We start from the raw sequence: 113675 nt of genomic DNA, 5'->3' as shown, positions 1-113675 counted from the left end.
CGACCTACGCTGGCTGCGCTGAGCGGGGCACTGGCGGGCAACTGCTCGGCGCACTCGGCAAATCCCTGGTTGGCCTTGTCGCTGCTGGCCCGGCTGGCGTTGGGCTGGGCGGTAGCCGGTGAGGCGGGAACGGGTGGCAGGCCTGAGTGCGCGGCACCGGCGTCTGCACCGCCGCCCCGGCTTTGCCGGGCAATCTCTATAAAACGCCCCTGCCAGTCTGCAGCGCTGTCTTGGATGCGCTCCAGCCAGTGCTGCGCGGTTTGCACCGGTGCCTGGCGCTGCAGCCATTGGCTGCTGCTGCTGATGGCCCATTGGCGGGCCTGGTCGAGCTGCGGCACATAGGCCGCCGATGCCAGCGCTGCGACGGCACTGTAGGTGGCAATGGCCCCTTTGCCGACCAACCCGCGCAAGAAGCTGCGCAGCAGCCCGGGGGCGGACTTGGATGCTTTTTTCTTTTTAGCAGGGCGCTTGGCGGAACGGGGAGGAGGGCAGGCCATGAACTACAACAACCGGGGCATGCCAGCGCCTGGCAGCAGAGCAATACAACTGCAGTATTGTGGCGCAAATTGCCACCTTAACCTTAAAAAATGCTATGAATTTTTAAGCTAACTATTCATCAATATAGGTGCTTTCAAGCTAGATGATGCAGATTTCATCGTTTCCCGGGCACTGTAAAAAAATATGGCAGATGTTGCGCTGTAGAAACCCGGGGTGCTGGAAGCGCCCCGCATCGCCATAGGCGCTGCTCCGGCGGCGCCCCATTCAAGCCTGCAAACAGAAAAACCCCCGCATCTTTCGCGAATAGCAAACAACTGCAAACTCCCAGTTATAGCTAAGCACAAATAGATTTAATCGAATATGATATAGCTATCAATTATAGCTAAGTGTTAGCGCAGAGTTAATCGCTGTCGCCGTTCTGTAAAATACCGTTCGTGCCCCCAAAGATAAATAGGGGCAGAAGTTTTCATGGCGGCGCAGGTAATGGGTGGTGAATAGTATTTGCCGCCCCTAATTCGCAAAGACAATATTTACTCAATGTACACCCCTGTCTACGTGTATTTGTCGTCAGAGCCGTTTTCGAAGATAAAACTCAAGCCGACCAGCCATTTTGGCGTGTACAGAACGGATCCCATCAAGCTCGTGGTCAATGAAACCACGGTGGCGACCTACCAGTATGTGCGCCTGGACCGGGTATTCAACAAGATTTTTATCTACGATATCCATTTGCGACGTGATGTGGGCAGTCTGGGTCTGGGCCAGTTCTATGATGAGCAAATGGGTGGCCGTGCTAAATCGGGTGGGGATAATAATGCAGGCGGACTTTAAACCGGCTATCGCATTTACCCAAAAGGTCTAAGCCCAGCACTGCTTCTTGTAGCGTTGGCTTTTTTAGCCTGGGGTGTGCGCTTATGCGTCAATGCCGTCTACCCCTGGTTCGGGGCTGGCTAGGGCCAATGACCGCCTTTAAGCGACCCCCGCGAAACCGCTGCTGACTGCGCTGTTCCCTTTAAGCTGGTTCAGCCCAGAGTGCATCATCGTCTGCACCGACTGCAAACCGCAGGCTGCAACGCTGTTCCTGGCGGGCAGCCTGCCGGACCTGGCAAGGGATGGCGCGCGAACGCGGGCGCTGTCGAATAGCAGGCATTCCAATATATTTGTAACTTAATCTAACATTCATTGTTGTTGGATGCGACAGTATGTTTCTTTGTGGGCATCGCCTCTGCTTAAGGAAATGTCTGTTGTTCCGCCCCGTCGCATGCTGACGGAGCCGATCCCCGCCCATCTCCCGTCACGCCAGGAAAAAGCAACTTTTGGGCTTCGCGGCCGCAGTCTGCGACTATCTCGAACCCGGAGTTGAGTTGTTCAATTGCCGCTGGCGCTGCTGCGTCTCCGGTGCCTGCAGCCCCGGCGCCTCCTGAAAATAATGTCGGCCAGCGCTTCGTTCCACCCCGTTCTCCGGGAAGGTCTTTCAACGGCAAAGGGCGTGGCTTTGAGGCGCGGGTGGCAGAGCCGGTCGCTCAAGGCCTCTGGATAGCTGCAGACCGTCTCAAGCAGCAATCCGAAGAGGATGATCAGACAAACAACCGCAGCCTAATTTAGAGTACTAAAAATATCATTTTTTATAAAATGAGTACTTTAGATATCATAATTTCCCACTTTTGGCTTTGATGCTGTGGTGTCAGCGCTTGCAGGCGCGGCATCTTGCGCCGTTGAGAAAGCATGATCGGGGTATTAGATATTTTTCTCAACGGGCGTCCGTTGGAGGGGCATGTCGGTCAACCGTCAGCAGGCCAGATCGCTTCATTCGCTGTCAGATAAACCATGGTTCATAAGAGAAATGAACTTTAGTCTATGTTGTATTTTTAACTATGGTTCATTTACTACGGAGTAGCCCTGTGCCCAGCCCATGCGGTGGCTCATGAGGCGGCGATGGTCGCCGCCTTCTCTTCAGCAGGCGCCCAGGATGGCGGCCTGATGGTGGATTCACGGTGTCGGTGCGAACTGCAGCGACCGCACTCGATACTGTTCAGAGCTTCTGTCCGTTCCAGGCCCACAGCACACGTCCGCGCACATCCAATTGCTCTCGACCGTCGAGCAAATCCGAGGTTTTGATGCTGGGGTTGTCACTGCTGATCTCGAACTGTCCATCCCAGCGTTGCCGCACACGTTTTACAAAAAGCCGGTCATGGGCGCACAGGACATAGACCCCGTCGATGTCGACCAGACGAATAGCCGTGTCGACAAGCAAGATATCCCCATCGTTGAAGGTACCTTTCATGGAGTCGCCATAGCCATGGATGAAGCGCAGCGCCTGCACGCTGGAGGGCTTGACCCGCTGCGTTACCCACTCCTGGGAAAGCTTCAGGTCGCCGGTCAATACGTCGTGCTCCAGCAGCTCTGACCCTGAGCCCATTGATGCGCTGTTGGACAGCACGGGCACGGCGATGGTAGGGCGCCCAGGAATCGGGGCAGGAGAGAGGTCTCTGTAAGGCGTCACAGCATTTGAGCGCGACATCGTGCCTTCGCCCAGCGCCAGCCAGTCGGACGACACATTGAGCAGCTGCGCTGCCCGTGCGCTGTTCTCCGCCGTGAGGGCCTTGGTGTTGCCATCCAGAACCTTCTTGATGGCCTGATAGGACACGCCCAGCCGGTCTGCCAGATCGGCTGTTTTCATCTCTGCAGTAGTCATCGCCTGAACCAGGCGGTCTTTGTAGTCAACCATGGTTTAAATCATCGCCGAAATTTCCTAAACTATGGTTGCTTTTTTGCCTGAACTATGGTTAAATTATTGCATGTCCATACGCAAGTCACAAGCCATCGAGGTTCTGGGCGGCACCGTCGGTGCTGCGGTGCAGACCATGCCGATCATCGACAACTCCGGGAACAAAGGGTTGGACGATACCTGCTGCCACATCGCAAAACCCAACAGTGGCCGACCGGCCATCACAGATGTGGGGCTGCATGACGTAGGGGGCCAGAGGGCCAATACCGGGGCTGGCTGCTGCGATAGCTCGGAGCGTTGTGCTGTTGGCAGCGAAAGGGTGCTGCCTGCAGGTGCCTTTGCTTCAGGTGGCGGGCAGGCTCCCAATGCCTTCAGCCGTCCGTTGCAATCCATCGCCTCCACATTCAGCCAGAAGCGTGTCTCCAAGACCGTTGATCGCAATCCCAGATACCTCGGCTACTTCATTGAGAGCGGGGCCCAGGCCGAGGCCTCACACACCAAGACCCAACGCATTTTGAAAGGAGCACTGTGATCAACAAGGTCCGAGCCAATGATCCCATGAGCAGTCTGAGCGCTATGCAGCGCTCGGCCAGGTTTGCTGGCAAGCATGCCACCCGAATCATGGCGGCGCTGCGCGATGAGAAATCGCTGACCGCCGGCGAGATGGCGCAGTGCACCGGGATGACGGTCGAGCAAATCTGCCGCCGCTTGCCCGAGCTTGAGCGAAGCGGTCTTACCCAGGTCGTGCAGTTCGAGCAGGCCGACCTGCTGCGCGACGGCTACCGCGTATGGGAGGCCGTATGAGCATGCAGCTGCCTTGGTTTCGTGCCTACACGGAGATGGTTGATGACGAGAAGCTGCGCCTGCTTGCCTTTGAGGACCGCTGGCATTTCATGGCGCTGCTGTGTCTCAAGGGCCGAGGTGTTTTGGATGATGCCGGCCCTTTGATGATGCGCAAGGTGGCCGTCAAGATGGGTATTGACACCCGAACCTTGGAAGAGGTGGGTCGCCGCCTGGCCGAGGTGGGTTTGATCGACCAGGAGAGCCTGCAACCCTTGCGTTGGAACACACGCCAGATGCGCAGTGACAGTGATCCCACGGCCGCCGACCGCAAGCGCCGCCAGCGCGCCAAAGCCAAGGAGGCTGCCCCTTTGCAGCCCGAGACGGATCGGTCACGCGTGATGGAGGGCGATGTCACGCGTACAGAGGGAGAGACAGATGCAGATACAGAAGCAGATACAGAAGCAGACCAAGAACCCCATGAAGAAAAAGCAGTGAAGGCAAAGACGGGCCCTGGTGTTGGTCACGCTGCAGCGGCTGGGCAATCCCACAAGGCAAAAGCTGCCACGCGCCTTGCGGATGGCTGGGTTTTGCAGAAGACCTGGTGTGACTGGGCGCTGCAAGCAAGGCCAGATCTGACGGAAGAAGATGTGCGTACGCAGGCCGAGGTGTTTGCCGACTTCTGGCATGCCAAGGCCGGTGTAGACGCCAAAAAGCTGGACTGGCTGGCGACCTGGCGCAACTGGGTTCGCCGCTGTGAAGTCCGCAAGCCTACCGCGCGATCTGCTTATGGGGCGCAGCAGCACTGCGGCGAGACCAGCTACCAGCGCAGCATGCGAGAGCGAGCCCAGGAGGCGGTTCCGTCCATTGCCCGGCAAGCGCCAGAAGCATCGCCCGCCGATTTTTTCAAAAGCCGGGCCATTGAGGTCGCGGCCAGGCGCATTGAGCGGCCACAGAAAAGTATCGGGAGTGAAGCATGAGCTTGCCAGTTGCATGGATAGACAAGATTTTCACCAAGCTCACCTTGGTGTATGGGCGCGACTTTCTGGGCCGATGGGAGGGGTTGGACCTCAATGCCGTCAAGTCCGATTGGGCGCATGAGCTGGCGGGCTTCGAGCGATTTCCGGAGGGCATTGCCCATGCATTGACGCACCTGGATCTGGTCAAGCCACCCACCGTGTTTCAGTTCCGTGATCTGGCGCGCAAGGCACCCGTGTCCCAGGCCCGGCAACTGCCCGCTCCCCCAGCATCGCAAGCCGTCGTTGCCGAACAGCTCAAGCGTTTGGTGCCGCAGCTCCAACGCGGGCAGGCGCAAGCAGGCAAGGGATGGGCACACGCGATCCTCAAGCGCGTCAAGGCAGGCGAGAGGGTCAATCCGACCACGGTCCGTTTTGCGCGTGAGGCGGTGGACACCGATGGGAGGCAGGCATGGTCTTGACCCCCATCCAAGGCGAGCGGATTGCGCCAGGAAGCTGCACCGACTTATACCTCTGCGCATGCAGACCCCGACTGAACCCAGCCAACACGAAGCCATTGAAGGAGCAAGCATGAGCAATACAGCAGAGCGATACACGGCCGCGATACGTTCCCGCGATCTGTCGGACGAGTCGCACCGCATCGGGCAGGTGGACCTGATCAGAGCCAGCGGGATGAGCAAAGCCAATGTTGCCTTGCATTACCTGCGGATCATCACCAAACCCAGCAGGGTGGATATGGAGCGCATGTACACGGCCTTAGTCGAGTACGCAGGAGCCAAGAAGCTGGCCGATCCTCAGGATGCTGCCCTTGAGGCCATGGCCTGGTTGTTGGACCAGAAGTGCAAGCCATGCCAGGGAACGGGCCTGACGGCCAAGGAGGGCAAGACCTACAAGTGCCTCAAATGCAAGGGCGCGATGCTGGCCAAAGAGCCCAGCCGCAAGGACGTGCAGTTCCTCATCGACTATGTGATGGACTGCAAAAGAACACACAGCAATAACTTGAATAAGTTGTTGCAGCCGGGCTGAAACTGTGGTATTCTCGTAATCGTTTAGACAGTGATGCGAAAGACGCAAAAGCGGCACCCGCTAACCGCCTCAACCCTGAACCACTTGCAATGCTGTTGCGGCATTGCAAGGTCTTAGATGGCGGAGCTATGCCGCCAGCCCTCCAAGCCTCGCCCAGTGCGGGGCTTTTGCGTTTCTGGCTTTTGGATATGTTTGCTGGCCGCTGTTTCTCAAGCAGGGCTTGGAGTATGCGCTGTAGGCCGCCGGCCTCCACCACCGGATTCTTACGTTCTGGCTTGGTGTTCAGCAGTCTTGTCATCTCAACGTCTTTGCCCGCCTCATGCGGGTTTTTTCATGTCAGCTGCAACAAGCGCGGCCCGCACCCGAGTGGTTTGACGGTGCGGTATCTCCTGCTGAGAGCTTCCCAGTGCTTGAAGAAGCGAACAGCAGCCCCAGCCCACAAGGGTTGTCTGATGGGGCATCCATGCCGGGGCCGGCCATTGCGCTGGCCCTTTTAGTTATCGCAGGGCAGGCGCTGCGCAGGCCTGAGCGATGCACCAGCAGCCTAGCGCTTGCGATTATTCAAGACAGAGCCCATGCAGTCCTTGTTCCGTCAACGGTCAAGGGTGGTGGGGACTCTTCAAACCACCGCATACCGCCGAGAGGCGGTTTTTTTGTGCCCGACGAGGGCGAAACCGATCCGCGCTGCGATGCAGCTGACGGATTTTTCTTTTTTTTGAAAGGCCCAACCATGGCTTATGAAGTATCGACCGGCACCCGCTTCGCAATCTCGACGGGATTTGGCGCTCCTGTCTCGGTGACCACCATCTCCAATGCAGCGCCTCCTGTAATTGCAGCCGCGGCCCATGGCCTGAGCGCTAAGGACCCTTTCCTGCTCAACACCGGCTGGGAGGATATGAACGACTCCATCTTGCGAGTGGGCTCGGCCACCACGGGTGCCATCACGCTGGAAGACGAGGACACCACCGATTTGATCCAGTTCCCCGGCGGCTCGAGCGCCGGCACCGTCCGTGCCATCACCGGCTGGACCGAGCTGCAGCAGGTCAGCGAAATCAGCCCCACCGGTGGTGAGCAGCAGTACGCCGAATTCGCGCCGCTGTCGCAAAAGTACGGCATCAAGATCCCCACGACCCGCTCGGCAATGAGCTGGGAGCTGACCTTCGGCTGGGATCCTACCTTGCCGGGCTACAAGGCGGCGGTGAATGCCTCGCGCGCCAACCGCCTGGTGGCCATCCGCATGGCCCTGCCTAACGGCGGCTCGATCAGCTACGCCTATGGCTACATCAGTGTGCAGGAAACCCCCGTGGTGGCCTCCAACGCAGTGACCACCGGCAAGCTGACCCTGTCCATGCTGCGCCCCATCAAGACCTACAAGTAAAGGTCGCCCCACCCGTCTTGAAAGATCAAGGCGGGTTTTCTATGCCCGTCAGGTAGCACCTGTACGGGCTTTTTTTGTTTTAGAAGAAGGAAATTCATCATGGCGAAGTCTCTCGCATCGTTTGCACCTACTCCCACCTTCAAAGGCACTGCCGATGTGCCCGTTGCAGGCAAAGGTCCGCAGCCCCTGGGCCTGACCTTTCGCTTCCATGACACCGAGGCCATGAAGGCGCTGTCCGCCGAATTCACTGCCTTGCAGGACAAGTACAAGGCGACGGCCGAGGCCCCTCTCAGCGATGAGCAAGAGAAGGACATGCGGGTCGACCAGGCCAAGCTGGTGATGAAGATTGTGTCGGCCTGGGAGTTCAGTGATGAATTCAGCGTCGAGAACATCACGCAGTTCTTTGTGACCCATGCCTTCGCCTTTGGCGCGATCGTGACTGGCTTCTTCCAGGCTCACTCGGGCGCCAAGACAAAAAACTGATGGAGCTGGGCCGTGCGCTGTTTGGCGAACGGTCCAGTCCCCAGCAACTGGTGGCCATGGGCTTTCCTTCCGAGATGATCAAGGAACGCGAGCCCCTGGTGTGCTACCCCGACCATGAACTGGCCTACCGCTGTTTCATCGACAACGCCAGCCAGTGGCGCGCAGGCATGGGCGGTATCTACGCCCTGGACTACAACGTGATCTACACCTGGCTGGATGCCGAGGGCATCAAAAAGCGCAAGCGCAACCAGGTGATGCGTGAAGTGGGCTTGCTGGAGCGTGGCGCGCTTGAAGCGTTGCAAACGCGCAGGGAAGCACAGGAGCGATCCCGCCAGAAATAGCCCACCTCGGTGGGCTTCTCTTTTTCTACGCTCGCCTCGGCGGGCCATTTCTATTGGTGCTGCTATGGCTGATCTAGAAAAAAATATCAAGATTGGTGTTGACCTCTCGGACCTCCAGTTGGGTGTCCATGAGGCCATCAACAGCATTCAGAACTTCTGGAGTTCGGTTGAGGCCGGCTCTAGTCATTCCGCACAATCGTTTCAGCTGATGACCTCGGCCTTTCAGAGCCAGTCATCGGTGATCCAGGTTGGGATCCGGGATACCCAGCGCTTTTCCGAAACCTTTGTGCAGCTGCGGCAAACGAGCCAGCTTGCCCTGAGTACCTACACCCAGGATCTGGCAAATGTGCAGAAGGAGCAAGAGAGTGCCAACGGCTCAGCCAAGCGCTGGGCCGAGTCCACCAAGGTGGTGTTCGGTCTCCTGGCGCAAGGGGCCCCCGCGTTCTTTGGCAAGTTCATCACGGAAACCATCAACGCGGAGAAGCAGCAGGCCCAGCTTGCCGCCGTGTTGAAGTCCACCGGCGAAACCGCGGGCTGGTCGCAGGAGCGACTCAACGGCATGGCTGCATCGCTGTCGAAGTCGAGCGTCTTCTCTACCGGAGAGATCACCCAGGCGCAAACGCGCCTGTTGGACTATTCCAATGTGGTCGGGCAGCAGTTCCCGCAGGCCATGCAAGCCGTGATGGATATGTCCTCGCGGATGGGTACGTCGGTGACCAGCTCTGCAGAGACCATTGGCCAGGCGTTGAATACCCCTTCTGAAGGCCTCAAAGCGCTGGCACAGCAGGGTGTCCGTTTCACCGATCAACAAAAGGAAATGGTGGCACAGTTGGAGGCCACTGGCCAGGTCAGTGCGGCTCAAGCTGTTGTCTTGGATGCCCTTCAAGCGTCATACGGTGGTGCAGCAGCTGCAGCAAGGGATACCTTGGGTGGCGCGCTGGAAAACCTAAAGAACACATTAACTGATCTGATGATTGGGGAGGGGGGGAATATTGACGGGCTGAGGGATAGCGTAAATGCACTATCCAATACCCTGTCCTCTGCTGAAACTAAGCAGGCCTTCGAGGCAATCATTGCGCTCATGGCGGCCACTACAACCGTCGCAGTTCGCTTAGTGAATACGTTGGCTCAGTTGGCTAAGGGCGATATTGCAGGCGCGTGGATGGGAGGCGATAAGCTCAATAATCCCGAAACGGCGTTAATAGAGTACGAGACCAAACTGAAGGCCCTCAAAGAGCAGCTAGCGGCTCACAGCGGGAGCTGGTTCAAGGATCTTTATTTCCGTGATGACATCGCCATTGTCAACACGCAAATTGCAAATCTGGAGCGTCAGCGTGAGATCGTCATGGGGATGATCAATACCGAACAATACGGTGATAACGCACCCAACCCCGCCGCATGGAATCCCGAGCCAGTCAAGATCTATGGTGGTGTGATTGCGGAGAACGTCGAATGGCTGAGACAGTTTGGCACTACCGCTCAGAAGGCTCAACTTGAGATCAAAGACTGGGAGAAGAGACTTGGATCTCCACTCAGCGATGAGATGAAAGCTTCGGTTCTCAAAGGGTATGAGAGTCAGGGCAGTGTCGCTAGCGGTCCTAGTCAGCAAGATAAGGCGATCGCTGACATTCGTGCTCGCACTCAAGCTGAAGAGGACCTGATCAAGCGCTTGCAGCAGCGTGCGGAGGGCGCTCAAGAAACAGGAAATGCAGATAAATTGGTCGGCGACCTTCAAGCCGAAATTGCTGACGCAACAGATCGGCGAACCAAGGCTAACTTGGAGGGGCAACTGGTCGAGGCCCAGCGCTACCAGACAGCCCAACAAGGTCGGGTTGAACTGGAAAAGCAAATCCAGGTTCAGGATGAAGCGAGCAAGAGCTATCTCAAATATATAGAGGATGTGAAAAAGTCGGCTAGTGCAGTCGGCGAACTGGCGAACAAGCAGGAAGAGGCGAATGCCAGCTTCGGGAAATCCAAGATTGCCGTCGCTGAAAAGGCGATGGAGAACGCAAGGTCAGAGGCCGATAGTAAAAGTGGGGTGCCTTGGAAGCCAGAGGTCATCGATAACTTGGAAAAGCTGGCCAGCGAGCACGAGCGCTATGTGAAATCGCTGAAAGAGGGTGCATACCTGGAGGCCAACAGCAAGTACGCTGAACAGCTTAAAACTGCCCAAGAAGAATACCAACTGCAGCAGTACAGCATGTCCCTGCTGGGCGTGGAAGAGAGCCAACGCCAGAAACTGCTGGCTGTGCGAAAGGCGGAGCTGCAGCTTGCGCGTGAGATTGAGCAGATCAAGAAGAATTCTTACGATTCCAACGGAGAACAGAACGCGATCAACGAGGCTGATCTGATCTCCCAGGCGCGAATCGCCGCGGAGACTAAGCTGCAGACGGAGTTGGCGCGCATTCAGGATCAATACGTTACGCAGCAAGCGAGCAAGTATGGAGATGTCGTCCGCCAGGGATTCGCCGACTTTCTCAATAACGGCGCTCAGGGTCTGAAGAACTTGGGCAAGTCTTTGAAGACGACCGTACTGACTTCCATTTCTGATGCTTTGTACAAGGCATTCGCGCAGAAGTTTGTGATGAACATTGGCGCGAATATCACAGGCATGATTAACAGCGGAGTCGGTTGGCTCGCTGGCTTGTTTGGTGGAGGGGCAGGTTCCGGAGCAAGCGGTGGTGGCCTGACAAACTTGCTAAGCGCGGGATCATCAGGCTACAACCTTTATACCGGTGAAGGACTTCTTGGCCAAGGGTCACGCTATGTGGCCAATATGGTTGGTTTGGGTGGAAGTGCCCCGTGGAGCGCTGCTGGAATTCAAGCTTCAGGTGCAGTGACCACGCCAGTGGCGGGAGGCGTGGGGGCCGCGGCGCCCGGCAGCACTGCCATGGGCACTTGGGGCACAGTGGGCACGATGGCTGCCGTGGTCATGGCTGCCGCCTACCTGGGCGGCATGTTCAAGGAAGAAAAGCAGGTCGGTAGCGGCCTCATGGGTGAGCTTGGTGGTGACATGTATGGCTACCAGCTGATGCGCGAAAGTGGCAGCCTGTTTGGTGGACCCAAGTACCGTTACCTGGCAGCCGAGAAGGAGATCGAGAAGGCCAATGCGCAGATCGAAACGCTTCAAGGGCAGATCGCTGCGAATCCGGATGCGAAGGAGAACGGCTACCGCGAGCGCCAACTGCAGCAGCTGTATTCGCGCGTCGAGATGCTCAAAGAGAACTACGGTACAGCCATTGAAGGCTCCAAAGGCCCCATCAAGGTGCTGCAGGATGCCTTCAAGGACATGCGGGAGGACACGGCCAAAAAGGCCGATACCCTGGGGCTGAATGGAGACGCAATCCGGGCCATGAAGGTGGCGCTGGGGCTGGATGAGATCCATCCGGACACGGGCGGCAAGGGCTTGCAGTTGACGGGCCTGTCGCAAGAGGAAGCATCGGCCAAGATCCAGCAGGCGCTCGCGCAGGCCAATGAAGAGCTGGCACGCAGTGTGCTCGGCAGCTGGCAGGAGCAGACCAGCGAAGTGACCCGCATGGTGTGGGACAACGTGCAAGTTGCCGGCGATGGTGACACCGAGCAATGGGCTCGTGTCGGCCGCCAGGTGACGGAGACGGTTACCGAGCAGATCTTCGTGATGAGCGAGTATGTGCGCACGGGTGAGACGGCAGTTGATGCCTTGACCCGCATGTCATCCAGCCTGGTCGGCGTCAACCAGATCTTTGAACTGTTTGGCTCCACGTTGCTGGAGGGTTCGCTCTCTGCAGGTGACTGGGCCAGCAAGCTGGTGGATGCGGTTGGCAGCATGGATGCGCTGACACAGGCCGCAAGCACTTATTACGATCTGTATTACAGCGATGACGAGAAGCGAAGCCGTGCGACCAAGGTGGCCAACGACGGTATGGAAGAGCGCGAGCTGGACCTGCGTGTTGGCGATGTGGATGCAAAGAAGAAGTACCGCGCCCTGGTTGACAAAGCGATTGCGGACAAGGACGAGGAGTTGCTCGCTTGGCTGCTGCAGTTTGCGGATGATTTTGCCAATGGCGTTGATGCGGTAACTGCGAGCTTGGAGGACGGCACTAACGCGCTTGTTGCGAAGCTGCAGGAGATTCAGCAGATCCGCGAGGAGACGCTGTCAACGTTGGGGCTGTCCATGGATGGCCTGGTCGATGGCTTCATCAACGAGATCAACGAGGGTCGGGGTGCACAAGCCGGAGAATGGTTGGCAGACACGATTGCTGTCGGCTTTGAGCAAGCCATTTATGGGCAGGCGATCAATACCATCATGTCTTCCATCATTGATGGCGTCATCACACCAGTGGTGACTGCGGCGATGACGGGCTCCGCTGTGTCGGGCTTGGTGAGTGGTGCAGCGATTGATTCGATGATGGCCAACGCCAGGGCTGCAGCAGCAGCGCTGAAAGCGCTTTTGAGTGATGAAGCGTTCAAGTCCATGATGGACGACACGATTGCGCTCATTCGCGATATTGGTAATGACGTCGGTGGCGTCATTCCAAAGATGTCCACCTATCGCCCTGCTGTTCAGCAGGTCACCAAAGCCTATGAATCGTCGACTTCGGCAGCGGAAGCCGCAGCGAAGGCTGCTGAAAAGCTGAGGGATGAGTGGTCCAAGTTGATTGACACCATGAGCAATGAGATGAAGCGCCTGCGTGGAGAGTTGCTGGGTGCGACAGAAGACAAGGGTGCTGCGTACTACGAGTCCATGTTCGCAATCAAGACTGCTCAAGCCAGATCTGGAGACCAGGACGCCGCCGCAGAACTGCCTTCGATCATCCAGGCGCTGGAAGAGCTAGCAAAAGCCAGTGCAATGTCTCAGGCCGATGTCTTGCTCAAGCAGTCGGCCTGGCTGGCATCGTTGGCCGATACGAGGAACTTCCTGGCCAATAAATACGGCGTCGATATCGGCGATGTGAAAACCGCAGAGGTGGGCGCTGCGACTGCAGGGCGCGTGGTCCAGGCGAGTGGCAACACTGCTTTGCTCAGCGCGCTGCAGGCTTCGAGCGACAACCCGGTGTTGGTGGCGGAAGTGCGGGCCCTGCGCTTGGCACTCGACAACCACGACGCCAACCGCAAGGCCGAGGCCACGGTCGTCGTGCCTGCCGTGCAGCAACTCAACAAGACGCTGCGCATGTGGGATGCCGATGGAATGCCTGCAACACGTACACAGGAGGAAAACGCATGACAGGATTGAGAACCGTCAGCCCGCTGGAGATCAGCGATGGCGTGATCGTTGCGCAACCGCCCGTGGAAGACACAGCTGCGGCCTGGGCGGCCGGCGCCTGGCCCGCAGGTGCTAGGGTGCGCTACCAGCATCTGGTCTACCAAGCCGGGGCGGATATCAACGACAGCATTCCGCCGCCGGACAACCCAACGCTCTGGATCAAAGTCGGGCCCACCAATACGTGGGCCCTTTTTAATGGGCGCACGTCGCAGAGCTCCAAGTTCAATGCGACGGCGTCCTACCGCTTCCGATTTGGGCGTGCGGTGGATGCCGTATGTGCCATGGGCATGACCGATGTGCACTCCGTTCGGGTGCGCGTGCTGGACCCGACTTACGGCACCGTCTATGACAAGGCGCTCACCGTTGGCCTTGCGCCAGAGACCGCCGATTGGTGGGAATGGCACTTTGGCGAGTGGACACCAACGGGTGTGCTGGGCCTCTTTACCGGGCTGCCGGCATTCCCGCAAGCGGATGTGCTGGTGGACTTCGTCGGTACGACCGATATGGAGGTCGGCAACCTCATCCTCGGCAATGCCAAGGAGTGGGGCCTGGGTGTCGAGATCGGGGCCTCGGTGGGTATCCAGGATTTTTCCCGCAAAGAGCTCGATGAGTTCGGCAACCGTGTGCTGGTCGAGCGCACCTACATCGGATGGGCGGATATGTCTGTGCCCATCCGGCGCGCAGAAATCATGGCCATCAAAAACTACATGACCAAGAACCGGGCCAAGCCCATTCTGTTCCTGGGCTCTCAAGACATTGAGGCTCTGAACGTATTTGGTATCGCCAAGGATTGGTCAGTCGCTATCGAGTACCACGACTACTCGATGTTTGCAATTCAACTTGAGGAGGTGTGATGCCTTTAGTCGTTCTAACCCCTATTCCCGCCTATCCCCCAGCGCCACAGCCCACGGATGACCGTGTGAGTTTCAGCACCAAGGCCTTTGCGCTGGCGGCTTCATATGAGCCGCAGCGGGTGGCGTTCAATACCACATTAGGGCAGGTTAATACCAATGCCGAATGGGCACAGACCAAAGCACAAGAGGCACAGGATGCTGCGGCTGCTGCGGAGCAATCTGCCAGCAATGCCAATGCCAGCCGCATTGCTGTGGATCACGCAGTCAATGATGTGAGCGAAGCCCTCGAAGCCATCAAGGTAGGCCCCGTAGCATCCGTCAACGGGCGAACAGGTGTTGTGGCTGGTTTGGCTGAGGCTGCCACCACCCTGGCCGGCTATGGGATCACTGACAGCGTAGTTAACCAAATCAACGGCAAGCGGGGGACGGTCACGCTCCGTGATCACGATATTTGGCGGACGGAGCATTCTGCTGTGGGGAACAACGGACAGATGCTCCAAGGTAGTACCAGCTATTCGCTTTACACGGTAAGTGCCTACTCGCGCGTGCTGCCTGATCGCCCTGAGATTGGCACACGCATCCGGCTTCACAACCTGCATGGGACTTGGGGTAATGCTTTATTCACCTTGATGCGGCCCCGAGTCAATGTAACTGTTAATAATGTGGCGGAGAATGTCATTTTTGACAATGGTCGCCTTCCTTTTGTAACCCTGGAATATATCTGGGAAGACGCTTGGACTTTGGGTTAAGGAGTAATAAACATGGCATCTTTAAATTCTTTGCTTTTGGGTGGCGTAAAAAGTGTTCAGCGTGGAACTATTACATTTAGCTGGAGTTCAAACTCGCCTACTGTTGTAGCGAATATAACACCGGTAAATCCTAGCAAATCCTTGCTTATTACTACCGGTTGGACTTGCAGCGCTGGGACTGCTAGTCCAAATAATGCAGCTGATCAGCCACGTATAGACCTAATAAATGCGTCTCAGATTCAAGCGACTCGTATGAGAAGTGGTTCTTCGGCAAATGTGAATACTGATATTTCTTGGCAATTAGTGGAGTTTTACTGATTATGTTTGCCTTAGGCTTTTTTTGTTTATCTACTTGGGTGCTTTGTAGTGCGGTGTGATTATTCGGGGCTGGCTGCACTTAATTTCTAATTTGTAAGAGATTTGGGTATTTTGGCAACTTCTGATTCCGAGTGCTGTGATGGTTGAAAATGTAGCACCTTATGCTGATTTTGTAGAGCTTCAAAACGATAGAGCTCATCAATATATTGCTCAATAATTGAGCAGTTCTATGTTGGCGTTAATTTCAAAGTGAGGAATGGTGGAAATGTGAAGTGTCTGACTATTCATCTGCTATGAAGGAACCACACATGAAATTTAAAGAACTACTCTGCAAAATCCTGCGCAAATTTTGCGTACGCTGCTGTCCCTTATCAGTAGAGCTAAACGGGGACAGCATTCTATTTGGCTGGGGCTGCGAGAGCACGCCAGCGATGCAGATGCGCATGCAGCGTCCTCAATGGGCGCTGACAGATCGCAATGCTTGCGGTCTGCGGATGGCGGACTTCATGCAGGGCTACCAGGAGCCGTTTCCTGGTGCGCCTCTCGACATGTATCCCGCAGGTCCGCAGCCCGCGTTCAAGGATGCGCCGCACCAGGCGCAGGTAATAGTGCTTGGCCTTGGCCTGAATGACTCTTACGGTTATCTATCGCCAGAGGCCTACCGGCAGCAACTGCTCGATGCGCTGGTGGTCATTCGCAGTGGGGGCGCCGTTCCCGTATTCACAGGCCTTGTGCCTATTCCCAGTGGTTACTATGACCCTGGGCAAGATGCCAATCTTCTGGCCTTCCAGCAAGTAATGCGCGAAGTGGCGGATGCACAGTGCGTCATCCATGCGGGTTGGGATCAGGAGTACCAAGGCGAAGGGGACCTGCAGGACGACCATATCCATCGCAGCCAAGGCGCGACGGGCCGCCTGGCGGCCCGCTTGATCGCAGCCATTGACCGCGCGGCAAAGTGCGTTTGACCTGGCTGTACCACCCATGACCCGCTTCGGCGGGTTTTTTTTATTTTTAGGAGGCCTGATGCAAAGCACAGATATCAGCATGCCGATTGCTAAGGCGACCAGTGCTGTCACCTTGGCCACGGCAGCGCAGACCGATGTGGCGGACAAGCTGGCCCAGGCTGCCACCGTCAACGCCAGTGCGCAGACCTGGCACTGGGTGAACGCCATTCCCTGGGGCACTATTGCCTCCATCGTGGCGGCGCTCTACACCTCATTATTGATTTGTGAGTGGTTCTGGAAAAAGCTCTGGCGCCCGGCTTTCGAGCGCTGGGGGTGGATGGCGCCGCACAAGCAGACGGTCAACATGACGCTCGATGAATACCAGCATCCGAGCGAGACGCCCAGGACGGCGCCATGAGCCGCGTGCCCAATGCACTGCGGGTGGGGCTGATGGCCTTGGCTGCGCTTGTGGCAGGCGGTGGCGGCTATATGGTGGCTGAGCGCGACCAGGTTGCCGCCCAAGCGATGGCCGAGCAAAGCCACTACATCCAGGCAGTTGCGGCTGACACCGGTACTTCGGATGCCGCCAAGATCGCGATGGTCATGGGCAGCTATTACGAAAGCAGCTATCGCCACATCGGCAGGCCCTATTTTGACCAGCTGGGCAAAGGGGCGCCGCTGACGGTTTGTAATGGAATCACCGGGCCTGCAGTGGTGGCCGAGCGCTATTACTCATCGGCTGAATGCTATGGGCTTGAAAAGTCCAGCTACCGGGCATCAGAAGCCGCTGCAAAGCGGCTTTTTCGTTTTTGGGAGCAGTACACGGCGCTGCAGCAGGCGGTGTTTATCGACTTCATCCACAACAAAGGCGAGGCCGCTTTGGCGGGATCGACCCTGCTGCGCAAGGCCAATGCGGGGGATGTGGTGGGTGCCTGCCGAGAAAACCTGCGCTGGAACCGGGGCACGGTCAACGGTGTGTCGGCGGTGCTGCCTGGCCTGCAGAGCCGGGGCGATGCCAACGGCGAGATCTGCGAGGCGGGCTTATGACCATGCAGATCAAGCTGATCCTGGTGGCCACCATTGCCGCGCTGGCTTTCTCGGCTGGATGGGCGGTCAAAGGCTGGCAAACAAATATCCGCCTTGCAGAGCTGCGCGCAGACCAGGCGCGAGATCTGGCCGCACGGGCTGAGGGTGCCCGCAAAGACGAAGCCCAAACCGCCCAATTGGAGAGCAAACATGCCCAAGATACGATCTACAACGCTGACAAGCTGGCAGCCTTTAAGACTGGCATTGATGTGGATGTGCGTGCTGAGCTTGCCCGTGCTGAGCGGCTGCAGCGCAGCGCCGACCGCAGAGCCGCCACTTATCGCGCGCAAGCCCAGGCCGACGCCGCTGCCCGCAGCGATCTTGCAGATCAAGCCGCAGCCCTCGACCGCCAGCTTGCAGAAGGCCTCGGCGTGGTCGCAGAACTCGGAGGCGATCTTAGGCGGCGAGACGCGGAAGTAGCTGCGCTGTGCAGCCAGGTCAATACCGAGCGCCGGCTTGGTGGTGATGAAGGCGACAAAGCCTGCGCCGCCCCTTGATCTTTTATGCAAAGAGCCTCCCTGGCGCCATCTGGTGCCGGGGAGGCTCTTTTTTGCGTTGCTGGGGCCACGAGATGGATAAATACGCTGGCCGGGGGGCGGGAGGCAGGCTGCGTTGGAAGGAGGGCACCGTGGCTGCGGCGGACCGCCCAACACCAACGTAACAAGGGGCTTGGCCCATGGTTAGAATGTCGGCTGCTATGTTTTTTATGAAACGCGAGTTCGTTTTTATGGAACGCCACGGTTTATTGGGATCGCACACAGACAAAGAAAAAGCCGCTAAGTTGTTTAAACTTAACGGCTTTGAGTGTGGTGCCCGGGGCCGGAATCGAACCGGCACGCCTTGCGGCGGGGGATTTTGAGTCCCCTGCGTCTACCAATTTCACCACCCGGGCTGTGTCTGTATCGCAGCTCGCAATTATGGCACAAATAATGAGCCCCAAAAAATACCCAACGATTGAAGATGCCATCGGCAAGACCCCGTTGGTGGCCCTGCAACGCATTGGTGCGGACTACAACGACGCGCATGGCAATGTGGTGCTGGGCAAGCTCGAAGGCAACAACCCGGCCGGCTCGGTCAAGGATCGGCCGGCAGTGTCGATGATCCAGCGGGCGCAAGAGCGTGGCGAGATCAAGCCCGGTGACACCTTGATTGAGGCGACTTCGGGCAACACCGGTATTGCGCTGGCGATGGCCGCTGCCATCAAAGGCTACCGCATGGTGCTGATCATGCCGGAGGACCTGTCTATCGAGCGTGCGCAGACCATGAAGGCCTATGGCGCACAGCTAATCTTGACGCCCAAGAGCGGCGGCATGGAATATGCCCGCGACCTGGCCGACAAGATGGTGGCCGAAGGCAAGGGCATTGTGCTGGACCAGTTTGCCAACCCGGACAACCCGCGCGCCCACTACGAGACCACCGGCCCTGAACTGTGGGAGCAGACGGGCGGCAAGATTACCCACTTTGTCAGTGCCATGGGCACGACCGGCACGATCACCGGCGTCTCGCGTTATCTCAAGGAAAAGAACCCGGCCGTGCGCATCATCGGCGCCCAACCCACTGAGGGCTCGCGCATCCCCGGCATCCGCAAGTGGCCGGAAGAATACCTGCCCAAGATTTATGACCCAAGCGCCGTCGACGAGATGGTGTATGTGACCCAGAACGATGCCGAGGACATGGCCCGCAGGCTGGCCCGTGAGGAAGGCATTTTTGCCGGTATCTCCGCGGCGGGCGCCTGCCATGTCGCCCAGGAAATTGCGCGCCGCGAACGCAACGCTACCATTGTGTTTGTCGTCTGCGACCGGGGGGACCGCTATCTGTCCACCGGCGTGTTTCCCGCCTGAACGCGCAGCGCCGAGCCACTGGCGCTCGGCTGCCGGCATGAAAGCCCTATGCAATACGAAACAAAATTTTGCCTGAACTGCGCCACGGCGCTGCAATGGATGGTGGTGGCCGAGGACAGCGGCGATGTCAGCCGGCTGCGCTGCCCCGAATGCGGCTGGACGCACTGGGGCAATCCCACGCCCGTGCTGGCCGCCGTAGTTGAGAACGACCAGGGCCAGGTGCTGCTGGCGCGCAATGCGCTGTGGCAACCGGGCATGTTTGGCCTGATCACCGGCTTTATGGAAGCGGGTGAATCGCCCGAGGCTGGCATTGCCCGTGAAGTGCTGGAAGAAACCGGCCTGCAGACCAAGGCCCTGCGCCTGATTGGCTGCTGGGAGTTTTTGCGCATGAACCAGGTGCTGATTGCCTACCATGTGCGCGTAGCGGGCCAGCCCGAGGACGTGCGCCTGTCGCCCGAGCTGGTGGAGTACCAGTGGAAGACCGCGCAGGATGTGCTGTGCTGGCCATCGGGCACGGGGTATGCGATGGCCGAATGGGTCAAAAGCAAGGGCGAGCCGGTGCGGTTTGGCGCCTTCCGCCCCAACAACCAGAACCCCGATCCCGATCCGGCCAAGTGGCCGGTGAATTACTGGGAAGAGGATGCCCGCTTTGTGGTGGCGCCCCGCCTGGGCTAAGCAGGGCCGGGCATCAATAACGAATGAACACCATGGATATTGACCAGGAAGTGGATACCCGGGGGCTCAATTGCCCGCTGCCGATTTTGAAAGCCAAGAAGGCCTTGGCTACCATGCAGAGCGGGCAACTGCTCAAGGTGGTGGCAACGGATACCGGCTCGATCCGGGATTTTCAGGCCTTTGCCAAACAAACCGGCAATGAGCTGGTAGAGCAGCAGACGCTGGGTGAGGAGTTCATCCACATCCTGCGCCGCCGCTGAGGCCGCTATAACTTGCGCCTGCGCTGAGTGGCGCTGTAAAAACCAAGGCCTGCGTATTGCAGGCCTTGGTTTTTTGGGGTGCAGTGGTTTAAACCGCGCAGGCGATCAGAACTGCAGGTTCTTCAAAAAGGCCCGGAAGTCATCGCCCACATCGGGGTGCTGCAGGGCCAGCTCCACGGTGGCCTGCAAAAAACCTTCCTTGCTGCCGCAGTCATAGCGCTTGCCGCTGTACTGGTAGGCGTAGACCGTCTCGCTGTGCATCAGCCGCTCGATGGCATCGGTGAGCTGGATCTCGCCGCCCACGCCCTTGGGCTGGTTGCGAATTTCGTCAAAAATGCCGGGGGTGAGCACATAGCGGCCGGCCACGCCCATGCGGGAGGGCGCTTTCTCGGGGGAGGGCTTCTCCACAATTTCGTCAATGCGCATCAAGGGGCCGCCTGCCGACTCGCCCTTGACGATGCCGTAGCGCTTGGTGTGCTCCAGCGGCACCTCTTGCACGGCGAGCAGCGAGCGGCCTTGCTTGGAGAAGGCGGCGGTCATTTGCGCCATCACGCCGGGGCCACCGGGCACGCCGGTCATCAAATCATCGGCCAACAGCACCGCAAAGGGCTCATTGCCCACCAGTGGCTCGGCGCAGAGCACGGCATGGCCCAGGCCCAGGGAGCGCGGCTGGCGCACAAACAGGCAGTTCATGTCGTCGGGGCTAACACTGCGCACCAGGTCCAGCATGGCTTGCTTGCCGGCATTTTCCAGCTCATTTTCCAGTTCATAGGCGGTGTCGAAGTGGTCTTCGATCGCGCGCTTGCTGCGGCCGGTGACAAAGATCATGTCCCGGATGCCGGCCTCGTAGGCCTCTTCCACGGCGTACTGGATCAGCGGTTTGTCCACCACTGGCAGCATTTCCTTGGGCGATGCCTTGGTGGCGGGCAGAAAACGGGTCCCCAGGCCAGCGACGGGGAATACGGCTTTGCGGACACGGGTCGGTGTAGTCATAAATACTTGGTTTCCAGGACTCGGGTGTGACAAAGGCGCAGCAAGCTGCGCCTTTGTGTGCAGGGTCATCGGGCATTATGTGCTGATTTCTGCCCGGCCCAGGCGGGATCAGCCCAGGCGCTGGAGCTGCTCTTGCAGCTTGCTCACCGAGGCGCCGAAATCGGCCATGCGCTTTTTCTCCTGGTCCAGCACCGCAGCGGGCGCCTTGGCGCAGAAGGCTTCATTCGACAGCTTGGCGTTGGCCTTGGTGATCTCGCCCTCCAGGCGCTTGATCTCCTTGCCCAGGCGCAGCTTCTCGGCCTCCACGTCCACTTCCACAAACAGCGCCAGGCGTGCATCGCCCACCACCGATACCGGCGCATGCTGTGCTTCGGCTGCCCAGGTGGCTTCGTCGTCAAACACCTTGACCTCGCTCAGCTTGGCCAGGTTCTTGAGCACATCGGCATTGGCACGCAGGAAGGCAGCGCCTTCGGCCGAGCCGGCCACCGTCAGCAAGGGCACGCGCTGGGCGGGCGAGACGGCCATTTCACCGCGCAGCGCGCGGCAGGCATCCACCATCTGCTTGATGCGGGCAACGTACTCCACCGCCGCGTTATCGATCTTCTCGGGCTGGGCTTGCGGGTAGGCGGCAATCGCCACCGATGCGCCGGCACGGCCGGCCACCGGGGCCACCTTTTGCCACAGCTCCTCGGTCACAAACGGAATGATCGGGTGGGCCAGGCGCAGAATGGTTTCCAGGGTGCGGATCAGGGTGCGGCGGGTGGCGCGCTGCTGGGCTTCGTTGCCAGTCTGGATCTGCACCTTGGCGATTTCCAGGTACCAGTCACAGAACTCGTTCCAGACAAAGTCATAGAGCGTGTTGGCCACGTTGTCCAGGCGGAACTCGGCAAAGCCCTTGGCCACCTCGGCCTCGACCTTTTGCAGCTGCGAGACGATCCAGCGATCGGGCTGGCTGAACTGCAGGTAGTCGCCGCTGGCGCACTGGTCCTGGCTGTGTTCCAGCAGGCCGCAGTCATGGCCTTCACAGTTCATCAGCACAAAGCGCGAAGCGTTCCAGAGCTTGTTGCAGAAGTTTCGGTAGCCCTCGCAGCGCTTGCTGTCAAAGTTGATCGAGCGGCCCAGCGATGCCAGCGCGGCAAAGGTAAAGCGCAGCGCATCGGCACCGTAGGCGGGAATGCCTTCGGGGAATTCCTTTTGCGTGTTCTTGCGCACCTGGGGTGCCGTCTCGGGCTTGCGCAGGCCCACGCTGCGCTTGTCCAGCAGGGGTTCGAGTGCAATGCCATCGATCAGGTCAACGGGGTCGAGCACATTGCCTTCGGACTTGGACATCTTCTTGCCTTGCGCATCGCGCACCAGGCCGTGGATGTAGACATGCTTGAACGGCACGCGCCCGGTGAAGTGCGTGCTCATCATGATCATCCGGGCGACCCAGAAGAAGATGATGTCGTAACCCGTCACCAGCACCGAGGAGGGCAGGTAGAGGTTGAAGTCGTCGTCGGCAGCATCGCCTTGCTCGGGCCAGCCCATGGTGCTGAACGGTACCATCGCCGAGGAGTACCAGGTGTCCAGCACATCGGCGTCGCGGCGCAGTACCTTGCCGGGCGCTTGCGCCTGGGCTTCGGCCTCGCTCTTGGCCACGTAGATATTGCCTTCTTCGTCATACCAGGCGGGAATCTGGTGGCCCCACCACAGCTGGCGCGAGATGCACCAGTCCTGGATGTTGTTCATCCACTGGTTGTAGGTGTTGACCCAGTTCTCGGGCACAAACTGCACATCGCCGCTGGCGACCGCGTCGATGGCCTTTTGCGCAATGCTCTTGCCAGTCGGGTCCTGGTCGCTGACCTTGCTCATCGCGATGAACCACTGGTCGGTCAGCATGGGCTCGATCACTTGGCCGGTGCGGTCGCAGATGGGCACCATCAGCTTGTGCTTCTTGGTCTCGATCAGCAGGCCCTGGGCTTCCAGATCGGCCACGATGGCCTTGCGCGCCACAAAGCGGTCCATGCCACGGTATTTCTCGGGCGCTTCGTCGTTGATCTTGGCTTCCAGAGTCAGCACCACGATCATCGGCAGCTTGTGGCGCTGGCCCACTTGGTAGTCGTTCTGGTCATGCGCAGGCGTGACCTTGACCACGCCCGTGCCGAACTCGCGGTCCACATAGTCGTCGGCAATGATCGGGATCTGGCGGCCCACCAGTGGCAGGGTCACGGTCTGGCCGATCAGGTGCTGGTAGCGCGTGTCTTCGGGGTGCACCATCACGGCCACGTCGCCCAGCATGGTCTCGGGGCGGGTGGTGGCCACCACCAGCTGGCCTTCGCCGCTGGTCAGCGGGTAGGCAATGTGCCACAGCGAGCCGTCTTTTTCCTGGTTTTCCACTTCCAGGTCAGACACGGCCGATTGCAGCACCGGGTCCCAGTTCACCAGGCGTTTGCCACGGTAGATCAGGCCTTGCTGGTAGAGCTTGACGAAGGTCTCGGTCACCACCTTGGAGAGCTTATCGTCCATGGTGAAGTACTCGCGGCTCCAGTCCACCGTATCGCCCATGCGGCGCATCTGCGTGGTGATGGTGTTGCCCGACTGCTCCTTCCATTCCCAGACCTTGGCGACAAAGTTCTCGCGGCCCAGGTCATAGCGGCTTTGGCCGGCCGCCTGCAGCTGGCGCTCCACCACGATCTGCGTAGCGATACCGGCATGGTCCGTGCCCGGAATCCAGGCCGTGTTGTAGCCCTTCATGCGGTGGTAGCGGGTGAGCGAATCCATGATCGTCTGGTTGAACGCATGGCCCATGTGCAAGGTGCCGGTCACATTGGGTGGCGGCAGCTGGATCGAGAAGTTGCGCTGCTCAGCCACCGATTCCGCATTCGGCGCACCGGTGCCGCGATAGCCGGCATTGCCGTAGCCGCGCTTTTCCCATTCGGGGCCCCATTGGGCTTCAATGGCCGAGGGCTCAAAAGACTTGGACAGGCTATCGAGACCTGGTTGGGAGATCGGTTGGCTGGTAGTGTCGCTCATGGTGTGATCAATGGAAAACGGCACCACAGATCGAGATGCCGTTGGATAGCTTGGGATGAATAGGCTGATTTTAGCCCGCCTGCAGCCGTGATCGCCCTGCGTGGGCTTGTGCCCGCTGCCGGGCTTGCCGCCAGCGCCAGCGGCGGGCATAAAAAAACTGCCAGCTGCCGTCAATCGGCCGCTGGCAGTTTTTGCGATGCAGGGGGTTTATTGCTTCACAGCTTCGATCTGCACCACCAGGCGCACATTCTTGGCAGCGCCCCAGTTCACGCCATAGTCCAGGCCGAAGGCGGTACGGTCAAACGTGGTTTCAAAGTCGCCACCGCAGACTTCGCGGTCTTGCAGCATCTTGTTGGGGTAGCAGCTGAACTTGTTGGCCTTGAAGGTGACCGGTTGGGTCTTGCCCAGCAAGGTCATGTTGCCTTCAACGGAGGCCAGCTTGTCGCCATCAAACACGAACTTGGTGGACTGGAAACGGGCCTTGGGGTGCTCGGCCACGTTGAAGATGTCCTTGCTTTGCAGGTGCTTGTCAAAGCCTGGCGTGCCGGAGTTGACCGAGGCGATGTCGATGCTGATGTCCACCGAGCCGGTCTTGCCAGCGCGGTCCAGGGTCAAGCTGCCTTCTTTTTTGTCGAAGCGGGCACGGTTGGTGCTGGCGCCGTTGTGGTCGATTTCAAAGGTCGCAAAGGTGTGCGTGGGGTCGATCGCGTAGGTGGCTGGCGCCGCGTGCACAGCACCGGCAAACAGGGAAGCAGCGGCCAGGGCCAACAGGGAAGTGCGCATCAGGAATCTCCTAGGAAAAGCGTTGAAAGAGCTGAGAACAGGGAAAACAAACAGGGCTTAGATCTTGCCGACACCGGTCAGGGCCAGCTTGAACTGCACCTGCACTTCATCCGCCACCATCGAGGTGTCCTTCCAGTCGCCATCACCAATGGCGTAGGTCAGACGCTTGAGCGGCAGGGTGCCCACTGCGGTAGTGGTCGTGCCCGATTGGGTCAGCGTAACGGGCAGGCTGACCTTTTGGACATTGCCCTTGATGGTCAGGGTGCCATCGACCTGGAACTTGCCGCCGCCCAGCGCCTTAACGGCGGTGGAGTCAAACGTGGCTTGCGGGAACTTGGCGGCATTGAACCACTCGGCCTTGGGCAGCTCGGCATCGGTTTCCTTGACGCCCATCGTGGCGCTGCCGGTATCGACCGTGAAATGGATCTTGCTGGCCTCGGGCTTGGCTGCGTCAAAGGCGATCTTGGCATCAAACTTCTGGAAGTGGCCCTTGATCGGCACGCCCATTTGCTTGGCTTCGAAGTTGACGGCGCTTTGCGCGGGCACCAGCGCTTGCTGGGCCAGCACGGGGGAGGCAAAGGCGACGGCAGCCAGTGCGGTGGCGATCAGCGCGGAGGGGGAGAGCTTGGACATCAGATCAGACTCCAGTAAAAAAACGGAACACATTGATTAGGAAACGCGGCCGGGCAGCATGCGGGAGAGCAGGCCATCACGGTCAATCAGCTGGTGCTTGAGCAAGGCGGCCACATGCATGACCACCAAAGCAGCCAAGCTGTAAGCCAGATAAGCATGCCAGGGCTTGAGCGTCTCTGCCAGCTCGGGGCTGCGACTCACCAGATCGGGCAGGGGAATGACGCCAAACAGCACGATGGGGAAGCCGGCGGCCGAACTGTAGATCCAGCCCATCAGCGGCACCGCAAAGAACAGCGCATACATCAGGTGGTGTACGCCGTGGTGGGCCACATGCTGCCAGGCGGGCATGGCACGCGCGGTGGCCTCAGGCAAAGCCGGGGGGCGGTGGGTAAAGCGCCACAAGATGCGCAGGGCCGACAGAATCAAGATCGTCATGCCTGCCCATTTGTGCCAGTTGAAATACTTCAGCTTGGTGGGCGAGAAAGGCAGGCTGGTCATGTACAGGCCAAAGGCAAAGATGCCGATCAGGGCCAGGGCCAGAATCCAGTGCAGTGCAATGGCGGTGCCGGTGTAGCGGGTGTTATTGGTCGTGGTAGCCATAAAAAACGCTGCAGCCATGGATGCAGCGGTGAGGTTTGAAGCGAGTGTAGGAGCAGGTGGCGCGCCATAAGTTCAGCGCAATTGATGGCGAAATTCAAATTAATTGAATTGATCGACGGCGGCATGCCAAGTTCCAGAACCAATGCACATAAGCAAATGCCCAGCCGCTGTAGGATGGCGCCGCGTGGCTGCAGGCGCTGCGCGCACGGAGCAGGGCTCAGCGCAGATCGCCAGCCAAGGCGGCCTGCTTCCAGGCCAGCGCGGCTGCCGCACTGTCGCCCCGGAACTCCGCCTGCCGGGCCAGGTGTTGCCAGGCGCGGCGGCGCAGGGCCTCCTCTTGCAGCGCGGGTGCGGCCTGCTGCAGCCACTGCTGGGCCTTGCCCCACAGCTGGCGCTGCAGGCAGGCGCAGCCGGCCAGGTACTGCAGGTAGGCGTCGTGCGGGCGCCGCTGCTGGGCCACCTCGATGCGGGCCAGCCAGCTGGCATCGAGCTCGCCCAGGCTGTCTTCGAGCACGCGCACCAGGCGCTCGGCCTGCAAGCTGGGCAGTCCGTTGTTGCTATTGGTGTAGCGCTCCCAGGCGGGCAGCAGCCATTCGCGCATCTGCTGCGGGCTGCCGCCCAGCTGCTGCAGGCGGCGGGCCGCATGGATGCCGACTTCAGGCAGTTGGCGCTCGGTGCTATCGAGGTTGCGCCAGGCCTGCGTCAGCTGCTCGGGGTCATGGGCATCGTTGATCAACTCCATCGCCAGGCCCTTGATGATGCTCTGCGCCGCAGCGGCCGAAAAGGCCCGGTGCTTGGCCAGCAGGCGGGCCGTATCCAGCGCGGTCAAAGCCTGGCGCAGCTGGCGCGCAGCCTTGAGCTTGAGGCGCAGCGCCAAGGTGCGGCGCGCTGCGCCTTGGGGCAGGCCGGCGAGCTGCTCGATGGCGCTGTGGGCGTTGTGGTCGTCCAGCGCCCACTGGGCGGCGCGCAACTGGGTGCCTTCTGCCAGCTCGGGCATGTTTCTGGCCGGGGCGCTGGCCGCTTCCTGCATGGCCGATTCCCAGTGCTGGTCGCGCTGGGTCTGGTCCTGCAGCGCGTGCGAGCTTTCGGCCGCCAGCACATGGCCCAGCACGCGCAATTGCAGGCCATGGGGAATGGCGGCGCCACTGTCCTGCAAGGCCTGCTCTTGCGCCAGTGCTGACAGCGCAGCCTTGCGGGCGCGCACAAAGCGGCCCGCTTGCAGCTGGGTCACGGCGTCCAGCGCTGCGCCGTGCATGGCGCGTTCTTTTTGCTGCACACGCCAGCGCTTGGCCTGGCGGGGCAGCTCAAACATGGCGCTGACACCGCGCAAGGCCCCATAGATGAGCACAAAGGCCAGCAGCAGCAGCACGACGACCATGTTCAGCGAGAAATCGATGCGGTAGGGCGGCCAGTGCAGGGTGACGCTGCCCTGGTTGCTGCCGGCAAACAGTGCAGCGGCCACCGCCACGGCAAACAGGCCAATCAGCCAAAGTGCGGCTCTCATCGCTTAGCGCCCTGCCGCTGCAGTGACCAAGGCGGCCAGGGTGTCGTTGGCGCGCGGCACTTCCACATCCTGCATGGCCTGCTGCAGCCCGATCAGCTGCTGGGCGGCCTGCTGGCCTCGGCGCGAGGTGGTATCGAAGTACTTGTGCACCGTATCGGCGGCGGATGCCAAGTCGTTGCGCGAGGCGGTCATTTGCCGCCCCAGCAAGGACATGCGGGCATTCATGATGCGCAGCTTGAGGTTCTCGCGCACAAAAAAGGCCTGGGTGGGCGAAAGCAGGGCGGCGTCGGGGTAATCAATGCGGCGCACGCGCACCAGGCTGCGGGCCTCTTCATGCACCACGCTCCAGGCGGTGGACAGCGCGGAGAGCCACCAACTCGGGGCCGCACTGTCGTCCGCTGCGGCATTGGCATTGGCCGTTGCTGCTGCGGCCGCAGGCTGGTCGCCTCGGCTGCGGGCGGGCGTGCTGCGGCGTGCGTTTTTATCGAGCACATCGTTTTGCAGCGGCAGATCATCGACCTGGCGCATCAAATCATCCATGCGGGCCAGCAGCCCGGCGGTGTCGAGTGATTTGCTCGCAGCGATCCGGTCCAGATCACGGGCGATGGCGCGCTGCAGCGGTGCCAGGCGCGGCTGGGCGGAGACGGTCACGCGCTGCTGTGCGATCTTGAGGGCGCTGACCAGTGGGTCGGGGCTGCCGCTGAGCTGGCTTTGCTGCATGGCAAAGCGGATGGCGCTTTCGATGTCGCCCACCATGGTGTCGTCGCGGTTGCGCGAGAGGCTGTGCACCAGCTCTTCGAGCTGGCCACGCTGCAGGGCCACTTCGCCCACGCGCGCCTCCATGACGGACATGCGCGATGCGGTATCGCGCGAGACATCCTCGGCCTGGCGGGCCAGGGTGCGGGCTTCTACCGCCTGGCCACGAGAGTCGGCACTTTGCAGTGCCAGTTGCTGCTGGATGTTGTTGAGCCGTTGCCAAAGCATGACGGCGCTGACCACCGCGATGGTGGCCGCGATGCCCAGTGCGACCGACGTCCAGACCCAGGCTTGCGGCATGCGGCTGCCAGCCGGGTGGATCGGGCTGGCGGCGGATGCCGGGTGGACTGGCGTGGGGTTCGGTGCGTGCTCTGGCAGCGTCATAGGCCCGATTCTAACGACGCTACAACGTCTGCCAGGGCTGGCCGACATTGTTTGACGTAGACAAAGCCCGCAGCCCGGGCCGCTTGGGCAATGCGCGCATGGGTGCAGAGGGCATGGGCCTGGCCCAGCTCGGTGGCGCTGAATTTGTTGCGTAAATGCATCACTGCCTCCGAGCTGCTGAACAGCCAGATGCTGCCGTCGGCTAGCGCCTGCGCCGCCTGGGCGAGTTGCGCAGCCGTCCAAGCGGGCGCGCGGCGCTCGTAGACGCCGACAAAATCCACGGCGACGCCGGCCGCCTGCAGCTGCTGGGCCAGCCATTCGCGGCCTGAGCCTTGGAGCAGCTGGTCGACGGGGGTGTTGGCGCTGGCGCCGCGCACCACCAGCACGCGCTTGCCCAGGCCGGCCATGGCCGGTGCCTGGCTCGCCACCTCGGTCCACAGCGATTCGGAGTCGAACTGCGGGGCATCGGCGGCGGGTTGGTCGATCAGATCGGCGGGTACGCCCAGCGCCCGTGCCGCCTGCGCCGTGCCCGGGCCCGGGCACCAAAGCCGGGTGTGGGGGGCGCTGCGCGGCTGCTGGCCCAGGGCCTGCACCAGCGGGGGGGTCAGAAAAAACCGTGCGGCATTGGCGCTCACCAGCATCAGCGCGCCATAGTGCTGCCAGTGCTGGCGGGCCTGCGCGCTGGCCGCTTGGTGGGCAGGGGTCTCAGCGGCTGCAATCTCGATCAAGGGCAGGGCCTGTGCCGCCAGCCCCCGTGCGCCCAGTTGGGCCACCCAGTCCGCCGCTTCGGGCTGTGGGCGGGTGATGATGAGGGTGCGGCTGTGGTGGCCCATGGCGGGTGGCTGCCTCAGCGGCGCACCTGCGCACCGGCTTGCTGCAGCAGCAAGGCCACGTGCTGGCCCAGCGCATCGGCGCTGGCGAGGTCGGTGACGGGGGCGCGTGCTTGGGCACAAACCAGCGGCGCAGCCGGGTTGGCCTCATCGCCCCAGGCGGCACGCAGCCACAGCCCGCCATCTTGCCATTCGCCGTGTGCCGCCAGCGGCATCGAGCAGCTGCCACCCATGCAGCGGCTGACGGCGCGCTCGGCCGTCACGGTCTGCCAGGTGCGGCCATGGGCCAGGTTGGCAAACAGGTCCAGCAGGTCTTGGCGGTCGCTGCGCACTTCAATGCCCAGCGCGCCTTGGCCGGCAGCGGGCAGCATGGTGTCGGTCTCGAAGGCATGGCGGATGCGCGCCTCCAGCGCCAGGCGCTTGAGGCCGGCGGCGGCCAGCACAATGCCGTCGTACTGGCCTTCGTCAAGCTTGCGCAGCCGGGTGTTGACATTGCCGCGCAGCGGCTGGATATCCAGATCAGGCCGCAGCGCGCGCAGCAGCACCTGGCGGCGCAGGCTGGAGGTGCCGACCACGGCGCCTTGGGGCAGATCCTGCAGGCTGGCGTAGTGGTTGGAGACCCAGGCATCACGCGGGTCCTCGCGTTCGAGCACGGCTGCCAGCGCAAAACCCGGGGGCAGCTCCATGGGCACATCCTTGAGCGAATGCACGGCCAGGTCGGCGCGGCCCGTCTCCAGCGCGGTCTCCAGCTCTTTGACAAACAGGCCCTTGCCGCCCACTTTGGACAGGGTGCGGTCCAGGATCTGGTCGCCCAAGGTGGTCATGCCCAGCAGCTGGACCTGGTGGCCCAGGCGCTGCAGGATATGTTGCACATGTTCAGCCTGCCACAGGGCAAGCTGGCTTTCGCGCGTGGCGATGGTCAGGGACAAGGAGCTCATGGAATAAGGGGCCACGCCAGACCCGGCCCTTCAGACGGCCAGACACCTTACGTGGTCAACAAGCGGTTCACAACAGGCGGCTGATGCTAGCATGTGCAGCGCCGCTGTTGGCGCAGTGCGACATTGAGCGGCATCAATCGTTCAGCCCCTTTGCTACTTTGCCCTTCGCCCATGACCACTGCCAGCAAAAAAGACACTTCCGCAGTCACCAAACCCCCGGCGCGCAAAACCAAGGCGAGCGGCCCCGCCGCCACCCAGGCCCTTGCCCGCCGCGCGGACAAGGACCAGCCCTTGATGGACGACATCCGGCTTTTGGGCCGGATTCTGGGCGATGTCATTCGCGAGCAGGAAGGCCAGGCCGCGTTCGATCTGATTGAGCAGGTGCGCCAGCTGTCGGTGGCCTACCGCCGCAATGACGACCAGGATGCGGAGAAATCGCTCAAATCCTTGCTCAAGGGCTTGTCGGGCGACCAGACGGTCAGCGTGATCCGCGCCTTCACCTATTTCTCGCACCTGGCCAACCTGGCCGAAGACCGCCACCATATCCGCCGCCGCGAGATCCACGAGCGCGCCGGCAACACGCAAGAGGGCAGCATTGAGGTGGCGTTGGCACGCCTGCGCTGGGCGGGCATTCCCGTCAAGGCGGTGGCCCAGACCCTGGCGCACAGCCTGATCTCGCCGGTGCTCACCGCCCACCCCACCGAGGTGCAGCGCAAGAGCATTCTGGATGCCGAGCGCGCGATTGCCGCCTTGCTGGTGGCGCGTGATGACATCGCCCAGCGCGCCCAGCTCTTCAACAGCAGCAAGGACACCCTGACCCCGCGCCAGCTGGCCGACAACGAGCTGCAGCTGAGCGCCCAGGTCACCCAGCTGTGGCAGACGCGTTTGCTGCGCTACTCCAAGCTCACCGTCGAGGACGAGATTGACAACGCGCTGAGCTACTACCAGGCCACCTTCCTCACCGAGATCCCCAAGCTCTACGCCGCGCTGGAGCGTGAGCTGGGCGAGCGCGACCTGGCCACCTTTTTGCGCATGGGCCAGTGGATTGGGGGCGACCGCGATGGCAACCCCAATGTCACCGCCAAGAGCCTGCAGGAAGCCCTGCGCCGCCAGTCCGACCTGGTGCTGCGCCACTACCTGACCGAGGTGCACTACCTGGGCGGCGAGCTGTCGATGTCCCAGCGCCTGGCGGGCAATACCGCCGCCTTGCAGGCGCTGGCAGCGCGCTCGCCCGATACCAGCCAGCACCGCGAGGACGAGCCCTACCGCCGCGCGCTGATCGGCGTGTATGCGCGCCTGGCCGCCACCTTGAAAAACCTCAGTGGCGGTGAAGCGGCCCGCCACGCCGTGGCACCGCAAAACCCCTATGCCACCAGCGAAGAGTTCCTGGCCGATCTGCGCGTCATCGAGGACTCGCTGCGCGACAACCATGGCCGCGCGCTGGTCGAGCAGCGCCTGTCACCGCTGATCCGTGCGGTGCAGGTGTTTGGTTTCCATCTGGCCACCGTCGATCTGCGCCAAAGCTCAGACCAGCACGAGGCGGTGGTTGCCGAGCTGCTGGCCACGGCTGGGCTGCAGGCCGACTACAGCCAGCTGAACGAAGCGGCCAAGCGCGAGCTGCTGCTGCTGCTGCTGAGCGATGCCCGCCCGCTGCGGGTGGTGGGCGCCGCCTACAGCGAGCGCTGCCAAAGCGAGATGGCGATCTTTGAGCGCGCGCGCCTGTCGGTGCAGCTCTATGGCCACGAAGCCATCCGCCACTACATCATCAGCCACACCGAATCGGTGAGCGACCTGCTCGAAGTGCTGCTGCTGCAAAAAGAGGTGGGGCTGCTCAATGGCCGGATCAACGATGGCCAGTCGCGCGCTACCTTGATCGTCAGCCCCTTGTTCGAGACCATTGACGACCTGCGCCATGCGGCCAGCATCATGCGCGAGTACTATGCGCTGCCCCATATTGCCGCGCTGATCCAGCGCAGCGGTGCCGAGCAGGACATCATGCTGGGCTACAGCGACAGCAACAAGGATGGCGGCATCTTCACCAGCAACTGGGAGCTGTACCAGGCCGAGCTGGCGCTGGTAGCCTTGTTTGACGAGCTGAGCCAGCCCAATCCGGTGCAGCTGCGCCTGTTCCATGGCCGGGGCGGCACGGTGGGGCGCGGGGGCGGCCCCAGCTACCAGGCGATTCTGGCCCAGCCGCCAGGCACCGTGCGTGGCCAGATTCGCCTCACCGAGCAGGGCGAAGTCATTGCCTCCAAGTACGCCAACCCCGAGATTGGCCGGCGCAACCTGGAAACCCTGGTGGCTGCCACCTTGGAAGCCACCTTGCTGCAGCCCACCAAGCCCGCCAGCCAGGCGTTTTTGGAGGCGGCCGCTGACTTGTCTGCGGCCAGCATGTCGGCCTACCGCGATCTGGTCTATGGCACCAAGGGCTTTGAGAGCTACTTTTTCAGCTCCACCCCGATCCGCGAGATTGCTGAGCTGAACATCGGCTCGCGTCCCGCATCGCGCAAGGCCAGCCAGCGCATCGAGGATTTGCGCGCCATTCCTTGGGGCTTTAGCTGGGGCCAGTGCCGCCTGACCTTGCCGGGCTGGTACGGCTTTGGCTCGGCCGTGCAGGCCTTTGTGAACCAGGAGGGCAAGACCGCCAAGCAGCAATGGGCCTTGCTGCAGAAGATGTACCGCCAGTGGCCGTTTTTCCGCACCCTCCTGTCCAACATGGACATGGTGCTGGCCAAGAGCGATATGGCGCTGGCGCTGCGCTACAGCGAGCTGGTGGCAGACACCCGTTTGCGCAAGCGCGTGTTCCAGTCCATCGAGGTGGAGTGGAAGAGCACCGCCGAGGCACTGGCCCTGATCACCGGCGAGGCCAATCGCCTGGCCAACAACCCGGCGCTGGAGCGTTCGATCCGCCACCGCTTCCCCTACATCGATCCTTTGCACCATCTGCAGGTCGAGCTGATCCGGCGCTGGCGCAATGGCGAGGACAATGAGCGGGTAAAAACCGGTATCCATATCTCCATCAACGGCATTGCGGCGGCACTGCGCAACACCGGTTGACATGCGCCCGGCGCAGGCCGGCACCGCTGCAGCCAGGCGATGGCAAGCCTGCTGGCTTGACGAGGCCCTGGTGGAAAGCCGGGGCCTTTGCCGTTTGCCGTGGGTGTTGCGCTGGCCTTCGTGTTTTGCCGGCGCGCACCCCGGTACTTTTCAACCATGGATGCCAAACCAACGGGAATTGTGATGAATGCTTATGTCTACCTGGGCGGCGCCATTGCGCTGGAAGTGATGGCCACCACGGCGATGAAGTCCTCCGAAGGCTTTACCCGGCTGGTGCCCAGTCTGATTTGTGGCGTCGGCTATGTGCTGTCGTTCTACCTGCTGGCGCAAACCTTGAAAACCGTGCCCACCGGCATTGCCTATGCCATCTGGTCGGGCGTGGGCATTGTGCTGATCTCGCTGATCGCCTGGGCCTTGCATGGGCAAAAGCTCGATGCCGGGGCCATGGCGGGCATGGGCTTGATCATTGCCGGTGTGCTGGTGATCAACCTGTTTTCCAAGTCGGCCGGGCATTGATGCGCCGTCCCCACAGATCTGCTGCCCATAAGGATTGACACAGAACTTCCGCCATCGATTTATAAAATTAATCTTAGAATGTTTCGTTTTGTATGGATGGCACGGAAGGGGTAGTAGGCATGGGATGGATGGCAAAAATGGGGGTGGCCGGGCTGGTCGCTTGGGGCTCCCTGGCGGGGGCGGTAGCAGCCGAGCCGGTGTTCAAGGTGCCTGCGCTGGAGCAGCCAGCCGGTGTGCCCTTGGAATTTGTGCGTACCAAGAGCATGGAAGCCGGCTTGGCCGTCCGGCCCGTGGCGATCGACCTGGGCGAGTGGACAGGCCTCAAGTCGGCCCCCGAGATGCCGGTGCAGATCATTGGCGCATCGCGCGCCGTGCAGCAAGCCCGGTCCAGCGCGCAAACGGCGCAGCTGCTGCAATGGCAGACATCGGCCAAGGGCGGCGCAGTGGCAGCCTTGAGCCTGCGCTCCGGCGGCGCCGAGGCCCTGCGCCTGGGTTTGCTGGTGGAGCAACTACCCGGTAGCGCCATGCTGCGGCTTTATACCGAGCACCAGCCTGCGGCGGTGTTCGAGATTGCTGGCCAGCGCGTCATGCAGATATTGCAGGCCAACCGCGATGCGGGCGATGACAGCGAAGCGGGACGCACTTGGTGGGCGCCCAGCAGCTCGGGCGAGCAGGTGACTTTGGAGATCGAACTGCCCCCGGGCACGGCGCCCGAGCAGCTCAAGGTCTCGCTGCCGCAGCTGATGCACATCTACCAAAACCTGTCGCTGCCTTTGGACCGCTTGGAAGCGGGCGAAGAACAAGCCGACAGCAAGGCCATGCCCGTCGGCAATCCGGTCGAATGCCACCTGGATGTGAATTGCTACAGCCAGGCCACCACTGAGCGCAAGGGCGTGGCCCGCATGGCCTATGTCACCCAGCGCTTTGCGGACGGCAGCTACTACTACGGCCTGTGCACCGGCAGCCTGCTCAACGATGCCCAGGGCTCCAAAACGCCGTACTTCCTGACGGCCGCACACTGCATGTCGACCCAGACCCTGGCCTCGGCGCTGGAGACCGACTGGTTCTACACCTCCACCCGCTGCGCCAGCAACAGCCTCTCGCCTAGCAGCGTGAACCTGCGCAATGGTGCGCAGCTGCTCTACACCAGCGCCAACCCCGATGTGACCTTGCTCAAACTCAACGATGCGCCGCCTGCTGGCGCCGTGTTCCTGGGCTGGGACAGCAGCATCGTGCCGGACAACAGCGTGGTAGTGGGCGTGCATCACCCCAGCGGTGGCTTGCAGAAGATCAGCTTTGGTGCCATGTCCTCCCGCTACGATTGCAGCTTGGACAGCAAGAACGTGTTTTGCAGCTTTGCCCCCAGCACCGGCAATTACTACTATGTGCGCTGGAGCATGGGCCTGACCCAGCAGGGCAGCAGTGGCTCACCGCTGTTCCATAACGGCGCTGTCACCGGGGTGTTGACGGGTGCTTCCGAGGCCAGCTGCCGCGCCAATGGGGCCGGTGCCTACAGCTTCTACCCCAGCTTGAACAGTGTGATGCCGGCCTTGCGCAAGTGGCTGGTGGATGCGGGCGGCACGCAAACCCCGGTCGCGGGCCGCATGCCGGTCTACCGCTTCTACAACACCCAGAACGGCACGCATTTTTTCACCGCCAGTGCGCAGGAGCGCGATGCGGTGATTCAAGGCAATCCCGTGTACCAGTACGAGAACATCGGTTTTTATGCATCCACGCAGACCGCTGCAGCGCCCCAGGCGGTCTACCGTTTCTACAACACCACGACCGGCTCGCACTTCTTCACCATCAATCCCGAAGAACGGGCCTTTGTGATTGCGACCTATCCGCAGTTCAATGTGGAAGGGACTGCCTGGTATGCCCGCCAGGCAGCTGGCGAGGGCTCGGTACCCATGTACCGTTTCTACAATACCCTCACGGGCGCGCACTTCTACACCACCAATCCGGTCGAGCGTGATTTTGTGGTGGCGACCTATCCGCAGTTCCTGTTCGAGGGTGTTGCCTACTACGTCTGGGGCAGCCAGTAAGCCTGGGCCAGGAGGGGCTGACCGCTCGCTGAAGGGCGGTCAGACCACCCATTCAGCGCCGGCCCATCAGCCCTTTTCCACCGGGCGCGATGGGTCGCTGCACCACTCGCTCCAGCTGCCGGCAAACAGCGCCGTGGGCGCATAGCCGGCAATCTCCATCGCGATCAGGTTGGGCAGGGCGCTGACGCCGCTGCCGCACTGGTGCACCACCGTCTGCGGGTCATGCCCGGCGAGCAGCGCATCAAACTCGGCGCGCAGCTCGGCCGCAGGCTTGAAGCGGCCATCGGGCCCGATATTGGTGGTGAACAGGCGGTTGAGCGCGCCGGGGATATGGCCTGCCACGGGGTCCAGGGGCTCGACCTCGCCGCGGTAGCGGGCTGGGGCACGGGCATCAACCACGGTTTGCTGCGCGCCCAATGCCTGCTGCACCTGCGCAGCGGTCTTGAGCGTGCGCAGCGCAGGGCGCAGCTCGAAATTGCTCTGGAAGTGGCTGGCAGATTCACCCGCTTCGATGGCGCCACCCGCTGCCTGCCAGGCCTGCAAGCCGCCATCGAGCACGGCGACGGCGTCATGGCCGGCCCACTTGAGCATCCACCACAGCCGGCCGGCATAGTTCACGCCATTGCGGTCATAGACCACCGCCTGCATGTCATTGCGAAAGCCCACCTGCGACAACCACACGGCAAAGCGCTCGCGGCTGGGCAGCGGGTGGCGGCCGCCGGATGCGGGATCGCCCAGGTCCGTGGCTGTAATGGTCTGGCCATGGCTGAGGGCGCCATGGGGGGCGCTCAGGTCCTTGTCCAGATTGGCGTAGATGGCGCCGGCAATATGCGCCTGGGCAAACTGCGCGGCACCTGCGGCCGGTTGGGCCAGTTCAAAACTGCAGTCAAACACCATCAGCTGCAGCGGGCTGGACTGCTGCAGCGCCTGCAGTTGGGCGACGGTGATCAGGGGGGAGTAAGTGGCTGTGAGGGGTGTGGTGGCCATGGCAGGGTGCTCCAGAGAAAAGACTGCCAACCATTATGTGGCAGTGCCGGGCCTGCCGCTGCCAGCGCAAGGCTTGGCGCACTACCTCGCGCACTACCTGTCGCACTACCTGTCGCACTACCTAGCGCTTGCGCAGCACGGTGGCCACAATGCCGCTGCCAACGATCAAGGCCATGCCCATCCAGCCAATGGCCGGGATCTGGTCACCAAAGACGACGATGCTGAACAGGCCTGCAAACACAATGCCCGAATACTGCAGGTTGGCCACCACCAAGGTAGCGCGGCGCGTGGTGGCCGAGCCGTAAGCACGCGTCATCGCCAACTGTGCGCCGGCGGCCAAAATGCCCACGGGGATCAGCCACAGCGCAGGCCAGCCCGGAAAGCGGGACGTGCCGACAAACAAGGTGGCCAGCCCGCCAGCAATGGCCGAACCCACCGCAAAGTAGAAGACCACGCGCTGCTCGGGCTCGCCCATGCGCGACAGGGCCACGACCTGCATATAGGCAAAGGCGGAAATCAGCCCGGACATCAGCCCCACCATGCCGGCGAACATCTGGTCGGCCTCGATATTGGGGCGCAGCATCAGGATCACGCCGCAAAAGCCGCTGATCACCGTCAGCACCAGCGGAATATTCAGCGCGGGCTGGTCGCCCTCGGCCTTGGGCCGCCAGTTGAGCAAGGCGCTGCCCACGACAAAGGCGGCCACCCAGAGGCTGCTCATGTAGTTCAAGGTCATGGCCGTGGCCAGGGGCAGTTTGCCAATGGCATAGAACCACATGCCCATCGACGTCACACCGATGCAGCTGCGCCAGGCATGCATCTTGGGGTAGCGGGTGGTGAGTGAAATATGCTGGCGCCGGGTGAGCCACCAGATCAGCGCCATGCTGATGATGCCCCGGTAGAACACGATCTCGGCCGCATTGAAATACACAGAGGCGAACTTGATGCACACGCCCATGAGTGCAAACATGAACGCAGCGGCCACCATCCACAGGGCTTGCATGGGAGATCTTTAATAGAAAAAGCTGCTATCGCAAAGCGCTAGCAGCTATAGGTCGAGCTAACTGGAAGTGCCTGACCGCCAGATCACTTGTCTGGAACGGCGGGCTGCATCATACCCCGATACCACTCATGGAAGTGCTGCATGCCGTCCTCCATAGGACTCTGATAGGGGCCCACTTCGTTGTCGCCGCGCTCGAACAAGGCCTTGCGGCCGGCGTCCATGCGCTCGGCGATCTCGTCGTCCTCGATGGCCGTTTCCATATAGGCGGCACGCTGGGCCTGTACAAACTCCGGTTCGAAGGCGCTGATTTCCTCGGGGTAGTAGAACTCCACCACGTTCATGGTCTTGTCCACGCTCAGCGGGTGCAGGGTCGAGACCGTCAGCACATGCGGGTACCACTCCACCATGATGTGGGGGTAGTAGGTCAGCCAGATCGCGCCGTGCTCGGGCATCTTGCCGCCTCGGAAGTTCAGCAGCACCTCGTGCCAGGTCTTGTAGATGTCCGAACCCGGCTTGGCAAAGGTGGGCGCCACGCCCACGGTCTGCACCGAGTACTCTTTGGCGAACTCCCACTTCAGATCGTCGCAGGTGACGAAATTGCCCAGGCCGGGGTGGAAGGGGCCGACATGGTAGTCCTCCAGGTAGACCTCGATGAAGGTCTTCCAGTTGTAGTTGCACTCATGCATTTCCACATGGTTGAGCACAAAACCATCAAAACTCAAGGCTGCAGCCGGGCCCATGTTGGCCAGATCGGCCTGGATGTTGCGGCCATTGTCCTCAAACAGCAGGCCATTCCACTCCTGCAGCTTGTAGTTGTTGAGGTTGAGGCAAGGATCCTGCGCAAAATGCGGGGCGCCCAGCAGCTCGCCGCTGGGGCTGTAGGTCCAGCGGTGCAGGGGGCAGACGATGTTGCCGCCGGCGCTGCCTTTTTGCTGCTGGTTGAGCGAGCCCCGGCCCTTGAGCATCACCGCCTGGCGGTGGCGGCAGACGTTGGAGATCAACTCGGCCTGGCCTGCGGCATTGCGCACCAGCGCACGCCCTTCCTTCTCATGGGGAAGGGCGTAGTAGTCGCCAATCTCGGGAATCGCCAGCTGGTGGCCCACGTATTTGGGGCCGTGCTGGAAGATGGTTTGCATCTCGCGCTGGAACAGTGCGGGATCGAAGTAGCTTGAAACTGGAAGTTGGCTTGCGGCCTGCTGCAGTTGAAGACTTAAATCAGACATGGGTGACCTGACCTAAAGACTCCCCACAGGGAGGGTGCGCGTGCGCACGCTGAGAAAAAAATAAAACCGGCAGCAACAACAAAGGATGGCCGGTTTCGCGAAAAATGGGATTATACCCAGTGGGGTTATTCCCGTTCTGTTCATGCGTGAATTGGCGGGTGGCCCCACGGGCTTGGCGCCGTCTGTCTGTCGCATCCATAGAGCGGCAATATTATCAAATTGATAGCTGCAGCGTCTTGCTTTGCGACAGATGGCGGGGATTTTCTGTGGGAATAGCGTGTGGCCAGCCGGGTTGCAGGTGCTGGCCGGCCGGGCCTGCGCCCGCGGTGGCTTGTCCTGCGCCTAAAATCATGGCTTTATCCATGCACCTGGGCAACCCGTTTGCCCGCTTTGCCCATGCCTAAGGCCACCGCTTCCAAGACCACTGCCACGCCAGACCTGCCCGAACCCGACAACTACGAAAGTGCGCTGCAGGAGCTCGAAGGCCTGGTGGCGCGCATTGAGTCGGGCCAGCTGCCCCTGGGCGATATGTTGGCTGCCTACCAGCGTGGCGCCGTGCTGCTGGCATTTTGCCGGGGCAAGCTCGAAGCGGTGCAGGACCAGATCAAAGTACTGGATGAGGGGCAGCCCAAGCCCTGGGCCAGCGAGGAATAAGCGCTAACAATGACATCAACGCACGATAATTTTGCACTCTGGTGCAACCAGGAACTGGCCCGCGTCGAGGACGCCCTCACGCAATGGATCGCCGCCGATGCCCCGGCCAACCTTGGCGAGCCCATGCGCTACGCGGTGCTGGATGGCGGCAAGCGCCTGCGCCCCTTGCTGGTGCTGGCAGCGGCCCAGGCTGCCGGCAACCTGGATGCGCCCCAAGCGGAGGCCGCCTTGCGCGCAGGCTGCGCGGTGGAGCTGATCCACGCCTACTCGCTGGTGCATGACGACATGCCCTGCATGGACAACGATGTGCTGCGCCGTGGCAAGCCCACGGTCCATGTGCAGTTTGGCCAGGCCCAGGCCTTGCTGGCCGGTGATGCGCTGCAAGCGCTGGCTTTTGAGCTGTTGGTGCCCGAGGGCAGTGCCATCCCCGACGCCGTGCAGGCGCGCCTGTGCCGCCAGCTGGCTTTGGCAGCCGGTTACAGCGGCATGGCCGGTGGCCAGGCCATTGATCTGGCCAGCGTGGGCAAGCAGCTCAGCCGCGAGCAGCTCCAGCAGATGCACAAGCTCAAGACCGGCGCGCTGCTGCAAGCCAGTGTCGAGATGGGCGCTACCTGCGCCGGTATCCAGGGTGCGGCGCTGCTGGCGCTGCAGCAATACGGTGCGGCCCTGGGGTTGGCTTTCCAGGTGATTGACGATGTGCTGGACGTGGTGGCCGACTCTGCCACCCTGGGCAAGACGGCCGGCAAGGATGCCGACAACGACAAGCCCACCTATGTATCGCTGATGGGGCTGCAACCGGCGCGTGACTATGCCCATGAGCTGCTGGCCGAGGCCCAGCAGGCGCTGGCCGGCAGTGGTTTGCCCCAGACGGCCGCGTTGGCGGCCTTGGCGGACATGGTCGTGCGCCGCAGCCACTGAGTAGGCCAAATGCGCCTTTAGACCAGTCTTCTGGCCCCAAAGCGCTAACATAGCCCCTTGCAATTCAAGTAAAAAACTGCGCGGATGCTCTCTAAGTATGCGTAGCAAGTGATCCAAACCAAAGTATGTCCACGAAGACCTTTCCCCTGCTAGCCACCGTCAACGATCCGGCGGATCTGCGCAAGATGTCGCGCGCCGAGCTCAAGACCCTGGCGCGTGAGCTGCGGGAGTTTGTGCTCGAAAGCGTGTCCAAAACCGGCGGCCACCTCAGCTCCAACCTGGGCACCGTGGAGCTGACGATCGCGCTGCACGCCGTCTACGAAACGCCGCAAGACCGCTTTGTCTGGGATGTGGGCCACCAAACCTATCCGCACAAGATTCTGACCGGCCGGCGCGACCGCATGCACGGCCTGCGCCAGTGGGGCGGTATCTCGGGCTTCCCGCTGCGCAGTGAGAGTGAATACGACGCCTTTGGCACCGCCCACTCGTCGACCAGCATCTCGGCGGCCTTGGGCATGGCCGAGGCCTTCAAGATCAAGGGCAGCGACCACCAGGCCGTGGCCATCATTGGCGATGGCGCGATGACCGCCGGCATGGCCTTTGAGGCCCTGAACAATGCCGGTGTCAGCGATGCCAATCTGCTGGTGATCTTGAACGACAACGACATGAGCATCAGCCCGCCCGTAGGCGCGCTCAACCGCTACCTGGCGCAGCTGATGAGCGGCCAGTTCTACGCCAAGGCGCGGGGCGTGGGCAAGAGCGTGCTCAAGCAGGTGCCGCCGCTGTTGGAGCTGGCCAAGCGCCTGGAGCAGCAGGCCAAGGGTATGGTGGTGCCCGCGACCTTGTTCGAGAACTTTGGCTTCAACTACATTGGCCCCATCGACGGCCATGACCTCGATTCGCTGATCCCCACCTTGGAGAACATCCGCCAGCTCAAGGGCCCGCAGTTTCTGCATGTGGTCACCAAAAAGGGCCAGGGCTACAAGCTGGCCGAGGCCGATCCGGTCGCCTACCACGGCCCCGGCAAGTTCGACCCGGCCATTGGTCTGGTCAAGCCGGCCACGCCGCCCAAGCCCACCTTCACCCAGGTGTTTGGCCATTGGCTGTGTGATATGGCCGCCCAGGACCAGCGCCTGGTCGCGATCACTCCCGCCATGCGCGAAGGCTCGGGCATGGTCGAGTTTGAAAAGCGTTTCCCCAAGCGCTATTTCGATGTGGGCATTGCCGAGCAGCACAGCGTGACCTTCGCCGCTGGCCTGGCCTGCGAAGGGCTCAAGCCGGTCGTGGCCATCTACTCCACCTTTTTGCAGCGCGGCTATGACCAGCTGATCCACGATGTGGCGCTGCAAAACCTGCCCGTGGTGTTTGCGCTTGATCGCGCTGGCCTGGTCGGTGCCGATGGCGCCACCCATGCCGGCAACTACGACATTGCCTTCACCCGCGCCATCCCCAACATGAGCGTGGCCTGCCCGGCCGACGAGCGCGAATGCCGCCAGCTGCTGAGCACCGCTTTTGCCCAGAACCACCCCGTGACGGTGCGCTACCCGCGCGGCGCCGGTGCCGGTGTGGCGCCGCTCGAATCGCTGGAAGCCCTGCCTTTTGGCAAGGGCGAGATCCGCCGCCAGGCGCAGCCTGCCGTGGCTGGCCGCCCGCGCATCGCCATTCTGGCCTTTGGCAGCTTGCTGTACCCGGCGCTGCAAGCGGGCGAGGCCCTCAACGCCACCGTGGCGAACATGCGCTGGGCCAAGCCGCTCGATACTGAACTGCTCCAGCAGATCGCCCAAAGCCATGAGGCCCTGGTGACCGTGGAAGACGGTTGCATGATGGGCGGCGCCGGCAGTGCGGTGCTGGAAGCGCTGCAGCAGTTGCACATCGATGTGCCCGTGCTGCAGCTGGGCCTGCCTGACGCCTTTATCGAGCATGGCGACCCGGTCAAGCTGATGGCCATGCAGGGCTTGGATGCTGCTGGCATTGAGCGCAGCATCCGCGAGCGTTTTGCAGTCTCTGAGGCGGCTGCTGGCCAGAGCGCTGCGGCCTGATGTGCTGCCAGGCTCTGCCCTGGAACCTCTCAAAAGCCCGGCCCTTTGTGTCCGGGCTTTTTCGCTGTTGGGCGTCGCGTTGAGGGTGGGCCTTGCTGCATCGGATCACGCTGTGGCGCAATGCGGACAAAATCCTTTGCCTGACTCTGGGGAAAACCCCCTGAAGTCACTTCTGCAACCATTTCTACAATTTGCAATGCTCAAAGCGGCTTGCGCCTATGGCACGATAGCTACCTTTACTTTCTACAAATAATTGGAGACATACATGGATCGTCGTTCGCTTATCAAAAATGCCGGCATTGCCGGTGTTCTGGCTGCAGGTGTAGCGCCAGCGGTGCATGCACAGGCAGCAGTGCGCTGGCGCCTGGCTTCGAGCTTTCCCAAGTCGCTGGACACCATCTTCGGCAGCGCCGAGAAGCTGTCCGCAGCGGTCAAGGCCATGTCGGGCGGCAAGTTTGAAATCTCGGTTCACCCTGCAGGCGAGCTGATGCCCGCTTTCGGTGTGGTCGATGCCTTGCAGGCCGACACCATCGACATGGCCCAGACGGCAGCCTACTACTTCACCGGCAAGGACCCGATCTTTGCGTTCAGCTGCGCGGTGCCGTTTGGTCTGACCACCTTGCAGATGGCGGGCTGGAAAGACCATGCCAACGGCCGCAAGCTGCTCGATGCCTTCTTTGAAAAATACAACTTCAAGACCGCATCGGCTGGCAACACGACCACCCAGATGGGCGGCTGGTACCGCAAGGAAATCAAAACCGTTGCCGACCTGAAGGGCCTGAAGATGCGCATGGGCGGTGGCGTGTTCGGTGAGGCCATGGCCAAGCTGGGCGTGGTGGGTCAGAACATGCCTGCAGGCGATGTCTACCAGGCGCTGGAAAAAGGCACGCTGGATGCGGTGGAGTTCGTCGGTCCTTACGACGATGAAAAGCTGGGCTTCAACAAGGTGGCTCCGTTCTACTACTACCCCGGTTGGTGGGAAGGTTCGGCCGATCTGGAGTTCTTCATCAACATCAAGAAGTACAACACGCTGTCGCCCGAGAACAAGGCCATCCTGGACGCCGCCACCCGTGTGGCCGCTGCCGACATGACCGCCAAGTACCAGGTGCTCAACCCCATCGCGCTCAAGAAGCTGGTCGCCAACAAGACCCAGCTCAAGCCTTTCTCCAAAGAGCTGATGGATGCCGGCTTCAAGGCATCGATGGAAGTGTTTGCCGAGCACGAAGCCAAGTCGCCCGAGTTCAAGAAGATCCACCAGGACATGCGCGCTTTCCAGAAGGACCAGATTCTGTGGAACCGCTTCTCCGAGTACCCGTTCAACCAGTACATGGCCCAGGCCAAACTGCCCTGATCGAGGGAAGCGCCAGGCCATTGGGGCTTGGCTGCACAGTCCGGGAGCCGCAGCTTGCTGCGGCTTTTTTGCGTCTGTCAGTACCTGAACTGCGATGCCAGTAGGTGCGGGGCTCTTGATGACCGGAGTCTGCGCTTTCGCATGCCGATGTGGTCCTTGACGGCGCGCTGTGTGCTGTGCTGGCCGGGCGGCAGACAGCCATAAAAAAACCCCGGCAAGCCGGGGTTTGGTAGTGAGGGGCTGCAGGCGCCCTTACTTGGTCTCTGCAGGGGGCGTGCCCAGCGAGTCCTGCAAGGCCTTGGCCGGGTCGTCCGAGCCATAGCCCTCTGCAGCGGGGGCAGGCTGTGCATCAGCGTCTGCGGGCGTATCGCTGCTGTCGGGGCTGGCAAAGGGGTTGTCCGCGCCGTAGCCGCCATTCGCATCGCCGAGCTGGTCCATCATTTGCGCGTTGATCTTTTGCATATCCACGACGACAGGTTTGTCCAATGCCCCGGTGACGATGCCAGGGAAGGCGATCAGTACACCGACCATCACGAGCTGGATCAGCACAAACGGCACAGCGCCCTTGTAGATCTGCATCGTGGTCACTGGCTCGATCACCTTGTGGGTGACCCGGTCCACATACTGCTTATCGGGTGCCACCGAGCGCAGGAAGAACAGCGCAAAACCAAATGGCGGGTGCATGAACGAGGTCTGCATATTGACGGCGAGCAGCACGCCAAACCAGATCAGGTCGATGCCCATCTTCTCGGCCACCGGGCCCAGCAAGGGCACGACGATGAACGACAGTTCAAAGTAATCCAGGAAGAAGGCCAGGAAGAAGATCATCACGTTGACCGCGATCAGAAAGCCGGTCTGGCCGCCTGGCAGGCTGGTCAGCAGATGCTCCACCCACTTGGGGCCGTCGGCGGCCTGGAACACCAGGCTGAAGGTGGTTGCGCCAATGATGATGAACATCACAAAGCTGGCCAGCTTGGTGGTCGAGCCCAGCGCCTGCTTGAGCAACGTCATGTTGAGGCGCTTGCGGGCAAAGCCCATGATCAGCGCGGCCATGGCACCCATGGCACCGCCTTCGGTCGGCGTGGCAATACCCAGGAAGATGGTGCCCAGCACCAGGAAGATCAGCAGCAGCGGGGGGATCAGCACGAAGGTCACACGCTCAGCCAGCTTGGACAGCAGCCCCAGCTTGAAGATGCGGTTGATCGAGGCGATCACAAAGGCGATGAAGGTGCCGCCGCACATGGCTGTGACAATCTTCTCGTCGGTGGCCACATCGGTGACCAGCGTGCCTTCCCACCAGGTGTGGATGTTGGCCATGTGGTTGGCCAGAAAGATCGCCACAATGGTCGACAGACCGACCACGACCACCAGGGAGGTGTAGCCGGCATTGCCATTGGCTTCGCGGTAAATGCGGGCTTCCACCGGCAAGGCGGGCACCAGCTTGGGCTTGAAGATGGCCAAAAATGCCACCCACAGCACGTACAGACCCATCAGCATGAAGCCGGGAATAAAGGCGCCTTTGTACATCTCGCCCACGCTCTTGCCCAGCTGGTCGGCCATCAAGATCAATACCAGCGACGGCGGAATGATCTGGGCCAGGGTGCCCGATGCAGCAATCACGCCCGATGCCAGGCGCCGGTCATAGCCATAGCGCAGCATGATGGGCAGCGAGATCAGGCCCATGGAGATCACCGAGGCGGCCACCACACCGGTGGTGGCGGCCAGCAGCGCACCGACAAAAATCACGGCCAGCGCCAAACCGCCGCGGATCGGGCCAAAGACCTGACCGACGGTGTCAAGCAGGTCCTCGGCCATGCCGCTGCGCTCCAGTATCAGCCCCATCAGGGTAAAGAAGGGCACCGCCAGCAAGGTGTCATTGGCCATGATGCCAATCAGCCGCTGGGGCAGCCAGGCCATCACCGACGAGGGGAAGACATTGAGCTCGATGCCGATAAAGCCGAACATCAGGCCGGCAGCGCCCAGGCTAAACGCCACAGGAAAACCCAGCAGCAAGAAGACGATCAGGCCCGCGAACATGATCGGGGCGTAATTGGTAGCAATAAATTCCATCTTGAGATCCTCTGGCTACCGTCAGGCTTGGCGCGCGGCAGCCTGGGCTGCAGCGGCTTGGGCCTGCTTGATTTCAGCTTCGGCACGCAGGGCCTCGGCCAGCTCTTCTTCGGCGCTCTTGTCGCTGAGTTTGCCCATCGGGTCGGGGCCATCGCCTGTGAGGAAGGCGATGCGCTTGACCAGCTCGGACAGGCCCTGGAGCATCAGCAAGGTGATGCCCACGGGAATGGCTGCCCACACCGGCCAGCGGATCAAGCCACCGGAGTTGCCCGAGACTTCGCCGGACTGGTACATCTGGATCACCACCGGCATGCTCAGCCACAGGATGGTGATGCACAGCGGTGTCAGGAACAGCGCAAAGCCAATGATGTCGATCCAGACCTGCTTGTTCTTGGACAGGCGCGAGTTGATGACGTCGATGCGCACATGTTCACGGTGCAGCAAGGTGTAGCCAGCGGCCAGCAAAAAGGACCAGGCGAACAGGTACCACTGCACTTCGAGAAAGGCGTTGGAGCTGGCGTCAAAGGCCTTGCGAACGATGGCGTTGGCCGCGCTGATGAGGGTGGCGGCAAAGATGAGCCAGATTGAGTATTTGCCGACAAAGGCGTTGAGCCTGTCTATAGCTCTGGATAGAGCGAGTAAAGCCTGCATGGTGTCTCCAATGGTTGGCTAGTCCTGTAATACGTGCTCATTGCTGGTAAGCAAATGCACATTTTCGAAAAGCACTGATTTTACGAATAACTATGCCTTTCCCTAGACAAATTGCTGCGCCAATGTTGCGAAGAAGCGCAAGGATAAAAACTTTTTTCTTCGAAAGCGGCGAAATAGAGGGTAATTACTAGTAAAGCGGCATGGTGTGGGCATCAGCTGCTATCTATTTTCAGGCAACGCGCGGCGGCTGCCTACCGGTCAGACCCGCATGGCGAGCGGGGGCGTTGCGCGGGATGGCGCGGGGCATTCGAGGCGCAGCTGCTGCGCTGCAAGGTACAATCTCGCGCGTATCTGGCAATGGGGGAATGCCGGGCCTGCGCGGCCACAGCATTCCATCAAAAACATTTTCTTTTTCTCTTTTTATGCACCACGGGTGCCTGGAGTCTGATCGTGAGTTCTTCGCAAAATAACGACGGTGATGAGCGCTTTGCCTTGGGCCTTGTTTTTGCCCTGGTCACTTTGGTGGTGTTGGGTGTTGTGTGGTTCGGTGCCTATAAAGGCCTGCACGGCGCCAAGTCCGGCAAGGCCGGCGCAACCACGGCCGTGGTGCAGACCGGCGCCACAGGTGGTGCCGTGCTGGGCGGTACCGACCCCGCCGTTGCTGCTGCCCGTGCTGCCGCTGCTGCGCAAGCCGCCAATGCCGCTGGTGCCGCTGGTGCCGCTGGTGCCAATGGCGCCGCCGTGATTGCCGACGATGCTGCTGCAGTGGTCATCGAAAACGGTGTGGTCAAGTTCTACTTCGCCACGGCCAAGGCAGAGCTGGCACCAGGCGCCAACGAAGCGCTGGTGGACGTGATCGCTGGCGTCAAGGGCGGCCAGCGCGCTGTCATCTCGGGCTACACCGACGCCACTGGCGACGCCGACAAGAACGCCGAGCTGGCCAAGCTGCGCGCCTTTGCCGTGCGCGATGCGCTGCTGGCCCTGGGCCTGACCGAAGACAAGCTGGAGCTGAAGAAGCCAGAGGCTGTCGAGAACGCTGGCAACAATGCCCAAGCCCGCCGCGTGGAAGTGGTGCTGGCCCCTTAAGCGGCCCAAGCAGACACGACAAAGCCCGGATGCGTCCGGGCTTTTTTGTTTTTGGGGCGTTCCCCCAGGGCCGCAGCGATCAGCGCAATACCGCCACGCCCTTGAGCTGGGCATGCAGCGGCAAGCCGGGTGCCAGTTGCAGCAGGCGTGCCGAGCGGGCCGAGACGAGGGCCAGCAGATGTGGCAGGCCATCGGCCGCGCCGTGCGCCAGACGCAGCTGCACCAGCACTTGGCCCGGGCTGCTGGCCTGCACGGCAGCCACCACGGCTGGCAGGCTATTGAGGATCGAGCTGCCCGTCTGCGGCGCCAGCGACAGGCTGACATCACGCGCCAGCACCCGCAGGCGCACGCGCTCACCTTGCTGGTAGTGGGCATTGGCCTGGGTCCAGTGCAGCTGCAGTTGGGGTTGGCCGCTTATCTGCAGCGACCAGAGGTGGTCTTGCGTATCGTGGCCGCAGACCTGGCCTTCGAGGATGCTGGCTTGCTGCGCGTCAGGCAGTGCCTGGGCCAGCGGGGCGTCCAGCTGCGTGAGCAGCTCGGCCACCGGGCCCTGCGCCACTACCTGCCCCGCCTGCAGCAGCACCACTTGGTCGGCCAGCCGGCCCACTTCATCGATCGAATGGCTGACATAGAGAATCGGCAGCTTGAGCTGTGCGCTGAGCTGGTCCAGGTAGGGCAGCACCTCGGCCTTGCGCTCGGCGTCCAGTGCGGCCAGGGGCTCGTCCATCAGCAGCACGCGCGGGCTGGTGGCCAGGGCGCGGGCAATGGCCACCCGCTGGCGCTCGCCGCCCGACAAGGTGGCGGGCTTGCGCGCCAGCAGCGGGCCGATGCCCAACAGCTCCACCAGGTGCTCCAGTGGCACGCGCTGGCGTGCAGCCGGTGTGCGGCGCAGGCCATAGCGGATGTTGTCATGCGCGCTCAGGTGCGGGAACAGGCTCGCCTCCTGAAAGACATAGCCCAGCGCCCGCTGGTGCGTGGGCAGCCAGTGGCCCTCAGCGTCATCCTGCCAGCGCTCGCCATTGACCGTGACACGGCCCTGGGCACGCTCGAGCCCGGCCATGGCGCGCAGGCAGCTGGTCTTGCCGCAGCCCGAGGGGCCAAACAGCGCGGTGACGCCCTGGCCGGGCAGCTGCAGATCGACCTGCAGTTGGAACGCGGCGCGCTGCAGCTGCAGGCGCGCGTGGATGCCGTCGTTAGCGTTCTGGGCTTGCGTCATAGGGGGCTCGCGTTGTTCTTGTCGCGGGGCTGCAGCCATTGCAGCGCCACCAGCACCACAAAGGCAAACACCACCATGCCGCCGGCCAGCCAGTGCGCCTGCGCATATTCCATGGCTTCGACATGGTCGTAGATTTGCACCGAGACCACGCGGGTTTGGCCGGGGATATTGCCCCCGAGCATCAGCACGATGCCGAATTCGCCCACGGTGTGGGCAAAGGTCAGCACGGCGGCGGTGACAAAGCCGGGCCGCGCCAGCGGCAAGGCCACGCTGAAAAAGCTGTCGAGGCGGCTGGCGCCCAGGGTGGCTGCTACCTCAAGCGGTCGTGGGCCCAGAGCCTCAAACGCCCGCTGCAGCGGCTGCACCGCAAAGGGCAGTGAGTACACCAGCGAGCCCACCACCAGCCCGGCAAAGGTGAAGGGCAGATAGCCTAGGCCCAGTGCGTTGCTGAGCTGGCCCAGCGGCCCATTCGGCCCCATCGTGACCAGCAAATAAAAACCGATCACCGTGGGCGGCAGCACCAAGGGCAAGGTCACCACCGCTCCAATGGGGCCGCGCCAGCGCGATGGCGTATGCGCCAGCCACCAGGCCAATGGCGTGGCCAGGACCAGCAACAGGATGGTTGTGAGGCTGGCCAGCTCTAGCGTCAGCCAAATGGCGGCCCAATCGTCGGGGCTGAGGATGGAGGTACTCACGGCAGGCGGGGTCGTGGCTAGGGGTCAGGAAAAAGGGAAAGGCTGCGCACATCGTGCACGCACAGCGCGGGCCAGGCAAGGGGAATCATGGGCCGGGGCAACGCGCTGAAGTCGATGGCCGAGGAGAGGCCGGGCCTTATGCGCCCGACTAGCCAACACCGGCCATCGTTGGAGGGAATCGCTAATTAGAACGCGTAGCCGTAGGACTTGATGATGGTGCGCGCCTTCTCCCCCTTGAGGTAGTCCATCAGTGCGGTGGCGGCCGCATTGTCCTTGGCGCTGTTGAGCACGATGGCCTCCTGGCGGATGGGCTCGTGCATGGTCGACGGAACGACCCAGGCCGAGCCTTCGCGCAGCTTGCCGTCTTCCATCACCTGCGACAGGGCCACAAAACCCAGCTGGGCATTGCCGCTGGCGGCGAACTGGTAGGTCTGGCCAATGTTCTCGCCCTGCACGATTTTTGGCGTCACCTGGTCGGTCAGGCCCAGGTTTTTCAAGGTTTCCATCGCGGCCAGGCCATAGGGTGCCAGCTTGGGGTTGGCGATCGCTATATGGCGGTAGTCACCGGTCTTGAGCACGGCGCCTTTGTCATCGACATAGCCCGCTTGCTTGCTCCACAGCACCAGCTGGCCGATGGCGTAGGTGAAGCGGCTGGCGGCGACAGCTTTGCCTTCTTGGGCCAGCTTGGCAGGTGTTGTGTCATCGGCGGCCAGCAAAATCCCAAAGGGCGCGCCGTTGTTGATCTGGGCATAGAACTTGCCGGTGGCACCAAACGACAGCACCGCCTTGTGGCCGCTGTCCTTCTCGAACTCGGCAGCAATCTTTTGCATGGGTGCGGTGAAGTTGGCGGCCACGGCTACCGAGACTTCGCCCGCATGGGCGCTGGCGGCGAAGGCTGCGAACAAGGTCAGAGCGAGGGGCGCAAAACGGAAGTGGGTCATGGCAGTTATCTGATCGCTATTCTGTTAATGAATAGCGAGAGTGTAGCGAACATTGTTTTGGCTTGGCAAATGGCGGGGGCCGGCAGGGTTCAGCGCCGAGGCGTTCAGGCGCCTGAAGCTTCGGGCTGCCTGACTGCCTGACTGCGGGCGCGCTGGCGCAAAGCATGCGAAGATTCGCGCCATGATTCCCCAAGCATCGCTCGCCGCCGCGCTCGCCGAAAAGCGCTCTGACCGCCGCATTGAAGTGCTGCGCCACATCCAGGCATGCGGCTCCATCTCGGAGGCCGCGCGCCGCGTGGGCATCAGCTACAAGGCGGCCTGGCAGGCCTTGGATACCTTGTCCAACTTGGCGGGGGTAGCGCTGGTGCAGCGCAGCGTGGGCGGCAAAGGTGGTGGCGGCGCGCAGCTCACCGCAGATGCGCTGCTGCTGCTGGAGGCGGCTGACGCCATGGGCCATGCCCGCGAGCAACTGCATGTGCAGCTGGAGCAGGCACGGCAGCGGCCACCCCCGGCAGACAGCCAGGCACGCACAGGCGCGGGCATCTCGGTGGCCACCACCTTGGCGCGCTTGCAGGTGATGACCAGCATGCGCAACCAATGGCCCTGCGTGGTGGCCCAGCTCAGCCGCAGCGGCCCGCTGGTGCGGGTGCAGTTGCAGGGCGCCGAGGTGGGCGCGCAGTTTGTGCTGCATTCCCACATCACCGACGAGAGCGCGCAGCTGCTCGGCCTGCGCCAGGGCTTACCGGTGCTGGCCATGTGCAAGGCTACGGCGGTGACCGTGCAGCCTGCAGCAGCAGCGGCTTGCGAGGCAGCGCCAAGCGCCAATGGCTGGCGTGGCACGGTCACCCGCGCCACCCGGGGCGGCGCTGTGCAAGAGCTGGCGGTGCGCCTGACATCGGGTGTGCAGCTGGTGGGCTTCAGCCGCGAGGCATCGTCGCTGCGTGCACGGTCTGCGGTGCAGGTGACGGTGGAGCCCTCGGCGGTGGTGGTGGCGCTCAGCGGGGAGTGACACGGGCGTCTGGCGACTGATGCCCGATGCACCACGGCAGGTGCTGCAGCGCTGCACGCTGTTCAGTCCATCACCAGGCTCTTGCGGGCCTTTTTGCTGACGTCGACAAAGGCGGCTGCTGCAGGGGATAGCTTGTCAAAGCGCAGCGCGGCCAGCGCGATTTTGCGGTGGCTGCGCGGTGTCAGCCGGCGGTAGATAACACCTGCAGGCGGTGCTGGCAGCGCCAGGCGCGCAGCAATCGTCAGCGCATCGCCTTGCGCGACAAAGCCCATCATGGAGCTGAGCTGCTCAAACCGGTACAAGGTGTTGGGAACGGCGCCTTTCTCGGCCAAGAACGCGTCCACCCGGGGCCCGGAGCCCGCCGATGTGCGGATAAAAGGCTGGCCATGAAAATCCATGGCGTTGACGCTGGTCTGGCTGGCCAACGGGTGGGCGGCGGGCAGCACCGCCACCAGCTCGTCTTCGAGAAGCGGCACCGTATCAAAACGCTCATCGGGCACCACCACAAAGCCCAGCTCCACCCGGCGCTCCAGCAGCCATTGCAGCACGACGCTGTCCACCGCCTCGTCGATATGCACCTCGACATGCGGATGGGCTTGGCGAAATCGCGCCAGCAGCTGGGGCAGCAGGCGCAGGGACGAGGTCGCGCCAAAGGAGGCAATGCGCAGGCGTCCGCGTGCGATGCCGCGCTCTGCCTGTGCTTCCTGCTGCAGTGCTTCTTGTTGTTGAAGAATGTCCTGGGCGCGCACCAGCAGGCGGCTGCCCACCTCGGTGAGAGTGACCGCCGCACCATCGCGGCTGAACAGGCTCAGGCTCAAAGTGGTTTCGAGCTGTTTGATGGCGTGGCTGACGCCGCTTTGCGAGATGCCGAGCACCGCCGCCGCACGCGAGAAGCTCCCGGCCTGGGCGAGTGCTGCGAAGACTTGGAGTTGGGTAAAGGTCATGGTTCGGTCAGGCCGGAGAGGTATGAGTATTTTCTCATTCGACCATTCATCTAGATTAGCAGATAGTAGCGCCGCATGAACACCACACGATATTCCACCCATCTGGGTCTCATTGGTATGGCGGCCCTGTGGGGAGCCTCCTGGCCCTGGGGCCGCGTTGTGGCGCAAGCCATGCCACCGCTGGCAGCTGCCAGCCTGCGCTTTTTGCTGGCCAGTGCTGTGCTGCTGTTGTGGCTCGCGCGCACCGGGCGCATGGGCCGTTTGCGCAGCCTGGTGGGGTGCCAGTGGCTGGGCCTGGCGGCGGCTGCTGCGGTGGGCGTACTGGGCTATTCCGTCTTCTTCTTGCTGGCGCTTAAAACGGTGCCTGCGGGCAAGGCGGCCATGGTGGTGGCGCTCAACCCAGTGTTGACCATGCTGTTCGCGGTGCTGCTGTTTCGCGAGCGCATGAATCTGCCCATTTGCCTGGGCCTGGGGCTTGCGGTCAGCGGCACCCTGTATGCGCTGAGCGGTGGCAGCTGGGCGTTGGGGTTCGGCAGCACATCGGGTGCGGGTGAATGGCTGTTACTGGGCTGCGCTGCATGTTGGGTGGCCTATACCTTGCTGGGCCGCTTGGTGCTGAGCCACGTCGATGCGCTGACCACAACAGCTGCAACCGCCAGCATTGGCGCGCTATTGCTGCTGGTGGTCAGCCTGGTGGTCGAAGGGCCGGCCGCATGGGCAGGCCTGACCGATGTGCGGGCCGATGCCTGGTACAGCTTGATCGCGCTGGCCCTGGGTGCCACCGCGCTGGCTTACGCCTGGTACCTGAAAGGGGTGCAGGAACTGGGTGCCGGGGCAGCGGCAGCCTATATGTCGCTGGTGCCCTTGTTTGGCATGCTGCTGTCCAGTCTGTGGCTGGGCGAGCCGGTGACTGCATCCTTGCTGCGCGGCGGCAGCGCGGCCATTGTGGGCATGGGGCTGATGAACCTGGGGCGCATGCGGTTGGCGCGGCAGCCCATGCCGTTGCAGCAGGGGGGTGCGCGGCCGGGTTGAAGCCTGTGGGGCTTGGATCTGCCGCCAATGCCGCTTATGCTCCAGGCCATCCACCGCCGAGCAGCGCCCCTTATGAACACCCACCCCCGTCCGCCTGAGCCCTCCCTACCCACGGCCCCCGATGCGCCGCCGCCCCAGGGCTCTGCGCTGGAGGTGTTGGCTGCCTTTTTGAAGCTGGGCCTGACCTCGTTTGGTGGGCCGGTGGCGCACCTGGGCTACTTCCATACCGAGTTTGTGTTGCGGCGGCGCTGGATCGATGAGCGCTCGTATGCGGATTTGGTGGCACTGTGCCAATTTTTGCCCGGCCCGGCCAGCAGCCAGGTGGGCATGGCCTTGGGCCTGGGCCGTGCGGGTTGGTGGGGGGCGCTGGCGGCCTGGCTGGGTTTCACCCTGCCATCGGCCCTGGCGCTGATGCTGTTGGCCGCCGGCCTGTCGCAGTGGGCGGGCCTGGCGGCATCGGGGGCGCTGCATGGCCTCAAGGTGGTGGCGGTTGCCGTCGTGGCCCAGGCGGTATGGGGCATGGCGCGGGTGCTGTGCCCGGACCGGTTGCGTGCCGCTTGGGCGATAGCTGCCGCCTTGCTGGTACTGGCCGTGCCCTCCAGCTATGGGCAGCTGGCGGCCATCATCCTGGGCGGGGCGCTGGGCCGCTGGGCGCTGAAGCTGGGCCCGCTTCCCTCGGCGCAGCACCAGCACTATGGGGTCAGCAAGAAAATGGGGTCGTGCTTGCTGGTGGTCTATGCCGTTTTGCTGGCGCTCAGCCCCTGGGCCATTGCCACCTATGGGGGCTCGGTGCTGGCCCTCTTGAGCCAGTTCTACCAGGCCGGTGCGCTGGTGTTTGGCGGTGGCCATGTGGTGCTGCCTTTGCTGCAGGCGGGCCTGGTGCCTGGCGGGCTGGTGTCGAACGACGTGCTGCTGGCCGGCTACGGCGCCGCGCAGGCCGTGCCGGGCCCCCTGTTCACCTTTGCCGCCTACCTGGGGATTGCCATGCCCGCACCGCTGGGCGGCTGGTGGGCGGGCCTGGCCTTGTTGGTGGCTATTTTTCTGCCGGGCTTGCTGCTGGTAGCGGGCGCCCTGCCGCACTGGGAGTCTCTGCGCCAGAGGGCTGCGGTGCAGCGGGTGATGGCGGGCATCAACGCCTCGGTGGTGGGTGTGCTGCTGGCGGCGCTGTACGACCCGGTGTGGACCAGCGCCATCCATTCCAGACTGGATTTTGGCCTGGCGTTGGCCGCATTCGGGTTGCTGGTGTTTGCCCGGCTTTCACCGCTGTGGGTGGTGTTGGGCGCAGCCTTGTGCGGCTGGTGGCTGTTTTAGGGACCCTCTACAAAACTCCCTGCCGTGGCCTGAACGCGGTCTCGGGCGATCCGCTGCGTTGTCTTTCTTGTCCATAGCCCGCTATTGACTGCAAAAGACGCCTTGCGTCTCATCCCCACCCGCGCCCCTCCCATTGGGCGAGGGTTGTGCAGAGGATCCCTGGCGGGCAGCGGCAGCGCTCACACCAGGCGCAGACGCCACAGCACATCCAGTACATGTTGCGTGGAGGGCTCGACGTAGCCTGCGCGGTGGGCGATGCCCAGCCGGCGCCACAGCGCAGGGCGCAGCGGGCGCATCGCAATGCGCGCATCCGGCGGCGGGGCGCTGGCCTCGTGCGGCAGCAGGGTTGCGCCATAGCCTGCGGCGACCAGGCTCTTGATGGCATCGTTGTAGTTCAGCGCAATGCGCGGCACCGGGTGGTGGCCGTCGGTGGCAAACCATTCGCTGGTCTGGCGTGACAGGCGCGTGCTGGCATCGTTGAGGATGAGCGGCTGGCCGGCAAGCCACTGCGGCGTGATGCGGGCCGGGCACTTCCAGTCTGCGGGCACAAAGGCCATCACAGGATCGCGGCGCCAGGGCTTGATCACCAGGCCTGCCACGGCAGGTTGGGGCAGGGCGGTGACACCAATGTCCAAGCGGCCGTCCACCAGGCGCGCCAGGGTCTCCTCCGAGGTCTGGACGCTGATCTGGATGTCGATGCCCGGATGCTGATCGCGCAGCACCGCCAGCGCCTGGGGCAGCAGATGCGCGATCACCCCGGTTGATGCGCCCAGCCGCACGCGCCCTTCCAGCCCTTGCACCTGGCGCTGGATGTCGCTCAAGGCCAGCTCGGCTTCGTCCAGCAGGCGGCGCGCGCGTGCGACCAGCACTTCCCCAATGGCCGAGGGCCGGACATGCCCACGCTTGCGCGACAGAAGCGGCGCGCCAATGCGCTCTTCCAGTTCGGCAATATGCAGGCTGACCGTAGGTGGTGCCAGGTGCAAGCTATGCGCTGCGCGGATGAACGAGCCCTGGTCGGCAATGGCCACCAAGGTGCGCAAACGGTCCAGGCTGATCTCTCGCATCGCAACTCCTAGTACAGAAAACCTGAATCTCAGATTTATGAAATTCAACTTTCATTATTTTAGTGCTCGGGGGAACATAGCGGATCGATCCATGGGCAAGCGCCCCAATTCACGAAAGTCATCTGCATATGCGCACTCCTCTTGTTTTTATTGACGGCGACCAGGGCACCACGGGTTTGCAAATCCATGAGCGGCTGCGCGGGCGGTCCGATATCAGCCTCGTGACCTTGCCTGCGGCAGAGCGCAAGGACGCCAGACGCCGGGCCGAAGCCATCAATGCCTGCGATATCGCCATCCTCTGCCTGCCGGACGCGGCGGCGCGCGAGGCGGTGCAGGCCATCGTCAATCCTGCGGTACGGGTGATCGATGCCAGTTCTGCGCACCGCACACATGCCGATTGGGTCTATGGCTTTCCGGAAATGTCGGTAGCGCAGGCGGATCGCATTGCCAAGGCAAGCCGGGTCAGCAACCCTGGCTGCTACCCGACCGGTGCCATCGGCTTGCTGCTGCCCCTGGTGCAGGCGGGGCTGCTGCCTGCCAGCTACCCGGTCAGCGTGCATGCGGTATCCGGCTACTCCGGGCGCGGACGCGCGGGGGTCGAGGCGCATGAAGGCGGCGGCGGTGCCAAGCCGCTGGCCTTCCAGATCTACGGTCTGGAGCTGGCGCACAAACATGCGCCGGAGATGCAGTTGCACGCGGGCCTGGGCGCGCACCCCCTGTTTGTGCCGGCCTATGGCGCGTATCGCCAGGGCATTGTGCTGACCGTGCCGTTGGCATTGCGCATGCTGCCGCCTGGGGTGGATGCCGCCGCGCTGCAGGCCTGCCTGGCACGCCACTATGCGCAGGCGCCGCAGGTGCAGGTCTTGTCGCTGGAGGAATCTCAGGCCCTGGAACACCTGGATCCACAGATACTGAATGGCAGCAACGACATGCAACTCAGCGTTTTTCACAACGCGGCGCACGGTCAGGTGTTGCTGTCTGCGGTTTTTGACAACCTGGGCAAAGGGGCATCCGGTGCGGCGGTACAGAACCTGGACCTGATGCTGGCCGCATAGCTGGCCACGGTCGACCGGCTATTCGCCATTTGCTATTCGCTATTCGGTATCGCCCAGAAACTGCGCGGCCACCTGCTGGGCAAAGGGGTCGGGGCCGCTGAGGGTCAGGCTCAGTTGCAGCGCAGTTTGCTGCGCTGCCTGGGGCGCCAGCAGCTGGCGTTGCTGTGCATCCCACAGCAGGGCCAGTGCATCGCCTGCGCCGCTTTGCAGTTGCAGGTCCAGGTCCCAGGCATGGCCTTCGTCCAAGGGGCCTGGGCTGCCAAATGCGTCGCTGCACCAGGCCAGCACCTGCCTGACTTCTGCAGACAGCGCTGGCCAGTGCGCGGCGCTGGTGTAGGCCATGGCATCCAGGCTGGTGCAGCCTTCGCCGTCATCGCTGGTGTCAAAGTCCAAATAGTCGAGCATGGGCGGGGCTTTCATCGGTAGGCAGCGATTTTATGCTATGTTTTTAGGAGTTCAGCAACCCCTACCGACCCTTCACCATGAGCCTGCAATGGAATGCTTTGGATTTTGCCCACCCGCAGGGCTTGCCGCTGTTGCCGGGCTGGCAATGGCAGGCGGCGCCGGGCCTGGTGCAGCTGGTTGACGGCCTGAGTCTGGGCAAAACCACGGCCTTGCAGTTGCTGGCCGGGCAGCTGCAGGCCCGTGGCGGCAGCTTGCTGGTTGATGGGCAGACGACCCAGGCGCTGCAAAGGGGCGGTGATGTGTTCTGGCACGAGCCGCGCCTGGCCCAGACCATGCCGCCCAGCAACACGGTGGTGGCCGATTGGATCGCACAGCTGCGAGGCCACTACCCCGGATGGGATGAGTCCTGGTTTTCACAGTGGCAAGCGGGCTTCGATTTGACGCCCCACATGGCCAAGCCTTTGCTGGCGCTGTCTACCGGCAGTTTGCGCAAGCTGGTGATGGCGCTGGGCCTGGCCAGCGGTGCCAGGCTGGTGCTGCTCGATGAGCCGACCTCGGGGCTGGACAAACCGGCGCTGGGCTTTTTGCGCCAAGCCTTGCAAACGGCAGCGCCGCTGTTGGCCGCGCAGGGGCGCTATCTGGTGGTGGCGCATTACGAGCCGCTGCTGGAGGCAGGCGATGCCGTGCAACTGGTGGCACTGCCTGCTGGCTAGCTGGGCGCGCAGCACAGCGGGTGACGCCCCCGGCGCTGCATTGTGTAAATTTTCGTGCGCGTTCCGGCCCAGCCCTGCGGCGCGTCGTGGGCCGCTGGATAATCGGGCAGACCGATTTTTTGAAAGACTGTTGTGGACACCTTGCTATTGATCAAAGCCGCCATCATGGGCGTCGTGGAGGGGCTGACGGAGTTTTTGCCCATTTCATCCACAGGCCATTTGATTTTGGCCGGCAGCCTGCTGGGCTTTGACGATGCCAAGGCCAAGGTGTTCGACATTGCGATCCAGACCGGCGCCATCTTTGCGGTGATCCTGGTGTACTGGCAAAAAATCCGCGCCACGGTGGTGGCACTGCCGTCCAGCCGCCAGGCGCAGCGCTTTGCGCTCAATGTCTTGATTGGTTTTTTGCCGGCGGTGGTGCTGGGCCTGCTGTTTGGCAAGTACATCAAGGCGCATTTGTTCACGCCGGTGGTGGTTGCTACCACCTTTATCCTGGGCGGCTTTGTGATTCTCTGGGCGGAAAAGCGCCAGTCCGCCCATGTGCGGGTGCAGACTGTCGATGAGATGACGCCGCTCGATGCGCTCAAGGTCGGTCTGGTGCAGTGCCTGGCGATGATTCCGGGTACCAGCCGCAGTGGCTCGACCATCATCGGCGGCATGCTGATGGGTCTGTCGCGCCAGGCGGCGACTGATTTTTCGTTCTTCCTCGCGATTCCCACCCTGATCGGTGCCGGCGTCTACAGCCTCTACAAGGAGCGCGCGCTGCTGTCGATGGCCGACATTCCCATGTTTGCCACGGGCCTCGTCTTCTCCTTCATCAGCGCCTGGTTGTGTGTGCGCTGGCTGCTGCGCTACATCGCCTCCAACAGCTTTGTGCCCTTTGCCTGGTACCGCATTGTGTTTGGCATCATCGTGCTGGTGACCGCCTTCAGCGGCATGGTGAGCTGGGTCGATTCCTGATCCCCCGCCCGTGATCCCCGTACACAGCCCGGCTCCTATGCCGGGCTTTTTTGTGCGTGTTGACTGCTGTGCGGGTGCTGCCGGTCTGTCGCCAAGATGTCTTGGGGGACCAGGGCTTCGGGTTTGTCTGGGCACCGCAGGGATGGGCAGTCTCTACAATTATCCATATTATGAACTTTAGTCCATATGGTGGATAAATGCCTGTAGATAGCCCTGACCAGACCCCGTTGATGCCTTACCAGTATCCCAACCCACCCGATGCACTGCCCGAGATCGTGGTGGAGAGTGCCATCCCGACCGATGAGCGGCTTTGGGTGCCCCAGGCCGAGAACGTCTGGTTCCGCCCGCTGTGCCTGAACGCCAGCCAGGGCTACTGGATGAACCTGCTCAAGGTGCGCAAATCGGGGGTGCTCAGCCGCCACCGCCACCCCCAGGCGGTGCACGGCTTTGTGCTTAAAGGCCGCTGGAAATACCTGGAGCACGACTGGTGGGCCAAGGAGGGCAGCTATGTCTTTGAGCCGCCCGGCGAGACCCACACCTTGTATGTGCCCGAGGACTGCGAGGAGATGATCACCTATTTCCAGGTTAACGGTGTCATGTATTACACCGACCCCTGGGGCAAGGGCATGGGCTTTGAGGATGTGTTCACCAAGATAGAGATGTGCCGCAAGCACTTCGAGGCGGTGGGCCTGGGTGCGGACTACACCAACCAGTTCATCCGCTGACATGGCCGATTGCAGCTACCACTTTGGCGGCCGGGTGGCCGTGGTGACCGGTGGCGCCAGCGGCATTGGAGCCAGCCTGGTGCAAGCCTTGCAGCACTCGGGCGCCAAGGTGGCGGTCTGGGATCTGCAGGCGCCTGGCGCAGCAGATGCTGGCGATGCGCTGTTCTGCCCGGTCGATGTGACCGAGCCGGCCAGCATCCAGGCGGCGCTGGCGCAAACCTTGGCGCGACTGGGCAGGGTCGACATGCTGATCAACAGCGCCGGCATCACCGGGCCCACGATGGCGCTCGATGCCTTTGACGATGCCGTCTGGCAACGGGTGATTGACATCAACCTGGTCGGTGTCTACAACGTCTGCAAAGCGGTGGTGCCGGTATTGCGCCGCCAGGCCTATGGCCGGGTGGTGAACATTGCATCGCTGGCTGGCAAGGAGGGCACGCCCAATGCGTCGGCCTACAGCGCGGCCAAGGCCGGGGTGCTGGCGCTGACCAAATCGCTGGGCAAGGAGCTGGCGGGCAGCGGTGTGCTGGTCAATGCGGTGGCACCGGCGGCGGTGCGCACGCCCATTTTGGAGCAGATGGCGCCGGCGCATGTGGCCACGATGATTGCCAAAAGCCCGATGGGCCGCCTGGGTGAGCCCGAGGAGATTGCAGCCCAGGTGCTGTGGCTGGCGTCGGACGCCTGCTCGTTCAGCACTGGGGCGGTGTTTGATGTATCTGGTGGACGTGCGACCTATTGAAACTGCACGACGAAGTAAAAACAGAGGAGACGGTATGAACATGAGCAAAACGCGCCGAGGCGCCATCGGCCTGGTTGCGGCGGGTGCCAGCGCGGTATTGATGGCGCTGGGCAATGTTGCAGCGGCTGCTGATTTCCCGGCGCGCCAGATCGAGCTGATCGTGCCCTTTCAGCCCGGCGGTGGCACCGATGGCGTGGCCCGCGCATTTGGCGAGGCGGCGCGCAAGCACATTCCCCAAAGTGTGGTGGTCATCAACAAGCCCGGTGCCAGCGGCGCCATTGGCTGGACCGACATGATCAATGCCCGCCCCGATGGCTACAAGCTGGCCGTGGTGACGGTGGAGCTGGTGACCCTCAAGCCCATGGGCCTGGCCAAGTTCTCCTACGACGATGTGCAGCCCATCATCCAGTTCAACGCCGACCCGGCCGCCATCACGGTGCGCGCCGATGCGCCCTGGAACACGATCGAAGAGTTCCTCGCTGCCTCCAAGAAAGACCCCGGCAAGATGGGCGTGGGCAATGCCGGCAATGGTTCCATCTGGCACTTTGCGGCGACGGCGCTGGGCGACAAGACCGGCATCCAGTTCAACCATATTCCGTTCCAGGGTGCGGGCCCGGCCGTGCTGGCGCTGATGGGCGGGCACGTGGATGCCGTGGCCGTGAGCCCGGCCGAAGTGGCCCAGCAGCTGCAGGCGGGCAAGCTCAAGATGCTGACCGTGATGGCCGACCAGCGGGTGAAGAACTTTGACAAGGTGCCCACCTTGAAGGAAAAGGGCATTGACCTGAGCATTGGCACCTGGCGCGGCATTGCCGGGCCCAAGAAGCTGCCAGCCGATGTGCTGAGCTACCTCAAGGCCGCTGCCAAGAAGACGGTGGATGAGCCCGCCTTCCAGGAAGTGCTGGCCAAACAGAACCTGGGCTTTGTCTATGCCGATGACCAGGGTTTCCGCAACCAGATGATGAAGGACGCGACCTATTTCGCCGACCTGATCAAGCTGCTGGACATGAAGAACTGAGCCCAAAACGAGTGATGCGAGTGATGAGTACGACCTATCAGAAAGACCTGTTGACAGGCAAGACCGCCCTGGTGGCCGGCGCCACCCAAGGCATCGGCGCCGTGATCGCCAACCATTTGTCTGCGCTGGGCGCGCGCGTGGTTGCGCTGGGCCTGGGCGAGGGCGATGGCAGCTTGGATGCCGGGGTGGAGATGCGCCAGGCCGATGTGACCCGCCAGGCCGATCTCGATGGCGTGCTCGCCGATCTGGATGCACTCGACATCGTCTTCAACTGCGCGGGCATCATCAAGCGTGGGTTGGAGCACGATGTGGAGGTCTTTCAGCGCGTGCTGGAGGTGAACCTGACGGGCACCATGCGGGTCTGCACGGCCACGCGTGACAAGCTGCGCGCCCGGCGCGGCTGCATCGTCAACACCGCGTCGATGCTGACCTTTTTTGGTGGCGGCCTGGTGCCGGGTTACGCGGCCAGCAAAGGTGGCATTGGCCAGCTGACCAAGTCCTTGGCGATTGCCTATGCGGCCGATGGCATCCGTGTCAACGCCATTGCGCCGGGCTGGATTGCCACGCCGTTGACCCAGGCCTTGCAAGACGACCCGGCCCGCGCGGGCCCCATCCTGGCACGCACGCCGCTGGGGCGCTGGGGCACGCCCAAGGATGTGGCGCAGGCGGCGGTTTTCCTGTGTACACCGGCTGCCAGCTTTATGACCGGGGTGATTTTGCCGGTCGATGGCGGGTATATGGTTAGCTGAGGCAGCAGCCCGCTGCCTTGTCACAAAGACAAATGCCCTCGGCCGATGTGGCCGAGGGCATTTTTTTTTGGGAAGGCGGATGGCTCTTAGTCCTTGGGCCGGAAGCCAATCACCAGGCTGGGCGGCACCCGGCCATCGGTGTCGCGGGGCAGGGTTTCGGTCTTGTGCATCGCGCGGACCACGGCATCATCCCAGGCCTTGTTGCCGCTGGACTTGGTGACGCGCACGCCGACAATGGTGCCGTCGGGCGCGGCGCGCACTTCCAGCTCGGCACGCGGGTTGCCCTGGATGTCATCGGGGAAGGTGATATTGGGGCGTACCTTGGCAGCGACCTTGCCGCCATAGCCGGCAGATGGGCCACCCTGGCCGGATGCGGTGCCCGAGGGTGAGCCGCCTTGGCTGCTGCCGGCGGCACCCGCAGCGCCTGCCATACCGGCCATGCGCGCAATATTGGCCTGGCGCTGGGCTTCGGCGGCCTTGGCATCAGCGGCTGCCTTGGCTTTGGCGTCTGCAGCGGCCTTGGCCTTGGCGTCTGCTGCTGCTTTGGCTTTCGCATCTGCAGCAGCCTTGGCTTTGGCATCGGCTTCCGCCTTGGCCTTCTCAGCCTTTTCGCGCTCGGCCTTGTCTTTCTCGGCTTTCTCGCGGGCGTCCTTGTCTTTTTGCAGACGGTCTTTCTTGTCTTGCTCGGCCTGCTTCTTGCGCTCGGCGTCCTTGCGGTCTTTTTCCGCTTTGTCGGCTTTTTCGCGGGCGTCTTTGTCCTTTTGCAGGCGTTCCTGGCGCTCTTCTTCCAGGCGGTCCTTCTTGTCCTGTTCAGCCTGCTTCTTGCGATCGGCTTCCTTGCGCTGGGCCAGCTCGCGCTCCTTTTGCTCGCGCTGTTTGGCTTCCTGCTCTTTTTTCTTGCGCAGGGCGATCTCGGCCTCCTGGTCGTCGTCATCCGGCACTGCGGCTGCCGGCTTGGGCGTCGTCACCACCGGGGCGGGCGCAGGCGGAGGAGGCGGTGGCACAGGGGCCGGGGGCGGCGGTGCCACGGGTGGCGGAGGCGGCGGTGGCGTCAGCGGCGCGGGCGCGGCCTGCTCATTGGTGGGTGCCCACAACTCGGCCTCGACCGAGGGCTGGTCGCTGTCACGCGGGTTGCGCACGGTCCACAGCAAGGCGATGACCACCAGCAGGTGGGCCACGGCCGCCACGGTCCAGGACTTGGTGCGCGACGGAGGTTTGGGAGGGGCAAGCTGATCGCGCTCTTGACGAGGAGACATGGACACTTTTCTTACTGGCTGCCGCCCGCCACTTGCAAGGCCACGCGTTTAACGCCGGCCTTCTGCAGGGTCGACATGGCGTCGATGACCTTCTGGTAGCTCAGGTCCTTGTCGGCCACGATGAGCATGGCGCTGTCGTCTGGGGGATTGTCGGCTTGCCAGGACTTGGCCACATCGGCCAGGTCGCCAGCGGCCACTGCTTGCGTGCGGTTGCCCACCATCAGCTTGACGGAGCCGTCCTTGTCCAGCAGGACATGGGCGATGTTCTTGGTCGGGGGGCGCTCGCTCTTGCCTGCCTTGGGCAGGTTGATGGCCCCCGGTGTCAGCATGGGGGCGGTGACCATGAAGATGATCAGCAGCACCAGCATCACGTCGATGAAGGGCACCATGTTGATTTCGTTGACGGTGCGGCGGTTGCGTTTTCCGCGAGAGGCGACGGCCGGCATGGCTGTTTCCTTTGTGTTTAGTGCGCAGCGTGCAGCGGCTGGGCACCCAGATTGCGCTGCAGGATGTTGGAGAACTCTTCGATGAAGGTCTCTTGCTGGCTGGCGATGCGGTCAATGCCGCTGGAGAAGCGGTTGTAGGCGGTCACGGCGGGAATGGCGGCAAACAGGCCCATGGCGGTGGCCACCAGGGCTTCTGCAATGCCGGGCGCCACGGTGGCCAAGGTGATCTGCTCCATGTTGGCAAAGCCGGTAAAGGCGTGCATCACGCCCCAGACCGTGCCGAACAGACCGACATAGGGCGAGACCGAGCCGATGGTGCCCAGCAGCGACAGGCCCGATTCGATCTCGTCCATCTCGCGCTGGAAGCTGGCGCGCATGGCGCGGCGCGTGCCGTCGAGCAAGGTGTCGGGGTTGGTGATGTGGCGTTCGCGCAGTTTTTGGTACTCGCGCATGCCGCTGGCAAAGATGCGTTCCATCGGGCCGCAGGCTTTGACGTTGTGCATCGCATTTTGGAACAGCTCGTTGAGGCTGGAGCCGGACCAGAAGTCGCTCTCGAAGCTCTCATTCTTGTTCTTGATGGCTTTGAGCATGCCGACCTTGCGCAGGATCGTTGCCCAGCAGGCGACCGAGGCGGCCACCAGGATCAACATCACGAGTTGCACCACCCAGCTGGCATGCAATACCAGGCTGGCAATGGACATTTCTTGGGAATTCATGAGATGGTTTGGATCAGGGATTGAGGAATTCTTGCCGGGCGCATGCTGACAGCGTCGACCCAGCCGATACGGATTGTGCCCTCACACAGCAGTTGAGGTGTATCTGTTGGTTGCTTCGGTTTTAAGAGCACCTGCTGTGCGATTTGCATCGAGGCACGCCCCGCAGCTTGGAGTTCTGCGGTGACGATGAGTTCATCATCCAGGCGTGCAGGTTGTAAATATTTGATATTTGCTTCGCTGACCACGAACATACCACCGACCTGTTCGCGCAGGCGTTGCTGCTCCAGTCCCAGCGAGCGCAGCCATTCGGTGCGGCCCCGTTCCATGAACTTGAGGTAGTTGGCATAGAACACGATGCCGCCAGCGTCGGTATCTTCCCAGTAAATGCGGATCGGGAACTCATAGGCCATGGAGATAGCCCTTTAGGTCAAATTGATAGCTTTGAAACAAGGCCAACATGCGCTTTTCCGCTGGTTGCATGGGAAGGGCGCGGAGCATGGGCATGTTCATCATCAAGCCAGCAGTTGGCGCAGCCGGGCGATGGCTTCTTGCAACTGCGCCATCGAGTTGGCGGTGGAAAAGCGCACAAAGCGGCCGGTGTCGTGGCTGCCAAAGTCGCGCCCCGGCGTGATGGCCAGATGGGCGCGCTCCATCACCGCATAGGCAAAGTCCCAGGAGCCTTCGACACCGAGCTTTTTGGCGGCCTGCGTGCAATCAGCCCAGGCGTAGAAGGCGCCATCGGGCACCACCGGAACGGGCAGGCCCAGCGCTTCGAGTGCGGGGATGAAGTAATCGCGCCGGGCTTTGAACTCGGCGCGGCGGCGCTCGTACTCGGCCAGGCTCTCGGGCGCAAAACAGGCCAGCGCCGCGTGTTGGGCAATGGTGCTGGCGCAGATGAACAGGTTCTGCGCTACGCGCTCGACCACCGGCACCAAGGCTTCGGGCACCACGGCCCAGCCCAGGCGCCAGCCGGTCATATTGAAGTACTTGCTAAAACTGTTGATCGAGATGATGTTGTCATCGATGGCCAACGCCGTCTGGCCGTAGGCATCGTCATGGGACAGGCCCAGGTAGATCTCGTCGATGATGGTCAGGCCGTCATGGGCCTTGACCACCTCGTGGATGCGGCGCAGCTCTTGCGGCGCAATCGAGCTGCCCGTGGGGTTGGAGGGCGAGGCCAGCAGCACGCCACGGGTCTTGTCGCCCCAGGCGGCTTGCACCTTGTCGGCGCTGAGCTGAAAGCGTTCATCGGCGGTGGTGGGCAGCAGCACGGCCCGGCCTTCTGCCGCACTGACAAAGTGGCGGTTGCAGGGGTAGCTGGGGTCGGGCATCAAAATTTCGTCACCGGCATCAATCAGCGACAGGCAGACCAGCTGCAAGGCGGCCGATGCGCCTGCGGTGATGACGATGCGGCGCGCTGGCACATCCACGCCAAAGCGCTGGGCATACCAGTCGGACAAGGCTTGGCGCAAAGGTTCGATGCCCAGCGCCGGTGTGTATTGGGTGCGGCCTTCGCGGATGGCGCGCTCAGCCGCTTGCTGCACCAGCGGCGGGGCGGTGAAATCGGGCTCGCCGATATTGAGGAAGATCATCGGCTCCGCGCTGCCCGCCACCTGGGCCGCCAGTGCCTGGGCGGCCTTGGCGACCTCCATCACATAAAACGGCTCAATGCGCTGGGCTCGGGTGGCGATTTTCATGGTCTTCAGCTCGGATCAGAGGTCTCCCATGGCGTTGGTGGCACATGGGCAAGCACGGCGTGCTATCAAAAGTATAACTGGCGGCTGCGAAGCCCTTAGAAAAAACCGATGCCAGCGCGCAGGCATGGGCATCGGTGTGGGCCGCATCAGGCCGCGTTGTTGCGGTCAGCGTTCACTTCGGCAGCGCGCAAGCTGGGGGCCAGGGCGTTGAGCACGGCGTTCACATACTTGTAGCCATCGGTGCCGCCAAACTCCTTGGCCAGCTCGATGCTTTCGTTGATGACCACGCGCCATGGCACATCCAGGCAGTGCTGGAATTCATAGACGCCAATCCACATGCAGGCATGCTCGATGGGCGAGAGCTCGTTCATCTTGCGGTCAAGATGGGGCGTGATCTGGGCATTGAGCTGTTCGGCGCTCTCGATGCAACCATGCAGCAGCGCATCGTAATGGGCGGCATCGGCCTTGTGAAAGCCGGCCAGCTCGCGCGTGAACAGGTCGATCTCGGTGGCGCTGTTGCCGCTCAGGATGTACTGGTAGAGCGCCTGCAGCGCGAACTCACGCGAGCGGCTGCGGGTGGACTTGGAGGCAGCTTTGCGTGCGCCGGTGGAGGTCAGTCCCTTGCGGGTCTGGCGCGGCGGGCGCTGGCTGGAGGAGGACTCGCTCTGGTCGTTTTCGTTCATAGTGTTTTCAGCAGATTGGCCATCTCGACAGCGACGATGGCGGCATCGCGCCCCTTGTCGGTTTGGCGAGCGATGGCCTGGGCTTCGTCTTCAGTGGTGAGGATGGCATTGGCGATCGGGATCTGGAAATCCAGGCCAATGCGTGTAACGCCGGCGCCCGATTCGTTGGCCACCAGCTCAAAGTGGTAGGTTTCGCCGCGGATGATGCAGCCCAGGGCGATCAGCGCGTCAAATTCCTCGGATTCGGCCATGGCTTGCAGGGCAATCGGCACTTCAAGAGCGCCGGGGACCTGGACATGGCGAATGTTTTCGGCTTGCACGCCCATGGCGGCCAGCTCTTGCAGGCAGGCCTGGGCCAGGCTGTCGGTGATGCTTGCATTGAACCGGGCCTGCACAATACCGATGGCGAGCGCGCTGCCATCCAAGTTTGCTGCGTTGCCTTTTTCTGCTCCAAACATGCTTGTTATTCCTTGCTGATATATCCGGTGATCTCGAGCCCGTAGCCCGCCATGCTGGGCAGGCGGCGGGGCGCGCCCATCAGGCGCATTTTTTGCACGCCGCAGTCGCGCAGGATCTGGGCACCAATGCCATAGGTGCGCAGGTCCATGCGGCCGCGCTCGGGCGCTTGTGCGGCGCGGGCCTTGCCATCGAACTGGCTGACCAGTTGCGCGGCGCTTTCATTGCAGTTGAGCAGCACGGCCACGCCGCAGTCTTGCTGCTGCAGGTAGGCCAGGCTGGCGTCCAAGGTCCAGCTGTGCATGGCACGGCCGGTTTCCAGCAGGTCCATCACCGACAGTGGCTCATGCACGCGCACCGGCACATCGCTCTCGGCCTGCACGCTGCCTTTGACCAGCGCCATGTGCACCGCGTGGCTGGCGTGGTCCTGGTAGAGGTGGGCGGTAAATTCGCCATGCGCCGTTTGCAGCGGGCGGCTGCTGATGCGCTCGACCAGCGATTCGTGGCGGCTGCGGTATTCAATCAGGTCGGCAATGGTGCCAATCTTGATGCCGTGCTCAGCGCAGAACAGCTGCAGATCGGGCAGGCGGGCCATGGTGCCGTCGTCTTTCATCACCTCGCAGATGACGGAAGAGGGCGAGCAGCCAGCCAGGCGCGCCAGGTCGCAACCGGCTTCGGTATGGCCGGCGCGCATCAGCACGCCGCCATCGACCGCTTGCAAGGGGAAGATATGGCCGGGTTGCACCAGGTCGTGGGCCTGGGCATCAGGCGCGACGGCGGCCTGCACGGTGCGGGCGCGGTCTGCGGCGGAGATGCCGGTGGTCACGCCCTCGGCGGCCTCGATGGAGACGGTGAACGCGGTGGACAGCGGCGCGCCGTTGTTGGCGGTCATCTGGCGCAGTTGCAGGCGCTCGCAGCGCTCGCGGGTCAGGGTCAGGCAGATGAGGCCCCGGCCCCACTTGGCCATGAAGTTGATGGCTTCCGGTGTGACATGGTCGGAGGCCAGCACCAGGTCGCCTTCGTTCTCGCGGTCGGCTTCATCGACCAGAACGACCATGCGGCCAGCGCGCATCTCGGCAACAATGTCCTCCACCGCAGAGATCGGTGCTGGAGTCAGGGGGCTGCTCATGGAATGCCTTTAAAGAACGGGTGTCGTGTCACGGCGCAGCGATGCGGCGCCTCAGACAGTAAAAACCCCAATTTTAGACCAGCTGCTCCCCGGCTGGGGCGCTTTGGCCGTTCTGGGGACTGGCGTGCCGGGTCAATTGCCGCCTAGAGGGTGCTGTTTACCCGCTTCCGCAGCCTCAATACTCGCCGCGCATCAGCACCACATTGCCATCCGGGTAAGCCACGCAAGGCAGGATGCAGCCGGCCTCTTTGTCCTCGGGGCTGAGCCCGGGCCATTCGATCTCATAGTGCACGCTGCCCGATTTGAGCCGGCCCACGCAGGTGCGGCAGGTGCCATTGCGGCAGGAGCTGGGCCAGTCCACGCCGCCTTCTTCCAGCGATTGCAGCAGTGGCGTGTCTGCCCAGGCATCGACCTGGATGTCTTCGTTGTCGATCTGGGCGTTGTAGAGCTCGGGGGTGATGGGCATGGGATGTAATAAGTAAGCTGCCAATGAACCGACGGGCGAAGGCGTCATGGCCGTCTGGCTTCCGCAGTAAATATCAAAAGCATAGCGGCCCCGCAAGCTGTGGTAAGCACTGCTGCTGGACAACCCGCATGGGACCGGATTTGCTGAAATTGCGGGCAATGTAACACGCGGCTAATAAAAACATGGGCTTAGCGGGTTAAAAAGCGGGTGAGCGTAAGTTATCCACATGGTTGTTCAGCCATTTTCGGGATAACCCTAGGCCAGCGCCGGCCATGTCCCGCCTGCGTCTGTCGCCCAAGCGCCGCGCAAAGCAAATGTGAACACGTACAGTTCGAAGGCATCAGGGGCTATCAGCCCGCTTTTCATAAGGTGCGAACGTATGGGTCTGGATTTCAGCGACAAGGTGGCGATTGTGACGGGGGCCGGCGGCGGGCTGGGGCGTGAACATGCATTGGCGCTGGCCCGGCGCGGGGCCAAGGTGCTGGTCAACGACCCGGGCGGCGCGGTGGATGGCCAAGGCAACTCCTCGGCGGCCGAGATGGTGGTGCGCGAGATCGAGGCACTGGGCGGCACGGCCATGGCCAGCCATGCCTCGGTAACCGACTGGCCGGCCGTGCAAGCCATGGTGGCCCAGGTGATCGAGCACTGGGGCCAGGTGGATGTGCTGGTCAACAACGCCGGCACCTTGCGTGACAAGAGCTTTGCCAAGATGGAGCTGGACGATTTCCGCGCGGTGCTGGAAGTGCATCTGATGGGCAGCGTGCACTGCTGCAAAGCGGTGTGGCCGTGGATGCAGGCGGCTAACTATGGCCGCATTCTGGTGACCACCTCGTCATCGGGCCTGTTTGGCAATTTTGGCCAAAGCAACTATGCCGCTGCCAAGATGGCCTTGGTGGGCTTGATGCAGACCCTGGCCTTGGAAGGGGCCAAGTACAACATCCATGTGAATGCGCTGGCGCCCACGGCGGCCACGCGCATGACCGATGGCCTGATGGTGCCCGAGATGCTGCGTGCGCTGCGGCCCGAGCTGGTCAGCCCGGCCATGCTGGCGCTGGTGCACGAGAGCGCGCCCAGCCGCACCATCCTGTGCGCAGGGGCCGGCAGTTTTGAGGCCTCGCACATCACCATGACGCGCGGCATACACCTGAGCGCCGACAACGTGCCGCTGGAAGAGATGGACCTGCACCTGTCCCAGCAGTGGGCCGAGCTGACCGACCGCCGGGGCGATATCGTGCCGGACAATGGCTTTGTGCAGGGCGATCTGGAAATCCGCAAGGCGCAGCAGAAACTGCACTGAGCTGGTACATAAAGCAACAGAAACCGCGTTTGCAACAGCTTCTTACTATGACTGGCCAGGCCTTGCTTTGGGCCCTGGGTTAAATCCCGAAAGCCGGTCGGGCTGAGCGTGCAATACTCTGCCAGTCGCCGGGCAACCTGCTATCGTGCAGCCCGGCTTAGACAAGAACAACGCAGATGAACCATATCCAACAACGCATTGATGCGATTGGCGCGCAGCGCCTGCTTCAGATGGGGCGCGGCATTGAGAAAGAAGGCTTGCGCGTGACCGATGAGGGCGCGCTGGCCCTCACGCCGCACCCGGCTGCTTTGGGCTCGGCGCTGACGCACAGCAGCATCACCACCGATTTCAGCGAGTCGCAGATCGAGATCATCACCGGCGTGCACCAGGGCGTGCAGGCCTGCCTCGATGAGCTGGCCGAGGTGCACCAGTATGTCTACCAGGTGCTGCAGGCCAACGACGAGCGGCTGTGGATTTCGAGCATGCCTTGCTCCCTGCCGTCTGACGAGAATATTCCGCTGGGGCGCTTTGGCACCTCGCACATCGGCCGCTCCAAAAGCATTTACCGCATGGGCCTGGGCCACCGCTATGGCCGGCGCATGCAGACCATCTCGGGCATCCACTACAACTGGTCGCTGCCAGGCGTCAGCAGCGAGGCCTACTTTGGGCTGATCCGCAATTTCCGCCGCCAGGCCTTTTTGCTGCTGTACCTGTTTGGCGCGTCGCCGGTGCTGTGTCCCTGTTTTGTGCAGGGCCGCCCGCACCAGCTGCAGCCGCTGGGCGATGGCCAGGGTGCCCTGCACCTGCCCCACGCCACCTCGCTGCGCATGGGCCGCCTGGGCTACCAAAGCGATGCGCAGGCTTCCATCAGCGTCAGCTACAACGATCTCAAAGGCTATGCCGATTCGCTCTACGGCGCCTTGACCCAGCCTTACCCCGCCTATGAAAAGGTGGGCATCCTCAACCCCGGCGGCGAGTACAACCAGCTGGGCACGAGCTTGCTGCAGATCGAGAACGAGTTCTACGGCACCATCCGCCCCAAGCGCACCGTGCAGCGCGGCGAGCGCCCGCTGCATGCGCTGCGCGAGCGCGGCGTTGAGTACGTCGAAGTGCGTTTGATGGATATCAATCCCTTTGACAGCATGGGCATCTCGGCATCGACCATGCGTTTGCTGGATGTGTTTTTGCTGCACTGCCTGCTGAGCGACAGCCCGCCTGATTCGCCCGCCGAGATTGCCGAGATGAAGCACAACCAGCACATGGTGGCCGAGCGCGGCCGCGAGCCCGGCCTGAATTTGCAGCGCCAGGGCAAGGAAGTGCGGCTGACCGAATGGGCGCAGGAGATTCTGCAAGCCTGCCAACCGATAGCCGCTGCCCTTGACCAGGCCCATGGCACGCAAGACTACAGCCAGGCGCTGGCGCAGTCCCAAGCGCTGTTGGCCAACCCGGCGCAGACGCCGTCGGCACAGGTGCTGGCGGTGGTGAGCGAGCAGTTCGGCACCTCGTTCAAGGCCTTTGGTGCGGCCCAGTCGCAATGGGCCCGCGCGCAGACCTTGGCCCGGCCCTGGAACGACGCGCTGACCGCCAAGTACCAGGAACTGGCAGCCAAGTCGATCCAGGCGCAAAAAGACATGGAAGCAGCCGACACGGTGCCGTTCGAGGAATGGCGCCAGTGCTACATGTCACCCGAGCACCTGGTCGTTTCTTAAGAGAGCCCCAGACCCCATAGCCCGCCACTGCGGGCTTTTTTGTTGCTGACAGACTGCAGTGCGCTGGGGGAGAATGCAAGAGATTGCAAGCCGCTCAGTGCTTCTGTTTTGATAGCTAACCTGGGTCGCTATCATTTGTCCGACATTCCTCGGCGTTGAATTCTCGTATTGTTGTCCCATGGCGCATTTCTCTTCCGACCGCAGTTGGCGCACCTTCAAGCGTGGCCTGCTCAACCACTATGTGCTCAATGGGCTGGAAGTGGCGCTGGGCCTTTTTCTCGTCACCACCCTGGTGCAGCTGATCTGGGGCACGCAGCATGCGGCGGCCGCGTCGGTCGGGGTGATTGTCACCATCATTGTGGATAATCCCGCGCCGCGCCGGGGCAAGTTCTGGCGCATGCTGCCCGCGCCGGTGCTGGGCGCGCCGCTGTTCTTTCTGGTGCAGTTGCTGCACCAGCACCTGGTGCTGCTGGGCGTGGTGGCCGTGATGTCCACTTTTCTGGGCTTTTTGTGGATGGCCTGGGGCAAGCGCGGCGCGCCGATTGCGATTGCCGTGGTGCTGGCCATGGTGCTGGGTATGTCGGTGCCCAAGCCGGCCGAAGGGCAGCTGCTGGCAGCGGCGGCCGAATCCACCCTGTTTTTCAGCATTGGTGCCGGCATGTTCTTGGTGTATGCGGTCATCGCCAACACCTTGCTGAACTTTCGCTACCGCGTGCAGTTTATTGCCGATACCGTCTTGTCGCTTGCCGCCTTGATGCTGGAGCAGGCGCGCATGGTGCTGCCAGAGGCGGCCCGCCATGTGGGGCTGGACGGCGAGACGGTGGATGGCGAAGCCTATGGTGACAACCTGGCCGACCGCAATTTTGGCAAGTTCTCGCGCTCGGGCCAGCCCCAGCAGCACATGGGCCAGCTGATGGCCCGGCATGCGGCCTTTGCCGACCAGTTGCAAGCCGCCCGCGACATTGTGCTGGAGAGCCCGCGCACCCCCCGCCGCCAGCGCCTGGCCGGCATGCTGCTGCAGATGCTGGAGATCCGCGACCATCTGCTGGCCTGCGAGCTGGACCTGGAGCATTTGCGCAAGGCACCCGAGCAGGCGCCCATGCTGCTGGCTCAGCAGGCCACGCTGCGCGCCTTGGCCATGGAGCTGGTGCACCTGGCCGATAGCCTGCTGCTGGGCCGCAAGCCCCGCCCGATGAGCAACCTGGATGCCTTGCTGCGCCCCATGCAGATGGCCAGCAAGCTGCCGGTGCAACGGCTCGAAGAAACGCTGCCCGACCACTACGACACGGATGTATCGCCCCAGGCGCTGTCGCGTGAGCTGAGTGAGCGCATCGTGCGCATCCATGCAGAGGTAAGCCGCCTCGTCGGCCTGGGGCGCGACGAGGTGGAGCCCGATCTGGCCGTGGTGCGGGCCAGCTGGCAAATGTTTGTCAGCCCCACTGCCTGGTCCTGGACGCCGTTCAAGGGCCTGATGAGCTGGGATGCGCCGCCGCTGCGCCACGCCATCCGCGCGGCGCTGGCCATTGCGGTGGGCTACCTGGTGGTGCAGATGCTGCCCTGGAATGCCCATGCCTACTGGGTGCTGCTGACGATCGTGGTGGTGCTGCGCGGCAGCCTGGCGCAAACCCTGGAGCGGCGCACGATCCGGGTGCTGGGCACCTTGCTGGGCTGCGTGGCGGCCTTGGCGATTTTGTCGGCGCACCTGTCGCCACTGGGCCTGATTCTGTGCCTGACCTTGGCCCAGGGCGTCTCGCACGGCTTTGCGCTGCGCCGCTACCTGTTTACCGCGATGGGCGCCACGGTGCTGGGTCTGGTGCAGGCGCATATGTTGCATGCTGGGGGCAGCACCACCTTCCATATGTTCGAGCGTGTCGTCGACACCTTGATCGGCACCGGCATTGCCTGGGCCTTTGCCTATGTGCTGCCGTCCTGGGAGCGCTCGCAGCTGCCGGCGCTGGTGCAGCGGGTGCTGAAGGCCCAGGCTGCGCATGCCAGTACCTCCTTGGCGGTGGACCAGCTGCAGGCGGTAGACAATGCGCCCGAGCTGGCCTGGCGCCTGGCGCGGCGCGAGGCTTATGACAGCCTGTCCGCGCTGATCCAGGCCGTTGACCGCTCACTGAAAGAGCCGCGCGCGGTGCAGCCGCCTCTGCAGGCGCTGGAGCTGTTCCAGGCCCATTGCTACCAGCTGCTAGGCCAGATGTCCTCGGTCAAGATCATGCTGATGATGCGCCGGGGCCAAACACCGTCGCCGTTTGCCGTGCAGCAGCTCAAAGACACCGCTGCCAGCATCGATGCCTGTTTGCTGCAATCGCCCCCGTTGCCAGCCGCCGCTGAAGGCGATGCCCAGCGCCCGGCCAAGATGCCCGCACCCGAGCGCGTGCCTGGTCCCGAGGACCGCGACCAGCTCATTCCCTGGCTGATGCGGCGGCTGGCTACCGCGCGCATTCTGGCCAGCCAGCTGCAGCAGGATGCCGTGCAGATCCGCCAGTTGCTGGCGCGTGAGGAGACCTTGCCGCCCGTGCAAGCCGAGCCCGCCCAGGCGCAATCTACTTGAGCTTGTGCAGCGCGGAGGCAGAGGCTTAGGGCTTCAGCGCCTCCAGCGCGCATTCCTGCCAGTACATCGCCGCGGCAAAAAAACCTTCCCAGACGCAGCCATTGCAGCCCCGGCCACAGCAGGTGGTGGGGGCGGTTGGGGGTTCGCGCAGAACGATTTGCCGGGCGCTGGCGCTGGCCTGCAGTGCGGCAAAGCACTGGCGCGCCTCACGCAAACTGCCCAGTGGCGCAGGGGCAGCAGCAGGGTTCACTGCGCAGGCCGAGGCGGCACGGCCTTGCGGCGCAGGCCAAAGCGCAGCACAAAAGCCGCGCCCAATACCAGGGAAAACCAACCGACTGCGGGCGCCTTGGCAAAAACTCCCTGCACAATATCGCCCTGAGCGACATAGGGCGAGACCACAATCACCAGCCCTATCAAGACCAAGATGATGCCTTTGATGAGCAGGTCCTGATCGGATTTGCGCTGCGCATCCCACTGGCGTTGAGATATAGAAGACATGGCAGCATTATCCGGCACAGCGCAAGCGTGTGCGCAATGCCCATCTGCCATTCCCCCCGAAAGCACGAGTATGAGTATCCAATGGTTCCCCGGGCATATGCACCTGACGCGCAAGCTGATTGCCGAGCGCATCAAAGACATCGATGTGGTCATCGAGGTGCTGGATGCGCGCATGCCCGGCTCAAGCGCCAATCCAGCGCTGACGGAGCTGACCGGCCACAAGCCCACCCTCAAGATCATCAACAAGCAAGACATGGCCGACGCCAGCCGCACGGCGCTGTGGGTGGCATGGTATGAGGCGCAGTTCGAGACCAAGGCCTTGCCGCTGGATGCGAGCGAGCCGGCGCCCGCCAAGCGCCTGGTGGAGGCCTGCCGCCAATTGGCCCCTGGGCGCGGCGGCATGGCCAAGCCCATGCGGGTATTGATCTGCGGCGTGCCCAATGTGGGCAAGTCCACCTTGATCAACAGCATGAGCGGCAAGAGCCAGGCCAAGGCGGGTGATGAGGCGGGGGTGACCAAGGACGAGCAGCGCATTGTGCTGGCCGACGACTTCTACCTCTGGGACACGCCCGGCATGCTCTGGCCCAAAATCATCGTGCCGGAGTCAGGCTACAAGCTGGCCGTTTGCGGCTCGGTCGGGCGCAACGCCTATGACGATGAGCTGGTGGCGCTGGAGCTGCTGCTGTACCTGCAAAAGCACTACCCCCGCCAATTGGACGAGCGCTACAAGCTGGGCCTGGATGACGCCGAGCTGGCCGCGCTGGGCGATGACGAGCTGCTGACCTTGATTGGCAAAAAGCGCGGCGCGGTGATGGGCGGTGGGCGCATCAACATGCAAAAGGCGGCCGAGCTGCTGATTACCGACTTTCGCACCCAAATGCTGGGCCGCATCACCGTGGAGACCCCTGCAGAGTTTGAGCAGTGGCGCGCAGCAGGCGAGGCGGCCGAGGCCTTGCAACAAGCCAAGAAGGCTGAGCATGCCAAGCATCGCAAGGCGGGCCGCAAGCGCTACTGATCCACAAGGCGCGCCAGCGGCGGTTTTGACTACCGTTGGCGTGTTGCTGCGTTTTATGCGCAAAAAGCCGCGCAAAAGAGGCGGAAGCCAGCGGTTGCCGGTTAGTTTTATGCAACAGGCTGTATATGGGGCTTGCGTAGTTAAGAACTTTCCGCTATAGTCCAGCCTTCGTCTTCTTATCGCTGCAGTAACGAATGACCTTCTGCAGCGCACCATTGGGAGTTTTTGCTATGTCCTGTTTCATGTTCAACCCTCTCCACTGAACACGGTTTCTGCCCCGGCTAAACCATGTTTATATGGTTTAGCCTCGGCCTAGATTGCCGCCTGCACGCCTGCAGCCGGAATCGACAAAAGCCCTGGCTACTTCGCCGGGGCTTTTTGTTTTGGGGCTTTGTTGCGCCGGCCTTTGGCTGAAGGCGCGCCAAGCCCCTGAGGAACCGCACAGATGAGTGCAAAAACGGTTTCCCGTGCCTTTGAAGAGGGCCGGGTCAAGGCCTTGCGCCGCATGAAGCAGCCTATCGCGCTGCTGATTGTGGCCGATGCCACTCCTTTCAACCCTGTTGCCAAAGCCATGGCCCAGCGGCGTCTGTCCGGCGCTGCGGGCAAGCACATCCGCAGCCAAGGCGCCCAGCGCCGTGCCGACCGGATGGCCCTGCAGCAGATGACGCGCAAAGCCGACCCAGGGGATTGAGTCGATGCGCAGGATGAAGAGACAGCACAACATGAAAGAAATGAAAACCTCCCCGGAGCTATTGCTTCGCGTTCAGATGCATGAGCGTCAACAAAACCTGCAGGCCATTGCGGCCCAGCTGAAAACCGAATTGATCGGTATTGATGACGTGATTGACCGTGTGACGGGCGCTGTGCGCGCCTGGTACGTGATGCCCCAGCTCATTACCCGCCCCGTGATCGTGTGCCTGTGGGGATTGACAGGCACGGGCAAGACCCAGCTGACGCGCCGCCTGGCGCAGCTGCTGGGTTTTTATGATCGCTTTGTCGAAGTCCAGATGGACGGATTCAGCCAAAACGGTGACAGCTATGGCGCGTCAACCATCTCCGGCACGCTCGAGAGTGCCGGGCTGGTGGAAGGCGCGCCCGGCATTCTGGTGCTCGATGAGTTCCAGCGTTACCGCACCGTGAGCAGCCGTGGCGATGACAGCAAGGTCGAGCGCTACCAGGATGTCTGGGCCTTGTTGTCGGACGGCAAGCTGCCGCCGGCCTTGTCGGAGCTGCACAGCATAGAGCGCAAGCTGGCGGACGCGCTGTATGACGCCGAGCGGGCCGAAGAGGACGACCCGCAGGAGCGGCACAAAAAGCAGAAGATGCGCTACAAGATCGATGCTTGGGATGCCCAGGCACTCAAGCGCAGCCTCAAGCTCGATGCGCCCTTGCTGGAGATCATGCAGTGGAGCAATGACTACATTCACCAACTGCTGGTCCAGTTTCGCAGCTCCCAGCAATCCTGGGAGACCGATTACAGCCGGCTGCTGGTCTTTGTCTGTGGCAACCTCGATGAGATGTACACGGAAACGGCCAGCCGCGTCGAGGACTGCGATACCGATGCCGACATTTTTCACCGGCTCACCAGCCGGTTGTCGCTGATCGATGTCAAGCGGGCTTTGGCCGAACGCTTCAAGCCCGAGCAGATCGCCCGGCTGGGCAACCAGCATGTGATCTACCCGTCGTTCAGCCGCTCGGCCTACGAGCAGCTGATTGCCATGACGGTGCACAACTATGTGCAGGGGATTGAAGCCAACTGCGGGCTGCGCTTTGTCATCGGCCACGATGTGCTGGCGCAGATCTACCAGAATGCCGTGTTTCCTACGCAGGGGACGCGGCCCTTGTTCTCGTCGGTGCACACGATCTTGTCGAGTGCGCTGGTGGATGCGGCGCTGTGGGCGCTGGAGCAGGGCGCGCAGGCGGGCCAGCAGTTACAGGTGCAAATGGCCGCTGGTGCTGCACATTTGCAGATTCGGTGTGATCTGCAAGACGGGCCGCGCCAGCAGTGCTTTGCCGTGCCGCTGGATCTGAACAAGGTCAAGCTGCGCACCAGCGTGGATTTTCGCGCGCTGCTGGCGGTGCATGAAGCCGGACATGGCCTCGTCTATGCGCTGCTGTTTGGCCGCACGCCGCAGGAGCTGAAGATCAATATCGCCACCTTCGAGGGCGGCTACAACAGCTTTACCGAGCTGCAGGCGACCTCGCAGCGCAATATGCTGGACATGGTCTGCGTGGGCCTGGCAGGCCGCGCGGCCGAGCGCCATGTGTTTGGCCAGGAGGCCTGTACCACGGGTGCCGAGCAGGACATTTTGCAGGCTACGGCGGATGCGGCACGCTACCTGCGCCACCTGGGTTTTGGTGCACGTCTGTCGCGCACCGATGTGTCCCAGGAGCCGGGCGATAACACCAATACCGAGGTGGCGCCCAGCAATGACGGTATCGAAGCCTTGCTGCAAGCGCAGATGCTGCGTGCGCAAGACCTGCTGGTGCAACACAACGGCTTGCTGGTCGCGATGACCGGCTTGTTGCTGCGTGAGGGCCTGATCAGCCCGACCGCGATGGCGCAGTTGTGTGCCGAGCACGGCCAGGTGGTGCAAGCCAGTGCGGCGCAGGCGCCCGATGCCGCTGAACAGAAGTGGGTGCTGGAGCCCTATGCCGGCATGCTGGCTGCGCACAGCCATAACTCGTTGTAATCACGGGCTAATCACGCTGTAATCCAGCGGGCTTGCCCGCCTTTTTGTACGCCGCCTGCCGCAACGCAGGCGGCGTTTTTTATGGCGCGGTTGCCGGCTTGTCATCAGAAGCAGTGCGACTGCTAGGGTTGGCCGCATCGGCGCCTTTGCCAGTCAATTGCCGCACCGTAAAGCCCTGCTTTTGCAGCAGCCCCAGCAGGTTGTTGTCGCCCACCATGTGCAGCAGGCCGACGGCGATGAAGAGCTGGGGATTGGCCGCTATCAGCGCCGGCAACCGCTCAGCCATGCGCTGGTTGCGGTCATCGAGCAGCGCTGTTTTCATGCCCATGTCGCCCAGGCACTGGCAGTCGCGCAGCAACTGCTCCAGCGCGGGCAGGTCACCAGTTTCCCAGTACCGGGCCAGGTCCAGTGCCACCTGGCGGCCCTTGCCGCTGTCGATGTCATCGAGCGCCTTGCGGATGTCATCGGGCGTGGCCAGCTGCGCTGGCACGCCATTGCCGCCCAGGCCGATGGCTGCCAGTTGTTCTTGTGCGGTCTCGATGGCTTTGACGGGCTTGCCCACCGCATGCGCCATCGCGGCCAGGTTCAGGTCAATGCCGTAGGCGGCAAGGTAGCCGCTGCGCGCCACATCCTGCATGCTCAGCGTGATCAACCGGGCCAAGGTTGCAGCATGGGTCTGCCAGGCGGTCATGTCCACACAGGATGCGGTCGCCATCTGGCCCATGCGGCTGAGCAGCTCTGGGTGCTGGCGCATGACCAGTTTTTGCCGGTCGCTGTCTTCGCGCATGGCCTGGGTCAAGGCTTGCAGGGTGGCGGGGTCCACCGGGTCCAGCTCCAACGCAATCGCCGGTGCGCTGCGCAGCGCCTGCGTGGTGCGCGGGCCCGGAAAAATCCAGGACAACTGGCCCACATGGATGCTGCCCCAGAGGTAGGCTACCTCTTGGCCACGGCGCAGCTCCCAGAGCACGCCCCTGTCAGGCTGCGGCTTGCGCGCCTGGGCCTCGTACACCGCCGGGTCAGTAACCGGTGGGGCAGGGCAAGCCGGGTTGCTGGTAGGTGCCAGCTTGGGTGCGGGCGTAGGCGCGGATGCCGCTGCGGTGCGTGCCTGGGCGGCGTGCCCGCCGGCGAGCAAGGCCAGCCCCAGCAGCAGCTGGGGCAAGTGCCGCTTGGCGCGGGCGAGCCGCTGAGGAAGGTGCGAGAGGGTAGATATGCGCTGCAAACGGGGCTCCAGATCAGGCGGCAGGGGCTTGCGCATGGGCAAGCAGCCCATGCGGCAGTGAGCGCTTAGCGCAGCGCCTGGGTATCGAACCAGCGGCGTGCCAGACGGTCCCAGAACTTGGCGCCTAGCGCGATGTTGTTGTCGTTGAAATCATAGCCTGGGTTGTGCAGCCCCACGCCGGGTTGGCCGTCTGTGCCATTGCCGATCCAGCCATAGGCGCCGGGCACTTCTTCGAGCATGAAGCCAAAGTCCTCGGCCGTCATCGCGGGCAGCACATCGGTGTGGGCGTGGCTGTTGCCGACCACCTCGCGCATCACCTCGCCCATGAACAGCGCCTCCTTGCGGTGGTTGGTGGTGTTGGGGTAGCCGGGTTTGATGATGACCTCGGCGCTGGCAAAGTGGGCCTCGGCGATGTGGCTGGAGACGCGGTGCAGCCCATCGATGAGGAACTGCTGGGAGGCCAGGGTCAGGTTGCGGCAGGTGCCATAGATGCGCGCCTCGTCGGGGATGATGTTCTCCACCGTACCCGACTCGATCTTGCCCACGGTCAGCACGGCGGCGTCGAGCGGATCGGTGCCACGCGAGACCAGGGTTTGCAACTGGCCAACGATGGAGCAGGCCACGGGGATCGGGTCCACCGTGGTGTGGGGCAGTGCGGCATGGCCGCCCCGGCCGCGCACCACAATCTCAAAGCGCAACGCAGCCGCCATGATCGGCCCCACACGCACCCCCATTTGGCCTTGCGGCAGGGCCGGCCAGTTGTGCAGCGCAAACACGGCCTGGCAGGGGAACTGCGTGAACAGGCCGTCTTGCATCATCGCGCGGGCACCAGCGCCGCCTTCTTCACCAGGTTGAAAGATCAGGTGTACCGTGCCGTCGAAATCACGCTGGCCAGCCAGCAGCTCGGCCGCGCCCATCACCATCGTCGTGTGGCCGTCGTGGCCGCAGGCATGCATGCGGCCCGGGTACTGGCTGATGTGGCCAAACTGGTTGGTCTCCTGCACCGGCAGCGCATCCATATCGGCACGGATGCCAATGGCCGGCCCCGGGTTGGCGGCATCGCGCCCCCGGCCGTAGATGCTGGCCACGATGCCGGTGGTGCCCAGGCCGCGCACCATGGGAATGCCCAGCGCCGTCAGATAGGCTGCGATCTTGTCGGCAGTGCGGTTTTCTTCGTACTTCAGCTCGGGGTGCATGTGCAGATCGCGACGGAATGCGGTGAGCTGGTTGATGTTGGGGGCGTTGTGTTGGTCGACGTACATGGTCTGGCTCGTATCAGTGCGTGCCGCTGTCTGTTGGCAAGCCGGGGATGCGGCTTGCCAAGAGCGGCGCAGATGCAAGCCTACCATTGTCCTCCTTGCCGCCCTGGGCGTGTGCGCGACAGCGCCAGGGGGTAGCCCCCGGCGGGCAGCCCCGGGTAGATGCCCCTATGCCGCGCCGGCGGTGGTGGGCGCGCTCGGATGGGATAGCCTGCGGTCAGCCAGCAAGGCCGCCACATTGAACAATGCCAACACCGCACCAGCGATGCAGGCACCCGTCCAGCCGCCGTGGTGCCAGGCCCAGGCGCCGATGGCCGAGCCTGCCGATGCGCCGATGAAGTAGCCCGTCATATAGCAGGCATTGATGCGCGAGCGCGCCTCGGGTGCCAGGCGGTAGATGACGTTCTGGTTGCAGATGTGGGTGCCTTGCAGTGCCAGCTCAATCACCAGCATGCCGACGATGAACAGGAACACCGAATGCTGGCTGTACCACAGCAGCGCCCAGTTGACGACCAACAGCAGCACCGAGAAGGCGGTGGTCGGGCGCTCCAGGCCCTTGTCTACCAGGCGGCCTGCAGCATTGGCCATTAAGGCGCCGGCCACACCCGACAGGCCAATGAGGCCGATGGACGAATCGCTCAGGCCGTGCTCGGGGCCGCCGAGCATCAGGGCCATCGTCGAGAACAGCACGCTGACCGATGCAAAGGCGAGGCCCCCCAGCAAGGTGCGGGTGCGCAGGCGGGGCTGCGTGCGTACCAAGGTGGCCATGCTGCCCAGCACCTGGCCATAGGGCAGGCGTGGGCCGCTGTGCGCTACTTTGGGCAGCACCCGGTACAGGGCCAGCGCCACCAGCACCATGGCGATGCCGCCCGCCTTGTAGACCAGGCTCCATCCGCCCACGGCCGACAGGAGTCCGGCGACGGTGCGCGAGAGCAAAATGCCGGTGAGCAGGCCGCTCATCACCAGGCCGACGGCGCGGCCGCTCGACTCACGCGGGGCCAGGCTGGCGGCCATGGGCACCAGCACCTGCGCGGCCACTGAGAACAGGCCGGTGACCAGGGTGCCCAGTACCAGGGCCGTGAAGGGCGAGGGCATCCACTCGGCAAAGCCGCTGACCAGCAGGCCGATCGCTGCGAGCAGCATCAGGCCCACGGTCAGTTTGCGGCGCTCGAGCATATCGCCCAGCGGCACCAGAAACAGCAGGCCGATGGCATAAGACACCTGCGCACAGGTGACCAGAATGCCGGCCGTACTTTCGCTCACCTGCAGCGCGTGCGCGATGGAGTTGAGCAGTGGTTGGTTGAAGTAATTGGCCCCTGCGCACAGGCCGCAGGCCGTTGCCATCAGCAGCAAGACGGCGGGGCTGAGCGTTGGACTTGGTGCAGCAGCGCGGCTGGCGGGAGAAGATGTTGTTTGTTGATTTTGCACGGGGCGAGTGTGCGCGTATTTGAAAAACTAGGTGCGCCTCTGGTCTTGCAGTGGTGGCGCTGTGCGCAACCCCCGCTTGTCAATCACGCGACCAATGCGGGCTGCGCAGCAGCGCCTGCCATTGCTGCAGGCTGGGGTGTGGTTCCGCCTCGCGGGCCGCTGCTGCGGGTGCTGTAGCTGCTGTGTTGGGCAGCAGCAGGCCGCTGTCAATATGCAAAGGCGCCTGCGTGTAAGGGTGCTGCAGCGACAGCGACCAGGCATGCAGCCACAGCCGCTGCAGGCCCAGGAGCTCGGCCCACCAGCGGTTCAGCGGGCCCTTGCCATGGGTGGCATCGCCAATGATGGGGTGGGCGATGTGCTTGAGATGGCGGCGGATTTGGTGGCGGCGCCCGGTGTGCGGCTCGGCCAGCACCAAGGACAGGCGCGTGCCTGCAAAGCGGCTGTCGTAGGCCTCGGGGTGTGCCATGCTGGCCAGGCGTGCAAAGCGGGTTTGCGCAGGCTGGGCCGGCGCATCTGCTGGCGCGTCATCCGGGCGCAGCGCGTGGTCCACATCACAGTGCACAGGTGCCCAGCCGCGCACCATGGCCAGGTAGCGTTTGTGAAGCTGGTGGTTTTCAAACTGCATGCGCGTGCGGCTGGCGGCTTCTGCATGCAGGGCCAGCAGCAGCACACCGCAGGTGCCTTTGTCCAGCCGGTGCAGCGGAAAGACATGCTGGCCAATCTGGTCGCGCAGGGTCTGCACGACAAAGCGCGTCTCGCCGGCATCCAGTCCGGTGCGGTGCACCAGCCATTGGGCAGGCTTGTAGATGGCAACCAGGTGCTCGTCGCGCCAGAGCACGGGCAGGGGGCAGTCCTGGGGGTGTGCATGGGCAAAGGCGGGGTCAATGGCAAGAGGCATGGGGATGGAAGGGCCAGTTGCCCATCATGAGGGGATGTTTGCTATTTATTTTATAGTGCTTGGTGGTTGCTGCTTGCGCCATAGCCCGAAGAGCACCATACCCACCATCATGGCCGCGCTGAAAATGGCGGCCGATTGTATGCCCGCCGCGATGCCGACCAGTGCCGGCCCGGGGCAGTAACCGGCCAGCCCCCAGCCTATGCCGAACAGCGCCGAGCCGATGCACAGTGGCGCATCCACCAGCTTGCCTGGCGGCAGTGGCATGGGCTCGCCCAACAGGCTGCGCCCGCGTTGGCGGGCCAGGGCAAAACCTGGCAGAGCCACGGCGATGGCCCCGCCCATCACCAGAGCCAATGAGGGGTCCCAGGCCCCTGCCAGATCCAGAAATCCCAGCACCTTGTGGGGATCGGCCATGCCGGACACCAGCAGGCCCAGGCCGAACAGCAGACCCGCGATGGCAGCGATCACAACGGTCATGACAGCCTCCTCAAAGCACGTGGCGAAGCACAAACACAGTGGCAAAAGCGCAGGCCATAAAGGTCAAAGTGGCGACCAGGGAGCGCCGCGACAGGCGGGAGAGCCCGCAGACCCCATGCCCGCTGGTGCAGCCCGAGCCCAGGCGCGTGCCAATGCCCACCAGCAGGCCAGCGAGCACCAGCAGGGGCCAACTGGCCGGGCTGCTGGCGGCAGGCAGGGGTGTAAACAGGCGGTAAAGCCAGGGCGCGGCCAGCAAGCCGGCGACAAAGGCCAGCCGCCAGGTGCCGCCCTGCGGGCGCGGCGGCAGCAGGGCAGCGACGATGCCGCTGATACCGGCAATGCAACCATTGAACAGCACCAGCAGCACGGCGGCCAGGCCAATCAAGGCGCCGCCCAGCAGGGCCGCCAAAGGCGTGAAGGCAGACAGAGCGATGGACATAAGAGGCTTTCGGTGGCGGTGAGAGGACGCCGTGCTTGAGGGCGCTGGCAGTATGGGGTATTTTGCGTCTGCAGCCGTGCCAGCAGGCCCGCATCTGCGCGCTGGTCAACGGTATTCTTGCCATCGCGCCGGTGTCTGCGACAAGGCGGGCTGCACCATGCCCTGCTGTGTCGCCGATTCATAAATCTCCTTGGCTCAAGCGGCAGCGCAGCGGCAAGCGATCCGCGTTGGCCCGCCTGAGGGCGGCAACGGCTGGGGAGGCTCTGCAAAACGCCCTGCCGTGGTCTGAACGCGGAATTGGGCAAGGCGCTGTGTTGTCTTCTTTGTCAATAGCCTGCTATTGACTGTAAAAGACGCCTTGCGGCCCATCCCAATCCGCGTGCATGCCATGGGGCGAGGGTTTTGCGGAGCCTCCCTTGGGGCTTTGGCGCAGCGATTGCGGAAGCGGAGGGGCGTGGAGCTAGCGGCTCCGGGGTAAGTTTTTGTATATTGATATTGATTATCAAGTTGATTTTCACTATATTAAAAAATATATTCTCTTGTGAAGGTGTTTTGATTATGGCCTCCGCAGCTTCCTTTGGTGTTCAGGCATTTTTCGATGCGGTGACCAGCACCGTCAGCTATGTGCTGCACGATGTGGCCAGCCGCGAGGCTGCGGTGGTAGACCCGGTCTGGGACTTCGATGCCAAGAGTGGCCGCAGCAGCACCCTGTCGGCCCAGCGCATCGTCGATTATCTGCAAGCCCAGCAGCTGGATTTGCGCTGGGTGCTGGAGACCCATGCCCACGCCGACCACCTGTCGGCAGCCCAATGGCTGCGTGCGCAAGTGCCAGCAGGCGCAGCAGGGACGGCTGCGCCAGTTGTGATTGGCCAGCAGATCACCACCGTGCAAAAGGTGTTTGGCGGCATCTATGGCATGGACGACTGCATCGCGCCCCAAGGGGCCGACTTTGACCGTTTGCTCTGTGATGGCGACGTGCTGGTGCTGGGTGCCACGCGCATCAGAGCCCTGGGCGTTCCCGGCCACACGCCCGTCGACTTGGCCTATGCCGTGGAAGCGGCCGGCGCCGTGGCTGCCATTTTTGTGGGCGATACCTTGTTCATGCCCGATGTGGGAACGGCGCGCTGTGATTTTCCCGGCGGCGATGCGCGCGCGCTTTACCGCTCCATCAGCCGCCTGCTGGCCCACCCGCCGCAGACGGTGCTGTATGTCTGCCACGATTACCCGCCTGCATGGCGCACCGCTGCCTGGTGCAGCACGGTGGCTGAGCAGCGTGCGCACAACATCCATGTGCACGATGGCGTGAACGAGGCGGCCTTTGTGGCGATGCGCGAAGCGCGTGATGCGACCTTGGGCATGCCGCAGCTGATGCTGCCCTCGGTGCAGGTCAACATCCGCGCGGGCCGCCTGCCCGATGCCGATGCGCAGGGCCGGCGTTTTCTCAAACTGCCGGTGAATGCCCTCTGACTGCCTTTTGAAAAGCGTGTGGACGGCCCGGGCTTATCGGCCTGCAGACTGCTGCTGCGCGTCTTCGAAGCGGTTCACCTTCCACAAGCTAGGGAAGAGCCGCGTCCACAGCCCCACCACCAAGAGCGAGCACAGTCCGCCAGCCACCGCAGCGGGCACGGCACCCAGCAAGGCGGCACTGCTGCCCGCGCGGAACTCGCCCAGCTCATTGGACGAGCCGATGAACAGCATGTTGACCGCATTGACGCGGCCGCGCATGTTGTCGGGCGTGGCAAATTGCAGCAGCGAGCCGCGCACATAGACGCTCACCATATCGGCCGCGCCCGCCACGGCCAGGGCCAGGCAGGACAGCCACAGCCAGTGCGACAGCGAGAACACCAGGTTGGCGAGGCCAAACACCGCCACGGCCAGCATCATGCGCCGGCCCACTTGGGTGCCAAAGGGGCGGCTGCTCAGGTACAGGCCCGCGCAGACTTCGCCCATCGCCATGGCGCTGCGCAGCAGGCCCAGGCCTTCGGGGCCGGTGTGCAGCACTTCATGGGCATAGATGGGCAGCAGCGCCACCACGCCGCCTAGCAGTACGGCAAACAGGTCGAGCGAGATGGTACCCAAGACCATAGGGCGGCCAAAGATAAAGCGGATGCCCGCGCCAAAGCGCTGCCAGATGGAATCGCGCGGGGCTCCCGGCTCAGTCGCCACTTTGGGCGCTGCATACAGCACCTTGACGCGCAGCAGCAGTGCCGTGCCAACCGCAAAGGCCAGCATGCACACACCGTAGGTCCATACCGCCCCGCCGGCGGCATACAAAAAGCCGCCCAACATGGGCGCGCCAATGGCTGAGCAGCGCATCACCACGCTGTTGGTGGCAATGGCTTTGGGCAGCAGGGCCAGCGGCACCAACTGCGGCAACAGGCTTTGCAGCGCCGGGCCCGAGAAAGCGCGGGTGGCGCCATACAGCACCAGCACCGCATAGATGCCCGCCACGCCAGCATTGCCATGGCCAGACAGCCACAGCAGCAGTGCGCTGCAGACACTGCCCAAGGCCCAACTGGTGGCCAGCACTTTCTTGCGGGGCAGGCGGTCGATCAGCTCGCCAGCGGGCAAGAGCAGCAGCAGCATCGGAATGAACTGGGCCAACCCGACAAAGGCCAGGGCCATGGGGTTGCGCGTGAGGTCATAGACCTGCCAGGCCACCACCACCGCCTGGATCTGGGTGGCACCCACGGCAAAGACCCGCGCGATCAGGAAAACAAGAAAGCCGCTGTGCTGGTCGCGCAGCAGCGGCGGAGGGGCAGAGTTGGTAGTCGCTGGCATGGGGGAGTGCGCAGCTTGCAAAGGCCCAGCTGCTGCAACCGCTGAATGGTTGTGGGTAGTTGTGGCGCCATTCTGCCATGGCGAATCAACTCTTATATAAGAGTTGGGCTTATCCATGCGGCAGGCAGGCCTTGCCCAAAAGCGCGGGATAGCTGCGCAGGCCTTGGTGAACCAAGACCTGCGGGACCCTCTGCAAAACTCCCTGCCGTGGTCTGAATGCGGGCTCGGGCGATCCGCTGCGCTGTCTTGCTCGGCAATGGCGACAGCTCGCCTTCAAAAGACGCCTTGCCGCGTATCCCGATCCGCGTCCCTCCCATGGGCGAGGGTTTTGCAGAGCCTGCTGAGCGCAATGCCGTGTACGGGATTCGGTACGATCTGCGGCCCGATCCCGCGCTAGCGCCGTGCCCAGAAAAAACAAACCCCCCGTCACTGCGCTTGGGCGGCAACGGGGGGCTGGGCGTTTTCGGACTGGGGCAGGGGCAGGATGGAGGCGCCTCACATCGGTGGGCGCGCTGGTGCCCACCGGGCCTTTATCAAGGCGCCTTGGCGGTCTCCACGGTCATATCCAGCACATAGGCGTAGCGCGACGCATCTGCAGGCGGGTTGGCAATGGTGTAGCGCTTGAGGCGCAGCACATTGCTGTAGCCGGGCGTGTGTTGGTAGCCTTCAATATTGCCGTAGAAGTGCTGCCAGTCGCCGGTCACCGTCTTGCGGCCGTTGCTGTCATAACGCAGTTCGCGCACCTGCAGGCATTGCACGCCCTTGGCCACACCGTGGCTGCAAGGCTTGGTTTGTGGGCCCACTTCGTAGAACATGGTCTCGCCTGCGCTGCCGTACTTGGTAGCGTTGGTGGGCACTGACTTCAGCAGCCAGCGGCTGCCGTCATTGAATTGCAGGGTCAGGCGCGGCGCGTTGTTGTCTTGCGTGATCCGCAGGCTCTCGGCGCGCGTGATCTGGGCGCTGACGGCCTGCTCCAGCTGCATCAGTGGAGGCTCACATGCCATCATCGTGCCGATGGGGTTGGTGATGCTGATCTTGTCGCCATCGAGTTGGTAGCCCGCACCCATGACATTGCAGAGGTTGCCGATGCTCACGCGGTGCGCCGTTTTGGCATCGCCGCTGAAGCCCAGGCGCAGCACCTTCTTGGGTGCCAAGGCGGTGAAGGCAGGCAGGGCGCGACCGGCCTGGTCTTCGGCGCGCTCCAGATCCCAGTGGTAGGCCTGCAGGGTTTGGTCGGCAGCGGAGGCGTTCATGGCGGGTGCGACGCTGCCCGTGGCCGGCGTCGTGGTGGTGGTGGATGATGGGGTGCTGCTGCAGGCGGCCAGGGCCATGGCAGCAGCTGCGCTGAGGCTCATCAGTTTCCAACGTTGCATATGCTGTTTTTCCTTGTTCGAGGCAGCGCGTGGGCGCGCTGCAGTGGGTGAAAGCAAACTTAGCTTGCCATGTTAGGGGCTGCCCGCAGGTGCCGGTGTAGGCCAAGCTTGGCGCTTGACTGCCCGTTCATTGCTGCTGTTACGGCAGTGACTGCCTAAATCTTAGGCGCATGAAAATTATTGAAGTGACTCAAAGACTTGCCATCTTGTCCAGAGCCTTGTCCACATGCTGACCCACAGATATATGGGATAACCACAGGTGTTCTTCAGTCGGCTATCAGGCGGGCAGGAACAGAGCGGGGTCCACCATGCTGCGGTTGAGCATCACCCCCCAGTGCAGGTGGGGGCCGGTCACGCGGCCGGTGGCGCCCACCTTGCCAATCGCCTCGCCAGCGCGCACGCTCTGGCCTTCGCGCACCTGGGTGGCGCTCAGGTGGCAGTACATGGTGAGAAAGCCGCCGCCATGGTCCATCCAGATGGTGTGGCCGTTGAAGAAGTAGTCGCCCACATCGATGATGGTGCCGCCCAGCGGCGCCTTGACCGGCGTGCCTGTGCCTGCTGCGATGTCCATGCCACTGTGCGGATTGCGTGACTGGCCGTTGAACACCCGGCGCAGTCCAAAAGAGCTGGAGCGCCTGCCGGGCACTGGCACCGGCAGCTGCATCTGTGCAGGCAGGGGTGTGCTGAAGGTGGCCATCACCTGTTGCTGGTGGTCGCGCTCGCGCTCGTAGCGGGCGTTGTCGGCGGCAGACAGATCCACCGTCTTGGGCGCCACCTTGAGGCGCTGCTCGCTGTATTTTTTGTCGCGCACGGTGTAGGGGATGCTGCGCGGGCCTGCCGCCGTCTGCAGCTTGATCTCGGCCGGGCCGGGGGTGGCCGACAGCGGTATGCCGACCAGGGCCGTCCATTCGATGGCGTCGCCCAACACCAGCAGTGGAATATCGCCCGCGAAGGCTTGGGGCCGTTCGGCAGCGGGGCCTAGCGACAGGCGCGCGACGCCGCCGGGAACGCGGGAGTCCGCAGGCCAGCCGTCGGTTGCCGCAGCGCTTGCGCTGTGCAGCCAGGGCAGCAGCACCAGGCCACTGCCTGCCTGGAGCAGGCGGCGGCGCTGCAGCATGGTGGAGTTGGAATGGCGGGCTGGGTTAGATGTGGGCATGGCTAGGATGGCATGGAGTAAAGCTGCTTTTAAAAGCATAGCGCCTTGTGCTTTTCCATCCTGGGCAAATGCCGCGCATAATATGCAAAATTTGGTAAACCAGACAGGCGCTGTTTGCGCTGAGCGACACGGCTGGTAGCATGCCTCTTCGCCCCTCGCAGGGGGCATGCTATACAGGCGTTGGCTGACATGCTGCGCCCGCTGCATCCCTTACAGTGGTCCGGCTTGGCCTGCATCCCTGTCATCCAGGTCATCTTGTTGTTTCGGGAGTTCGTTTCGTTCATGTTGGGCAAGCATTCAGACCTACTTTTACTGGCTGCATCCACCAGCTGCAAACCTCAGCGCTCGTTCGTGGGTTGGTCCTTGGTGGCGGCCTTGGCGCTGGCGGTATCGGGTTGCGGCAGCCTGGACCGTGATACCGACAACCACCGCTACAACGTGGTAGCCCATGAAACCTTTGGCTCGTCATCGACCTATTCGCGCCTGTTTGATGCACCGCCTGAGCGCGCTTGCGAGGCGGCACGCCGTGCGCTGCTGAGCCAAGGTTATCTGATCAATGTCTCCAAGGGCAAAGAGGTGGAGGGGCAAAAAAGCTTCCAGCCCGCCACCGACAACCACCAGATCATCACCATCCGCGTGGTCTGCGCGGCCGACAGCAAAGACGGCAAGGTGACGCTGGGCTTTGTCTCCGCGCTCAAGGACACCTACAACCTCAAGAAAAGCAGCAACTCGGCCAGCGTCGGCGTGGGCGCTTTAGGTTCGCTGTCTCTGCCTTTTTCTGCCGGCAACGATTCCATGGTCAAGGTCGGCAGCGAAACCGTCAGCTCGGCCACCTTCTACGACAGCTTCTTTGACCTGATCAAGTCCTACCTGCGCCAGGACGATGAGCTGCGCCAGCAAAGCCTGACGGGCGAGGAAGAGTTCGTGGAGTAGCTGGCTGCTGGCGGCTTGCCGCTGGCTTGGCGCAACGCATACAAAAAAGCCCGCCATCGTCGAGATGGCGGGCTTGGTTTTTTTAGGTGCTAGTGGCCAGCGTTGTGGCTTAGGGCATGGCGGACAGCAGGCCCATCATGCCGTTTTGGTCCAGCGGCTTGCCATTGGCCTGCAGCTGGCCTTGTTCCCACTGCAGCTTCGAGCTCATGCGGTCGCCGCTCTCGACCAGCAAACCCGCTTGCACCAAGCCGCTCAGGCGGGTGGCCACATCTTCTTGCACGAAGCTGGCGAGCTGCTTTTCGTCAATCTCGGCGCCCTCGTTTTCCTGCAGGTAGGTCTCGCGCACCTTGCTGGCGTACAGGGACTGCAGCACAGGCTTGGGCATATCGAGGCGCAGCTGCGCCTTGAAGTCCATCATCGGGTTGAGTGGCTTGCTGGCATCACCCTGGTAGGCCAGGGAGGCTGCCACCTCGGCCGTGCCTTCAGCCGTGCGCCAGCTGATGCGTTTGACCTCCAGCTCAGGCTTGCGTGCCAGCAGCTGCTGCATGCCTTGCATCAACAGTGTTTGCATGGCCTGCGGGTCGCCCTGGATCTGCTGGGATTCCTTGGTGAAGCGGTTCAGCCAGCCGGCGTCCAGGTTGTGCAGGCCCAGGTCAACGGCGATATCGTCGATCTTGTGGTCCTTTTGCACAAAGGATTTGACCGAGGTATTGATGGTGGTGTTGACCACGTCACCTGCCAGCTGGGTGTCGGCCACCATCTTCAGGTCGGCCATTTCAGCCGGGGTATCGCCGTTCTTGGGCGTGACCTTGAGGCTGGCAAGCGCCCATTGGAGGCTGCCCACCATGAATTCCTGGCCAGCAGGCTGGTGCATGTCAAAGCGCATGGTGTTGCCACTCATCAGCATCTCGGAGGCCTGGCCGTCGTCGTCTTCACCGGGCTTGGTCTGCATCAGCAGGCTGGGCATGGAGGCATCGCCCTTGATGCGGCTGAAATCGGAGGACATCTCGAAGTCCGATTTGAAGCCGCCAAAGGCGAGCTTGTCACCACCGAACTCGCCATTGAAGGCGGGCGATGTCACCTCGTTTTGGGTGTTCTTGGACCAGCCCAGCTTGCTCTTCCAGACGAGAGGCGCCTTGTCCTTGAAAGCCACTACCCACTCGGGGGGCGCATCGGGGTTGATGGCAAAGGTGGAGACGATTTCTGCCAGGTGCGCAAGGGGCAGTGGGCCGTGGCTGATGGCATGTTGGGCGGTGAACTGCAGCTTTTCTTCGCCGGTGTCCACGGTCCACAGGGTTTGGGCGGTCGACGAGAAAATGCCCTTTTGGTAATCCTGCACCTGCACCAGCAGAGGCGGCTTGCTCCACTCCTTGGCGGCGGTCGCAAAACCTTGCTCGATGTTGTTGCCGACCATGTAGCCCGTGGCTGCGCCACCGGCGACCAACACGGCCACGGCTGCGGCAATGCCGATGCCTAGTTTTTTCATGTATTTCCCCTCTGGTGTATGAATCTGGACAGGTACAGCTTGTCTATTTGCTTGTCGCTGCACGGTTCGTGGAGCGTGCATTGTAGAGGGCACTTGCTGAGGCCGGCAACGCGCAGCACCAGTAGCTGTGAGCAGGTGTTGCCGCAGGCCATCTAAAATGAATAAGGCCCTGGTATTTCAGTCAGTTTATTGGGGCCTTGGTTTAGCTTGTGGGTTGGCGGCAATAAACGCCTGCAAGCCCGATACCAGGTCGGGCGTATGCGCTATCTCTTTGAAGAAAGTGATATTGGCAACCCGCCACCCACTGTCATCTGCATGGACCAGATGGATGGAATCCGTCCAGGTGATTGTGGGGGATACACTCGTATTTTCCAGTTCAACCCGTACATCTGCCTGCATACCCAGTGGGTTGACGCTTTGTGCGATATCCATGGATGTAATGGTGTAACTGGTTTTCCCCTCGTACAGGCTGGTGAACATGGATCCCTCCAGCAATGCCGGCTTGTCTGTCGGGTATTCGCTTTTCGCCACGCGCTCTATGTCGGCCTTGGAGAGGTCCACCGCTTGCTGCAACAGCCTTGTCAGATCCGCTGAAAACAGGTTGCTGGCTATGGGTTGGCTGTAAAGCGCCTCGCGGTAGTCTTCGTAGGTCGCGTATAGCGTGGCAATTTTTTGTCTGATTTCGCTCTCTCCAGTTGGAGCTGCAGTAGGCTTGTCCGTTTTGACACAGGCTGTGATTAAAAAGGCAGTGCCTAAAAAGAGGAATAAATGCTTCAAGGGCTTCATGGTTTAACCGATGGGTGGGGTGATGAACACGGTATTCAAATTGACGAAATAACACATTTGACGGCCTGGATTCTGAATGCGGGCATTGGGTTCAAATATTTATTTAATGAATGGAGTGATAAAGTTCTTGTAGGTGAAAATTTCTGAAAATATCTTACCTGCAAAAAATCTCTGGGGATTCATTTTTTGAAACCAGAAGAACTCCAGCCTGTGGGTGGCCAGGTTCGCAAAAAGGGGTGTGCAAATAGAAACGAGCCGCAAGCGGCTCGTGTGTTGTTAACGCCAAAGGTTGGCTATTGGCCCATCACCACGCCTTCGCGGCGCGGGTCGGCCCCTCCAAACCACCAGGATTTACCATGCGCCTCGCCGCGCGAGATGGCCTGCAGACCGCTGGTGAGGTTCTGCTCCTTGACCTCGGCGCCCCGCGCCTGCAGGGCCTGCACGGTGGCGGCGGGGAAGCGCTTTTCCTCCAGCACGGTGGGGCCGTTGAGGCTGCCGAAGTTGGGCAGGTTGATGGCCTGCTGCGGCATCAGGCCCCAGTTGAGCATGCCGTACAAGGTCTTGGTGGTGTAGTGGATGATCCAGGCACCGCCCGGGCTGCCGGCGCTGATGACCAGGCGATCCGTGGCCTTGTCAAACACCAGGGTGGGCGCCATCGACGAGCGTGGGCGCTTGCCCGGCTCGACCCGGTTGGCGATGGGCTGGCCTTGCGCATCACGCGGCGCCAGGCTGAAATCGGTCAGCTCGTTGTTGAGCAAAAAGCCGCCGGCCAGGCCCCGGCCAGTGTTGACCATCTGGCGTGAGCCGAACTGGTCTTCGATGGTGGTAGTCATCGCAATCGCATTGCCGTAGCGGTCGACGATGCTGATATGGCTGGTGCCGTACTCCTGCTGGTAGGGCTGGCTGGCATAGGCCATTTGTACGCTGCCGGGCCGGCCAGGCTGGGCTTGCTGCATGCTGCGCGCGCCAATCAGCCGGGCCCGCTGGGCCAGGTAGTCCGAGCGTAGCAGGCTGGACCAATCGCCTGCCGGTGCGCCGACAAATGCGGGGTCAGCCACATACTGGTTGCGGTCGGCAAAGGCCAGGCGCGAGGCCTCTGCATACAGGTGCAGCCAGTCGGCCTGGGGCAAGCCGTCCGTGCCCAGGCCCATCTGGCCTGCGGGGGTGTTGCCCAAGATGCCCAGGATTTGCGCCACCGCGATGCCGCCTGAGCTGGGGGGCGGAAAGCCGCAGAGGCGGTAGCTGCGGGTGGATGCGGGCTGGCTGGCGGGCGCGCCTGCTGCGCTGGGCGAGTAATCGCTGCACAGGGCCTGACGCTTGATGGGTTGGTAAGCGGCCAGGTCGGCCATGCTGAGCTTGCCAGGGTTGCTGGCATGGCCTTGCACCTTGCGCACCATGGCCTCGGCCACCGGGCCTTCCAGCAAGGCCTTGGAGCCGTGCTGGGCGATGCCCTGCAGCACGGCGGCGTACTCGGGGTTCTTGAGCAGATGGCCTACCGGCCAGGGCTTGCCGCTGGCATCCAGAAAATAGCCGCTGGCAACCGGGTCCTGGCCCAGAAATTTCTCTTGTGCGGTAAGGGCGTTCAGGCGCGCACTGACCTTGAAGCCGTCGGTAGCGAGGCGAATCGCTGGCGCAAACAAGCTGGCCCAGGGCAGTTTGCCATGCTCCTTGTGCGCCATCTCCAGCATGCGGATGGCGCCGGGCACGCCCACTGAGCGACCGCCCACAACGGCCTCATGGAAGGCCATGGGCTTGCCGCCCTGCATGAACAGGTTTTCGTCGGCCGCCATGGGGGCGACTTCACGGCCGTCATAGGCCTCGACCTTGCTGCCCTGCGCATGCAGCAAAAATGCGCCGCCACCAATGCCACTCGATTGCGGCTCAACCAGGCCCAGCACCAGCTGCACGGCAATGGCCGCATCAATGGCCGAGCCGCCCGCCTGCAGCACCTGGTAGCCGGCATCGGTGGCCAAGGGGTTGGCGGCAGCGACGGCGAATTGCTCGGTGGCCCAGCCTGGCTTGTCGGTCCAGCCGGAGCTGCCTTCGGGTTGATCGGCCGCTGCCGGGGGCTGGTATTGCAGGCTGGGCGGGCTGCTGCAGGCGGCCAGCAAGGCCGCCGTGGCAACGGCTGCCAAAGACAGTGACCAGCGAGTGGCCGGGGTGCTGGAGGATGGCAGATGCGGGCGGCGGGTGCGTGACTCCGGGGACAGTCGTGGCATGGCAATCTCCTTGTTGTGGCGGCAATGTTTGGCATGCTAACCGCTTTGCTGCCGCAGGCGTAGCGGACGGCGCCGGTATTCGATTGCAGAATGTAGGCCGCCCGGGCCCGCTGCAGCGCTGCAGAGATCAGGCCCACTGGGGGCCGGCCACCTGGTCCTCCACCACAAAGCGGGCCAAGGTGTGCGCGGCACTGTCCGCATACTGCGGTTGGTTGACGACGCGCAGCTGGGTGGTCCAGAGTTTGGGGCTGATGTCGCACAGGCCATAGCCGCGTTCATCGCAGCGGGCCAGTAGCACATGGGGGTTGTGGGCGACGATGGCATCGACCCGGGCCTGGGTGGTGCCAGAGTGTGCGCTGATCGAGGTGCCGCAGAATTCGCTGGCCAACACCTGCTCGGGCTTGGCGGCCTCCGGGTCATGGATGCGGCAGACATAGTTCTGGTGGATGTCGCCGCCCAGCAGCACGGTGTTACGCAACTGCGCTTGGCCAATGGCGCGCAGCAGGCGCTGGCGTGCGGCGGGGTAGCCGTCCCAAGTGTCGGCACTGGTGCGGCCACTTGGAAAGGCGCGCTCTGCAAACAGGGTTTGTTGGCAGATGACGCTCCAGCGCCGGCTCTCAGGCTTTGCCGCGCTGTTGCCCGCCAGCTGGCCAGCCAGCCAGCGCTCTTGGCTCCAGCCCAGAAAACTGCGGCGGTCGCTTGCCAGATCGGCGCAGTCTGCGGCCTTGACGGAGGCCGGGCTTTTGCCCATGGGCGCACGGCAGGCCTGGAGGTCGCGGTACTGGCGCGCATCCAGCACCCATAGCTCGGCCAATGCGCCCCAGCTTTGCTGGCGGTACAGCGGGGTACCGGCCGCTGGCATGGCCAGCCCGGCCTGCTTGTAGGCGATCGAGGCGCGCAGTGGCATGTTCTCGTAAAACGCCTGGTAAGCCGCCAGGCGCTTGGCAGCAAAGGCCTGGACCTTGCCCACGCCATAGTCGCCCACATAGTTGTCTTCCACCTCATGGTCGTCCCAGGTCACAAGCCAGGGGCAATGGGCATGCATGGCCTGCAGGTCCGGATCGCTTTTGTGCAGCGCATAGCGGTCGCGGTAGTCCTGCAAACTGACGGGATAGGCCAGCGGTTGCAGGCGAGCGAGCTGGCTGCGCTTTTGCTTGGCGGGGGATTTGGGTGAGGCGTATTCGTAGATGTAGTCGCCCAGAAAGACCACCAGGTCGGGATCGTCCTCCCGGGCATGGCGCCAGGCGGCGTAGTAGCCATGCTCCCAGCGCTGGCAGGAGGCATAGACCAGGCGCAGCTGTGCGACGGCAGCGCCTGCGGCGGGGGCGGTGCGGGTGCGGCCGGTGGCGCTGGTCTGGCCCTGGCAGTGAAAGCGGTAGTAGTACCAGCGCTCAGCCTCCAAGCCCTGGGCCAGCACATGCACGCTGTGGCCGCCATCGGGCGTGGCCATGGCCTCGCCCTGGCGCACGATCTGGTGGAACTGGGCGTCATGGGCCAGCTCCCAGTGCACCGTCTGTGGGCGCAGCAGCGGCGCATGGCTGCTGGGCAGCAAGCGCGTCCACAGCACGACGCTGCTGGCATCGGGCTCGCCACTGGCGACGCCCAGGCCAAACAACTGCTCGGACACCGGCCAGGGGGCCATGGCAAGCGTTTGCGCATGGGCCGTGGTGCCAAAGTTGGCGGCCAGCCCAAGCGCGCCCAGGCCTTGCAGCCATTGGCGCCGGTTGGGCGGTTGTGGGAAGGAGGTGTCTGGTGGTGGGGGCTGCTGCATGGTGCCAACGCAAAGATTGCGCAGCATAGCGCGTGCCCCGGCTCCCAGCTTGTCACACAGGTATGCCGACAAGCGCCGGGCAGGGGACGGCAGAGGGGTGCTGGCCCGCCAGGCCATGAAAAAACGCTCCACAGTGGAGCGTTCGTTGGTCAACCAGAAGCAGGGGCCGCTGCACCCGTAGGCGGCCGCCGCAGCCAGCGCTTTATTCGTCGTTGTTCTTGGGGCTTGCTGCCGAGGTCAGGATATTGCTCGGGTCGTCCACCGATTCGCGCAAGGCCTTGCCGGGCTTGAAGTGGGTGACGCGTTTGGCGGGCACCTGCACGGCTTCACCGCTGCGGGGGTTGCGGCCCAGGCGCGGTTGGCGATGGGTAATGGTGAAGCTGCCAAAGCCACGGATTTCGATGCGTTGTCCGCGTACCAGGGAGTCTTCGATGGCCTCCAGAATCGTTTTGACGGCCTGCTCCGCATCCCGCTGCGTCAGCTGGTGGAATCGAGCGGCAAGCTCTTCAATCAGATCGGATCGGGTCATACGAATGTGGAATCTTCGTGAATCAAATAATCAAAGCATTGGTGGGCGCACTGGGCGCCCACCTTGTCTGCAAGCTACCGACTATACCAAGACGGGCAAGGCATGGGTCGGTAGCGGGGCCGTCAATTACTTGTCGGCGTCCAGCTTGGCGCGCAGCAGTGCGCCCAGGCTGGTGGTACCAGCATTTTCCTTGGACGATTGCTGCGACAGCGAAGACATGGCTTCTTGCTGCTCAGCGTGGTCCTTTTGCTTGATGGACAGGGAGATGCTGCGGCTCTTGCGATCCACATTGGTCACCACGGCGGTAACTTCATCACCTTCCTTCAGCACGGAACGGGCGTCTTCCACGCGGTCCACCGAGATTTCGGAAGCACGCAGGTAGCCGACGATGTCGTCGCCCAGGTCGATTTCAGCGCCCTTGGCGTCCACGGTCTTGACCTTGCCGGTCACGATCTGGCCCTTGTCGTTCACGGTAGCGAACGTGGTGAATGCATCGCTGTCGAGCTGCTTGATGCCCAACGAGATACGCTCACGGTCCACGTCCACGGCCAGCACGATGGCTTCCACTTCCTGGCCCTTTTTGTAGTTACGAACAGCGGCTTCGCCGGTTTCGTTCCACGACAGGTCAGACAGGTGAACCAGACCGTCGATGCCGGAGGCCAGGCCCACGAACACGCCGAAGTCGGTGATCGACTTGATCGGGCCCTTGACGCGGTCACCACGCTTGGTGTTCTGCGCGAATTCTTGCCATGGGTTGGCCTTGCACTGCTTCATGCCCAGGGAGATGCGACGCTTGTCTTCGTCGATTTCCAGAACCATGACTTCGACTTCGTCGCCCAGGGTCACGAGCTTGGAAGGAGCAACGTTCTTGTTGGTCCAGTCCATTTCGGACACGTGCACCAGACCTTCGATGCCTGGTTCCAGTTCCACGAATGCGCCGTAGTCAGCAATGTTGGTGACCTTGCCGAACAGACGGGTGCTCGATGGATAACGGCGCGAAACGCCCATCCATGGATCGTCGCCCATTTGCTTCAGACCCAGCGAGACACGGTTCTTTTCGGTGTCGAACTTCAGGATCTTGGCAGTGATTTCTTGGCCAGCGGTCACCACTTCGGATGGGTGACGCACGCGGCGCCATGCCATGTCGGTGATGTGCAGCAGGCCGTCGATACCGCCCAGGTCCACGAACGCACCGTATTCGGTGATGTTCTTGACCACGCCTTGAACGATGGAGCCTTCCTTGAGGGTTTCCATCAGCTTGGCGCGCTCTTCGCCCATCGAGGCTTCCACCACAGCGCGGCGGCTCAGCACCACGTTGTTGCGCTTGCGGTCGAGCTTGATGACCTTGAATTCCAGGGTCTTGTTTTCGTAAGGGGTCAGGTCCTTGATCGGACGGGTGTCGATCAGCGAGCCTGGCAGGAACGCGCGGATGCCGTTGACCAGAACGGTCAGGCCGCCCTTGACCTTGCCGGAGGTGGTGCCGGTCACGAACTCGCCCGATTCCAGCGCCTTTTCCAGGGCCAGCCAGGAAGCCAGACGCTTGGCGGTGTCGCGCGACAGGATGGTGTCGCCGTAGCCGTTTTCGATGGAACCGATAGCCACGGACACGAAGTCGCCCACTTGGACTTCGATTTCGCCCTGGTCGTTCTTGAATTCGTCGATTGGCACATAGGCTTCGGACTTCAGGCCGGCGTTCACCACCACGAAGTTGTGCTCAACGCGCACGACTTCAGCAGTGATCACTTCGCCAGGACGCATTTCGGTGCGTGTCAACGACTCTTCAAAAAGGGCGGCAAAAGATTCAGACATGTATTTCCTTAGACACGGGCAGGTTTCCGGCAGCACTGTTGCTGACGTTTTTATGGCTGGCCGTGCAGGTTGTGTGGTTGTGACACCACGGGGTTCAAAGTTAAACAACCCGGCAACCCATGGCGGTTAGATCCACCAGTAGAAGGTTGCAGGGGCGGGTAACACCGCTGGGAAGACAGGCTCAAGGTGCGCTGGGCGCCTCAGGCCTGCTCTTTGCCAAACGGCTGTCGCTTTTCCCACCAGGACAGCACCTGAGCGACCGCGTTGTCCACGCTCATCTCGGAGTTGTCCAGCAAGAATGCATCCTGCGCTGCGTGCAAGGGGGCGGTGGCGCGGTTCATATCGCGCGCATCACGCGCCTCCAAGTCAGCACGAAGGTCGGCTATTGTAGCCGGTATTCCTTTTTCAATCAACTGTTTATGGCGGCGCTCGGCGCGCTTGGCCGCGCTGGCCGTCAGATAGACCTTCAAAGGGGCGAGCGGGAAAATCACCGTGCCCATGTCGCGGCCGTCAGCGACGAGGCCGGGCAGCTGGCGAAAATCATGCTGGGCCTGCACCAGCGCCTGGCGCACGGCGGGCAGCGCAGAGACCAGCGAGGCGTTCATGCCGGCCTCTTCGCTGCGGATGGCCAGGCTGATGTCTTCGCCGTCAAGCCGCACTTGCTGGTTGGCGCCAAACTGGATGTCGAGCTGCGCAATCAGCGCGGCGATCTGGCTGGCATGCTCGGCATCGATGGGAATGCCGGCGCGGGTGGCGGCCAGGCCGGTGATGCGGTAGAGCGCGCCCGAGTCGAGCAGGTGGTAGCCCAGCTGCTCGGCCACGGCTGCGGCCACGGTGCCTTTGCCCGAGGCGGTGGGCCCATCGATGCAGATCACCGGCACGGAGCCAGGCACCGCACGCACGGCCGAGAACATGGCCTCGAAATAACCGGGGAAGGTTTTGGCCACGCACTTGGGGTCTTCAATGCGCACCGGCAGGCCGGCCGGGTTGAACGCAGCCAGCGAGAAGCACATGGCCACGCGGTGGTCGTCATAGGTGTGGATGCTGGCGGGCTTCCAGGCCTCGCGGTTGGCGGGTGGGGTGATGGTCAGGTAGTCCGCGCCTTCCACCACTACGGCGCCGAGCTTGCGCAGCTCGATGGCCATCGCGGTCAGGCGGTCGGTTTCCTTGACACGCCAGCTGGCGATGTTGCGCAAGGTGGTGGTGCCATTGGCATACAGCGCCATAGCGGCCAGGGTCATGGCCGCATCGGGGATGTGGTTGCAGTCCATGTCGATGGCCTGCAGCGGCCAGGCGCCCCGGCGGATCTCCAGCCAGTTGGGGCCGCTGGTGATGGCGGCGCCCATGGCGCGTGCGGCATCGACAAAGCGGATGTCGCCCTGGATGGATTGCGCGCCCACGCCCATGACCTTGACGACCCGGTCCACACTGGAGGTGCCGCCTTGCGCATTGGGCTTGCTGCCCTTGCTCGCGGCAATGGCGCCCAGCGCGATGAAGTAGCTGGCCGAGGAGGCATCGGCCTCGACATGGATCTCGTGCGGGGACTGGTAACGGCTGCCAGCGAGCACGGTAAAGCGCTGCCACTGCTCGTTCTTGATGGGGATGCCAAAGCGCTTGAGCAGCTCCAGGGTAATGTGGATATAGGGCTTGGAGATCAGCTCGCCTGCCACTTCGATCACGATGTCCTGCTGGGTGGCGACCAGGGGCAGCGCCATCAGCAGCGCGGTGAGGAACTGGCTGGAGACATCGCCGCGCACGGTGATGGGCGTGTTCAGGTGCAGCTGCGCGGCCGTTATCGGCTGGATGCGCAGCGGCGGAAAACCGTCGTTGCCCAGATAGTCGATCTTGCAGCCCAACTGGCGCAACGCATCGACCAGATCGCCAATGGGGCGTTCGTGCATGCGCGGCACGCCACTCATCTCAAAATGGCCACCCAGCAAGGCCAGCGCTGCGGTGAGCGGGCGCATGGCGGTGCCGGCATTGCCCAGGAACAGCGCGGTGCTGCGGGCTGCGAGCGCCGGCGTCAGCTGGCCTGCGATACCGGTGATGTGGTAGCTGTTGAGATGGGCCGGATCGGTGCTGCGCACCACCGCGCAACCCAGCTGCTCCAGGGCCCGGAGCATGACCTGGGTGTCATCGGAGTCCAGCAGGTCGTGGATGGTGGTGGTGCCCGCGCTCAGCGCGGCCAAAAGCAGCACACGGTTGGAGATGCTCTTGGAGCCGGGTAGCTGCACTTCACCATGGGCGCTTTGCAAGGCGGGGATATCGAGAAATGCGGTGGAGAACATGGCGGGCTCTGCTGTGGGGTGGTGGCGCCAGGCCTGCAGCAGGCGGCGCGGTGGTCGCAAAAAGAAGGTGGCGCTGCCTCTGTCATCAGGCAGCGCCACTGGCTATTATCGGTCCCCCGGTCTGGGTAGCGATCTAGGCTGCAGGGGTTTTGTGCTTGGACAGCGACTCGGCGGTGTAGAGCTTGCCCTGCTTCCACTGCGAGCGGGTGCCGCTGGCTTCGCGCAGCAGTTGCTCCAGCTTGGCCTGGTCGTCGGTCAGCAGGGCGGCCTCGTAGTTGCCCAGCATGTGCTGCAGCGACTGGATTTGCTTGAGGATTTCGCTGCGATTGGCCAGGAAGATATCGCGCCACATCTGCGGCTCGGCCGCTGCGATGCGGGTGAAATCACGAAAGCCCGGGCCGGCCAGGGACAGCATGCGGTGCGCACCGTCTTGCGACAACAGCGAGTTGATATAGGCCATGGCCACCAGGTGGGGCGCGTGGCTGCTGGCGGCCAGCGCCGCATCATGCTGCTCGGGCGCCATGCTGGTCACATGGCTGCCAATGGCCTTCCAGATGGCTTCGGCCTGGCGCAGCTGGGCCACCTTGGTCAGCTCGGTGGGGGTGAGCACCACCTGTGCGTCGCGGTAGAGGTTCACATCGGCATGGTCCACGCCGAAGACTTCCTTGCCGGTGATGGGGTGGGCGGGCACAAAGCAGCCAAAGCGGTCACGCAGCGCGCGGCGCGCAGCGGCCACCACATCCATCTTGGTCGAGCCCACATCCATCACCAGGGTGTCAGGGTTGATCAGGTGCTTGATGTTGGTCAGGGTGGACTCGGTGGATGCCACCGGGATGGCCAGCAGCACCAGATCGGCACCCGAGACGGCCTGCAAGGCCGAGCTGGCTTCCTCATCGATGACGCCCATCTGGCGCGCACGGCTGGTGGTGGACGGCGACTTGCTGTAGCCCACAATGCGTTTGACCAGCCCCGCCCGTTTGGCTGCAAGGGCAAATGAGCCGCCCATCAGCCCGCAGCCGATCAGCGCCATATGTTCAAACTTTTTCACCGATTCAACCCCCGACTGGATAGGCGCCGAGCACCTTGTAGAACGCACACAGCGCGCGCAGCTCTTCGAGGGCCTTGGCCACATGGGGCTGCGACGGGTGGCCGTCCAGATCAATATAGAAATAGTATTCCCACTGGCCGGTGCGGGCCGGGCGGGATTCGAAACGCGTCATTGACACGCCGTGCTTGCTCAGCGGCATCAGCAGCTCATGCACGGCGCCGGGGCGGTTAGGCACCGAGACGACCAGGCTGGTGCAGTCCTTGCCCGTGGGCTCGGGCGTGGCCAGCGTGTGCGGCAGGCAGATGATGGCAAAGCGCGTGCGGTTGTAGGCGTCGTCCTGAATGGCGTGGCTGATGATGTGCAGGCCATATTGCTGCGCAGCGCGCTCGCTGGCGATGCCGGCAATATTGGGGTGCAGGGCTGCCAGGCGCGCGCCCTCGGCATTGCTCTCAACCGGGCGGCGCTCGGCATGGGGCAGGTGTTTGGACAGCCAGCCTTGGCATTGGGCCAGCGCCTGCGGATGCGCGGCCACCACGTCAACGCCTTCAAGCGAGTTTGTGGTGCGCATCAGGTTGTGCCGGATCAGCAGGCTCACCTCGCCCACCACATGGCAGGGCGTGTGCAGGAACATGTCCAGCGAACGGGTGACCACGCCTTCGTTGGAGTTCTCCACCCCAACCACGCCAAACTGGGCACTGCCCGAGGCGGTGGAGTGGAAGACCTCTTCAAAACTGTTGCAGTACTGGATATCGGCGGCACCACCGAAATACTGGATGGCGGCCTCTTCGCAGAAGGTGCCAGCCGGGCCCAGTATGGCCACGCGCTGGGGTGACTCCAAGGCCAGGCAGGCAGACATGATCTCGCGCCAGATGGCCGAGACATGGGCGGCCTTCAAAGGGCCGGGGTTGGCGTTCTCGATTTTCTGGATGACCTGGGCGACACGGTCTGGCCGGAAAAAGGGCGTGCCTTCGCGTTTTTTCAGCTCGCCCACACGTTCGGCGACCAGGGCGCGCTGGTTCAGCAAAGTCAGCAGCTGCGTGTCGAGATTGTCGATCTGGACACGCAGCACGGCGAGTTCGGGGGACGCTTGGGGTGGAGTGCTCATGGTTGTCTGGGTGCGGTGCGGGCAGCTATTGGGGAGAAAGCTGCCAGCCGGTAAGAATAACGTAAGAGTGTTTCCAGGGTACAACCTGGGCGCAGGGTATCAGCTTTGTTTTTCAAAACTTTGCATGTAGCCGACCAGCGCCTGCACGCCTGCCATCGGCATGGCGTTGTAGATGCTGGCACGCATGCCGCCCACCGACTTGTGGCCTTTGAGCTGCAACAGGCCGCGCGCCTTGGCCCCCTCCAGAAAAGCCTGGTTGCGGGTTTCATCCTTGAGGAAGAACGGAATGTTCATGCGCGAGCGGCAGTCGCGCGCCACGCGGTTTTCGTAGAGCTGGGAGCCATCAATGGCCTGGTAGAGCAGCTCGGCCTTGGCGATGTTGCGCGCCTCCAGTGCGGCAACGCCGCTGGCGGCACCTTCTTGCTGGCGCAGGATCCATTCGAAGGTCAGGCCGGCGATGTAGATGCCCCAGGTGGGCGGCGTGTTGTACATCGATTGGTTGTCTGCCACCAGGCGGTAGTTGAAGGCGCTGGGGCACATGGCCATCGCATGGCCGAGCAAATCATCGCGCACGACCACCAAGGTCAGGCCCGCGGGGCCCAGGTTTTTCTGTGCGCCGCCAAAGGCCAGGCCTACACGGCTCCAGTCCACGCTGCGCGATGCCACATGCGACGAGAAATCGATCACCAGCGGCGCCTGGCTGCCCAGGCTGGCCAGATCCGGCAGCTGCTGGAACTCCACGCCATTGATGGTTTCGTTGCTGCAGATGTGCACATAGCGTGCGTCGCTGCGCAACTTCCAGCTGGCAGCGTCGGGGATATGGGTAAAGCCCTGGGCTTCGTCGCTCGCGGCCACGGCGGCGTCGCAGAACTTGCCTGCTTCCTTGGTGGACTTCTGGCTCCAGCTGCCGGTCACGACAAAATCCACTGCGCCGCCTTGCGACAGGTTCAGCGGCACGATGGCGTTCTCGGCCAGACCGCCGCCTTGCATGAACAAGATGTGGAAGTTGGCGGGCACAGCCAGCAGCTGGCGGAAATCTGCCTCGGCCTTCTCGCAGATCGAGATGAACTCCTTGCCTCGGTGGCTCATCTCCATCACGCTCATGCCGCTGCCGCGCCAGTCCAGCATCTCGCTGGCCGCTTGCTGCAGCACGTCTTCGGGGATGGCGGCCGGGCCGGCCGAGAAGTTATAGGGGCGTTGCATGGAAGGCCTTGTTGGCTCGCACGGCGAGCAGTGATAGCTATAAAAATGAGAGCAAAAATGGGCAGGAAAAAGCCATGTCGCAACATGGCTTTTTCGGTAGGGCTTAGGCGCCGTCTGCGGGGTTCTGGGTATCGGTGCTGTCGGTGTTGCCCGTGCTGTTTGCACCGTCTGCACCTTCCGCGCCTTCCGCGCCATCTGCAGCCTCTGCGCCTTCTGCGTTCTCGTCGGCCTGTGCATCGTTCTCCACAATGCGCTGCAAACCGCTGAGCTTGGCGCCGGCATCCAGGCCGATCAGGGTGACGCCTTGCGTGGCGCGGCCCATCTCACGGATCTCGGCGACGCGGGTGCGTACCAGCACACCGGTGTCGGTGATCAGCATGATCTGGTCGTCCGGGCTCACCAAGGTGGCGGCGACCACCTTGCCATTGCGTTCGGATTGCTGGATCGCAATCATGCCCTTGGTGCCACGGCCGTGGCGGGTGTACTCCATGATCGAGGTGCGCTTGCCGTAGCCGTTCTCGGTCGCGGTCAGCACGCTGTGCAGGGTCTCGCGGGGCTGCTCGCCCAGTGCGGTAATGGCAGCCAGGTCGGCGGCTTCCAATGCGGCACGTGCCTCTTCGATTTGCTTTTGCACGGCCTCGATATCGGCGGCCGGTGCTTGGGCATCTTGCAGTTCCTTGTCGCGGATCTGCAGGTTGTCCAGCGCGTCCTTGGCCTTGCGGGCTTCGACTTCGGCGGGGTGCTGCTCGGCCACCAGCATGGCGATCAGGTTCTGGCTGTCGTCGATGTTCATGCCGCGCACACCGCGTGCATTGCGGCCCATGGGGCGCACATCGTTTTCGTCAAAGCGCACGGCCTTGCCGCCATCGCTGAACAGCATCACATCGTGGCGGCCGGCAGTCAGCGCTGCGCCAATCAGCACATCACCATCGTCCAGGCCCACGGCAATAATGCCGGCCTTGCGCGGGTTGCTGAACTCGTCCAGCGAGGTCTTCTTGACGGTACCCATGCGGGTGGCCATGAAGACATAGTGATCGGCCGGGAAGCTACGGTATTCGCCGGTGAGGGGCAGGACCACGTTGATCTTCTCGTCGTCTTGCAGTGGGAACATGTTGACGATAGGGCGGCCGCGCGAGCCGCGCGAGCCAGCGGGCACTTCCCAGACCTTGAGCCAGTACAGGCGGCCCCGGTTGGAGAAGCACAGCAGGTAGTCGTGCGTGTTGGCGATAAAAAGCTGGTCGATCCAGTCGTCTTCCTTAGTCGCCGTGGCCTGCTTGCCGCGCCCGCCGCGCTTTTGCGAGCGGTACTCGCTCAGCGGCTGGCTCTTGATATAGCCGGTGTGCGACAGGGTCACCACCATGTCGGTGGGGGTGATCAGGTCTTCGGTGGACAGGTCTTGTGCGCTGTACTCCACCTGGCTGCGGCGTGCGCCCAGCTTGGTCTGGCCGAACTCGGTCTTGATGGTGACCAGCTCTTCGCCAATGATGGTGGAGACGCGCTCTGGCTTGGCCAGGATATCGAGCAGGTCTTCGATGACCGCCATGATCTCTTTGTATTCGGCAACGATCTTGTCTTGCTCAAGGCCGGTCAAGCGCTGCAGACGCATTTGCAGGATTTCCTGCGCCTGCGTTTCGGACAGGCGGTAGAGGCCGTCCTGCTGCATGCCGAATTCCACTTCCAGACCTTCGGGGCGGTAGTCATCGGCACTGATCACGCCGCCATCGGTGCGGGTGCGGGTGAGCATCTCGCGCACCAGCTTGCTGTCCCAACTGCGCGTCATCAGCTCGGCCTTGGCGACCGGGGGGGTCGGGGCGTTGCGGATGATGGCGATGAAGTCATCGATGTTGGCCAGGGCTACGGCCAGGCCTTCGAGCACATGGCCCCGGTCGCGTGCCTTGCGCAGCTCAAACACGGTGCGGCGCGTGACCACTTCGCGGCGGTGTTCCAGGAACACCTTGATCAGGTCCTTCAGATTGCAGAGCTTGGGCTGGCCATTGATCAGGGCCACCATGTTCATGCCAAAGGTGTCCTGCAACTGGGTTTGCTTGTACAGGTTGTTCAGTACGACCTCAGGCACTTCACCGCGCTTGAGCTCGATGACCAGGCGCATGCCGGATTTGTCCGACTCATCCTGGATATGGCTGATGCCTTCGATCTTCTTCTCATGCACCAGCTCGGCCATGCGCTCTTGCAAGGTCTTCTTGTTGACCTGGTAGGGCAGCTCATCAACGATGATGGACTGGCGCTGGCCCTTGTCGATATCTTCGAAGTGAACCCTGGCGCGCATCACCACCTTGCCTCGGCCGGTGCGGTAGCCTTCCTTGACGCCATTGATGCCGTAGATGATGCCGGCCGTGGGGAAGTCTGGCGCAGGCACGATCTCCATCAGGTCATCGACCGTGGCATCGGGGTGGTGCAGCAGGTGCAGGCAGGCATCCACCACTTCGTTCAGATTGTGCGGCGGAATATTGGTGGCCATACCCACCGCGATACCGGCCGATCCATTGATCAGCAAATTGGGCACGCGCGCCGGCAGCACCAGCGGTTCGCTTTCCGAGCCGTCATAGTTGGGCCCGAAGTCGACCGTTTCCTTGTCGATATCGGCCAGCATCTCGTGGGCGATCTTGGACAAGCGGATTTCGGTATAACGCATGGCTGCCGCGCTGTCACCGTCCACCGATCCGAAGTTGCCCTGGCCATCCACCAGCATATGGCGCAGCGAGAAATCCTGGGCCATGCGCACGATGGTGTCGTACACCGCACTGTCGCCGTGTGGGTGGTATTTACCAATCACGTCACCCACGATACGCGCGCTCTTCTTATAAGGGCGGTTCCAATCGTTGTTCAGCTCATGCATCGCATACAGAACCCGGCGGTGCACCGGTTTCATGCCGTCGCGGGCATCTGGCAGCGCACGGCCCACGATCACGCTCATCGCGTAATCGAGGTAGCTGCGGCGCATTTCCTCTTCCAGGCTGATCGGCAATGTTTCTTTAGCAAACTGGGTCATAGTGCTGGCATAGGTGGCGAAGTACAAGAGGCATTTTAGGCGCAAGCTGATGTTGCATGTCGGCAACATTCTAGGCCCAATGCGCTTTTGTCTTACCGTTGGCGCTACAGATAACTATGGCGATCCGGTACGCCTATGGCACAATAAGTAAGAACGTTTTTGGTGATGGTCACTGACGACGTCTTGATTCGCAGCGCGGCTGCGGCTTTTTCCCCAAGAGGAGAACCATGAAGAAACTGAACAAAGTGGCGATGTTGTTTGCCTCTGCAGCGCTTGCAACCGCCGCTGGAGCACAAATTAAGGCTGCTGACGGCGGCAAAGTAGTTGACAACTGGCAAAACGGCAGCGGTGAGCTGGTCTGGAAGAACGGTACCAACGAACTGTGCTGGCGTGATGCTAACTGGACCCCTGCTACTGCTGCTGAAGGCTGCGACGGCGCTTTGGTGAAGGCTGCTGAAGCTCCTGCACCAGCACCTACTGCTGCCCCAGCTACTCCAGCACCTGCTCCAGTCGCTCCTCCTGTGGCTCAAATCCAGAAGGTTACCTACGCTGCTGATGCATTCTTCGACTTCGACAAGTCGGTGCTGAAGCCAGAAGGCAAGGCTAAGCTGGACGATGTGGCTTCCAAGGTGAAGAACATCAACCTGGAAGTCATCATCGCTGTGGGTCACACCGACTCCATCGGCTCTGATGCTTACAACCAGAAGCTGTCCGTGCGTCGCGCTGAAGCTGTGAAGGCTTACCTGGTGTCCAAGGGCATCGACAAGAGCCGCGTGTACACCGAAGGCAAGGGCGAAAAGCAACCAGTGGCAGACAACAAGACTGCAGCTGGCCGCGCCAAGAACCGTCGCGTGGAAATCGAAGTGGTGGGCACCCAGAAGTAATTCTTCTGCCCATTCGCAAAAAAGCCCCATTCGTGGGGCTTTTTTTATGCCTGAATGCGCCCGCAGATGGTGGACAATCAGGCCATGAACCAGACTGTGAATGCCGATCCGGCCGAATTGGCCAAGTTTTCCGAACTCGCCATGCACTGGTGGGATCCGGACAGTGACTTCAAACCGCTGCACCAAATCAACCCGCTGCGATTGGAGTGGATCAATGCCATCAGCCCTTTGAGCGGTCAGAAAGTGCTGGATGTCGGCTGCGGCGGCGGCATTCTGAGTGATTCGATGGCGCGCAAGGGAGCGACCGTTACCGGAATCGACTTGGCCACCAAGGCCTTGCGTGTGGCCCAGCTCCATGCACTGGAGGCGCAAACCCCTAATATCACTTACCAGGAAATCGCCGTCGAGACCCTGGCCCAGCTGCAGCCCGAGAGCTTCGATACTGTCACCTGCATGGAGATGCTTGAGCACGTGCCCGATCCGGCATCGGTGGTGCAGGCTTGCCATGACCTGGTCAAGCCCGGCGGCTGGGTGTTTTTCTCCACCATCAACCGCAATGCCAAGGCCTTTGCGCTGGCGATTGTCGGCGCCGAGTACATCCTGCAGATGCTGCCCAAGGGCACGCACGAGTTTGCCAAGTTCATCCGCCCCTCAGAGCTCGCCCACTACTGCCGCAGCGCCGGCTTGGTGCAGCACCATAGCAAGGGCCTGCAGTTCAATCCGCTGACGCAACGTTACTGGCTCAATGAAGACACCAGCGTCAACTACATGATCGCCACCCGAAAGCCCGGCTGATGCAAAGATCCATACGCGCCATTCTGTTCGACCTAGACGGAACCCTGATTGACAGCGCCCCTGACCTGGGCGCCGCCGCTGACCAGATGCGGGTGGCAAGGGGCCTGCCGTCGTTGCCGATGGCCGATTACCGGCCGTTTGCCGGCTCGGGCGCGCGGGGTATGCTGCGGGTGGCCTTTGGCATGCAGCCCGAAGATGCCGAGTTCCCCGCCATGCGCGAAGAGTTCTTTCAGAACTACGAGCGCCGCATGACCCAGGACACCACCGTGTTTGACGGTGTGGCCGACATGCTGGCCCGCATTGTGGCGCAGCAGCTGCACTGGGGCGTGGTGACCAACAAATCCAAGCGCTTTACCGAGCCGCTGTCGCGCCAGATGGCCTTGTTTGCCAGCGCTGGTGCTGTTGTCAGTGGCGATACCACCCCGCATGCCAAACCCCACCCCGAGCCGCTGTTTGAAGCGGCGCGCCGGATCGGCGTCGATCCGCAGGACTGCGTCTATGTCGGTGACGACGAGCGCGACATCATCGCGGGCCGGGCTGCTGGCATGCACACCGTCGCTGCCGTCTATGGCTACCTGGGCGAAAAGCAGTCGGTTGCGCATTGGGAGGCAGATGATGTCATCAATTCTCCACACGAGCTCTTGAAACGGCTGAATCTGGCCTAAAATAGCGAGCATGGGGCTGTCCTGGTTTCGACGTGGGTTCGGGATCGGTGTGGTGCATGTCGAGCTTGAATGACGCTCGTAAATCTCCGTTCAAAAAACTAACTGCAAACGACGAACGTTTCGCACTCGCCGCTTAAATCCGGTGAGCCTTGCAACAGCATGTTGATGGGCTGGGCAAGGGGGTAGCAATACCTCCAGGCTGCAAGGGAATTTTCATCAGCTGGTCGTCTACCGGGTACCTTGGTAGATGACAAGATCTAAGGGTACTGGCTTGCGATGCAGCGTGTGTCTGCGCGGCATTTCGGGCGAGATTCAAATCAGAACACTAAACATGTAGATCTGCTCGACGAAGGCTGACGGACGCGGGTTCAATTCCCGCCAGCTCCACCACCATACTGTCCAAAGGCGTTCACTGAAATCCAGTGAGCGCCTTTTTTCTTTATTGAATCAATGGCTTGCGGTCTAATCTAGTCCAATGGTGTCCCATGGCAGCCAAGCGCTGACCGGGGAACGTATCGGGGAACAAATACCTGTAAAGTGTGCGTAACGGGGATTGTTCCCCGGTTCGTCTGTTCCCCGTTTGGAGCCTTGGACATGTTGACCGATAAGCAATGCAAAAACGCTACCTGCCCACCAGATAAGAAGCGAGCGCGCTTCACCGATTCGCTTGGCCTGTACCTTGAGGTCAGTCCATCGGGTTCCAAGCGCTGGTTCTGGAAAACGTACTTTGATGGCAAGGAGGGGCGGATGGCGCTGGGGAGCTATCCTGCTCAGAGCCTGGCTGATGCGCGCAAGGCTCGCGATATCGCCAAGTTGAAAAAGGCAGATGGCATTGATCCTGTTCAAGAACGCAAGCTTGAAAAACTGAAGGGCTCCCGAAGTGGTGGAGATACCTTTCAGGCCATTGCCCTCGAATGGCATGGCAGGCAGGTTGATCAATGGAGTGAAACCCACGCAGGGCGTACGAAGCGTCAATTGGAGCGTGATCTCTTCCCCTGGATTGGTGATCGGCAAATGGCCAGCATTGAGCCAATGGAGCTGCTTGCGACACTGCAAAAAATTGAAGAGCGGGGGGCCTTGGAAACAGCAGATCGTGCATTGATGCTGTGCCGTCAGATTTGGCGCTACTAGTTGCCCACAGCGGGGAACACCCAGCGCGATATCACCGTCGGATTGAAGAACCGACTGACGCCGTACCGGGGAACAAATTTCCCTGCAATTGTTGAGCCAAAGCGGTTTGGTGAATTGCTGCGTGCAATGCATGTCTACAAAGGCAGTCACACCGTGCGAACGGCGCTTTTGCTGGCACCTTTGCTATACCAACGTCCAGGAAACCTTCGCACGATGGAATGGGCAGAAGTGGACCTTGATGCCGCGCTTTGGACAATTCCCAGCATGAAAATGAAGCGCACGAAGGTAGAAAAGGAACAGGGAGAGCCACATGTGGTTCCGCTACCGACGCAGGCTGTAGAGCTGTTGCGAAACTTGCAAGCGCTGACGGGGCGTGGCACCTATGTATTCCCAGGGCAGCGTGATCATGAAAGGCCGATGTCCGATAACTCTGTTCGAAGTGCTCTGTATTCGCTAGGGTTCGGAACTGAGCAGTCATGGCATGGCTTTCGAGCCAGTGCGCGGACGATGTTGGTTGACCAGTTAGATCTTGATCCTTTGGCTATCGAAGCCAATCTGGCTCACGCGGTCAAAGACTCCAATGGGCGCAGCTATAACCGGACTCAGTATCTGAAAAAGCGGTTTGACCAAGTACAGGCGTGGGCTAACTACCTTGACCGGCTGCGTTTTGGCGCGGAGGTTGTTCCTCTGGTGCGACAGGCATAAATATCTGATGAACGCTGTGGGGCGAAGTTGGCTAATGCTTGCCGGTGAATGACAGATATGCAGCGGTTGCTGCCTCTCATGGCCTCATCGCGTGCGTTCGGTCAAACCTCATAGTGACCCTGCCTCGATTTCACGTACAGCAAAAAGTTGGTAACTTCAGCTGTATGGAGAATCGAGATGCAAAGTAGCAAACTGCCCAGGCGGCAGTACACGGATGAATTCAAAGTCGAGGCGGCCAGGCTGTCCGAATCGGTTGGCGGCCATGAAGCGGCGCGCCGATTAGGTGTTCCAGTGGCGACACTGGGCAACTGGATGCGACGTTCTGTCGCCGCTGCTAAAAACGTACCTGACGTGGCGTTGGGCTCTGCAGCGGTGCCCACGCGCCGGCCCGTGAGCGAGCTGGAGGCCGAAAACAGTCGACTGCGCCGGGAGTTGGCCGACGCGAAACTGGACGTGGAAATATTGCGAAAAGCGACGGCGTACTTTGCAAAGGTGTCGCGATGAAGTACGCCTGGATCGAGCATTATCGCGACGAGTACACGGTGAGCCGGCTATGCCGGGTGCTGTCGGTATCGCGATCAGGATACTGTCAATGGCGCGTGCGAGCGCCCAGCGCACGGGCTTTGGCCAATCAGGCTCTGGATGCCAAGGTGAGGGTCATTCACCGCGACAGCCGCCGCAGCTATGGTCGCCCGCGTATCACGCAGCAACTTCGCCAGCACGGCGAATGCGTAAGCGCCGAGCGGGTGCGCCAAAGTCTTCAGCGCCAAGGGCTGCGTCCGGTGTACCGCCGGGCGTATGTGGTCACCACCGATTCTGATCACCGACTGCCGGTGGCCGCCAACATTCTGCAGCGACGCTTTGACGGCTGGCAGCCTAA

General features: G+C 62.4%; 105 protein-coding genes, 1 tRNA gene, 1 other RNA gene and 1 pseudogene (1 of these 108 running past the window's edge). 54 read left to right on the top strand and 54 right to left on the bottom strand.

The genetic code is table 11. From position 1 onward, the window contains the following. Positions 1 to 497, bottom strand: partial view of a DNA/RNA non-specific endonuclease gene (locus M2375_RS19565; protein WP_259169693.1) — the 5' end (the start) only. Its footprint begins 601 nt before the window's first position; 497 of the gene's 1098 nt are visible here — the first part of the coding sequence; the start codon lies at positions 495 to 497; its stop codon lies off the left edge, out of view. Between the two features lie 538 nt (positions 498 to 1035). Here M2375_RS19565 and M2375_RS19560 point away from each other — a divergent pair. Further along, the gene (locus M2375_RS19560; RefSeq protein ID WP_259169692.1) at positions 1036 to 1326 is read left to right on the top strand and encodes a hypothetical protein; all 291 of its coding nucleotides are present in this window, start codon (positions 1036 to 1038) and stop codon (positions 1324 to 1326) included. Between the two features lie 1201 nt (positions 1327 to 2527). Here M2375_RS19560 and M2375_RS19555 read toward each other — a convergent pair. Further along, positions 2528 to 3223: a S24 family peptidase gene (locus tag M2375_RS19555; RefSeq protein WP_259169688.1), complete on the bottom strand. Its 696-nt coding sequence runs from the start codon at positions 3221 to 3223 to the stop codon at positions 2528 to 2530. A 31-nt stretch (positions 3224 to 3254) separates the two neighbouring features. Between M2375_RS19555 and M2375_RS19550 the strand changes: the two genes are divergently transcribed. The 16 genes from M2375_RS19550 (at position 3255) to M2375_RS19475 (ending at position 17898) form a co-directional block, all read left to right on the top strand. After that, the gene (locus M2375_RS19550) at positions 3255 to 3755 is read left to right on the top strand and encodes a hypothetical protein (RefSeq protein WP_259169687.1); all 501 of its coding nucleotides are present in this window, start codon (positions 3255 to 3257) and stop codon (positions 3753 to 3755) included. Next, positions 3752 to 4027 carry a helix-turn-helix domain-containing protein gene (locus tag M2375_RS19545; protein ID WP_259169686.1) on the top strand — a complete coding sequence of 92 codons (276 nt, stop codon included), beginning with the start codon at positions 3752 to 3754 and terminating at the stop codon, positions 4025 to 4027. Before M2375_RS19550 ends, M2375_RS19545 begins: the two co-directional genes overlap by 4 nt. Continuing rightward, positions 4024 to 4983, top strand: coding sequence for a hypothetical protein (locus M2375_RS19540; protein ID WP_259169684.1), 960 nt, complete (start codon positions 4024 to 4026; stop codon positions 4981 to 4983). Before M2375_RS19545 ends, M2375_RS19540 begins: the two co-directional genes overlap by 4 nt. After that, positions 4980 to 5441 (top strand): hypothetical protein, encoded by a 462-nt coding sequence (locus M2375_RS19535; RefSeq protein WP_259169683.1) that lies wholly within the window; start codon positions 4980 to 4982, stop codon positions 5439 to 5441. The genes M2375_RS19540 and M2375_RS19535 overlap by 4 nt, the downstream gene beginning before the upstream one ends. A 109-nt stretch (positions 5442 to 5550) precedes the next feature. Next, positions 5551 to 6006, top strand: coding sequence for a hypothetical protein (locus tag M2375_RS19530; RefSeq protein ID WP_259169681.1), 456 nt, complete (start codon positions 5551 to 5553; stop codon positions 6004 to 6006). 730 nt (positions 6007 to 6736) lie between these two features. Beyond that, complete coding sequence (locus M2375_RS19525) at positions 6737 to 7384, top strand: phage tail protein (RefSeq protein WP_259169679.1); 648 nt, start codon at positions 6737 to 6739, stop codon at positions 7382 to 7384. A gap of 99 nt (positions 7385 to 7483) precedes the next feature. Next, positions 7484 to 7867, top strand: coding sequence for a phage tail assembly chaperone (locus M2375_RS19520; protein WP_259169678.1), 384 nt, complete (start codon positions 7484 to 7486; stop codon positions 7865 to 7867). Then, positions 7867 to 8208, top strand: a complete 342-nt coding sequence (locus M2375_RS19515; RefSeq protein WP_259169673.1) for a DUF1799 domain-containing protein — start codon at positions 7867 to 7869, stop codon at positions 8206 to 8208. Before M2375_RS19520 ends, M2375_RS19515 begins: the two co-directional genes overlap by 1 nt. Before the next feature lie 64 nt (positions 8209 to 8272). Then, positions 8273 to 13411, top strand: coding sequence for a phage tail length tape measure family protein (locus tag M2375_RS19510; RefSeq protein WP_259169671.1), 5139 nt, complete (start codon positions 8273 to 8275; stop codon positions 13409 to 13411). Then, positions 13408 to 14304: a hypothetical protein gene (locus M2375_RS19505; protein WP_259169670.1), complete on the top strand. Its 897-nt coding sequence runs from the start codon at positions 13408 to 13410 to the stop codon at positions 14302 to 14304. The genes M2375_RS19510 and M2375_RS19505 overlap by 4 nt, the downstream gene beginning before the upstream one ends. 65 nt (positions 14305 to 14369) lie before the next feature. Further along, positions 14370 to 15053 (top strand): hypothetical protein, encoded by a 684-nt coding sequence (locus M2375_RS19500; protein WP_259169668.1) that lies wholly within the window; start codon positions 14370 to 14372, stop codon positions 15051 to 15053. Positions 15054 to 15065: 12 nt separating this feature from the next. Then, positions 15066 to 15371, top strand: coding sequence for a hypothetical protein (locus M2375_RS19495; protein ID WP_259169666.1), 306 nt, complete (start codon positions 15066 to 15068; stop codon positions 15369 to 15371). Between the two features lie 308 nt (positions 15372 to 15679). Continuing rightward, positions 15680 to 16336, top strand: a complete 657-nt coding sequence (locus M2375_RS19490) for an SGNH/GDSL hydrolase family protein (protein WP_259169663.1) — start codon at positions 15680 to 15682, stop codon at positions 16334 to 16336. 58 nt (positions 16337 to 16394) lie between these two features. After that, complete coding sequence (locus tag M2375_RS19485) at positions 16395 to 16733, top strand: hypothetical protein (protein ID WP_259169660.1); 339 nt, start codon at positions 16395 to 16397, stop codon at positions 16731 to 16733. Next, positions 16730 to 17362 carry a glycoside hydrolase family protein gene (locus M2375_RS19480; protein WP_259169656.1) on the top strand — a complete coding sequence of 211 codons (633 nt, stop codon included), beginning with the start codon at positions 16730 to 16732 and terminating at the stop codon, positions 17360 to 17362. Before M2375_RS19485 ends, M2375_RS19480 begins: the two co-directional genes overlap by 4 nt. Then, positions 17359 to 17898 (top strand): hypothetical protein, encoded by a 540-nt coding sequence (locus M2375_RS19475; protein ID WP_259169655.1) that lies wholly within the window; start codon positions 17359 to 17361, stop codon positions 17896 to 17898. The genes M2375_RS19480 and M2375_RS19475 overlap by 4 nt, the downstream gene beginning before the upstream one ends. Before the next feature lie 310 nt (positions 17899 to 18208). Here the strand turns inward: M2375_RS19475 and M2375_RS19470 are convergent. Beyond that, a tRNA-Leu gene (locus M2375_RS19470) sits at positions 18209 to 18293 on the bottom strand. A 37-nt stretch (positions 18294 to 18330) separates the two neighbouring features. Here M2375_RS19470 and cysM point away from each other — a divergent pair. The 3 genes from cysM to M2375_RS19455 are packed head-to-tail and all read left to right on the top strand — an operon-like array spanning position 18331 to position 20177. Further along, the gene (gene cysM / locus M2375_RS19465) at positions 18331 to 19242 is read left to right on the top strand and encodes a cysteine synthase CysM (RefSeq protein WP_404979353.1); all 912 of its coding nucleotides are present in this window, start codon (positions 18331 to 18333) and stop codon (positions 19240 to 19242) included. A 48-nt stretch (positions 19243 to 19290) separates the two neighbouring features. After that, the gene (locus M2375_RS19460) at positions 19291 to 19917 is read left to right on the top strand and encodes an NUDIX domain-containing protein (protein ID WP_259169649.1); all 627 of its coding nucleotides are present in this window, start codon (positions 19291 to 19293) and stop codon (positions 19915 to 19917) included. Between the two features lie 32 nt (positions 19918 to 19949). Then, positions 19950 to 20177 (top strand): sulfurtransferase TusA family protein, encoded by a 228-nt coding sequence (locus tag M2375_RS19455; RefSeq protein WP_259169648.1) that lies wholly within the window; start codon positions 19950 to 19952, stop codon positions 20175 to 20177. A 105-nt stretch (positions 20178 to 20282) separates the two neighbouring features. On the opposite strand, the gene galU is transcribed toward M2375_RS19455, so the two are convergent. The 9 genes from galU to hemC form a co-directional block, all read right to left on the bottom strand. Beyond that, a complete protein-coding gene (galU, locus tag M2375_RS19450; protein WP_259169645.1) occupies positions 20283 to 21170 on the bottom strand; it encodes a UTP--glucose-1-phosphate uridylyltransferase GalU in 888 nt (295 codons plus the stop codon). A 108-nt stretch (positions 21171 to 21278) separates the two neighbouring features. After that, complete coding sequence (locus M2375_RS19445) at positions 21279 to 24182, bottom strand: valine--tRNA ligase (protein WP_259169643.1); 2904 nt, start codon at positions 24180 to 24182, stop codon at positions 21279 to 21281. Between the two features lie 207 nt (positions 24183 to 24389). Next, entirely contained in the window at positions 24390 to 24965 is a 576-nt protein-coding gene (locus M2375_RS19440; RefSeq protein WP_259169637.1) for a YceI family protein, read from the bottom strand. 57 nt (positions 24966 to 25022) lie between these two features. Then, positions 25023 to 25598 (bottom strand): YceI family protein, encoded by a 576-nt coding sequence (locus tag M2375_RS19435; RefSeq protein ID WP_259169633.1) that lies wholly within the window; start codon positions 25596 to 25598, stop codon positions 25023 to 25025. Positions 25599 to 25634: 36 nt separating this feature from the next. Beyond that, positions 25635 to 26198 carry a cytochrome b gene (locus M2375_RS19430; protein WP_259169631.1) on the bottom strand — a complete coding sequence of 188 codons (564 nt, stop codon included), beginning with the start codon at positions 26196 to 26198 and terminating at the stop codon, positions 25635 to 25637. Positions 26199 to 26415: 217 nt separating this feature from the next. After that, complete coding sequence (locus tag M2375_RS19425; protein WP_259169629.1) at positions 26416 to 27702, bottom strand: heme biosynthesis HemY N-terminal domain-containing protein; 1287 nt, start codon at positions 27700 to 27702, stop codon at positions 26416 to 26418. A 3-nt stretch (positions 27703 to 27705) separates the two neighbouring features. Further along, positions 27706 to 28842, bottom strand: coding sequence for a uroporphyrinogen-III C-methyltransferase (locus M2375_RS19420; RefSeq protein WP_259169628.1), 1137 nt, complete (start codon positions 28840 to 28842; stop codon positions 27706 to 27708). Then, on the bottom strand, positions 28839 to 29675 hold the full coding sequence (locus M2375_RS19415) for a uroporphyrinogen-III synthase (protein WP_259169626.1): 837 nt from the start codon (positions 29673 to 29675) through the stop codon (positions 28839 to 28841). Before M2375_RS19415 ends, M2375_RS19420 begins: the two co-directional genes overlap by 4 nt. A 14-nt stretch (positions 29676 to 29689) precedes the next feature. Continuing rightward, on the bottom strand, positions 29690 to 30610 hold the full coding sequence (gene hemC / locus M2375_RS19410; protein ID WP_259169623.1) for a hydroxymethylbilane synthase: 921 nt from the start codon (positions 30608 to 30610) through the stop codon (positions 29690 to 29692). Positions 30611 to 30781: 171 nt separating this feature from the next. On the opposite strand from hemC, the gene ppc reads away from it, so the two are divergent. The 3 genes from ppc (at position 30782) to M2375_RS19395 (ending at position 36228) form a co-directional block, all read left to right on the top strand. After that, complete coding sequence (gene ppc, locus M2375_RS19405; RefSeq protein WP_404979352.1) at positions 30782 to 33667, top strand: phosphoenolpyruvate carboxylase; 2886 nt, start codon at positions 30782 to 30784, stop codon at positions 33665 to 33667. Between the two features lie 99 nt (positions 33668 to 33766). Further along, positions 33767 to 34183: an SMR family transporter gene (locus tag M2375_RS19400; RefSeq protein WP_259169870.1), complete on the top strand. Its 417-nt coding sequence runs from the start codon at positions 33767 to 33769 to the stop codon at positions 34181 to 34183. A gap of 119 nt (positions 34184 to 34302) precedes the next feature. Continuing rightward, positions 34303 to 36228: a trypsin-like peptidase domain-containing protein gene (locus tag M2375_RS19395; RefSeq protein WP_259169619.1), complete on the top strand. Its 1926-nt coding sequence runs from the start codon at positions 34303 to 34305 to the stop codon at positions 36226 to 36228. A gap of 66 nt (positions 36229 to 36294) precedes the next feature. Here M2375_RS19395 and M2375_RS19390 read toward each other — a convergent pair whose 3' ends face one another. The 3 genes from M2375_RS19390 to M2375_RS19380 form a co-directional block, all read right to left on the bottom strand. Continuing rightward, on the bottom strand, positions 36295 to 37215 hold the full coding sequence (locus M2375_RS19390) for a sulfurtransferase (RefSeq protein ID WP_259169618.1): 921 nt from the start codon (positions 37213 to 37215) through the stop codon (positions 36295 to 36297). Between the two features lie 121 nt (positions 37216 to 37336). Beyond that, complete coding sequence (locus M2375_RS19385) at positions 37337 to 38218, bottom strand: DMT family transporter (protein WP_259169617.1); 882 nt, start codon at positions 38216 to 38218, stop codon at positions 37337 to 37339. An 83-nt stretch (positions 38219 to 38301) separates the two neighbouring features. Further along, positions 38302 to 39441: an aromatic ring-hydroxylating dioxygenase subunit alpha gene (locus M2375_RS19380; RefSeq protein WP_259169616.1), complete on the bottom strand. Its 1140-nt coding sequence runs from the start codon at positions 39439 to 39441 to the stop codon at positions 38302 to 38304. A gap of 396 nt (positions 39442 to 39837) precedes the next feature. Between M2375_RS19380 and xseB the strand changes: the two genes are divergently transcribed. The 4 genes from xseB to M2375_RS19360 all read left to right on the top strand — a co-directional run bounded on the left by xseB (position 39838) and on the right by M2375_RS19360 (position 44403). Continuing rightward, the gene (xseB, locus tag M2375_RS19375) at positions 39838 to 40095 is read left to right on the top strand and encodes an exodeoxyribonuclease VII small subunit (RefSeq protein WP_259169615.1); all 258 of its coding nucleotides are present in this window, start codon (positions 39838 to 39840) and stop codon (positions 40093 to 40095) included. Between the two features lie 9 nt (positions 40096 to 40104). Then, positions 40105 to 41013, top strand: coding sequence for a polyprenyl synthetase family protein (locus tag M2375_RS19370; protein ID WP_259169614.1), 909 nt, complete (start codon positions 40105 to 40107; stop codon positions 41011 to 41013). A 125-nt stretch (positions 41014 to 41138) separates the two neighbouring features. Continuing rightward, positions 41139 to 43052: a 1-deoxy-D-xylulose-5-phosphate synthase gene (dxs, locus tag M2375_RS19365; RefSeq protein WP_259169613.1), complete on the top strand. Its 1914-nt coding sequence runs from the start codon at positions 41139 to 41141 to the stop codon at positions 43050 to 43052. A gap of 265 nt (positions 43053 to 43317) precedes the next feature. Then, a complete protein-coding gene (locus M2375_RS19360) occupies positions 43318 to 44403 on the top strand; it encodes a TRAP transporter substrate-binding protein (RefSeq protein ID WP_259169611.1) in 1086 nt (361 codons plus the stop codon). A gap of 252 nt (positions 44404 to 44655) precedes the next feature. Here M2375_RS19360 and M2375_RS19355 read toward each other — a convergent pair whose 3' ends face one another. After that, positions 44656 to 46473 (bottom strand): TRAP transporter large permease subunit, encoded by a 1818-nt coding sequence (locus M2375_RS19355; protein WP_259169610.1) that lies wholly within the window; start codon positions 46471 to 46473, stop codon positions 44656 to 44658. A 21-nt stretch (positions 46474 to 46494) separates the two neighbouring features. Continuing rightward, the gene (locus M2375_RS19350) at positions 46495 to 47124 is read right to left on the bottom strand and encodes a TRAP transporter small permease subunit (RefSeq protein ID WP_259169609.1); all 630 of its coding nucleotides are present in this window, start codon (positions 47122 to 47124) and stop codon (positions 46495 to 46497) included. A 447-nt stretch (positions 47125 to 47571) separates the two neighbouring features. Here M2375_RS19350 and M2375_RS19345 point away from each other — a divergent pair, with 447 nt between their 5' ends. Beyond that, positions 47572 to 48210, top strand: a complete 639-nt coding sequence (locus M2375_RS19345; RefSeq protein ID WP_259169866.1) for an OmpA family protein — start codon at positions 47572 to 47574, stop codon at positions 48208 to 48210. 79 nt (positions 48211 to 48289) lie between these two features. On the opposite strand, the gene modC is transcribed toward M2375_RS19345, so the two are convergent. The 3 genes from modC to modA all read right to left on the bottom strand — a co-directional run bounded on the left by modC (position 48290) and on the right by modA (position 51062). Continuing rightward, complete coding sequence (modC, locus tag M2375_RS19340; RefSeq protein WP_259169608.1) at positions 48290 to 49426, bottom strand: molybdenum ABC transporter ATP-binding protein; 1137 nt, start codon at positions 49424 to 49426, stop codon at positions 48290 to 48292. Continuing rightward, a complete protein-coding gene (gene modB, locus M2375_RS19335) occupies positions 49423 to 50121 on the bottom strand; it encodes a molybdate ABC transporter permease subunit (protein WP_259169605.1) in 699 nt (232 codons plus the stop codon). The genes modC and modB overlap by 4 nt, the downstream gene beginning before the upstream one ends. A 185-nt stretch (positions 50122 to 50306) precedes the next feature. Further along, positions 50307 to 51062, bottom strand: a complete 756-nt coding sequence (gene modA / locus M2375_RS19330) for a molybdate ABC transporter substrate-binding protein (protein WP_259169604.1) — start codon at positions 51060 to 51062, stop codon at positions 50307 to 50309. 181 nt (positions 51063 to 51243) lie between these two features. Here modA and M2375_RS19325 point away from each other — a divergent pair, with 181 nt between their 5' ends. Beyond that, the gene (locus M2375_RS19325) at positions 51244 to 52071 is read left to right on the top strand and encodes a TOBE domain-containing protein (protein ID WP_259169603.1); all 828 of its coding nucleotides are present in this window, start codon (positions 51244 to 51246) and stop codon (positions 52069 to 52071) included. A 62-nt stretch (positions 52072 to 52133) separates the two neighbouring features. On the opposite strand, the gene M2375_RS19320 is transcribed toward M2375_RS19325, so the two are convergent. Continuing rightward, positions 52134 to 53015 (bottom strand): LysR family transcriptional regulator, encoded by an 882-nt coding sequence (locus M2375_RS19320; protein ID WP_259169602.1) that lies wholly within the window; start codon positions 53013 to 53015, stop codon positions 52134 to 52136. Positions 53016 to 53090: 75 nt separating this feature from the next. Between M2375_RS19320 and M2375_RS19315 the strand changes: the two genes are divergently transcribed. Both M2375_RS19315 and chrA read left to right on the top strand, forming a co-directional pair. Then, positions 53091 to 54047, top strand: a complete 957-nt coding sequence (locus M2375_RS19315) for a DMT family transporter (RefSeq protein ID WP_259169601.1) — start codon at positions 53091 to 53093, stop codon at positions 54045 to 54047. A gap of 72 nt (positions 54048 to 54119) precedes the next feature. Then, positions 54120 to 55358 carry a chromate efflux transporter gene (gene chrA, locus M2375_RS19310; RefSeq protein WP_259169600.1) on the top strand — a complete coding sequence of 413 codons (1239 nt, stop codon included), beginning with the start codon at positions 54120 to 54122 and terminating at the stop codon, positions 55356 to 55358. A 179-nt stretch (positions 55359 to 55537) separates the two neighbouring features. Here the strand turns inward: chrA and M2375_RS19305 are convergent, their stop codons facing one another. Continuing rightward, the gene (locus M2375_RS19305; RefSeq protein ID WP_259169599.1) at positions 55538 to 56422 is read right to left on the bottom strand and encodes a LysR family transcriptional regulator; all 885 of its coding nucleotides are present in this window, start codon (positions 56420 to 56422) and stop codon (positions 55538 to 55540) included. A 128-nt stretch (positions 56423 to 56550) separates the two neighbouring features. On the opposite strand from M2375_RS19305, the gene argC reads away from it, so the two are divergent. Then, a complete protein-coding gene (gene argC / locus M2375_RS19300; protein ID WP_259169598.1) occupies positions 56551 to 57477 on the top strand; it encodes an N-acetyl-gamma-glutamyl-phosphate reductase in 927 nt (308 codons plus the stop codon). 39 nt (positions 57478 to 57516) lie between these two features. Here argC and M2375_RS19295 read toward each other — a convergent pair whose 3' ends face one another. Then, positions 57517 to 57882 (bottom strand): hypothetical protein, encoded by a 366-nt coding sequence (locus M2375_RS19295; protein WP_259169597.1) that lies wholly within the window; start codon positions 57880 to 57882, stop codon positions 57517 to 57519. 77 nt (positions 57883 to 57959) lie between these two features. Between M2375_RS19295 and M2375_RS19290 the strand changes: the two genes are divergently transcribed. The 6 genes from M2375_RS19290 (at position 57960) to M2375_RS19265 (ending at position 62783) form a co-directional block, all read left to right on the top strand. Beyond that, positions 57960 to 58595: an ATP-binding cassette domain-containing protein gene (locus M2375_RS19290; RefSeq protein ID WP_259169595.1), complete on the top strand. Its 636-nt coding sequence runs from the start codon at positions 57960 to 57962 to the stop codon at positions 58593 to 58595. A gap of 132 nt (positions 58596 to 58727) precedes the next feature. Beyond that, on the top strand, positions 58728 to 59555 hold the full coding sequence (locus tag M2375_RS19285) for an undecaprenyl-diphosphate phosphatase (protein WP_259169592.1): 828 nt from the start codon (positions 58728 to 58730) through the stop codon (positions 59553 to 59555). 197 nt (positions 59556 to 59752) lie between these two features. After that, positions 59753 to 60280: a 2,4'-dihydroxyacetophenone dioxygenase family protein gene (locus M2375_RS19280; RefSeq protein ID WP_259169591.1), complete on the top strand. Its 528-nt coding sequence runs from the start codon at positions 59753 to 59755 to the stop codon at positions 60278 to 60280. Position 60281: 1 nt separating this feature from the next. Next, entirely contained in the window at positions 60282 to 61019 is a 738-nt protein-coding gene (locus M2375_RS19275) for an SDR family NAD(P)-dependent oxidoreductase (RefSeq protein ID WP_259169590.1), read from the top strand. A gap of 34 nt (positions 61020 to 61053) precedes the next feature. Continuing rightward, positions 61054 to 62034, top strand: a complete 981-nt coding sequence (locus M2375_RS19270) for a tripartite tricarboxylate transporter substrate binding protein (protein ID WP_259169589.1) — start codon at positions 61054 to 61056, stop codon at positions 62032 to 62034. A 23-nt stretch (positions 62035 to 62057) separates the two neighbouring features. Next, the gene (locus tag M2375_RS19265) at positions 62058 to 62783 is read left to right on the top strand and encodes an SDR family NAD(P)-dependent oxidoreductase (protein WP_259169588.1); all 726 of its coding nucleotides are present in this window, start codon (positions 62058 to 62060) and stop codon (positions 62781 to 62783) included. 86 nt (positions 62784 to 62869) lie between these two features. Here M2375_RS19265 and tolA read toward each other — a convergent pair whose 3' ends face one another. From tolA to M2375_RS19220, 9 genes are all read right to left on the bottom strand, one after another. Next, a complete protein-coding gene (gene tolA / locus M2375_RS19260; RefSeq protein ID WP_259169587.1) occupies positions 62870 to 64039 on the bottom strand; it encodes a cell envelope integrity protein TolA in 1170 nt (389 codons plus the stop codon). Between the two features lie 11 nt (positions 64040 to 64050). Continuing rightward, complete coding sequence (locus M2375_RS19255; protein WP_182324217.1) at positions 64051 to 64485, bottom strand: biopolymer transporter ExbD; 435 nt, start codon at positions 64483 to 64485, stop codon at positions 64051 to 64053. A 17-nt stretch (positions 64486 to 64502) separates the two neighbouring features. After that, positions 64503 to 65201, bottom strand: a complete 699-nt coding sequence (tolQ, locus tag M2375_RS19250; RefSeq protein WP_259169586.1) for a protein TolQ — start codon at positions 65199 to 65201, stop codon at positions 64503 to 64505. Next, positions 65198 to 65611, bottom strand: coding sequence for a tol-pal system-associated acyl-CoA thioesterase (ybgC, locus tag M2375_RS19245; RefSeq protein WP_259169585.1), 414 nt, complete (start codon positions 65609 to 65611; stop codon positions 65198 to 65200). The genes tolQ and ybgC overlap by 4 nt, the downstream gene beginning before the upstream one ends. Before the next feature lie 102 nt (positions 65612 to 65713). Further along, complete coding sequence (locus tag M2375_RS19240) at positions 65714 to 66898, bottom strand: pyridoxal phosphate-dependent aminotransferase (protein WP_259169584.1); 1185 nt, start codon at positions 66896 to 66898, stop codon at positions 65714 to 65716. Between the two features lie 146 nt (positions 66899 to 67044). Continuing rightward, positions 67045 to 67581, bottom strand: coding sequence for a transcription antitermination factor NusB (nusB, locus tag M2375_RS19235; RefSeq protein ID WP_259169583.1), 537 nt, complete (start codon positions 67579 to 67581; stop codon positions 67045 to 67047). Continuing rightward, positions 67578 to 68039 carry a 6,7-dimethyl-8-ribityllumazine synthase gene (gene ribH, locus M2375_RS19230; protein ID WP_259169582.1) on the bottom strand — a complete coding sequence of 154 codons (462 nt, stop codon included), beginning with the start codon at positions 68037 to 68039 and terminating at the stop codon, positions 67578 to 67580. Before ribH ends, nusB begins: the two co-directional genes overlap by 4 nt. Before the next feature lie 5 nt (positions 68040 to 68044). Next, positions 68045 to 69166 carry a bifunctional 3,4-dihydroxy-2-butanone-4-phosphate synthase/GTP cyclohydrolase II gene (gene ribBA, locus M2375_RS19225; protein WP_259169581.1) on the bottom strand — a complete coding sequence of 374 codons (1122 nt, stop codon included), beginning with the start codon at positions 69164 to 69166 and terminating at the stop codon, positions 68045 to 68047. 175 nt (positions 69167 to 69341) lie between these two features. Next, positions 69342 to 69632 (bottom strand): 2Fe-2S iron-sulfur cluster binding domain-containing protein, encoded by a 291-nt coding sequence (locus M2375_RS19220; RefSeq protein WP_259169580.1) that lies wholly within the window; start codon positions 69630 to 69632, stop codon positions 69342 to 69344. Positions 69633 to 70011: 379 nt separating this feature from the next. Here M2375_RS19220 and M2375_RS19215 point away from each other — a divergent pair, with 379 nt between their 5' ends. The 3 genes from M2375_RS19215 (at position 70012) to M2375_RS19205 (ending at position 75192) form a co-directional block, all read left to right on the top strand. After that, positions 70012 to 70929, top strand: coding sequence for an SDR family NAD(P)-dependent oxidoreductase (locus M2375_RS19215; protein WP_259169579.1), 918 nt, complete (start codon positions 70012 to 70014; stop codon positions 70927 to 70929). Positions 70930 to 71105: 176 nt separating this feature from the next. Next, positions 71106 to 72638, top strand: a complete 1533-nt coding sequence (gene gshA / locus M2375_RS19210; protein ID WP_259169578.1) for a glutamate--cysteine ligase — start codon at positions 71106 to 71108, stop codon at positions 72636 to 72638. A gap of 178 nt (positions 72639 to 72816) precedes the next feature. Beyond that, the gene (locus M2375_RS19205; protein WP_259169576.1) at positions 72817 to 75192 is read left to right on the top strand and encodes an FUSC family protein; all 2376 of its coding nucleotides are present in this window, start codon (positions 72817 to 72819) and stop codon (positions 75190 to 75192) included. 25 nt (positions 75193 to 75217) lie between these two features. On the opposite strand, the gene M2375_RS19200 is transcribed toward M2375_RS19205, so the two are convergent. Both M2375_RS19200 and M2375_RS19195 read right to left on the bottom strand, forming a co-directional pair. Next, positions 75218 to 75442, bottom strand: a complete 225-nt coding sequence (locus M2375_RS19200; protein ID WP_259169575.1) for an oxidoreductase-like domain-containing protein — start codon at positions 75440 to 75442, stop codon at positions 75218 to 75220. Next, complete coding sequence (locus tag M2375_RS19195) at positions 75439 to 75690, bottom strand: hypothetical protein (RefSeq protein WP_259169574.1); 252 nt, start codon at positions 75688 to 75690, stop codon at positions 75439 to 75441. The genes M2375_RS19200 and M2375_RS19195 overlap by 4 nt, the downstream gene beginning before the upstream one ends. A 70-nt stretch (positions 75691 to 75760) precedes the next feature. On the opposite strand from M2375_RS19195, the gene ylqF reads away from it, so the two are divergent. From ylqF to M2375_RS19180, 3 genes are all read left to right on the top strand, one after another. Further along, complete coding sequence (gene ylqF / locus M2375_RS19190; RefSeq protein WP_259169573.1) at positions 75761 to 76705, top strand: ribosome biogenesis GTPase YlqF; 945 nt, start codon at positions 75761 to 75763, stop codon at positions 76703 to 76705. Positions 76706 to 77150: 445 nt separating this feature from the next. Then, the gene (locus M2375_RS19185) at positions 77151 to 77396 is read left to right on the top strand and encodes a hypothetical protein (RefSeq protein WP_259169571.1); all 246 of its coding nucleotides are present in this window, start codon (positions 77151 to 77153) and stop codon (positions 77394 to 77396) included. 40 nt (positions 77397 to 77436) lie between these two features. Next, positions 77437 to 79398, top strand: a complete 1962-nt coding sequence (locus M2375_RS19180; RefSeq protein ID WP_259169569.1) for an AAA family ATPase — start codon at positions 77437 to 77439, stop codon at positions 79396 to 79398. 79 nt (positions 79399 to 79477) lie between these two features. Here M2375_RS19180 and M2375_RS19175 read toward each other — a convergent pair whose 3' ends face one another. From M2375_RS19175 to M2375_RS19150, 6 genes are all read right to left on the bottom strand, one after another. Then, positions 79478 to 80653 (bottom strand): TraB/GumN family protein, encoded by a 1176-nt coding sequence (locus M2375_RS19175; RefSeq protein ID WP_259169568.1) that lies wholly within the window; start codon positions 80651 to 80653, stop codon positions 79478 to 79480. Positions 80654 to 80682: 29 nt separating this feature from the next. Next, the gene (locus M2375_RS19170) at positions 80683 to 81879 is read right to left on the bottom strand and encodes a M20 aminoacylase family protein (RefSeq protein WP_259169567.1); all 1197 of its coding nucleotides are present in this window, start codon (positions 81877 to 81879) and stop codon (positions 80683 to 80685) included. A 165-nt stretch (positions 81880 to 82044) separates the two neighbouring features. Then, on the bottom strand, positions 82045 to 83220 hold the full coding sequence (locus M2375_RS19165) for an MFS transporter (protein WP_259169864.1): 1176 nt from the start codon (positions 83218 to 83220) through the stop codon (positions 82045 to 82047). Between the two features lie 163 nt (positions 83221 to 83383). Beyond that, on the bottom strand, positions 83384 to 84202 hold the full coding sequence (locus tag M2375_RS19160) for a pseudouridine synthase (RefSeq protein WP_259169566.1): 819 nt from the start codon (positions 84200 to 84202) through the stop codon (positions 83384 to 83386). Positions 84203 to 84247: 45 nt separating this feature from the next. Then, complete coding sequence (locus tag M2375_RS19155; RefSeq protein WP_259169565.1) at positions 84248 to 84679, bottom strand: DUF6691 family protein; 432 nt, start codon at positions 84677 to 84679, stop codon at positions 84248 to 84250. 10 nt (positions 84680 to 84689) lie between these two features. Beyond that, positions 84690 to 85118: a YeeE/YedE family protein gene (locus tag M2375_RS19150; RefSeq protein WP_259169564.1), complete on the bottom strand. Its 429-nt coding sequence runs from the start codon at positions 85116 to 85118 to the stop codon at positions 84690 to 84692. Between the two features lie 558 nt (positions 85119 to 85676). Between M2375_RS19150 and M2375_RS19145 the strand changes: the two genes are divergently transcribed. Then, a complete protein-coding gene (locus M2375_RS19145) occupies positions 85677 to 86585 on the top strand; it encodes an MBL fold metallo-hydrolase (RefSeq protein ID WP_259169563.1) in 909 nt (302 codons plus the stop codon). 33 nt (positions 86586 to 86618) lie between these two features. Here the strand turns inward: M2375_RS19145 and M2375_RS19140 are convergent, their stop codons facing one another. The 3 genes from M2375_RS19140 to M2375_RS19130 all read right to left on the bottom strand — a co-directional run bounded on the left by M2375_RS19140 (position 86619) and on the right by M2375_RS19130 (position 90428). Next, positions 86619 to 87899, bottom strand: a complete 1281-nt coding sequence (locus M2375_RS19140; protein ID WP_259169562.1) for an MFS transporter — start codon at positions 87897 to 87899, stop codon at positions 86619 to 86621. Between the two features lie 533 nt (positions 87900 to 88432). After that, positions 88433 to 89272 (bottom strand): META and DUF4377 domain-containing protein, encoded by an 840-nt coding sequence (locus M2375_RS19135; protein ID WP_259169560.1) that lies wholly within the window; start codon positions 89270 to 89272, stop codon positions 88433 to 88435. Between the two features lie 277 nt (positions 89273 to 89549). Further along, entirely contained in the window at positions 89550 to 90428 is an 879-nt protein-coding gene (locus tag M2375_RS19130) for a peptidoglycan DD-metalloendopeptidase family protein (RefSeq protein ID WP_404979351.1), read from the bottom strand. 351 nt (positions 90429 to 90779) lie between these two features. Between M2375_RS19130 and M2375_RS19125 the strand changes: the two genes are divergently transcribed. Continuing rightward, on the top strand, positions 90780 to 91361 hold the full coding sequence (locus M2375_RS19125) for a DUF2242 domain-containing protein (RefSeq protein WP_404979350.1): 582 nt from the start codon (positions 90780 to 90782) through the stop codon (positions 91359 to 91361). Positions 91362 to 91470: 109 nt separating this feature from the next. Here the strand turns inward: M2375_RS19125 and M2375_RS19120 are convergent, their stop codons facing one another. Further along, entirely contained in the window at positions 91471 to 92847 is a 1377-nt protein-coding gene (locus M2375_RS19120) for a YdgA family protein (RefSeq protein WP_259169558.1), read from the bottom strand. 186 nt (positions 92848 to 93033) lie between these two features. Next, positions 93034 to 93633 (bottom strand): hypothetical protein, encoded by a 600-nt coding sequence (locus tag M2375_RS19115; RefSeq protein WP_259169557.1) that lies wholly within the window; start codon positions 93631 to 93633, stop codon positions 93034 to 93036. Here M2375_RS19115 and M2375_RS19110 point away from each other — a divergent pair. Continuing rightward, the gene (locus tag M2375_RS19110) at positions 93616 to 93780 is read left to right on the top strand and encodes a hypothetical protein (RefSeq protein WP_259169556.1); all 165 of its coding nucleotides are present in this window, start codon (positions 93616 to 93618) and stop codon (positions 93778 to 93780) included. The two genes, M2375_RS19115 and M2375_RS19110, sit on opposite strands and share 18 nt — an antisense overlap. A gap of 146 nt (positions 93781 to 93926) precedes the next feature. Here M2375_RS19110 and M2375_RS19105 read toward each other — a convergent pair whose 3' ends face one another. From M2375_RS19105 to gyrA, 9 genes are all read right to left on the bottom strand, one after another. Continuing rightward, positions 93927 to 95852 carry a gamma-glutamyltransferase family protein gene (locus tag M2375_RS19105; protein ID WP_259169555.1) on the bottom strand — a complete coding sequence of 642 codons (1926 nt, stop codon included), beginning with the start codon at positions 95850 to 95852 and terminating at the stop codon, positions 93927 to 93929. Positions 95853 to 95979: 127 nt separating this feature from the next. Then, on the bottom strand, positions 95980 to 97623 hold the full coding sequence (locus M2375_RS19100; protein ID WP_259169554.1) for an alkaline phosphatase: 1644 nt from the start codon (positions 97621 to 97623) through the stop codon (positions 95980 to 95982). A gap of 202 nt (positions 97624 to 97825) precedes the next feature. Beyond that, entirely contained in the window at positions 97826 to 98152 is a 327-nt protein-coding gene (locus M2375_RS19095; RefSeq protein ID WP_182324174.1) for an integration host factor subunit beta, read from the bottom strand. A gap of 126 nt (positions 98153 to 98278) precedes the next feature. Continuing rightward, positions 98279 to 99961, bottom strand: coding sequence for a 30S ribosomal protein S1 (gene rpsA, locus M2375_RS19090; RefSeq protein ID WP_259169553.1), 1683 nt, complete (start codon positions 99959 to 99961; stop codon positions 98279 to 98281). 200 nt (positions 99962 to 100161) lie between these two features. After that, on the bottom strand, positions 100162 to 102249 hold the full coding sequence (locus M2375_RS19085) for a bifunctional 3-phosphoshikimate 1-carboxyvinyltransferase/cytidylate kinase (RefSeq protein WP_259169552.1): 2088 nt from the start codon (positions 102247 to 102249) through the stop codon (positions 100162 to 100164). A 133-nt stretch (positions 102250 to 102382) separates the two neighbouring features. Beyond that, positions 102383 to 103279 carry a prephenate dehydrogenase/arogenate dehydrogenase family protein gene (locus M2375_RS19080; RefSeq protein ID WP_259169860.1) on the bottom strand — a complete coding sequence of 299 codons (897 nt, stop codon included), beginning with the start codon at positions 103277 to 103279 and terminating at the stop codon, positions 102383 to 102385. 22 nt (positions 103280 to 103301) lie between these two features. Continuing rightward, a complete protein-coding gene (pheA, locus tag M2375_RS19075) occupies positions 103302 to 104402 on the bottom strand; it encodes a prephenate dehydratase (RefSeq protein WP_259169551.1) in 1101 nt (366 codons plus the stop codon). Positions 104403 to 104501: 99 nt separating this feature from the next. After that, a complete protein-coding gene (gene serC / locus M2375_RS19070; RefSeq protein ID WP_259169550.1) occupies positions 104502 to 105605 on the bottom strand; it encodes a 3-phosphoserine/phosphohydroxythreonine transaminase in 1104 nt (367 codons plus the stop codon). Between the two features lie 103 nt (positions 105606 to 105708). Then, positions 105709 to 108615, bottom strand: coding sequence for a DNA gyrase subunit A (gene gyrA, locus M2375_RS19065; protein ID WP_259169549.1), 2907 nt, complete (start codon positions 108613 to 108615; stop codon positions 105709 to 105711). A 227-nt stretch (positions 108616 to 108842) separates the two neighbouring features. Here gyrA and ompA point away from each other — a divergent pair, with 227 nt between their 5' ends. From ompA to M2375_RS19030, 7 genes and pseudogenes are all read left to right on the top strand, one after another. Continuing rightward, positions 108843 to 109499 carry an outer membrane protein OmpA gene (ompA, locus tag M2375_RS19060; RefSeq protein WP_259169548.1) on the top strand — a complete coding sequence of 219 codons (657 nt, stop codon included), beginning with the start codon at positions 108843 to 108845 and terminating at the stop codon, positions 109497 to 109499. A gap of 84 nt (positions 109500 to 109583) precedes the next feature. Then, the gene (gene ubiG / locus M2375_RS19055) at positions 109584 to 110294 is read left to right on the top strand and encodes a bifunctional 2-polyprenyl-6-hydroxyphenol methylase/3-demethylubiquinol 3-O-methyltransferase UbiG (protein ID WP_259169547.1); all 711 of its coding nucleotides are present in this window, start codon (positions 109584 to 109586) and stop codon (positions 110292 to 110294) included. Continuing rightward, positions 110294 to 110959, top strand: coding sequence for a phosphoglycolate phosphatase (gph, locus tag M2375_RS19050; RefSeq protein ID WP_259169546.1), 666 nt, complete (start codon positions 110294 to 110296; stop codon positions 110957 to 110959). The genes ubiG and gph overlap by 1 nt, the downstream gene beginning before the upstream one ends. A 12-nt stretch (positions 110960 to 110971) precedes the next feature. Then, positions 110972 to 111349: a transfer-messenger RNA gene (gene ssrA / locus M2375_RS19045) on the top strand. 204 nt (positions 111350 to 111553) lie between these two features. Further along, positions 111554 to 112090 (top strand): phage integrase central domain-containing protein, encoded by a 537-nt coding sequence (locus M2375_RS19040; protein ID WP_259169545.1) that lies wholly within the window; start codon positions 111554 to 111556, stop codon positions 112088 to 112090. A gap of 42 nt (positions 112091 to 112132) precedes the next feature. Beyond that, positions 112133 to 112795: a site-specific integrase gene (locus M2375_RS19035; RefSeq protein WP_259169544.1), complete on the top strand. Its 663-nt coding sequence runs from the start codon at positions 112133 to 112135 to the stop codon at positions 112793 to 112795. A 177-nt stretch (positions 112796 to 112972) separates the two neighbouring features. Beyond that, positions 112973 to 113675, top strand: a pseudogene (locus tag M2375_RS19030) (transposase); the annotation flags it as partial.

The organism is Comamonas sp. BIGb0152 (genome assembly GCF_024809975.1).
Lineage (GTDB): Bacteria > Pseudomonadota > Gammaproteobacteria > Burkholderiales > Burkholderiaceae_C > Comamonas.
The sequence above is the reverse complement of the archived record's forward strand: the minus strand, read 5'-3'. Positions and strand labels throughout refer to the sequence as shown.

Coding starts and splice junctions, on each gene's coding strand:
- M2375_RS19555 (WP_259169688.1), bottom strand. CDS start 3,223: ATGGTTGACTACAAAGACCGCCTGGTTCAGGCGATGACTACTGCAGAG.
- M2375_RS19175 (WP_259169568.1), bottom strand. CDS start 80,653: ATGCGCAAGCCCCTGCCGCCTGATCTGGAGCCCCGTTTGCAGCGCATA.
- M2375_RS19295 (WP_259169597.1), bottom strand. CDS start 57,882: ATGCTCGACTATTTGGACTTTGACACCAGCGATGACGGCGAAGGCTGC.
- ppc (WP_404979352.1), top strand. CDS start 30,782: ATGACCACTGCCAGCAAAAAAGACACTTCCGCAGTCACCAAACCCCCG.
- M2375_RS19110 (WP_259169556.1), top strand. CDS start 93,616: ATGCTTCAAGGGCTTCATGGTTTAACCGATGGGTGGGGTGATGAACAC.
- M2375_RS19415 (WP_259169626.1), bottom strand. CDS start 29,675: ATGGGCCACCACAGCCGCACCCTCATCATCACCCGCCCACAGCCCGAA.
- M2375_RS19145 (WP_259169563.1), top strand. CDS start 85,677: ATGGCCTCCGCAGCTTCCTTTGGTGTTCAGGCATTTTTCGATGCGGTG.
- M2375_RS19495 (WP_259169666.1), top strand. CDS start 15,066: ATGGCATCTTTAAATTCTTTGCTTTTGGGTGGCGTAAAAAGTGTTCAG.
- cysM (WP_404979353.1), top strand. CDS start 18,331: ATGAGCCCCAAAAAATACCCAACGATTGAAGATGCCATCGGCAAGACC.
- M2375_RS19215 (WP_259169579.1), top strand. CDS start 70,012: ATGGGTCTGGATTTCAGCGACAAGGTGGCGATTGTGACGGGGGCCGGC.
- M2375_RS19280 (WP_259169591.1), top strand. CDS start 59,753: ATGCCTGTAGATAGCCCTGACCAGACCCCGTTGATGCCTTACCAGTAT.
- M2375_RS19325 (WP_259169603.1), top strand. CDS start 51,244: ATGATTCCCCAAGCATCGCTCGCCGCCGCGCTCGCCGAAAAGCGCTCT.
- M2375_RS19460 (WP_259169649.1), top strand. CDS start 19,291: ATGCAATACGAAACAAAATTTTGCCTGAACTGCGCCACGGCGCTGCAA.
- nusB (WP_259169583.1), bottom strand. CDS start 67,581: ATGAACGAAAACGACCAGAGCGAGTCCTCCTCCAGCCAGCGCCCGCCG.
- ylqF (WP_259169573.1), top strand. CDS start 75,761: ATGAGTATCCAATGGTTCCCCGGGCATATGCACCTGACGCGCAAGCTG.
- modA (WP_259169604.1), bottom strand. CDS start 51,062: ATGACCCACTTCCGTTTTGCGCCCCTCGCTCTGACCTTGTTCGCAGCC.
- M2375_RS19540 (WP_259169684.1), top strand. CDS start 4,024: ATGAGCATGCAGCTGCCTTGGTTTCGTGCCTACACGGAGATGGTTGAT.
- M2375_RS19535 (WP_259169683.1), top strand. CDS start 4,980: ATGAGCTTGCCAGTTGCATGGATAGACAAGATTTTCACCAAGCTCACC.
- M2375_RS19205 (WP_259169576.1), top strand. CDS start 72,817: ATGGCGCATTTCTCTTCCGACCGCAGTTGGCGCACCTTCAAGCGTGGC.
- ompA (WP_259169548.1), top strand. CDS start 108,843: ATGAAGAAACTGAACAAAGTGGCGATGTTGTTTGCCTCTGCAGCGCTT.
- M2375_RS19100 (WP_259169554.1), bottom strand. CDS start 97,623: ATGCAGCAGCCCCCACCACCAGACACCTCCTTCCCACAACCGCCCAAC.
- M2375_RS19515 (WP_259169673.1), top strand. CDS start 7,867: ATGGAGCTGGGCCGTGCGCTGTTTGGCGAACGGTCCAGTCCCCAGCAA.
- M2375_RS19120 (WP_259169558.1), bottom strand. CDS start 92,847: ATGAAAAAACTAGGCATCGGCATTGCCGCAGCCGTGGCCGTGTTGGTC.
- M2375_RS19475 (WP_259169655.1), top strand. CDS start 17,359: ATGACCATGCAGATCAAGCTGATCCTGGTGGCCACCATTGCCGCGCTG.
- M2375_RS19480 (WP_259169656.1), top strand. CDS start 16,730: ATGAGCCGCGTGCCCAATGCACTGCGGGTGGGGCTGATGGCCTTGGCT.
- M2375_RS19355 (WP_259169610.1), bottom strand. CDS start 46,473: ATGGAATTTATTGCTACCAATTACGCCCCGATCATGTTCGCGGGCCTG.
- M2375_RS19420 (WP_259169628.1), bottom strand. CDS start 28,842: ATGACGCTGCCAGAGCACGCACCGAACCCCACGCCAGTCCACCCGGCA.
- M2375_RS19195 (WP_259169574.1), bottom strand. CDS start 75,690: ATGTCTTCTATATCTCAACGCCAGTGGGATGCGCAGCGCAAATCCGAT.
- ribH (WP_259169582.1), bottom strand. CDS start 68,039: ATGTTTGGAGCAGAAAAAGGCAACGCAGCAAACTTGGATGGCAGCGCG.
- M2375_RS19425 (WP_259169629.1), bottom strand. CDS start 27,702: ATGAGAGCCGCACTTTGGCTGATTGGCCTGTTTGCCGTGGCGGTGGCC.
- M2375_RS19380 (WP_259169616.1), bottom strand. CDS start 39,441: ATGTCTGATTTAAGTCTTCAACTGCAGCAGGCCGCAAGCCAACTTCCA.
- M2375_RS19160 (WP_259169566.1), bottom strand. CDS start 84,202: ATGCCTCTTGCCATTGACCCCGCCTTTGCCCATGCACACCCCCAGGAC.
- M2375_RS19525 (WP_259169679.1), top strand. CDS start 6,737: ATGGCTTATGAAGTATCGACCGGCACCCGCTTCGCAATCTCGACGGGA.
- M2375_RS19455 (WP_259169648.1), top strand. CDS start 19,950: ATGGATATTGACCAGGAAGTGGATACCCGGGGGCTCAATTGCCCGCTG.
- M2375_RS19095 (WP_182324174.1), bottom strand. CDS start 98,152: ATGACCCGATCCGATCTGATTGAAGAGCTTGCCGCTCGATTCCACCAG.
- M2375_RS19130 (WP_404979351.1), bottom strand. CDS start 90,428: ATGCCCACATCTAACCCAGCCCGCCATTCCAACTCCACCATGCTGCAG.
- tolA (WP_259169587.1), bottom strand. CDS start 64,039: ATGTCTCCTCGTCAAGAGCGCGATCAGCTTGCCCCTCCCAAACCTCCG.
- M2375_RS19290 (WP_259169595.1), top strand. CDS start 57,960: ATGAGCCTGCAATGGAATGCTTTGGATTTTGCCCACCCGCAGGGCTTG.
- M2375_RS19435 (WP_259169633.1), bottom strand. CDS start 25,598: ATGTCCAAGCTCTCCCCCTCCGCGCTGATCGCCACCGCACTGGCTGCC.
- M2375_RS19140 (WP_259169562.1), bottom strand. CDS start 87,899: ATGCCAGCGACTACCAACTCTGCCCCTCCGCCGCTGCTGCGCGACCAG.
- M2375_RS19270 (WP_259169589.1), top strand. CDS start 61,054: ATGAACATGAGCAAAACGCGCCGAGGCGCCATCGGCCTGGTTGCGGCG.
- M2375_RS19430 (WP_259169631.1), bottom strand. CDS start 26,198: ATGGCTACCACGACCAATAACACCCGCTACACCGGCACCGCCATTGCA.
- tolQ (WP_259169586.1), bottom strand. CDS start 65,201: ATGAATTCCCAAGAAATGTCCATTGCCAGCCTGGTATTGCATGCCAGC.
- M2375_RS19320 (WP_259169602.1), bottom strand. CDS start 53,015: ATGACCTTTACCCAACTCCAAGTCTTCGCAGCACTCGCCCAGGCCGGG.
- M2375_RS19440 (WP_259169637.1), bottom strand. CDS start 24,965: ATGCGCACTTCCCTGTTGGCCCTGGCCGCTGCTTCCCTGTTTGCCGGT.
- M2375_RS19085 (WP_259169552.1), bottom strand. CDS start 102,249: ATGTTCTCCACCGCATTTCTCGATATCCCCGCCTTGCAAAGCGCCCAT.
- M2375_RS19240 (WP_259169584.1), bottom strand. CDS start 66,898: ATGAAAATCGCCACCCGAGCCCAGCGCATTGAGCCGTTTTATGTGATG.
- M2375_RS19305 (WP_259169599.1), bottom strand. CDS start 56,422: ATGCGAGAGATCAGCCTGGACCGTTTGCGCACCTTGGTGGCCATTGCC.
- M2375_RS19220 (WP_259169580.1), bottom strand. CDS start 69,632: ATGCCCATCACCCCCGAGCTCTACAACGCCCAGATCGACAACGAAGAC.
- M2375_RS19445 (WP_259169643.1), bottom strand. CDS start 24,182: ATGAGCGACACTACCAGCCAACCGATCTCCCAACCAGGTCTCGATAGC.
- M2375_RS19505 (WP_259169670.1), top strand. CDS start 13,408: ATGACAGGATTGAGAACCGTCAGCCCGCTGGAGATCAGCGATGGCGTG.
- M2375_RS19385 (WP_259169617.1), bottom strand. CDS start 38,218: ATGCAAGCCCTGTGGATGGTGGCCGCTGCGTTCATGTTTGCACTCATG.
- M2375_RS19520 (WP_259169678.1), top strand. CDS start 7,484: ATGGCGAAGTCTCTCGCATCGTTTGCACCTACTCCCACCTTCAAAGGC.
- M2375_RS19185 (WP_259169571.1), top strand. CDS start 77,151: ATGAGTGCAAAAACGGTTTCCCGTGCCTTTGAAGAGGGCCGGGTCAAG.
- gshA (WP_259169578.1), top strand. CDS start 71,106: ATGAACCATATCCAACAACGCATTGATGCGATTGGCGCGCAGCGCCTG.
- M2375_RS19080 (WP_259169860.1), bottom strand. CDS start 103,279: ATGGCGCTGATCGGCTGCGGGCTGATGGGCGGCTCATTTGCCCTTGCA.
- M2375_RS19040 (WP_259169545.1), top strand. CDS start 111,554: ATGTTGACCGATAAGCAATGCAAAAACGCTACCTGCCCACCAGATAAG.
- ubiG (WP_259169547.1), top strand. CDS start 109,584: ATGAACCAGACTGTGAATGCCGATCCGGCCGAATTGGCCAAGTTTTCC.
- M2375_RS19165 (WP_259169864.1), bottom strand. CDS start 83,220: ATGGCAACGGCCTGCGGCCTGTGCGCAGGGGCCAATTACTTCAACCAA.
- M2375_RS19105 (WP_259169555.1), bottom strand. CDS start 95,852: ATGCCACGACTGTCCCCGGAGTCACGCACCCGCCGCCCGCATCTGCCA.
- M2375_RS19135 (WP_259169560.1), bottom strand. CDS start 89,272: ATGCAACGTTGGAAACTGATGAGCCTCAGCGCAGCTGCTGCCATGGCC.
- M2375_RS19485 (WP_259169660.1), top strand. CDS start 16,395: ATGCAAAGCACAGATATCAGCATGCCGATTGCTAAGGCGACCAGTGCT.
- M2375_RS19255 (WP_182324217.1), bottom strand. CDS start 64,485: ATGCCGGCCGTCGCCTCTCGCGGAAAACGCAACCGCCGCACCGTCAAC.
- rpsA (WP_259169553.1), bottom strand. CDS start 99,961: ATGTCTGAATCTTTTGCCGCCCTTTTTGAAGAGTCGTTGACACGCACC.
- xseB (WP_259169615.1), top strand. CDS start 39,838: ATGCCTAAGGCCACCGCTTCCAAGACCACTGCCACGCCAGACCTGCCC.
- M2375_RS19265 (WP_259169588.1), top strand. CDS start 62,058: ATGAGTACGACCTATCAGAAAGACCTGTTGACAGGCAAGACCGCCCTG.
- argC (WP_259169598.1), top strand. CDS start 56,551: ATGCGCACTCCTCTTGTTTTTATTGACGGCGACCAGGGCACCACGGGT.
- M2375_RS19150 (WP_259169564.1), bottom strand. CDS start 85,118: ATGTCCATCGCTCTGTCTGCCTTCACGCCTTTGGCGGCCCTGCTGGGC.
- pheA (WP_259169551.1), bottom strand. CDS start 104,402: ATGAGCACTCCACCCCAAGCGTCCCCCGAACTCGCCGTGCTGCGTGTC.
- galU (WP_259169645.1), bottom strand. CDS start 21,170: ATGACTACACCGACCCGTGTCCGCAAAGCCGTATTCCCCGTCGCTGGC.
- serC (WP_259169550.1), bottom strand. CDS start 105,605: ATGCAACGCCCCTATAACTTCTCGGCCGGCCCGGCCGCCATCCCCGAA.
- M2375_RS19275 (WP_259169590.1), top strand. CDS start 60,282: ATGGCCGATTGCAGCTACCACTTTGGCGGCCGGGTGGCCGTGGTGACC.
- dxs (WP_259169613.1), top strand. CDS start 41,139: ATGTCCACGAAGACCTTTCCCCTGCTAGCCACCGTCAACGATCCGGCG.
- M2375_RS19170 (WP_259169567.1), bottom strand. CDS start 81,879: ATGTACGTCGACCAACACAACGCCCCCAACATCAACCAGCTCACCGCA.
- M2375_RS19115 (WP_259169557.1), bottom strand. CDS start 93,633: ATGAAGCCCTTGAAGCATTTATTCCTCTTTTTAGGCACTGCCTTTTTA.
- M2375_RS19155 (WP_259169565.1), bottom strand. CDS start 84,679: ATGACCGTTGTGATCGCTGCCATCGCGGGTCTGCTGTTCGGCCTGGGC.
- gph (WP_259169546.1), top strand. CDS start 110,294: ATGCAAAGATCCATACGCGCCATTCTGTTCGACCTAGACGGAACCCTG.
- M2375_RS19530 (WP_259169681.1), top strand. CDS start 5,551: ATGAGCAATACAGCAGAGCGATACACGGCCGCGATACGTTCCCGCGAT.
- M2375_RS19350 (WP_259169609.1), bottom strand. CDS start 47,124: ATGCAGGCTTTACTCGCTCTATCCAGAGCTATAGACAGGCTCAACGCC.
- ribBA (WP_259169581.1), bottom strand. CDS start 69,166: ATGAGCAGCCCCCTGACTCCAGCACCGATCTCTGCGGTGGAGGACATT.
- M2375_RS19510 (WP_259169671.1), top strand. CDS start 8,273: ATGGCTGATCTAGAAAAAAATATCAAGATTGGTGTTGACCTCTCGGAC.
- M2375_RS19360 (WP_259169611.1), top strand. CDS start 43,318: ATGGATCGTCGTTCGCTTATCAAAAATGCCGGCATTGCCGGTGTTCTG.
- hemC (WP_259169623.1), bottom strand. CDS start 30,610: ATGAGCTCCTTGTCCCTGACCATCGCCACGCGCGAAAGCCAGCTTGCC.
- modC (WP_259169608.1), bottom strand. CDS start 49,426: ATGACGCAAGCCCAGAACGCTAACGACGGCATCCACGCGCGCCTGCAG.
- M2375_RS19390 (WP_259169618.1), bottom strand. CDS start 37,215: ATGGCCACCACACCCCTCACAGCCACTTACTCCCCCCTGATCACCGTC.
- M2375_RS19560 (WP_259169692.1), top strand. CDS start 1,036: ATGTACACCCCTGTCTACGTGTATTTGTCGTCAGAGCCGTTTTCGAAG.
- M2375_RS19180 (WP_259169569.1), top strand. CDS start 77,437: ATGAAAACCTCCCCGGAGCTATTGCTTCGCGTTCAGATGCATGAGCGT.
- ybgC (WP_259169585.1), bottom strand. CDS start 65,611: ATGGCCTATGAGTTCCCGATCCGCATTTACTGGGAAGATACCGACGCT.
- M2375_RS19490 (WP_259169663.1), top strand. CDS start 15,680: ATGAAATTTAAAGAACTACTCTGCAAAATCCTGCGCAAATTTTGCGTA.
- M2375_RS19550 (WP_259169687.1), top strand. CDS start 3,255: ATGGTTGCTTTTTTGCCTGAACTATGGTTAAATTATTGCATGTCCATA.
- M2375_RS19315 (WP_259169601.1), top strand. CDS start 53,091: ATGAACACCACACGATATTCCACCCATCTGGGTCTCATTGGTATGGCG.
- M2375_RS19395 (WP_259169619.1), top strand. CDS start 34,303: ATGGGATGGATGGCAAAAATGGGGGTGGCCGGGCTGGTCGCTTGGGGC.
- gyrA (WP_259169549.1), bottom strand. CDS start 108,615: ATGACCCAGTTTGCTAAAGAAACATTGCCGATCAGCCTGGAAGAGGAA.
- M2375_RS19370 (WP_259169614.1), top strand. CDS start 40,105: ATGACATCAACGCACGATAATTTTGCACTCTGGTGCAACCAGGAACTG.
- chrA (WP_259169600.1), top strand. CDS start 54,120: ATGAACACCCACCCCCGTCCGCCTGAGCCCTCCCTACCCACGGCCCCC.